The following is a 103296-nucleotide window of genomic DNA, read 5'->3' as shown; positions in this document are numbered from 1 at the left end:
ACCGACACCGACGCCGACACCGACACCGGTGAGGAGACCGGCGAGGACACACCCGCCGGCGCCGAGCACACCACCGCGGTACCCGTCGACGCCCACGGCCAGACCGCCGCCGACACCACCTGCGCCGGACGATGAACGCCCTGCCCGTCTAGGGCGCCCGCCGGTGCATCGACAGCACCTGCCGGCTGCGACGGACGTCGTCGACCGCCTGGGCGACGAGCTGGTCCGCGCCCTCGAACCGGAGCGTCGGGCGGAGGAACGCGACGAGGTCCACGACGAGGCGCCGACCGTACAGATCCAGGTCCGCGTCGTGCAGATGGACCTCCAGCCGGCGTCGCCGAGCCCCCGCGAAGGTGGGGTTCGTCCCGACGCTGGCGGTCGCCTCCCACCGCAGGCCCCGCTCGGGCTCGGTGACCCACGCCGCGTAGATCCCGTCCGCCGGGATGACCGCGTCCTCGCAGCAGAGGTTCGCCGTGGGGAACCCCAGGAGTCGACCCCGCCCGTCACCCGGGACGACGACGCCGACGATGGCGGGCGCGGCCTCGGTCACGGGCGGGGCGCGTCGCCGACGATGCTGCGGTAGCGGCTCTGGTGGAAGACGAGCGGCTCGACGTCGTCGAACACCGTCACGTCGACGATCTCGTAGAGCGCGATCTCATGGTCGCCCCCGTCGAATCGGGAGTGCGGACGGCAGGTGAGCCACAGAGCGGCCTCCTCGATGAGCACGGCGCCGCCCTCGGTCTCGCGCAGGGCCTGATCCCCGAACCGGTCGCCCTCGCGCGCGGACAGCCGCCGGCTGAACGCCTCCTGATGGGCGGCGAGGACGCTCATGCCGAGCGCGGCGGCGTCCCGCAGCAGCGGCCAGGTCTTGGACGTGCGGGCCGCGCTGATCGCCACGAGCGCCGGATCGAGCGAGACCGACGTGAACGAGTTCACCGCCATGCCGGTGAGCCGCCCCTCGATGCGGGCTCCCAGGGCGACGACGCCCGTGGGGTAGAGGGAGAAGGCCCGGCGCAGGGCGCGGTCCTGCGAGAGGGTTTCGTGCGCGACGGTCGTCATCTCGACATCCTTTCTTCGTCAAGTTTGACTATACAAGAAGGCGATGTTCTTGACCATACAAAGCTGAACGGATCCGCACCGCCCCGGATAGCATGAGTCCATGTCCACCACGCGCCTCGTCGTCCTCGGAGCGGTCAAGCAGTTCCAGCCGGTGCACGGCTACTTCCTGCGCCGCGAACTGATGACGTGGCACATCGACGAGTGGGCGCACATCCAGCCCGGATCGATCTACAACGCCCTGCGCGCGCTGGAGGTGGATGGTTACATCGCCGAGAACGACACCGTCGCCGACGGCAAGCGCCCCGCCCGGACCACATATCGGATCACGCCGACCGGTGAGGTGGAGCTCCAGCGGATGCTCCGCGAGAACCTCTGGAACGTCGCCCCGTTCGATACGGAGGCGATCATGACGGTCGCCTCCTTCATGTTCGTGCTCAGCCGGCAGGAGGTGATCGCGGGGCTCGAGAACCGTCTCAGCAAGAGCGACGCGCTCATCACCGCCAACGGCTTCCACGTCCAGGACACGCTGCGGTCGGAGACCACGCCGAAGTACGTCCGCGAGATCTTCGACCTGTCGACCGCGCGCCTCACGGCCGAGAAGGAATGGGCGCTGGCCCTGCTCGACCGCCTGCGCGCGGGCGAGTACGTCTTCGCCGGCGAGACGCCGGCCGAGGCCTCCCCCGCCCGCTGACCCCGGGTCAGCGCGTTTCGACTCGTCGCTACGCTCCTCGCTCAACGACCGGAAGGAGAGGCCCCGGCCGTTGAGCGAGCGCAGCGAGACGAAACGCCCACCCCCGCCTCACCACGTTTCGACTCGTCGCTACGCTCCTCGCTCAACGACCGGAAGGAGAGGCCCCGGCCGTTGAGCGAGCGCAGCGAGACGAAACGCGTGTCAGGCCTCGGACAGGGCGGGGCTCCGGCGATACGAGGAGCCGACGTGCGAGTCCGCCAGCGCGGGCGTGGGCGTGCCGATCAGCCGCTCGCGCAGCGTCTGCCGCTCGTCTCCCGGCTCGGCGATCGCGCCCCGTTCCTTGAGGATCGGCAGGACGTGCTCGATGAAGTCCGCGGTGGAGGACGGCGGGATGACCGGCGAGAAGAGGTACCCGTCGAGGTCCGCCCCCTCGGCCAGCTCGATCATCCGGTCCGCGATCTGCTCCGGGGTGCCGACGATCGGGCGTGCGCCCACGCCGTGCGCGTGCCAGTCCGCGAGAACGTCGCCCACCGTCTTCCCGGCGAACCGCGCGACCTGGGTCTGCGAGAGCTCCGTGCGGAGGTCCGTCATGGGCGTCTCCGGCGCGTAGGCGGAGAGGTCCAGACCCGTGAACCACGCGTAGGAGGCGACGGTCACGTCCGGGTTCTGCGCGTCCGCGACCTCCGCGTACCGGCGTCGCGCCTCCTCTTCGGTGCTGCCGACGACGGCGGAGAACGCGGACATGATCTTCACGTCGTCCGCGGCCCGGCCGTTCTTCACCGCCTCCTCCCGGATCGCGGTCGAGTGTGCCCGGAGCTGCTCCACGGAGCCGCTGCCGACGAAGATGGCCTCGCCGTGCTTGCCGCCGAAGGCGCGCCCCGCCGGAGAGGCCCCCGCCTGGAAGAGCACGGGCGTCCCCTGCGGCGAGCGCGACGTGTTGCCGTATCCGTGCGAGCGGAAGTACGGGCCGTCGTGGGAGATGCGGTGCACCTTGGACGGATCGGCGAAGCGCCCGGACTTGTCGCGCTCCAGTGCACCCTCCTCCCACGCCTGCTCCCACAGCTTGTAGACGACCTGCATGAAGTCGTCGGCCATGGCGTACCGCTCGTCGTGACCGACCATCGGCACGCCGAAGCCCTGCACGGCGGTGTCCGCGGTGCCGGTGGTCACGATGTTCCAGCCGATGCGTCCGCCGGAGAGGATGTCGAGGGTCGCCATCCGGCGGGCGAAGGCGTAGGGCGGCTCGAGCAGCGTCGAGCCGGTGGCGACCAGGCCCAGGCGCGTGGTCTCCGGGATGAGCGCACCGAGCACGATCGCCGGGTCCAGCCGGGGGAGGTCGAGCCCCTCCACGGAGCAGATGTCGGGGCGTTCGCCGGCGACGTCCGCCCACCCCCAGGCGTCGGCGAGGAACAGGAAGTCGAATCCGGCGTCCTCGACCATGCGGGCGGTGTCCCGCCAGTAGTCGAGTCGGTCGAAGAGGTAGCGGCCGTTGTCGGGGTGGCGCCAGGTGGCGGTCCCGGAGTCGTTCGCCTGCGCGTTCTCGAAGAGTCCGAGCTTGAGCTGCGTGGCCATGGTCGTGCCTTTCTGTGTTGTTCCGGCCCCGTCGGGGGCATGTGCGGGGCACGCCGGACGGACCCGGGGACGGGCGTCCCCGGATCGGCATCCGGACGGCGAGGTCAGCCCTTGGCGGTGACCTCTCCTTCGCTCCACCACAGGACGCGCTTGCGCACCAGGGCGAGGAGGACGATGAGGAGGACGCCCAGCACGCACAGCAGGGCGATGCTGGCCCAGGTGACGGGCAGGTTGGCCTGCGCCGCCGAGGTGGTCACGAGCGATCCGAGCCCGGCCTGCTGGCCGGCCGCGACGAACTCCGCGACGGCGGCGCCGACCACCGCGAGCGGCAGGGCGATGCGCAGCCCCGCGAACACGTAGGGCATGCTGCCGGGGAAGCGGAGTTCGCGGAAGATCTCCCAGCGGCTGGCGTGCAGCGTCTTGAAGACGTCCAGGGCGCGCTGGTCGACGTCACGGAGGCCGGCGAGCGAGTTCACGAGCATGGGGAAGAACACGACGAGTCCCGTCACGATGAACTTCGGCACCATGCCGAAGCCGAACGCGACCACGAGCGCCGGCGCGATGGCGACGATCGGCGTCACCATGACGATGATGACCAGCGGCATCACGGCGCGCTCGATGATCTGGAACTCGGCCATCACCACGGCGAGGAGGAAGCCGGCGATGATCCCGGCCGAGGCCCCGACGACGACCTCCAGGAGCGTCACGAGGAAGTTCGACCCGTACATCGGGGCGTCCTCGACGAGCGTGGCCCCGATGTCGCCGAGGCTCGGGAGCACGTAGGGGTTCGTCGCCGCGACGATCTGCCACAGCAGCGCCGCGATCGCGAACGTGATGAGGGTCGGCACCCACGCGCCCCAGCGCAGCCACGGCGGGACGCCCCGGCGCGGTCCCCTCCCGCGGGCCTCGGCCGTGGCGAGCGTCGCCGTCGTGTCTCGGATGGTCATCTCAGACATGCGCCTTCTCCGTCTGCGCGCGCAGCGCACCGCGCACGGTCTTCTCTAGGTCGCGGAACGCATCCGTCGCGTATGCGTCCTCGGTGCGCGGCCGCGGCAGATCCACGTCGATGATCTCGGCGATCCGGCCCGGGTGGGCCGCCATGACGACGATGCGATCGGACAGCATGATCGCCTCGGGCACCGAGTGGGTGACGAACATCACGGCCTTGCGGTTGGACTGCCAGAACTCCAGCAGGGCGATCCGCTGCAGGTCACGGTTCATCTCGTCGAGGGCCGAGAACGGCTCGTCCATCAGCATGATCGCGGGATCGAAGACGAAGGCCCGTGCGATCGCCGCCCGCTGCTGCATGCCTCCGGAGAGCTGTCCCGGGTACTTCTTCATCGCGTGGCCGAGGCCGAACGTGGACAACAGGGTCTCGGCGTTGCCGAGCGTCCGCGACCCGCCGCCGCCCGCCCCGTTCCCCCGGCGGTTCACGGTCAGCGGAAGCTGGACGTTCTCCAGCACCGTCTTCCAGGGAAGCAGCGCCGGGGACTGCGGCACCAGCCCGATCTTCTTGTCCCTCGAGGCCGCCGTGACGCCCTCTCCGTCGATCGTGACGCTGCCGGAGTCGGCGTCGAGAAGGCCCGCGACCACTTTCAGGAGGGTCGACTTGCCGCAGCCGCTCGGTCCGATGACGGAGACGAACTCCCCCATCCCGATCGTGAGGCTGACGTCGTCGAGCACCGTGACCCGGCGCCCGTCGACCCCGAAGGACTTGGTGACGCCGCGGACCTCGACGCCCGCGCCCTGCCCGGTCACTTGCCGGCCTCCGGCCAGATCAGCGCGTCGCCGTCGTAGAGGTCGGCGACGAGGTCGGCGTCCATCATCTCGGCGATCTCGGGGACCGACTTCACGTTCCCGTACTTCTCGACCAGCGCGTACTCCGGCTCCCACATGGCCTCGGTCTGCACGCCGGGGTTCCCGCCCTTGCTGTTGCGCACCCATTCCGACTCCACGGCCCACGTGCGGGCGAGCTGGTCGCGCGGGAAGGCGGCGCCCTGGTTGTTGTCCTCGGCGAGCTTCGCGAGGGTGTCGATGCAGGCGTCGGACTCGTCGAGACAGTACTGCAGGGCCTTGAGGGATGCGCGCATGAAGTCGGCGGCGACCTCGCGGTGCTCGGCGAGGAACCGGGAGTTGACCTCCATGACGTTGTAGGTGCCCTCCACGCCCTCGTCCTCGGGGAGGAACTCGCTGAACGGGAGCCCCTGCGCCTTGAGGGACTGCGGCTGGTTCGAGGCGTAGCCGACGATGGCGTCGACCTGCTCGCGCACCACGACGGTCGGGTCGTAGTTGGTCATCTTGATCATCTCGACCTTCGACGCGTCGACGCCGGCGTTGTCCAGCATGGCCGAGGCGATCGGGGTGAGGTTGATGAAGTAGCCGAGCGATCCGCCCTCGAGGTCCTTCAGGCTCGTGAGCTTCTCGTTGCCGAAGATCGAGAACGGCGGGGTCGTCCCGTAGGTCGCGACGGCCGTGAGGTTCTTGCTGTTCGCCGCCGCGAGCATGACGTCGGAGGCGGAGCCGAGGGCGGTGAACTGCGCCTGCCCGGAGGCGACGAGCTGCTGACCGTTCGCGCCCGAGGCGTTGATCTCCACGTCCAGGCACAGCTCGTCGAAGTAGCCGAGCTCCTGCGCGAGGAAGACGTCGAGCTGCCCGGCGCTGGCGGAGTAGCCGTATCCGGAGATGTAGGTGATCGTGCCCGCATCCTGATTCCTCGTGCAGGCGTCGGCGTCGACGGCTGCGTTCGGAGGCTGGGTTCCGCCGGTGCTGGGCTGGGCCGACGAACAGGCGCCCAGCGTCAGGGTGGCAGCGAGAACACACGTCAGGGTGGCGGCAGTGCGGAATCGGGTCCTGTCCGCGGGGGAGAGTGCCATGGTGGTCCCTTCTCGGCCGTTCATCGTTGATGGCTAGATCAAGCTAACATAGTCAAGCTTGACTAGACAAGATTGAACGTCGATGTGAGCGCCCCACCTTCGCACGAGCTCATGGCGTGCGACGAGTTCCCTCCCCAGTGGAACGATCTTTGTCGTATTGCACACCAGTTGCTTGGTGCCGAGCCCGGTGTCTTCATACAATCGGTCCAGGCGTTCGCCGTCGGCACTTGTCGGACGTCGTCTTTGCACTCCAAGGCCGGATCGCGACGCACCTCTCTGCTGCGGTCCGGCCACGCAGAGAGGATTCCCGGCGGCGGGCGCCTCCCGTTGCCGCCCGGCGACTGCAGCAACGCTGTGCCGTCCATCCGACTCCGAACGGAGGCCCCTGTGCCCACCTCGCGCATCCAGGTCGTCTGGTCCCACCCGCGCTCCACCTCCCTCACCGCGGCCATCGCCGCCGACGTGATCACCGCTCTGCGCGACGCCGGCGCCACGGTGGACGAGCTCGACCTCGCCCGCACGGACTTCGACCCGCGCCTGCTTCCCGTCGACGAGCCGGACTGGGAGGATCCGGACCACCGGTACTCCGACGAGGTGATGGCGCACGCCTCCCGCTCGCGTTCCGCCGATGCCGTGGTCTTCGTCTTCCCAGTCTGGTGGTACTCGCTTCCCGCCCACCTCAAGGGCTACATCGACCGCGTCTGGAACCACGGGCTCTTCTACGGCGCCGGTCGCCGCGCGGGCATCCCGGCCGTCCGCTGGCTGGGCGTCGCCGGAGAGAGCGAGGAGTCCTTCGCCAAGCGGGGATACGACGAGATGATGGCCCGCCACCTGAACGTCGGCATCGCCGGTCTCTGCGGCATCCAGGACAGCCGGTTGGAGCTGCTGTACGACGCCCTGGGCGAGGACATCGACGACCTCGACGCGCACTTCACGGCGTTGCGCCGACGCGCCGTGTCGGCGGCGCTCGAGGTCCTGCCGACGCAGGGCTGACCCCGCCCCACACGGTTCCTGCCGAGGCGGGCGCGGCGGCTCAGAAGGAGGCGGCGACGGAGTTGCGGTGATAGTCGAAGATGATGCTCGTCCGGGTCGAGGCGACGCTGCTCTGCGCCGAGAGGTGATCGACGACGAACGCGCGCATCTGCTCGGAATCGGCGACCGCGATGTGCAGCAGGAAGTCGTCGTGACCCCCGAGGAAGAACATCTGGATCACCTGCGGCAGCGCACGGACGCGATCCTCGAAGGTGACGATGCTCTCGCGGCGGGCGCCGGGACGCAGCGTCACCCCGATGATCGCCTGAAGTCCGGCCCCCAGCAGCTTCTCGTCCACGCTGGCGTGGAAGCCGGTGATGACGCCCCGCTCCGTGAGCGACCGAAGTCGCGCGTGCGCGGTCGACGGCGCGATGCCCAGCCGTGCGGCGAGCTCGGCGTTCGTGATCCTCCCGTTCGCCGACACGAGATCCACGATCCGCGCATCGACGGCATCCAGCGCGGGGGCCCGAAGAGCATTCGGAGCCATTTCCCCAGAAGAGTCATCCATGCGAATGATTCTCCCGGATACGCTGCTCTTGTCGAAGGTTCTGCGGAGAATGTGTACTCGGGCGCGTTTTCTTGCAATGCTTTGCGACGACAAAATCGCCGTCAGGACGACAAAATCGCCACCAGGAGGATCGATGAGGATCGCTGTCCCCACCGAGGTCAAGAACAACGAGAACCGTGTCGCGCTCACGCCGGCCGGAGCCGACCGGCTCGTCCACGAGGGGCACCGGGTGCTGGTGCAGTCCGGGGCGGGACGGGGGCCGGGCATCGCCGACGACGCGTACCGTGCCGCAGGCGCCGAGATCGTCGACACCGCCGATGAGGCGTGGGGCGCGGCCGACCTGCTGCTCAAAGTGAAGGAGCCGATCGCGCAGGAGTACGGCTTCCTGCGCTCCGACCTCACCCTGTTCACCTACCTCCACCTGGCCGCCGACCGCGCGCTCACCACCGCCCTGGTCGAGGCGGGCACGACGGCCGTCGCGTACGAGACCGTGCAGCTGCCCGATCGCAGCCTGCCCCTGCTCGTGCCGATGAGCGAGATCGCCGGCCGCCTGTCGGTGACGATGGGCTCCTATTCGCTGCTGCGCTCGAACGGCGGCCGCGGCATGCTGCTCGGCGGCATCGCCGGCACCCCGCGCGCCAAGACGGTCGTGATCGGGGGCGGCGTCGCCGGCGAGCACGCCGCGGCGAACGCGCTCGGCCTGGGCTCGCAGGTGACCGTGATCGACATCTCGCTCCCCCGCCTGCGCGAGCTCGAGCACCGTTACGGCGGGGCGCTGCAGACGCGCGCCTCGAGCCGCTACGCCATCGCCGAGGAGCTCGCCACCGCCGATCTCGTGATCGGCTCGGTGCTGATCCCCGGCGCCGCGGCGCCCAAGCTCGTCACCGACGAGATGGTCGCGGGCATGAAGCCCGGCTCGGTGCTCGTGGACATCGCGATCGACCAGGGCGGTTGCTTCGAGGGGTCGCGCCCCACCACCCACGACGACCCCACCTTCGCCGTGCACGACTCGATCTACTACTGCGTCGCGAACATGCCGGGGGCGGTGCCGGAGACGGCGACGCGCGCACTCACCAACGCCACGCTCCCCTACGTCTCGGCGATCGCGGGCAAGGGCTGGGACCGTGCCGCCGAGGACGACGCCGCGCTCGCGAAGGGTCTCAACGTCCGCGACGGTCGCATCACGGTGCCGGCCGTCGCCGAGGCGCACGGCCTGACCGCCTGACCGGGCCGGGACGTTTCGACTCGCTGCGCTCGCTCAACGACCGGTGGGGCGCCCGCTCGTTGAGCGAGGAGCGCAGCGACGAGACGAAACGCGGTACCCGGGGGCCCGCCGCTGTCGGAACCGCGGACACGGACGTCGACGCGACGCGCCCCTCATCCCGTCCGGGACGAGGGGCGCGTCGTCGTCACGACATCAGTGACGGTCGGCGCGTCGGCGACCGGCGGCGCGCAGCGCCGCTCCTCCCGCGAGCAGTCCGATCGCGAGCAGAACGATCCCCATGCTGATCTCCCCGCCCGTCACGGGCAGCGGCGGGGCCGGCGGCGTCGGGGTGTCGATGACCGCTTCCGAGGGCGGCGACGCCACCGGCGGCTCTTCCCCCGGCGGATTGCCGGTGGCCGTGGCCACGTTGCTCAGCGCGGCGCCCGTGAGGTCGGCCGCCTGGACCGTGTAGGTCGCGGTGCATACGACGGTCTCCCCCGGGGCGAGCGCGGCGATGCCCGCAGGGCACGTGATCGCGGACAGCGTCCCCGCGCCTGAGAAGTCTCCTTCGACGACCTGCACGTCCGTCAACGTCACGTTCCCGGTGTTCGTCACCGCGAACGAGTAGGTGATGACCTGCCCGACCCGGATCGCACGATCGGTGTCGGCGGTCTTCACGATGCCGAGTCCCGGCTCCGGCGGAAGCGGCACGTGCACCTCGGACGGCGGCGACGTCACCGGTGGCTCGCCGTGCGGGGGCGTCCCGGTCGCCGTCGCCACGTTCTGGACGCCTCCGGCGTCCACGTCCGCCTGGGTCAGGACGTACGTGGCCGTGCAGACGGCGCTCTGCCCAGGCGCCAGCGCGAGGGATGCAGCCGGGCAGACGATCTCGGACAGCTCTCCTGTTCCGGAGAACTCCCCCTCGTCCACCGTCACGTCCGTGAGGGTCACATTCCCGGTGTTGGTCACCGTGAACGAGTACGTGATCGTGTCCCCCGACCTTCCCGCCCTGAGCGGGGTCCGCCGTCTTCACCAACGACAGGCCCGGAGCCGGATCCTGCGGCACCCGCACCGACGACGGCGGCGACTCCACCGGAGGCTGACCTCCCGGCGGATTCCCCGTCACCGACGCCGTATTCTCCAGAGTCCCGGCGTCCACGTCCGCCTGCGTTACCACGTACGTCGCGGTGCAGACGACCTGGGCTCCGGGAGCGAGCGACGCCGCGCCCTCGGGGCAGATCACCGGGGACAACTCTCCCGTTCCGCTGAACGACACCTCGTCCACCGACACGTCCGTGAGCGTCACGTTGCCCGTGTTCGTCACCACGAACGAGTACGTGATCGTCTCCCCGGCGACGAGCTCGGTCTTGTCGGCCGACTTCACCATCGACACACCCGGCTCCGGCGGAAGCGGCACCGTCACCTCCGACGGCGGCGACGTCACCGGCGGCTCACCGCCCGGCGGGTTGCCCGTGGCCACCGCGGAGTTGGTCACGCCCCCGGCATCCACATCGGCTTGGGTCAGAACGTAGCTCGCCGTACACGTGACGGCCTGACCGGGGACGAGCGTGTTGGCCCCGTCCGGGCAGACGATCTCAGACAGCTCTCCTGTTCCGGAGAACTCCCCCTCGTCCACCGTCACGTCCGTGAGGGTCACATTCCCGGTGTTGGTCACCGTGAACGAGTACGTGATCGTGTCCCCGACCTTCCCGCCCTGAGCGGGGTCCGCCGTCTTCACCAACGACAGGCCCGGAGCCGGATCCTGCGGCACCCGCACCGACGACGGCGGCGAGTCGAGCGGGTCACCGCCGGGCGGCGTACCCGTCGCCGTGGCGGTGTTCTCGACACTGCCCGCATCCGCATCGGCCTGGGTGACCACGTACGTCGCGGTGCACACGACCTGTGCACCCGGAGCCAGAGACGCCGCCTCTGGCGGACACTCGATCGCGGACATCTCGCCCGATCCGGTGAACGACGACTCGTTCACCGACACCTCCGTGAGCGTCACGTTCCCCGTGTTCGTCACCACGAACGAGTACGTGATCCTCTCCCCCACGACGAGCTCGGTCTTGTCAGCCGACTTCACCACAGAGAGACCGGGCGCCTGGTCGGAGGGCACGCGGACCTCGGACGGCGGAGACGACACCGGCGGCTCGCCCCCGGGCGGAGTCCCCGTCCCTGTCGCGCTGTTGGTGAGCGAGCCGCGATCGGCGTCGGCCTGCGTGGCGACGTAGGTCGCGGTACAGGTGACGGTCTCGCCGGGAGCGAGCGAGGACGCCTCGGCCGGGCACTCGATCGCCGAGAGCTCGCCCGTGCCGTCGAAGTCGCCCTCCTTCACCGTCACGTCCGTCAGCGTGACGTTGCCGGTGTTCGTCACGGCGAACGAGTACGTGATCGTCTGTCCTGCGACGAAGCTCTCGGTGTCGGAGCTCTTCACGATCTCGATCCCCGGCTCCGGCTCTGCGGTCGCCTCAGTGCTGGAGGGGTCCGACGAAACCCGGTCCCCTCCGCGCGGCGGGAATCCCGACGCCGTCGCCGTGTTCTCCACGGACCCCGCGTCGACGTCCGCCTGCGTGACCGTGTAGGTGGCGGTGCAGGTGATGGTCCGCCCCGGAGCGAGAGAAGCAGCCTCATCCGGGCAGGAGATCGCGGAGACCTCTCCCGAACCCGTGAACGCATCCTCGGCGATCTGCACGTCCGTGAGGGTGACGTTGCCGGTGTTCGTCACAGCGAACGAGTAGGTGATCGTCTCCCCGGCCACCAGCACGTCTGTGTCCGAGGACTTGACCAGCGCGATCCGCGGATCGATCTCCTGGGGGATCCGGACCTCCGACGGAGGAGAGGACACCGGCGGCTGACCGCCCGGCGGCGTCCCGGTCGCGGTGGCCGTGTTGTCGATGGTCCCCCGATCCGCATCCGCCTGGGTCACCTCGTAGGTCGCCGTGCACTGGAGCTGCGCGCCCGGCGCGAGAGAGCGCTGTGCGTCCTCCGGCGTGCACGTGATCGCGGACATCGGGCCCGATCCGGTGAAGGAGTCCTCCCGGATCGCGATGTCGGTCAGCGTCTGGTTGCCGTCGTTGGTGACCACGAACGTGTACGTGATGGTCTCACCGGCCACGAGCTCGGTCGTGTCCGTGCTCTTGACCAGATCCAGGGACGGGTTCGGGTCCGCCGTCAGCGTGACCTCCGACGGGTCCGAGAAGATCGGGGTGTCGGTGTTCGGCGGCGTGCCGTTCGCGACAGCCGCGTTGTACAGCCGACCGGCGTCGACGTCCTCCTGCTGGACCACGTACTCGCCCGTGCACGTCAGCGAGGCGCCCGGCGCGAGGGACGCGGCCTCGTCCTCAGGACACAGGATGTCGGGCTCGTCCTCCCAGCCCGTCCAGGCCTCCTCGGTGAGGAGGATCCCGGTCAGCGTCACGTTCCCCGTGTTCGTCACGACGAAGGTGTACGTCACCGTCTCACCCGCGACGATCGTGTCCGTGTCCGCCGACTTCACGAGCGCGATCCCGGGCCGCGGGTCAGCCGTCACGGTCTCGTCGTCCGGGTTCGAGACCACCGGATCGCCGCCGCCGGGCGGAGTGCCCTGTGCATGCGCCGAGTTCTGCACGCTGCCGGCGTCCACGTCCGCCTGAGTCACGACGTAGGTCGCGGTACAGGTGACGACATCGCCCGGAGCCATCTGTGCGGCTTCCGCCGGGCAGGTGATCTCGGAGAGGTCGCCGCTTCCGGAGAAGTCCCCCTCGACCACCGTGACATCGGTCAGGGTGGTGTCGCCGGTGTTCTCGACGCGGAAGGAGTAGGTGATCGTCTCTCCTGCGACGAGTTCGTCGCTGCTCGCCGACTTCTCGATCACGAGCTGCGGGTTCCCACCGCCCGGGATGAACGCCTCGGAGGGGGGCGTCGTCACCGGATCGCCGCCGGGCTGCGTACCCTCCGCGACGGCCGTGTTCGTCGCGCCGCCCTGATCGATGTCGTCCTGTACAGGCGTGTACGTCGCGGTGCAGGTGAGCGCGTCTCCGGGCGCCAGCGGCCCATTGGAGGGGCAGACGATCTCGCCCATCGTGCCGTGTCCGTCGAAGTCCAGCTCGCTGACGACGATGTTGCCCACCGTGACGTCGCCGGTGTTCGTGACCTCGAAGGAGTACGTCACCGGCTTTCCGATCTCCAGCCGCTCGGTGTCGGAGCTCTTCACCAGGGTGAGCCCCGGGTTCTGGGCGCCCGGGATCGACACCTGGGACTCGTTGGAGCTGACGGGCCCGTCGTCGGGAGCCTCGCCCGTGGCCACAGCCGTGTTGTCGAGGATGCCCGCGTCCACATCCTCCTGCGTCACCGTGTAGGTCGCGGAGCACCAGGTGGTCCCCCGAGGCGGCAGCCTGGTGGCCTCGCAGGTGATCGGGGACATCTCGCCCGATCCGCTGAAGGCCACCTCCGCGACGGCGATCTCGTCGACCGTGACGTTGCCGGTGTTGCGCACCTGGAACCAGTAGACGACCTCGTCGCCCACGATGAGCTCGTCGTCCGGGGTGCTCTTCACGAGCGAGAGGCCGGGCTCCGGATCCGAGGGCACGTTCACGGTGTCCTCGCCGCCGTCCACCGGGTCTCCGCCCGGGTCCTTGCCGGTCACCGTGGCCGTGTTGGTGAGGGTGCCCTTGTCCACGTCCTCCTGGGTGACGACGTAGTCTCCGAAACAGGTCATCTGCTGGTACGCCGCGAGCGTGTCCCCCGGGCAGGAGATGACGATCGGGTCGCCGCTGCCGTCGAAGGAGACCTCCTCGACCGCGATGTCGCTGACGGTGACGTTTCCTTCGTTGCTGATCACGAACCAGAACCGGATCGTCTCCCCCGCGACGAGCTCCTGCGCGTCGGAGAGCTTGTCGATCGTCAGCACCGGACTCTGCGGCGCGACGAGACGGTGCGAATCCGGGCCGGAGACCACCGGGTCCCCCTCGGGCGGCGTACCGGTCGCGGTCGCGGTGTTGTCGATGCTGCCGCGGTCCACGTCGGCGCCCGTCGCCGTGTAGGTGGCGTGGCAGGTCGTGGTCTCGTCCGGCGCGAGCTCCGTGGCGTCGCAGGTGATCGCGGACATCTGCCCGCTGCCGCTGAACGACTCCTCGTTGATCGTGATGTCGGTGAGCGGGACGCCACCGGTGTTCGTCACCGTGAAGGTGTAGTTGATCCGCCGCCCGTAGTCATACGATTCCTGCTGCGACGACTTCGTCATGCTGATCCCGGGGAACACCATGTCGGTGCAGACGCTGCCCTCTTCCCCGCAGACGGGGGTCGCAGGAGGGTTCTCCGGATCGTAGGGCGTGCCCGGCGGGAAGGCGACGTTGTTCACCCGATCATCGCCCTCACCGGTGAGGACCACCTGGTAGGTGAGCGTCATCGTGGAGCCGACCGCGAGCGGCCCCTGCCATACGAGGCGGTTACCGTCGCGGGTCGGCGCCGCGGTCGCAGCGCCGTCGATCGTGGCCCGCACGGAACCGTCGACGAGGGTCGCGTCGTCGAGCACTCCGGTGAGGTCGTCGACGACGACGGCCGGGTTGTCGTCCGTGTAGTTGCCGGTCCCGTCGTTCGTGGCCGTCACGGTGTACGTCACCGTGTCGCCGACGCGGGAGGCGCCGCTGCCGTCGCTGGACTTCGTGAGCGTCAGGTGCGGCTCGTTGTAGAACTCGACCTCCGCGCAGGCCGGGGCGTCCAGACCCGCGGAGGTGATGTTCTCCGCGCAGTTCGCGTAGACCACCGGGGAGGCGTCCGCGGGGCCGGGCGACGCCGACGTGACGTCCACGGTGATGGTGCAGGACTCCTCCATGAACTCCAGCACGCCGTCCGCGACCGTGATCGTCCCGGAGCCGGCGGCTGCCGTGGTGTTCGCCGTACAGGTGCCGCCGATGTTGGCGGGATCCGCGACGACGAGGCCCTCCGGCAACGTGTCCGTGAAGGACCAGCCGCGCTTCTCCGCGAGGTCGTCCGTGTTCGTCACGGTGAAGGTCAGGGTCGACACGCCGTTGACCGGCACGCGCTCCGGGGAGAACGACTTGTCCATCTGCGGGGTCGCGTCGAACAGCCGGACGTTGTCGTAGGCGAAGTCGTTGCCGTCGCTCGTGCCGACGGCGTTGCGCATCCGAAGCTGAAGGTTCGGGTACTGCGCCGTGTCCACGAGGAACGAGCTGTCGGCGTAGAACTGGCCGGCAGCGACGTAGGCGCCACCGTTGCCCCACCCGCCGGAGAGCGCCGGGGACGTGTAGTAGCGCACATCCGGGTCCGTGCAGGCGCGGATCGGGTCCTTCGTCACGGGCAGCTCTTGGTTCCCGGCCACCAGGGAGAAGTTCAAGCGGGAGTTGTTCTGCCCCTGTCGGTAAGTGCACGACGTCTCAGCCACGTTGACTGAGGCGGTGTAGAAGCGGGTGCCGTTGCCCGCCAGGTCGAACGGCGGCGTCTCGAACGTCACGGCGTTGTTCGGCCCGGAGACGTTACCGGTCCAGGCGGTGATCGCGTGATTGGTGCGCGTCGCCGCTGTCGAGCCGTTCACCGGAGCCGCGGGGTTGCGGCTGCCGACGACGCCGGCGTCGACCTGGCCGAGCACGTCAGCCATCCGCCGCACGTTGTTGCGCGAGTTGTACTCCGTCGTGCAGAAGCCGCTGGGGAAGACGGTGGCCGAGTATTGGACCACGACGCCGTTGCACTGGTCCTGCCGCAGCCAGTAGTCGTGCGCGGTGTAGACCTCGCCCTGGGCTCCCACGTAGTTGCGCAGGCTGACCGCGGTCGCGCCCGTGTTGTTCTCGAACCCCTCGTAGTAGATCTCGCGGGCGGGGCCCGGCGTGCCGGGGTTGCCCGGTGCCGCCACCGCAGGGGTCGAGGCATCCGCTACGACGTCCGCGCCGACGAGGCCGACAGAGATGAGCAGCGGAACGATGAGCCCCGCCAACAATCCCCGCCGCGGCCTCGCCGTCCGTCGCGTCGTCGCCGTCTGTGCGTTTCGCCGCATCGTTCCCCCTCGATCGATCGGTATCGGAAACAGGATGCCAGGGTTCCCCCAACATGACAATTCGCTGTGAGCAACAGTTCCGCAGTATTTCAGTCAATTCCCAAATACTGGTGTGTCAGACATGGGGACCCCGGCCGCTCCTGTGGTCAGTACGGGATGCCAGCATGCTCGCCAGTGCACGACGAAGGGAGCGGCGGCCCCGAGGGACCGCCGCTCCCGCTCCGGCGTCACGCCTGATGCTGCAAGGCGGCTACAGCGTCTGGCGACGACGGCCGATCAGGTAGGCGCCTCCCCCCAGCGCCAGCAGGGCGAGCCCCGCAAGTCCGGCGATCCCGGCCTCCGCACCGAGGCCGGTGACCGGGAGCGAGCCCCCGGGCCGATCCACGTAGCAGATCGAGATCGTCGCGCCGGTCTGGTTCCCGTTGACGTCGGTCACGCGGTACGCGACCGGCGTCGGGCACTGGGGGGCGCCCGGGGCGGGGATGAACCTAACGGTGCCGTCCGGGTTCACGATCCACACGCCCTCGCCGGGAACGGTCAGTTCCTTGGTGCCCGTGCCGTCGGGACCGACGAGCTCCAGGCTCGGGACGTCGAACTCGCCCTCGTCGTTCTCCAGCGGGCTGACGATGACCGGACCCCACGGGTTGTCCCGCGACACGTCGTCGTGGGCCCGCGGAGGCTCCGGCGCCTCCGGGTCGTGGACGTAGGTGATGACCACCTCGGCGCCGACCTCGTTGCCGAACGGGTCCTTCACGGTGTACCGGATCGGGGTCGGGTTGCCGGAGAAGCCCTCTTCCGGCGTGAAGGTGATCGACCCGTCGGGGTTGACCGTCCACGTGCCCTCGCCGGGGACGACGAGCTCCTTCACCGGGTTCCCGTCCGGGTCGGTGATGTTCACCGTCGACGGGTCCACGTTGTCGGAGTCGTTGCCGAGCACGTCCACCGTCACGGGGCCGCAGGTCGTCGCGCCCGCCGCCTGCGCGACCAGCGTGCCGTCCGCCGCGGTCGTCGCAGCCCGGCAGGGATTGTTCAGCGACGCGTCGTCGTACGCCTCCGGCAGGTAGGTCACGGTGACCTTCCCCCCGGTCTCACGACCGTCCTGGTCCTCCACCGTGTACTGGATCGGGGTCGGGTTGCCGGTGTATCCGGGCTCCGGGGTGAACGTGATCGAGCCGTCGTCGTTCACGGTCCACGTTCCCTCACCGGGGACGACCAGCTCCTTCACCGGGTTCCCGTCCGGGTCGGTGATGCTCAGCGTCGAGGGGTCGAGCGCTCCGTCGTCGTTGCCCAGCACCGGCACGGTCACCGGCTGCCCGATCCGGTTGCCGTCGGACCGGTCGTCGCGCCCGCGCGGGTCGGCGTCGGGATCCAGGTAGGTGACGATGACCTCGGCACCGACCTGGTTGCCGTCCGCGTCCTCGACCGTGTAGGCGATCGGGGTCGGATCGCCCTCGAACCCGGGCTCCGGGGTGAAGGTGATCGAGCCGTCCTCGTTCACCGTCCAGGTGCCCTCACCCGGGACCACCAGTTCCTTCACCGGGTTCCCGTCCGGGTCGGTGATGTTCACCGTCGACGGGTCCACGTTGTCGGAGTCGTTGTCCAGGACCGGCACCGTGACCGCCTCGCCGCGGGGGTTGTTCCGCGACTCGTCGTCCGCCGCCTCGGGAAGGTAGGTGACCACGAGCGTCGCCCCGGTGGGGTTGCCCTCGGTGTCCTCGACCGTGTAGCCGATCGGGGTCGGGTTGCCGCTGAACCCAGGCTCCGGCGTGAAGGTGATCGAGCCGTCCTCGTTCACCGTCCAGGTACCCTCGCCCGGCACCACCAGCTCCTTCACGGGGTTCCCGTCCGGGTCGGTGATGTTCAGCGTGGACGGATCCAGCGCGCCGCCGTCGTTGTCCAGGACGGGGACCGTCACTGGCTGACCCGGCGTGTTCCCCTTGGACTCGTCGTTCTGCGCCACGGGGTCCACGTAGGTGACGATCACCTGCGCGTCGACCGTGTTGCCGTCCCGGTCCTGCACCGAGTACCGGATCGGCGTCGGGTCGCCCGCGAATCCCTCCTCCGGCGTGAAGGTGATCGACCCGTCGTCGTTCACGGTCCAGACGCCCTCGCCGGGGACGGCCAGCTCCTTCACCGGCTCGCCGGTGCTCGGGTCGGTGATGTTCACCGTCGACGGGTCGAGGTTGTCGGAGTCGTTGTCCAGCACCGGCACCGTGACCGTGGCTCCGCGGGCGTTGTCCCGCGACTCGTCGTCGTTCGCCTCCGGCAGGTAGGTCACCACGACGTTCGCACCGACCTCGTTGCCCTCCTCGTCCTCGACCGTGTACGCGATCGGGGTCGGATTGCCCGTGAAGCCGTCCTCCGGCGCGAAGGTGATCGTGCCGTCGTCGTTGACCGTCCACACGCCCTCGCCCGGAACGACGAGCTCCTTCACCGGCTTCCCGTCGGGGTCGGTGATGTTCACCGTCGACGGGTCCACGTTGTCGGAGTCGTTGTCCAGCACGGGCACCGTCACGGTCGAACCCTGCGGGTTGTTCCGCGACTCGTCGTCGACGGCCTCCGGAAGGTACGTGACGATCACGTTCGCGCCCGTCTCGTTGCCCTCGGTGTCCTCGACCGTGTAGGCGATCGGCGTCGGGTCACCGGAGAAGCCCTCCTCCGGCGTGAACGTGACCGTCCCGTCGTCGTTGACCATCCACACGCCCTCGCCCGGGACCTCGAGCCGCTTGGTCGGCTCGCCCGTGGTCGGGTCGGTGATGTTCAGCGTCGACGGATCCAGGTCACCCTCGTCGTTATCCAGGACGGGGACCGTCACCGGCTGACCCGGCGTGTTCCCCTTGGACTCGTCGTCCTTGGCCTCCGGGTCCACGTAGGTGACGATCACCTGCGCGTCGACCGTGTTGCCGCCCTGGTCCTGCACCGAGTACCGGATCGGCGTCGGGTCACCCGCGAAGCCCTCCTCCGGCGCGAAGGTGATCGACCCGTCGTCGTTCACCGTCCAGACGCCCTCCCCGGGGACCTCCAGGGTCTTGACCGGGTTGCCGTCGGGATCGGTGATGTTCACCGTCGACGGGTCGAGGTTGTCGGAGTCGTTGTCCAGCACCGGCACGGTCACCGTGGCACCGCGCGGGTTGTTCAACGACTCGTCGTCGGCCGCCTCCGGCAGGTAGGTCACCACGACGTTCGCGCCGACCCCGTTGCCGTCGTTGTCCTCGACCGTGTAGGCGATCGGGGTCGGATTGCCCGTGAAGCCGTCCTCCGGCGTGAAGGTGATCGAGCCGTCCTCGTTCACGACCCACACACCCTCACCCGGGACCACCAGGCGCTTCGTCGGCTCACCCGTCGCCGGGTCGGTGATGTTCACGGTCGACGGATCCAGGTTGTCCGAGTCGTTGCCCAGCACATCCACCGTCACCGGCGTCCCCGGTTCGTTGTCCAGGTCCTCATCGTCCTGCGCCGCGGGGAGGTACGTGACCACGACGTTCGCCCCGGTCTCGTTGCCGTCCGCGTCCTCGACCGTGTATCCGATGGGGGTGGGGTCGCCGACGAAGCCGTCCTCCGGAGTGAACGTGATCGTGCCGTCGTCGTTCACCGTCCAGACGCCCTCGCCGGGGACCGCGAGCCGCTTGGTCGGCTGGCCGGTCGCCGGGTCCGTGATGTTCAGCGTCGACGGATCCAGGTCCTCCGAGTCGTTCTCCAGGACGTTCACCGTCACCGGGGTGCCCGGCTCGTTGCCGCGCGACTCGTCGTCGTTCGCCACCGGCAGGTACGTGACCACGACGTTCGCCCCGGTCTCGTTGCCGTCCGTGTCCCTCACCGTGTACGCGATCGGCGTCGGGTCTCCGGGGAACCCCTCCTCCGGCGTGAAGGTGATCGAGCCGTCGTCGTTCACGACCCACACCCCCTCACCTGGAACTACCAGACGCTTCGTCGGCTCACCCGTGTTCGGGTCGGTGATGTTCACGGTCGACGGATCCAGGTCGTCCGTGTCGTTGCCCAGCACCGCCAGGGTGACCGGAGTGCCCGGCTCGTTGTCCAGGTCCTCGTCGTCCTCCGCGGCGGGCAGATACCCGACGCGGACGTTCGCCCCGGTCTCGTTGCCGTCCGCGTCCTCCACCGTGTACGCGATCGGCGTCGGCTCACCGTCGAAGCCCTCTTCGGGCGTGAACGTGATCGTGCCGTCGTCGTTCACCGTCCAGACGCCCTCGCCGGGGACCGCGAGGCGCTTGGTCGGCTGACCGGTCGCCGGGTCCGTGATGTTCAGCGTCGAGGGGTCGAGGTCAGGCGAGTCGTTCTCCAGCACGTTCAGGGTGACCGGTGTCCCCGGTTCGTTGCCCAGCGACTCGTCGTCGTTCGCCACCGGCAGGTAGGTCACCACGACGGTCGCGCCGACCTCGTTGCCGTCCGTGTCGCTCACCGTGTAATCGATCGGCGTCGGGTTGCCGGGGAAGCCCTCCTCCGGCGTGAACGTGATCGAGCCGTCGTCGTTCACGACCCACACGCCCTCACCCGGAACCACCAGCTCCTTGGTCGGCTCGCCCGTGTTCGGGTCGGTGATGTCCACCGTGGACGGATCCAGGTTGTCTGAGTCGTTCGCCAGAACGTCCACCGTCACGGGCGTCCCCGGCGGGTTGTCCAGGTCCTCGTCGTCCTGCGCCTCGGGCACGTACGTCACGATGACGTTCGCGCCGGTCTGCTCCCCGTACTCGTCCTCGACCGTGTACGCGATCGACGTCGGGTTGCCCGTGAAGCCGTCCTCCGGCGTGAAGGTGATCGTGCCGTCCTCGTTCACGACCCACACGCCCTCGCCCGGAACCTCCAGACGCTTCGTCGGCTCACCCGTCGCCGGGTCCGTGATGTTCACCGTCGACGGATCCAGCGCCCCGGCATCGTTCGCCAGGGGGTTCACCGTGACCGGCTCACCCTGCGGGTTGCCCCGCGACTCGTCGTCCGTCGCCGCCGGCGCCTCGTCCTCGACCGTCAACGTGCTGTCGCCCGGAGGGTTCAGACCGTTCTGGGTCACATTCCCCGGACCGTTCGAGTACGTCTTGGACCGCTCAGCCTGGTCCTGTGCGATCACGTCGACCGTGATCGTGCACGACTCCGCCATGAAGTCGAGGACCCCGTCGGCGATGACGATCTCGTTGCTGCCCGGCGCCGCATTCACGTCGGCCTGGCAGGTCCCGCCGATGTTCGGCTCGTCCGCGACCACCAGCCCCTCGTCGAGGGCGTCCGTGAAGCTCCACCCGTTCTTCTCCGCCAAGTCGCTGGAGTTCGTCACGGTGAACGTGAGCGTCGCCGGCTCGCCCGGCTTCACCGTCTCCGGCGAGAAGGACTTGTCCAGCTGCGGCGTCGCGTCGAGCAGGATCAGGTTGTCGATCGCGAAGTCATTGCCGCTGGACGCACCGATGCGGTTCTTCACCTGCACCTGCACGTTCTGGAAGTCCTCCGGCGAGAGCAGCACCGCAGAGTCGGAGTAGAACCGGCCCGCCGCGACATAGGCACCACCGGAATCCCATCCGCCCGGAAGGTCGGGCGAGGTGTAGTACGCGACATCGGGGTCGGTGCACGCCCGGATCGGCTCCTTGTTCATGGCGATCACCGAACCGTCGCCGTAGTGCAGGAACGCGTCCAGACGCGAGTTGTTCTGACCGCTCAGGTAGTCGCAAGAGACCTCGGCGACGTCGATCGAGATGGTGTAGTAGCGCTGACCCTGCGCGACCGGCAGGGTGAACGGGTCGGAAATCAGGACCGTCTCATTCGGGTTGCCGTTCTCCCAGAAGGTCCACTCCGCGACCGCGCTGTTCTGGCGAGTCTCCGCGGTGGAGCCGTTCACCGGTGTGTTCCGGTCCTGGCTCCCCTGCACACCCGCACCCACCTGACCCAGCACATCCGCCAGGCGACGCACGTTCACCTGGGTGACCCGGTCGCGGTTGCGGTCGCTGAACCCCTGGCAGAACCCGGACGGGAACTGTGTGTTCTCGTACTGCAGGATCACCCCGTTGCACTGACTCTGGCGGCCCCAGAACTCGTCCGTCGAATAGCCCGCGCCGCCCGCGTTCACATAGTCCGCGATCCGCGTCGCCGTCGCGCCCGTCCCGTTCTCGAAGTCCTCATGCCCGATCACGTAGGGGTCGGACGGGACTCCGGGGCTTCCCGGAGCGGCGAGAGCGAGCTGGGGGGTGAGCGCCAGGCCGCCGACGGCGAGCAGGACGGTCCCTGCGATGGCGATCGGCCGACGCACCGCCTGCTTCCTCCGGGCGGCCGCCGCCCGCCGGAGTTCTCCGCGGGTGGTCGCGCGCTGCGGGACTGACGAGCTCCTCGCAAGGTCCGGCGGCGGCGATGATCGGTCGGGTTCTTCGTGCCGGGCGGAGGCCGAGAATCCCCTCGCCGCACGAATGCGATTCCACAGGCCAGCGACACTCCACTCACCCGATGACGACAAACCGAACATGAATCAACCCCCTCGGCCGACTACACGACGGGCACGCCGAAGAGCGCGTCACCGCGTCGTGTCTGATGCTCCGGAACCTTCCGGTCCCCCCTGTTCGGGTCAACATACTCAGGGTTTTTTCAGGCGTCCAGAAAACGGGAACCGAAATACCTGTGTTTCTGTTTTTCGCTGGTCACCGAGACAATCGACGGTCGCGAAAGACCTGCGGAACCGCGGGCAGCCGGGTCGCCGGCCGGGGCGCCGTCCACCCGCCCCGACCGCTCCTGGCCTCGCGACCGGCCTGACCTCGCTCAGCTCACCGCCGGATCGAGCCCCACCTTCGGCCGGGCCCAGGAGCGTCCTCGGGTGTCCTTCAGGATCGTGTACTCCACGTCCACGTGCGGCTCGATCGCACTGTACTTGTCGTTCGGAGCGCCGATCACCAGCTGGAAGCCGAGCCCGCGCCACGCGCCGATCGCACGTTTGGTGAAGTGCGCGTCCGCCTTGATCAACGCCTCGTCCATGAACACCGGCGCGTAGCGCGGACGCGGGGCTCCCGCGTCGCCGAGCTGGTAGCGCAGCGCGGACCCGACGATGAACGCCACGAGCTCCTGCGACTCCCCGCCCGATTTCTCCCCGATGTGGTCGTAGAGGGCGACGTGCTCCCCGGTGGCGGCGTGGATCCGCTCCGCGCTCACCCGCACATGGTTGCGCACGTCGATGAGCTCGGCGAAGTCCGGAGCGGTCCGCCGCATCTTGCCGATCAGGCGGCTCATCCGGTTGTACGCGTGCTGACGCTGCTCGTCCGTCGACGCCGCTTCGATGAGGCCGCGCACCTCGCGCAGCTCCCTGCGGAAGCGTCGTCGCGCCTCGGACTGGTTCTCCCGCGGGACGATCTGGAGCCGGTGATCGTCGTCGTAGAAGGGCAGCTCCTGCATGATCCGGTTGATCGGGTCGATCCGGTCCTTGATCTCCCGCAGCGAGCGGCTGAGCGTGGAGTCGAGACTCGTCAGGTCGTTGCCGGACAGGCGCAGCAGGCTGTCGCGCCACTCGGCCTCCAGCTCGTGCAGTCCGCTCGTGCGGAGGGATTCGAGGATCCCCTCGAACTCCGCGACCGACGTGTCGGGATCCGGCAGCACGTTGAGATCCGGCCACCGCTCCAGGAACCCCGTCATCAGCCGCCGGAGGGCCTCGCGCTGCTCCTGATGCGCATCCGCCGCCGCGCGCCGGTCCTCCGCGAGGCGCTGGGCGGCCGAGCGCAGGGCGAGGTCAAGACGTGCCAGCCGCTCCGACGGGGCCGCCTGGTCCGCCTCCTCGGCGAGCAGGAAACGCGCGTCGAGGAACGCCGACTGCGCGGGATCGAGGGCGCGCTCCTCCGCCTCGGCGGCGTCGACGATGACCTGGCAGGCGTCGACGTCGTCGGTGACCTCTCCCCACTCCGCGTGCGTCCGGTCGAGGTCCGCGCGCAACCGCGCCATCTCGGCCCGCAGGCCGGCCTCACGGGCCTTGAGCTCCTCGGCCCTGGCCTTCAGACGCGCGATCTCCGGGTTGCCGTCGGTCACCTCGGACTCCACGGCGAGCCAGCGGTCGCGCTCGGCGACGACGGCGTCGACGTCGATCTGCTCCCAGGTCACGTCCTGGACCTTCGCGTAGGACTGGAGGCGCCCGACGGCGTCGTCCAGGGCGGACTCGGCCTCGCGCGCCGCGGTCTCGGCGCTCCGGTACCGGGTGTCCAGTTCGGCGAGACGCTCGTCGAGATCACGGACCCGTCGCTCGTTCGAGAAGCCCAGCACGTTGTCCCGGCCATGGCCCCCGTGGGCGCCGCGCTGCCCGCGGGAGACCTGCCCGGTGATCGTCAGCGCCTTCGGGTGCTCCGCGAGCTGCGCCGACGAGTCCACGCACACGAAGTCGAAGCGCTCCCGAAGATGCTGCTGCACCCAGCCGGTGAAGGGCGTGTCGCGGTAGTCGAGGCGCCCGGGCAGCGTCGTCGGGTCGGCGGAGACCTGCGTGCCGATCCCGACGTGCACGCCCTCGTAGTTCAACCGATCCGGGATCCGGACGGACTCGATCGCCGCGCGGAACCGCGGCAGGTTCTCGACGTCGATGAGCAGCGTGCGCGCGAATCCGCCGAGGGCGAGGTTGAAGGCGTCCCGCCACGGCTCGTACTCGGTGCGCACCTCGACGATCTCGCCCACGAAGGGCAGGTCGTCCGGAGTGAGTCCCGCTGCCTCGGCGAGCGCGGCGCGCGCCTCGTCCAGCCGCATGGGGATGCTGCCCGCGCTGCGTGCGCTCCGGTCCCGCTCGTCCCGCAGGCGCGCACGTTCCCGGTCGATCGCGCGTCGCTCCGCCTCGGCCTCCGCGAAGGCGGCGCGGGCGGACCGGCCCGTGTCGCCGCCCGTCGACGCGGTCCGTGCGCGGGCGAGCAGCGCGTCGAATGCGTCGGCCGTCGTCACTTCCTCGCCGAGCTCGCGCAGGACCGCGCCCACGCGGTCCCGCTCGCGCCGCACCTCCTCCAGCCGCCGTTCGACGCCGCGCAGCTCACGCTGGGCGGTCTCCAGCCGGTCGCCGCCGGACTGGCGCAGGACCTCCAGAAGCCCCTCGCGCTCCGCCTCCGCGGCGTCGGCGAGGGCCTGCTTCTCCCGCAGCGCGAGCTCCAGCGCGTGGGTGCGGTCGCGCAGCTCGGTCTCCACTTCGCGCAGCAGGTCCAGGCGACGCTCGGCCCGCCACAGCGCTGCGCTCGACGCCGCCTCGGTGAACGAGCCGAGCTCGTCGATGAGGCGGACGCGTTCGCTCGACGCCGCCATCCGGTCGCGAATGCCGCGGATCGGCTCGAGAGCGCTCACCTGCTGGCGAGCGGTCAGCATACTGATCCGCGTGCTCTCCAGCTCGTCGAAGTGGGCGACCACGGCGTCCGCCGTCGCCATCGTCTCCGGCTCCTCCAGGACGAGCCTCTTGTACAGGTCGTCGACGGTCGTGATCTGCTGTCCGGCCTGGATGCGTGCGAGCAGGCTGACGGCCTTCGCGCCCGCCCCCGCCGTCCCGATGCCCAGCACGGCGTGCAGGCGTGCGGAGAACTCCCGGTCGGTCCCGAGCGTCTCCAGTCCCGTCGCGCGCACCGCCGCGTCGGAGAGCCGCTGTGCCGCCGCGGCCTCGAGGCGCCCGAGGTCGAAAGCGGCGTCGACCGTCGCCCGGACCCGCACGGTGTCCTCCAGCACCCGCGCGCCCGCCGGGATGTACCAGGCGCGCACGGCCGTGAACCGGGATCCGTCGTGGTCGAGCCAGGTCATCGCGACCGCGCTCCAGGTGTCCTCGCCGTCGCCGCGCAGGACCCGGAGCTTGGTGCCCTCGTCGGTGCGGGATTCGTCGATCTTGCCGCGGCCGTAGGAGAGGATGTTCCGCTGCTCGTCGCCGCGCGGGCGCCCGGTGACGCCGCCGTTCGACGCGCCGTTGAACGGCGTCGTGTGGGGCATCATGAGCGCGATGTACGCGTCCATGAGCGTCGACTTCCCGGAACCGGACCCGCCGCACAGCAGGGTCGCGTCCGGCGAGAACCGCACCACGTGCGGTCCGGCGTCGTAGCCTCCCCAGTTGATCAGCTGCAGGTCCTCGGCCACCCACTGCTGGCCGCGGGACCCGGCCGGGATGAGCCCGAAGAGCGTCTCCACCATCGTCACGGTACGGGCACCTCCGCCGCGTCGTCCTCTCGGACCGCGGCCTCCTCGCGGACTGCGGCCCCCTGTTCGGGCCGGTCCTCCTCGTCATCCGGTCCGGCGTCGCCGTCGGCGCGGTCGTGCGGCGCCTGCTGCGCGCGCAGCCAGTCCCGCAGTTCCCTCAGGGTCTCGGCGCTGAGGACGACCTCGACGAGGGAGCTGATCCGGTAGCGTCCGTCCGTCTCCTCGTCGATGATCCCCTCGCGGTCGAGGCGGTCCATGGCGCTGCGGATCGCCTTCTGCTGGCGCGCGGTGCTGCCGTCCACGTCGGCGAAGTAGCTGAGCACCGTCTGCTCGACGTCCTCGATGTCGATGCGGGGCGCGGCCTCCCCGAGCGCCGATTCGCGCTGGTAGACGGTGCGCAGGTGCACGAGCACCAGGGTCTCGGCACGGGAGTAGGGCGCGTCCTTCAGCAGGACCGGCATGTCGATCTCGTCGGAGCGCAGCTGCTGCTTGTACGCGTACCCGCGGCCGTGGTCGATCACGAGCCGGAGGTAGAGGTCGTTCAGGCGGGACTCGATGACCTGCTGGTGATCGAGCAGCAACGTCCAGTCGCGGCGGTTGCGATCCGCGGCCACGAACCGCCGCTGCAGGAGATGGACGAGCACTCGCCGGACCTCCGGATCCAGGGTTCCCCGATCGCCGGGGAACAGCTCGTCCGCGTCGTCCTCCATCGCGACGGGGGCGATGAACGGATCGTCCTGAGGCGCAGCGGTCTCGGGCACGTCGTCAGTCAATCGCGTCTTCCTTCTCTTGTGCTCTGGTCGTCCTCGCCGTGACGGCGCCGAACGCGAACCGCCGGGTGGTGCCGTCGGGCCGCCGCGCCTCGACCGTGGAGATCCGATCCGCCTCGGTCATGCCGTTGCGGTGGGCGATCTCGAGCAGGCCCACGAGGTCGACCGGGCGCCGGGTCTCGTCCGCGGCCCCCGCGAACGCCTCGCCGAGGTCGAACTCCGGACCGAGACCGGCCAGATACGCCTCCAGCTCGTCGTAGCGCGGTCCGCCCCAGGCGCGGGTGTCGTTGTCGACGAACTCGACGTCGTCCGCGCCCGCCAGCGGGGCCGGCGTCCCGGCCGGGCGGATGTCGCTGACCGTCTGACGCAGATGGCCGAGGTCGACGAGCGGCATGCTGCGCACCGGGTCCACGCTGGCGTTGACCGCGGCGGCGCCGCCCGTCTCGTCAGTCCAGGCGTGCAGGCCGGAGAGCACGTCCCGGAGCAGGTCGTCGATCTGCCGGTCGCGCAGCGGATCGTGGGTCTTCACCTGACCGGTGATGACGTGCGACGCCCGCCGCTGGGCGGCGAGCACCTCCTCCACGCCGACCTCGACCCGCCGGCCGATGGCGTCGAGCTCGGCGCGCTGCGTGCCGTCCAGCATCCGCGCGAAGGGCTGGCGGAGCACGGAGTGCAGCTGCTCGGTGAGCGCGTCGATCCGGTCCGGATCCCCGATCAGGCGCAGAGCGCCGGCGAACGCGCGTCCCTCCGGGGTCGACTGCATCACGTCCTGCGCGCGCTGAAGGTACTCGCGCAGGACTTCGCCGGTCGGCCGCTCGTCGCGGCGGAGGTGTGCGACCACGTCGCGCTGCATGGCCTTGAGCGACTCCGCCACCCGTGTGAAGTCGGCCGGCAGCTCCCGTGCCAGGTGCAGCACGTTCTCCGCCTCTTCCAGCAGCTCCTCGTCGTCGAACGGGTCGATCTCGCCGTCGCGGGCGCGCGCGATCTCCGCGTCGAGCAGGTCCCGCTCCTCCAGCAGCCGGGCGAGGCGCCGGGCCGGATCGGCCTCCGCGTTGTCGGCGAGGTGCTCGACGGCCTCCAGCAGGGTGCGGACGCGGGAGTTCGAGACGCGCGTGCGTCCCCCGCCGGTGCGTCCGGCGATCTCCAGCGCCTCCACCGCGTGCGCGGAGAGCCGATAGACCTCGACGTCGTCGTCGATCTGGCGGACGAGCCAGCCCACGCGCGTCCAGGTGCGGCAGACCTCGCGGCCGCTGCCGCCGGGGAGCCGCCGGTCGTCGTCGTCATAGCCGGCCGCGCGCAGCTCGTCGAGGATCTCGGCGACCTCGGCGTGGGCGTCGGCGACGGCCACCGCTGGTCGATCGGCGGTGAAGAGCACCGACAGCGCCGCCACGACGAACGGGGCGAACCGGCCGTGCAGCAGATCCAGCGTGGGGGTGCGGAACGCGGCGAGGGAGCGGAGGTAGGCCGCTTCGGCACGCGTGTTCGTCACACGTTCGAGCCTACCGAGGACGCGCACCCCTTCCCGACGCGCGCGGGGGCGGGGCCGCGCCTCGCGGGTGGGGGGCGACGCAGCCTGGTGCGCGCGGTCCCGCGGGGAGTAGGGTGACGCCGTGCCGTCGATCGAAGCCCTCCTCGCCTTCGCGGTCGCGTCGCTGATCCTCATCGCGATCCCGGGTCCGAGCGTCCTGTTCGTGATCGGGCGCTCCCTCTCGCTCGGTCGCCGTGGCGGTCTGTGGAGCGTGGTGGGAAACGAGCTCGGCGGCCTCATCCCCATCACCGCCGTCGCCTTCGGCGTGGGCTCGATCGTCGCCCAGTCGGTGGCCCTGTTCACGGCCGTGAAGATCGCCGGAGCGGCGTACCTCGCGTACCTCGGAGTGCAGGCGATCCGGCACCGGAAGGACGGGATCACGGCGACTGCCGCGGAGGCTCCGCGCCGCGCCTCGGCGGCCACCGTGCTCCGGCAGGGATTCATCGTCGGCGCGTCCAACCCGAAGACGATCGTGTTCTTCGTCGCCGCTCTCCCCCAGTTCGTCGATTTCTCCGCAGGCGCGGTGCCCGTCCAGATGCTGGTCCTCGGCCTGGTCTTCACCGTCATCGCGTTCGTGTGCGACGGGGCCTGGGCCCTCGCCGCCGGGACCGCGCGGGCGTGGTTCGCCCGGTCGCCGCGCCGCCTCGCAGCCGTGCGTGCGACCGGGGGCGGCATGATGATCGGCCTCGGCGGCACGTTGCTCCTCGCGGACAACAAGGCCTGAGCGCAACCGCGATCGGCGCGCGCTATCGCGAGACGAGGTCCGCCGGGAGATCGGCCGCCGCAGCGACCGCGCGGTGCTGCCGGACGGTGAGGGTGAGCAGCGCGCCGACGACCATGATCCCGCCGGTGATGTACAGCGCGATCGTCGCGACCCCCGTGGTGTCCTTCACGAACCCGATCAGGTACGGGGCGGCGAAGCCGGCGAGGTTCCCCGTGGAGTTGATGAGGGCGATGCCGCCCGCCAGGGCCGTGCCCGCGAGCATCGAGGTCTGGAAGCTCCAGAAGATCGCGGGGATCGACAACGCCCCGGCGTTGGCGAGGCAGAGCCCCACGATGCCCCAGACCGGGTCCGTTCCGGCGACGATGCAGATCGCGAAACCGGTGGCGCTCAGCAGGAAGGCCGCCGCGATGAACCGGCGCCGCTCGCCGGCCCGGTCCGACAGGTAGCCGAAGGCGACCATCGAGACGATCGCGGCGAGACTCGGCAGGGCGCTGAGGAAGCCGACCTGCACCGCGTCCGTGATCCCGAGATCGCCGATGAGGTTCGGCAGCCAGAAGCTGATGCCGTAGAGGGCGAAGTTGTAGGAGAAGTACACCGCGGTCAGCAGCCAGATCAGCCGGCTGGAGAACACGGCGCGCAGCGGGGTCTCGGCCTCGTCGACGCGCTCGGCGGCCAGGAGGGCGCCCAGCCGCTCCCGCTCGGGCTCGGAGAGCCACGACACGGTGCGGTGGTCCTCCTGGAGGAAGAACAGCACCACGACGCCGAGCAGGACCGTGGGGATCGCCTCGATCACGAACAGCCACTGCCATCCCGCGTGGCCGAGCACGCCGTCCATGCCGCTGAGGATGAACCCGGACACCGGGCCGCCGATCAGACCCGACGAGGCGAGCGCGATGTAGAAGATGCCCCAGGCGCGCCCACGACGGCTGGCGGGGAACCAGTGCGCCATGTAGAAGAGGATGCCCGGGATGAACCCGGCCTCCGCGACACCCAGCAGGAACCGCAGGAGGTAGAACAACCACTCGCTGTCCACGATGAACATGAGGCCCGAGATGAGTCCCCACGTGATCATGATCCGGGCGATCCACTTGCGCGCGCCGACCTTGGCGAGGATCAGGTTGGAGGGGACCTCGAACAGGAAGTACCCGACGAAGAAGAGACCCGCGCCGAGCCCGTACACCACGTTCGAGAACCCTAGGTCGGCGCTCATCGTCGCCTGGGCGTAGCCGATGTTCACCCGATCGAGATAGGAGAGGAAGAAGCCGAGCATCGCGAGCGGGAGCACGCGCAGCATCACCTTGCGGAAGAGCTTGTCGTCGTTGACGGTCATGGGGGTTCCTTCGAGCGGAGCGGGTCAGGGAAGAGGGAGGGGGTCGTACACGCGACGGGCGGTGTCGTGGAAGACGGCGCGTGGGACGTCAGGGGGGAAGGCGGACAGGATCCGCCGGTAGCCGTCGACCAGACCAGGCAGGTCGGTGAACATGCCGTCGACGGGGAAGTTGCTCGCGAACATCACCCGCTCTGCACCGAAGACGCGCACGAGGTCCTCGACGGGACCGCGGTTCGCCTCGACGGTCCATGGCTGGCCTGCGACGCACAGGCCCGAGGCCTTGACGACGACGTTCGGGGCGGAGGCGACGTGCTCGAGCGCCGCACGCCATGCGGAGAGGGTCTCCGGCTCGCGATCCGTCAGCACGGCGGCGTGATCGATCACGAGCGTGGAGTCCGGGAAGTCCTCGGCCAGCCGCCTCGCCTCGGCGAGATTCCACCAGGGCGTCTGCAGGTCGAAGTGGAGACCGTGCTCTGCGAGACGCGCGTACCCGGCACGCCATGCTCGATCGCTCATCAGCGACCTCCGTCCGCTCGCCGCCTCGTCCGGCGTCGTGGGGCCGCCCGGCTTGTGCCGGACCGCCTTCACGGCGGGAACGGCGGCCAGCTCGCGCAGCCGCTCGTCGACGTCCGGGGCGTCGAGCCACGCCTGGGCGACGATCGCTCCGGGCACCCCCGTGCGCTCGCGGTACCGCTCGACCGTCGCCACCTCGCCGAGCGCGTCTCCCGGCGTCCACTCGGCCTCCATGTAGACCGAGGCGACGATGCCCGTCCCCTCGATGTCACGGAGATAGTCGGCCGGGAGGTAGTCGTGCTTGATCGCCTCGTAGTCGCCGTACCGGTGGGCGACGCGCGCGCCCGGTGCGAGCCACGGATGGCGGCCGAGGCCCAGATCCCACACGTGGTGGTGAGCGTCGATGATCGGCCCGGTATAGAGCTCAGACACGGGCGGCCGCCTTGCGCACGCCCCGGCCCTCGAAGTCGATCGACAGCGAGCCGACCAGGTACACCGCGGCGCAGACCGCGAGGTACACGAGGACCGCGGTGTATCCGCCCGTGAACTGCACGAGGAGCCCCGCCACGATCGGGACGACGATGCCCGCGGACGTGCCGGCGAAGTTCATGACGCCGCCGACGACACCGACCCGCTCGGGCTTCGCGAGTCGCCCCGGGATCGTCCAGTACAGCCCGCCGAACAGGTTGAAGAACACGCCGATGCACAGGAGGGTCACGGCGGTCGCCGCGTCCGCGACGAACGGCAGTGCCGCCAGCGCCACCAGGCTCAGCGCTCCCGAGCCGCCGAACAGGAGCTTGAAGGCACGGTTCGGCGACATGCGGCGCTGCAGCGCGTCGGCGAGGACGCCGCTGAGGATCTCCCCCGCCGCGCCGCACAGGAAGATCAGGAACGTGGCGAAGCCCATCGCCGCAAGATCGAGGCCGCGGGCCTGGGAGAGGTAGGTCGGACCCCAGGTGACGAGACCCCAGAAGACCATCGCCCATCCGATCCGGCCGACGACCATCCAGAGGACGGTCGCCCTGCTCATCCCGGGCGGCTCCTCCGCGGGGCGCTCCTCGGTGGCGCCGGAGCGGATCAGCTCGTCCTCCGCACGGTTCACCATCGGGTGCTCGGACGGGTGGTTGCGGATGAACAGCGCCACCCCGATCCCGATCACGACGGTGGCGAGGCCGATGATGAGGAACGACCAGCGCCAGGACCCGGTGGCGGCGATGAGGCCGGTGACCACGAGCGCGCCGAACGCCGAGCCGAGCGGAGCCCCGGAGTCGATCAGGGTGACGCCGGTCGAGCGGTGCCGCGCGGGGAGCCAGCGCGTCACGAGCTTGTTGGCAGAGGGCATGTACGGCGCCTCGAAGGCGCCGAGCCCGAGCCGGCTCAGCACGAGCATCACGGCGTTCCAGGCGAGACCCGCCAGCGCGGTGAAGGATCCCCACACCACGGCGGCGACGCCGATGACCCGGCGGGGTCCGAACCGGTCCGCCGCCGCTCCGCCGGGGATCTGGAACAGGCAGTACGTCCAGAAGAACGCCGACAGGATGACGCCCTGCACGGCCGGCTCGAGCAGGAACTCGGCACTGATCGTCGGCAGCGCCACCGAGAGGGAGGCGCGGTCGATGCAGTTGATCGTGTAGAAGACGAACAGCACCGCGATCACCCACCAGCGGATCCTGGTGGGGCGGGCGGAACGGGCGACGGTGCCCTCGGCGACGGTGGTCATGACGGGTCCTCGGGGGGAACGGGAGCGGATGGGAGGGAGGAGAGGTCGATGCGGTAGACGCGCGCGGCCGTGCCGTGGAACAGCGCGTCGAGCGCGGGGGCGTCGAGTCCCGCGGCCCCGGCGAGGACGGTGTCCACGACCTCGTCGACGTCGGGGGCGGTCAGGGTCGCGACCGGCAGGTTCGTGGCGAACATCGATCGATCGGCGCCGAAGATCGCGAGGGTCTCGCGCACGACGCGCTCGTTCGACGGACGATCCCAGCGGTTGGGATACAGGCCGAGCTCGGACACCTTGACGGTCGTGGCGGGGAGCGCGGCGAGGCGCTCCATACCGTCGCGCCACCGCCGCAGCCCCTCGTCGGAACGGTCCAGCGGCAGACCGCAGTGGTTCACGACGACGGCCAGATCCGGGAAGTCGGAGAGCACGTCGGCCGCCTCGGACAGGTGATGGGACGGGACCCGCAGGTCCCACGAGAACCCGTGGTGCGCCAGCGCGGCGATCCCCTCGACCCAGCGGGGGTCGTGCAGGGTGCCCGGCCCGTCGGCGCGCTCGCCCGGCCCCCGGGAGATCACCGGCTTGGAGCGGATGCCCCGCACGATCGGGCGCTGCGCGTGGGCGGCCAGGATCTCGTCGCGATCCGGCTGCAGGAAGCCGACGTGGGCGACCGCGGCGACGGGGAAGCGTCCGTCCGTCGCGGTGCTCAGCGTCTGCAGGAAGTCGTCCTCCTCGACCTGCTCGCTGCGGCTGCGCTCGGCCTCGCAGTGCACGGTCCCGATGATGTCCCATCCCGCGGTCTCGGCCCGATACTGGGCAGGGAGGAACGTCCGGCGCATCGCCGTGTAGTCCCCGAGGAAGAAGTCCTCGTCGTAGGCGTCCTGGATCCACGGCCAGTGCCCGTCGCCGTCGAGGTCCCAGAAGTGGTGGTGCGCGTCGAGGATGCGCAGCTGGTAGCCGTCGGGCAGGCGCTCGCGCCGGATCCGCTGCGCGCTCTCGACGCTCACCGCCGCACCCCGTCGACGTACGCCGCACGGACGTCCGCCGCGACGCCGTCGAGGTCGGAGAGCCGGATCAGCTCCCCGGCGGCGACGTCGCGGACCAGCCGTGCGCCGGAGAGCAGGTAGTAGCCCGCGGCGAGCGCGTCGTCGGAGTCGGCCCGCACCGTGCCCCCGTCCCGGATCACCGGTGCGACGCCGTCGATCTCGTGGTGGTGCCCGCGGACCTCGAAGACCGTGCCGGCGGGGAGCGCCCCCTCGGCCCGCGCCGCGAGGACCGTGTGGTGGCGCGGCGCCGTGAACGGCGTCTCGCCGCGTACGACGGCGTCGATCGTCAGCGGGGTCTCCACCCCCATGAAGTGGTACGGCCAGTAGATGCACGCGTAGCGGCCGGAACGGGAGACGACGTGCCCCTTGCCCGCGAGCATCCGCCACGTCTCATCGTCTCCGGTCTCGACGACGACGAAGACACCGCCGGCGAAGCTGGCCTCGCCGGGGAGCCTCAGTGCGGAGAACACGTCGACGGCGCGATCGGTCCCGATCAGGCCGCCGTCGCCGCGACGCGCGTACACGTCCGCGAGCTCGCTCGGACGGGCCACCGGATAGTGCATCCGCTCGGTGTCCGCGGTGGCCCCCGAGTACAGGGAGACCACGGCCATCTCGCAGGAGTCCGCAGCGGCGGCACGGGTGAGCGCCGAGACGGCGCGGGCACGTGCGTCGAGCGTGGCCTGGACGTCGGCGGCGAGGGTCAGGTGCTGAGCGAGCGACGGCGCCTCGATCCGCTCGTCCTGCTGCGCGACGACCCCGGTCTCCGGGTCGAAGACCAGGTCGTACTCGCCGGACTTGCCGAGCGCGACGACGGGGAGCCCGACGCGCTCCACCCAGGAGAGCAGGCGGAGGAGGTTCGCCGGCTGGTCGCCGTCACCGGGGAGGTACCCGACGCCCCGTTCCCGGGCGGCGGCGGCCAGCGAGACGCCGGCGACGCTCTCGATCTCCTTGCTGACCATCACGACCGCGACGCCGTGAGCGATCGCGTCCGCGGCGTAGCGGTATCCCGCTTCCACCCGTCCGCTCGCCTCGACGAGGACGTCGATCTCGTCCCAGCGGATGTCGGCGTGGCCAGAGATCGCCTCGGCATCCGCAAGCCCTCCGAGCTCGCCGAGGAGTGCGCGGACGCCGTCGACGTCGGGGTCGATGAGCTGCGTCGCCGTCATCCGCTCGATCGACCGGAGCTGCGCGAGGAAGGTGCGGCCGAAGCCTCCTCGAGCTCCGGTGAGAGCCACGCGGATCGGAGTGCGCGTCATCGGTGTTCCCCTCTGCACGGATCGTTCCGTGCGCTCGTCCGGGCGTCCACGGCGATTTCCCGCGGGCCCCGCTCACTGTGACACACCCCTAAAGATTTATCAAATTTGTTCACATAGATTCACACGTGGTCAAATGGAAGCACAACGACCGAGGAGGACGCGTGATCGACATCGGCGCTGTCGCGGACGACTTCACCGGCGCGACGGATCTCGCCATGGCGCTGCGGCAGCAGGGATTCCGTGCCGTCGTCTCCATCGAGGACGCAGCCCTGAACGCCGCCGCCATCGGCGACGCGGACGCCGTCGTCGTCGCCCTCAAGACCCGGACCGCCCCCGTGCCGGACGCCGTCGCGCAGAGCGTGCGCGCGATCCGCGCGCTCGAGGCCCTCGGGGCGCGGCGGTACTACGTGAAGTACTGCTCGACGTTCGACTCGACTCCGGAGGGCAACATCGGGCCGATCCTCGACGCCGTCATGGAGGAGCTCGCCGAGGAGCGCACGGTGGTCGTCCCCTCGTTCCCGGACAACGGCCGCACGGTGTACCGCGGGCATCTCTTCGTCGGAGACGACCTGCTCGAGAACTCGCCGATGCGTCATCATCCGCTCACCCCCATGACGCAGTCACGCATCCGCGACCTCCTCGCGCCGCAGACGACCCGGGACATCCATGAAGTGCCGCTGCCCGTCGTCCAGGCGGGGCCGCTCCCGCTGCGGGAGGCCTTGGACACCGCACCGGCGGGGTACGCCGTCGTCGACGCGGTGTCCGACGCCGACCTTCAGTCCATCGCCACCGCCGTGTCCGGCTGGCGACTGATCAGCGGCGGCGCGGGCCTCGCCCTCGGCATGACCGGCCCGCATCCCGACCTCCACGACGCCTTCACCGCCGTGCCGGGGCGACGGCTGATCGTGTGCGGTAGCGCCTCGTCCCGGACGCGCGCGCAGATCGCGCACGCGGCGGCGACGCTCCCGTCGCGGAAGCTCGACGTCGAGGAGGTCGCCTCCGAACCGGCACGGGTCCTCGCCGAGACGCTCGCCTGGATCCGCGAACAGGACGCCGACGCCATCCCGCTCGTCTACACCGTGGGCACGCCGGACGACGTCCGGCGAGGAGCGGACGGGAACACCGTGGCGGCCGGCATCGAGGACCTTCTGTCCGCGCTCGTGTCCCGGGCCGTCGCGGCGCTCGGCGTGACCCAGGTGATCGTCGCCGGCGGCGAGACCTCGGGTTCCGTGCTCCGGGGCCTGGGCGTCGCGCGACTGCACATCGGCCCGCGCATCGCGCCCGGGGTGTGCTGGAGCACCGCGGACGCGCCGGGCGGGCCCCTGACGATCGCGCTGAAGTCCGGGAACTTCGGCACCGAGGACATGTTCACCACCGCATGGAAGGCCATCGATGACGTCGACGATTGACGAGATCGTCCGGGCGGGGGCGCGCGTCGCAGCCGCGGGCGTCAGTCCGGGAAGCAGCGGCAACATCAGCGTCCTCTCGGACGGGATGGTCCACATGTCCGGCACCGGGACGGATCTCGGGCGTCTCACCGCGGACGACATCGCGGTGGTCACCGTCGACGGCGAGTTCGTCCGTGGCGCGACGCCGTCGAAGGAGCTCGCCCTGCACCTCGCCCTCTACGCGAAGAACCCGCACCACCGGGCCGTGGTCCATCTGCACTCGCCCTACGCGGTGGCGGCCAGCTGCCTCGAGCCGTGGTCGACGACGAGTGCGGTGCCCCCGCTGACCCCGTACTTCGTGATGCGCGTCGGGCAGTGCCCCCTCATCCCCTTCCGCGCCCCCGGCGACCCCGAGCTCGGGGAGCTGCTGCGCGCCCTCCCCCATCCCTTCCACGGCGCACTGCTCGCGAACCATGGCCAGGTCGTCTCGGCCGCGACCCCCGACGCCGCCGTGGAGGCGGCCATCGAGCTGGAGGAGGCGTGCCGGATCACCCTGCTGACCGACGGGCGCCCCCGGCGGCTCCTGCCCGCGGAGGACGTCGCGGCGCTCGCCGAGCGCTGGGGCACGCCCTGGACCGACGCTCCGGCCGTGGTTCGCTAGGCTGACCAGACATGACGAAGCCCGCCGCGACCACTCCGCTCATCCCCGAGCAGCGGCGCGAGCTCATCGTGAAGCACCTCCGTCGTGAGGGGGTGCTGAGCTACCGGCAGATGACGGATCTGCTGGGCGTCAGCCACATGACGATCCGTCGTGACATCTCCGCGCTGGAAGAGGCCGGCCGCGTGCTCGCCACGCCGGGCGGGGCCAAGATCGCCTCCCGCATCGTGGCCGAGCCGCCGCGGTTCGAGAAGGCCGGTCAGGACGTGGCCGCCAAGGACGCGATGGCCCGCCACGCCGCGTCGCTCGTCACGGAGTCGATGACCGTCTACCTGGACGCGGGGACGACGATCCAGGCCATGCGGCCGCACCTCGAGCACGTCGACGACCTCACGGTCGTCACGAACGATCTCGCGATCATCGCCGCGTTCCTCGACCACCCGAGCGCCGACGTCATCGCGATCGGCGGGCGCGTCGACAGGGACAACCAGTCGACCACGGGCCGCCTCGCCGCACTGACCCTGCACGAGCTCTCGATCGACATCGCCTTCCTGTCCTCGTCCTCCTGGGACCTCCGCCGCGGGGTCACCACGCCCACCGAGTCCAAGATCGCGCCCAAGACCGCAGCGCTCAAGAGCGCCGGGGAGGCCGTCCTCGTGGCAGGCAGCTCGAAGTACGGCACGTTCGGGCGCTACCGCGTGTTCGACCTGACCGACCTCGACCTGATCGTGACCGACTCCGGCCTGAGCGACGCTACGGCGAGCGGGATCGAGGAGCGCGGCGTCTCGGTCGTCCGCGCCTCGGGCGAGACGCCCTGAGGCCGCGACGACCGCACGCCCCGCTCCCGAGGCCCGGCCGCCGCGCGACTCCTGAGGCTCGCCGCCCGCCCGGCCGGCCTACCCGCGAAACCCCCTCTCCTCGTCGAGACCCCCTCCCACATCCGTACGCAGGAGGGGGTTTCGGCGGGCGGAGGGGGCTTCGGCGGGCGTGCCGCACTCGGGGCCGCTAAGGACCTCCGATCCCGGCGCCCCGGGCCCCTCGGGGGAGACGGGCTCAGACGAGACCGGCGACCGAGCTGGTCACGATGAGCCAGCAGATCGGCATCGCCCTCGGCGCCCCGGTGATGTCCGCCGTCGTCACCGCGGTCGTGACGGCGTCCCTCCTACCCGGGCTGCGCGTCGCGCTCGGCGTCAATGCCGGGATCGCGATCGGCGCCGCGGCCCTCATCGCCGTGTTCCTTCACCCGAGGGATCCGTCGCGCGGGGCCGCCTGAACCCTGGGCAGGGCGCGCCGTTCCGACGGGACGTTGCCCACAGACCCTTGGCGAGTTTCGAACATATGTACTAGGCTGAGGTCATGTCGGGAGTCCAGGACGCATACCTCCTCCGGAGCCGGGAGATCGTAGAGCGGTGCCGTGCGCTGGATGCGGAGATCGCGGTCCGGGAGGCGGAGAAGGCGGCACTGCTGGGCGAGCGCGTCGAGTTGCTGCTGCGTGAGATGCCGGCGGGGAGTGCCGGGTTCGAGCAGGCGGAACGGTCGATGTTCGCGGAGATCTCCGCCGCGCTGCACCTGTCCCGGACGGCGGCGGCGAAGGCGCTCGGCACCGGGTGGGCGCTTCGGGACCGGTTTCCCGCGACGATGTCCGCTCTCGCCCAGGGCCGGATCAGCGCCCGGCACGCGTCCGCGATCGTGCAGGCCGCACAGGCCCTGGACCTCCACGACCACGCCGCGCACGCCGCTTACGAGGAACAGGTCATCCCGTACGCCGCCGCGGAGACACCGGCACGCACCGAGGCGTTCGCCCGCTCCGTCGCCGCATCCGTGTCGCCCCGGACGATCACCGAACGCCTCGCCCGCGCCCGCGCCGGGCGACGCGTCACCGTCACGGACGCCGACGACGGCATGAGCTGGCTCTCCCTGCTCCTCCCCTCCCCGATCGCGCACGCCGTGCACGACCGCCTCACCGGCATCGGGCGACAGATCCGCATGCTCCGCGCCGCCGAAGACTGCGGCGCCTTCGACAGTCCCCCGGGCCCCGACAGCCCCCAGGGCCCCGACGGGACCACGCCGCCGACGCCCGCGGAATGGGAAGAGCTCACCGGATTCGAACACCTCGTCGCCGACCTCGACGAACCCCTCACCGACGACCGCACGCTCGACCAGATCCGCGCCGACATCGCCGCGGACCTCCTCCTCGCCGCCACCACCGACACCCTCACCGAGACCGGCACCCAGGCGATCCGCGGAACCGTCCAGGTCACCATCGCCGCGACCACCCTCCACGGCGACGACGACCGGCCCGCCGAACACGACGGTCACGGCCCCGCCGACCCCGCCCTCGTCCGCACGCTGGCCGCCGACGCCGAGCGATGGGACCGCCTCTTCCTCGACCCGACCGGAATGCTCACCCGCACCGACTCCTACACCCCCACCGAACGCATGCGACGCCACCTCCGCGCCCGCGACCAACACTGCCGATTCCCCGGATGCCGCATGCCCGCCCGCCGCACACAGACCGACCACACCCAGGACCACGCCCGCGGCGGGCCCACCGACATCACCAACCTCGCCTGCCTCTGCGCCGGGCACCACGCCCTCAAACACCCCCACCACGACGACCGGTGGAGATGGTCCGCGACACAGAGCCCCGACGGCACCCTCATCTGGACCGACCCCACCGGACGAACCCACACCGACCACCCCACACCCCGCGTCCAGTTCGTCTGACCGCCGCGGATGACGGGGCCTTCACTCCGCGCTGCGCAACGCGTCGAGCGTCGGCCAGGGGGCCCCCGACCGAAGCACGTCCATGAGTTCCTGCCTGACCTGCGGACCGTTCGGGAACCGGTCGCCCCTCTCCCAGCGCCACGCCGCCACCATCGCCAGGACGAGCTCCCGGCAGTCATCACGCAGGCTGCGGTCGAGGCCGGGGTAGAGCTCGGCGACCTCCGCCGGGACGTGCGCGACATCGAACTCGACCGGACCCCGGCAGACGGTCTCGAGATCGATGAACCGGGCTCCCGCGGCGGTGGCGATCACGTTCCCCGGGTGCGGCTCGCCGTGAAGCAGCTGCTCGGTGCCGCGATCGTGGATCGCTCGTCCGAGGTGGATCAGGCGACCGCGCAGGAACTCCCGATCCCCGTCGCCGAGCTCCGGCGACAGGGCCGGGCTCCCGACGACGTCGAGGGCGGCGGCGACCCGCGCGGTGAACCGCGGGACCGATGTCGCGACGGTCCGCATGCCCGCGTGGAGCCGCACGAGGGCGTCCGCGTACTCGCGTGCCGTCGCCGCCGATGCCACCCGGTCCAGAGGCTCCCACAACGTCACGGCGAACCCGTCCTGCACGTAGACGCGCGGGTCCGCGCGGGGGTCCACGCGCCCCACCGGGCACCCGGCGTCGGCGAGCGCCTGCGCGAGCTCGACTTCGAGACGGGCGGCGGCATGCTCGCCCCGTCCGACCCGGGCGACGATGTCGGCCGGGCGCAGCCGCAGCGTGAGCCGGTTCGCCTCCTGCAGGATCGACACCTGCGCGACCGGCAGACCCAGGCCCGCGCAGACGGCCTTGGCGGCGTCGAGCGCACGGATCGACTCGGACACGACGGGCCTCCCTCCTGAACGCGGCCCTTGCCACTCAGCCCGAGGTTACCAAGAGTAAGCTACGAATGGTAAGTTACGTGCGACCGTCACGTCTCGCCCTGAACGGAGGAGCAGTGCCCCCACACGAGACGCCGCCTCTCCCGCGGCGGCTGCCGAAGGCGCAGCGTCGCGCCCAGCTGCTCGCCGCGGCGCGCGATCTGATCCGCGAGGAGGGGACGGACCGGCTCACGCTCGGCCGTCTCGCCGAGCGGGCGGGGGTCGCCAAGCCCCTCGTCTACGACCACTTCGGGGACCGCTCGGGGGTGCTGGCCGAGCTGTACCGAGAGTTCGACGCCCGTCAGCATGCCGCCCTCGATGCGGCGCTCGCACAGGTCGAGCCGGACCTGGACGCCGTCGCGGATCTCATGGCCGGCGCGTACCTGGACTGCGCGCGAGCCGAGGGGCGCGAACTGGCCGACGTCCTCTCCGCCCTCACCGGCTCGCCCACCCTTGAGCGGCTCCGCTGGGACGCCACCGACGCGTATCTCGCCAAGTGCCGCTCGGCGCTGACGCCGGTCGCCCGGACGCCCGTCGACACCGCGGGGCTTCACGCCGTGGCCGGGGCCGCGGACGCGCTCTCCCGCGCCTCGCTCGCCGGCGAGCTGGATGAGGGTCGCGCTCGACGAGCCCTGGCGCGCATCATCGTCACCGTCGCCGGCGGCTGAACGCAGGGCGCGGACCCGGCCCGCAACAGACCACTCGCGGCCCACAGAACCCGACAGACAGAACCCCACAGACGGAACACCGATCGAGAGGACTCCCATGACGATCCACCACCCTCCGCGCCCGGGACACGCGCTCTGGGTTCTCGCGCACCCCCGGGGCACGTCCTTCAATCGCCGTCTGTTCGACGCCGGCACGGAGGCTCTGTCCCGCCGCTATGAGGTCGCGACCTCCGACCTGTACACGCAGGGATTCGACCCCGTCCTCTCCGATCGCGACCTCGCCGTCGAGGACGGGCGCCCGGGCAACGTCGTGGAGCTGCAGGGCGTGGCGTACGAACAGGGGCTGCTGCCGGCAGACGTGCAGGCCGAGCAGGCCAAGCTCGCCGCCGCCGAGCTGCTCGTGCTGCAGTTCCCTCTCTGGTGGTACGGGGTTCCGGCGATCATGAAGGGCTGGCTCGACCGCGTCCTCGCCAACGGCTTCGCGTACGGCGACGCCGATCCGGAGCTCGGCATCCCCCGCCGCTACGGTGACGGCGGCCTGGCCGGGCGACGCGCCCTCGTCATCGTGACCGCGGGCGAGGACGAGCGCTCGATCGGGCCGCGCGGCATCAGCGGCGACCTGGACTCTCTGCTGTTCCCGCTGACGCACGGCGCGCTCTGGTACGTGGGGATCGAGTCGCTCGCGCTGCACGTCGTGCATGACGCCGACGGACTCGGCACCGACGGATTCGAGCGGGAGATCCGCCGCCTCACCGACCGGTTGCAGCACCTCGACGACGAGCCCGGACGCCCCTTCCGGCGGCTCCGCGACGGCGAGTACCGGGGGACGCGAGCACTGCGAGACGACATCCACCCCGGCCGGACCGACCTCGGCATCCACCTCGCCGAGCCCGAGGGCCGGTCCGCGTGACGCTGCGGCTCGGCCGGATCGGAGGTTGAACGGACCGCGCCGAACCTGAAGAAGTGTGGCGGAGACGGAGGGATTTGAACCCTCGGTCCCCGTGAGGGGACTCCACCTTAGCAGGGTGGTGCACTAGGCCTGACTATGCGACGTCTCCGTGCGCCCGCTCCGAGGAACGGACACGCCTGACCATCCTAACGGCTCCGAGGCGAGGTCGCGAACCGTCCGCGGACGCGCACGGCCCGACCGACGCGCGAGAGGGTCCGCGACGCTCGGCGTCACGGACCCTCTCCTCACCCGTGCGATCCCCACCCGTGCGATCGGATGACCCGCCCGTCCGGACGGGGGACCGCCCGGGCGGTCAGGCGACGTAGTCGCCGATCAGCGCGCGGTCGTGGGTGTACGGGGCGTCGAGCGCGTGCGCGTCGATCCCCAGCCCCTCCGCCGCCTCGCGGATGCGGTCGCCGAGCTCGGCGGCGATGCGCACCGCCTCCGCGTTCTCCCGCAGCCGCTCGGGACGCGTCGCGCCGAACAGCAGCGACGCCACCTGCGGGTTCGTCAGGCACCAGGCGAGCGAGAACTGGGCGGGCGTGATCCCGAGGCCCTCCGCCGCCTCGACGATGGCCGGCACGGTCGCCTTGATCTGGGCCCGGATGTCGCCCACGTCGATCCCGATGTGGCGCTCCGGCTCCAGGATCCCCGCGAGGATGCCGCCCTCCATGGTGTCGGACGCGTGGATGCTCATCCCCGTGCGCGCGACCACCTCGCGGTACTGGTCCTCCACCACGTTGCGACGGACGATCGAGTACTTCAGCTGGGCGAGCTGCGGCCCGGGCTTGCCGATCGAGGCGGCGTGCTCGTGCGCGGCGAGCAGGTCCTCCGGCACCCAGTTCAGCGCGCCCCAGCACCGGGCGCGTCCGCTGTCGACGACCTCGGTGACCTCGTCGACGAGCTTCTCCACGCTCATCCCGGGACGGGGGTGCTCGATGATGAGGACGTCCGCATACTCCTCGTCCACCCGGCGCAGCATGCGGTCGGTCTGGTCGCTGAGGGACTCCGACGGATAGTTGAAGTACCAGAGCTTCTCGGCGAGCTGGTAGTCCTCACGGCGCGCACCCGCCTCGCGGATCAGCCGGCTGAAGATCATCTCGGTGTGCGGGGAGTTGCGGTAGTACGCCACGTCGAAGAACGTGATCCCGAGATCCAGGGCGCTGCGGACCAGGTCCACCCCGGCCTCGAAGCTCAGCCGCGAGTAGGTGTACCAGGATCCCAGCGAGAGCCGGGAGACCTCGATGTCCGTCGTGCCAATGGTTGCCGTGTTCATGCGTTCTCCTTGTCGGTTGCCTGCTGTGCGGCGATGAGCTTCGCGACGAACCGCCGGGTGCGGTCCGAGCGCGGTGCGGCGAAGACCTGGTCGGGTGGACCGGTCTCCACGATCTGTCCGGCGTCCATCACCACGACGACGTCGGAGATCTCGCGGGCGAGCTCCATCTCGTGCGTGACGACCACCATGGTCATGCCCTCCGCGGCGAGGCCTCGGATGACGTCGAGGACCTCGCCGACGAGCTCGGGGTCGAGGGCGCTGGTCGGCTCGTCGAAGAGCATGATCTCCGGGCGCATCGCCAGCGCCCGGGCGATCGCGACCCGCTGCTGCTGGCCGCCGGAGAGCTCCGTCGGGTAATGCCCGGCGTGCCCCGACAGCCCCACTCGGGCGAGCTCCTCCCTCGCGGCGGACTCGGCCTGGGCACGGGGCACCTTGAGCACCTGCACCGGTCCCTCCGAGACGTTCGCGAGAGCGGTCATGTGTGGGAAGAGGTTGAAGTGCTGGAACACCATCCCGAACGGGCGGCGCTGGCGCACCACGTCCCGCTCCCGGACCCGCATGAGGCGCCCCCGGACGGTCTCGATGCCGAGCCGCTCGCCGCGCAGACGGATCTCTCCGCCGTCCGTCTCCTCCAACTGGTTGAGGCACCGCAGCAGGGTGGACTTCCCGGACCCCGAAGGCCCGATGATGCTGACCACCTGTCCCCGCGCGAGGTCCAGGTCCACGCCGCGGAGCACCGCCGTGCCGTGGAACTCCTTGACGAGGCCGCGCACGGTGAGGATCGTCTCGGTCATGCCGGCACCTCCGGGGCCTTGAGCTTGGATCGACGGACGAATCCCCGCGAGTAGTGGCGTTCGAGCGCGCTCTGGCCGACCATCGCGATGCTCGTGAGCACGAGATACCAGAGGCAGGCGACGAGCAGCATGGGGATCGTCTGGTAGGTCCGCCCGTAGACGAGCTGGACCGAGGTCAGCAGCTCGGTGAAGCCGATCACCGACACCAGCGACGTGCTCTTGAACAGCGTGATCAGCTCGTTGCTCAGCGGCGGGATGATGACCCGGATCGCCTGCGGCATGATGATCCGCCGCATGGCGCGCGCCTTCGTCATCCCGATCGCCCCGGCCGCCTCGTACTGCGCCTTCGGCACGGAGAGGATCCCGGCCCGGTAGATCTCCCCCACGTAGGCGGCCTGGATCAGGGTCAGCCCGATCAGCGCGGCGGTGAACTTGTTGATCACGTCGTTCGTCTTGACCGAGAAGAACACGATGTCCGTGAAGGGGATGCCGATGGTCAGCTGCGGGACGAGCGCGCCCAGGAAGAAGATGAACAGCAGGACGACGAGGGCCGGGATCGCCCGCATCAGCCAGATGAACACGGTCCCTGCGGCCTTCAGCGCCGGGTTCTCCGACATCCGCAGGTAGGCGACGACGCCTCCGGCGAGAAGTCCGGTCACCGCGGACAGCAGGGTCAGCCAGATCGTGTTCATGACCCCGCGGAGGATCTCCTCCTTGAAGAGGTACTCCCCGACGAGGTTCCACTGCCACCCGGGCGTGGTCACCATGAAGTGCACGACACCGACCAGGACGAACGCGCCGACCAGGCCCCAGATCCACCAGGACAGACGCCGGCGGCCGATGTGCGGCGTGGCCAGCACCGGCTCCGGAGGGCCCGTCCGCGTCTTCTCCGCGACGGTGGTCATCAGAACTCGGATCCGTTGATCTCGATCTCGTCCATCGCCAGGCTCTCGCTGCCCCAGCGCGCGAGGATCTCGGCGTAGGTGCCGTCCTCGAGCATGCTCTGCAGGGCGGCGCGGACGGCCTCCGCCATGTCGGCGCGGTCGGCGGCGATCGCGACCCCGTACGGGGCGTACCACATCAGGTCGCCCACGAGCTCGAACTGCCCGGGCGTCTCGGCGAGGATCACGTTGATCGGCGAGATGTCGGACCACGCCACCTCCGCCTGCTGCGACTGCACGGCGAGGACCGCGGCCTGCACGGAGTCGTACGCCTGGATGTCGATCGGATCCTTGCCGGCGTCCGTGCAGGCCTTGTTCTCCTCGTCGGCACGCGTCTGCTGGATCGAGCTGATGGTGACGGCGAGCGAGTGGCCGCAGAGGTCCTCGACGCCGCTGATGTCGGCCGGCGCGAGCGCGCTGCCGAGCAGCGCGGTGCCGCCCTTGAGGATGTCGACGAAGCTGACGGTCGTCCGCCGCTCCGCGAAGTCGCCCGCGGCGAGCGCGGCGTCGTACCGCCCGGACTCGACGCCCGGCATCGTGCCGCCGCCGGAGACCTGCTCGATCTTCAGCTCCAGGTCGAGGCGGTGCGCGTACTCGGCGGTGAGGTCGGCGACGATGCCGATGATCGAGTCCCCGCCCTCGGGGACGTACTGCAGCGGTGCGACCTGCCCGGAGCCGGCGGCGATCCAGACGCCGTCCTCGTCGGCGGGGACGAGATCGGCGAACTGTCCCTTCTCGCCGGTCGGGGTCCGGATGTCCGTCGGCAGCGCGAACGCGGGCGCCATCTCCTCGCCGGCGTCGTCGGCGTCGGCTCCGCCCGCGCCGCCCGCGGCACAGCCGGTAAGCGCCAGCGCGACCAGGGACAGGACGGCCAGGGTTCTCGTCGTACGGGGGAATTGCATGGGTTCTCCTCCTTCGCAGCCCATGAGTGGCTTCGCCCTCAGTATCGACACGGGTCCGCAATTTAGTCAAGACTTTGTTTTGTTTAGTTATGCTCGATACCGAGGCTGTGTCAGCATGGGCACCGAGACAGGGAGGTCCGTTGGAAGACGGCGAAGCCACGAGCGGCGTCCATTGGACAGATGAGAACGGCGAGCCGCGACACGATCCGGTCCTCGCGGACTGGTGGTTCACCCACTACGCCTACCGCGTCCTCGGCGAGCACTTCCCCGGCGTCGACGCCGACGCGTCCCGCCTCGTGATGCGGCTGCGGCGGGCCACAGGCACCCTCAGCGAGCTCGCGAGATCCGGCCTCGCCGACCATCGCGCCCCCTCCACGGCGGGTCAGCGCATCCTGCTGACGCTGATGCTCGCCGGCCCTCTCACACAGGCGCAGATCGCCGACTACTCGGGGATGAGCAGGGCCGCGGTCTCGTCGGCGGTGCGCACCCTGATCGTCGACGGGATGATCTCGCGCACGCCCTCCCCGAAGGACGGCCGGGCGGTGCTCCACGCCGTCACGCCGCACGGCGAGGAGGTCTATCGGGAGGCGTTCCTCGCGCGCAACGCCAAGGAGTCGGAGCTGCTCCACGCCCTCACGGCGAAGGAGTACGCGCAGCTCATGCAGATCCTCGAGAAGCTGATGTCCTACGCGGCGTCGCATGCCCCGGACGCACGGCTCCTCGAGGCCGAGGAACCGTCGGACGACGCGCGCTGAGCGACATCCGCGCCCGGATCGCCGGGCTCAGCGCCCGGTGGTGGAGGCGCGGACGACCAGCTCCGGCCGGTACCGGACCGGCTCCGCCAGCCCCTCCCCCTCGCCGAGCAGGAGATCGACGGCCGTCGCGCCGATGAGCGACGCGGGCTGGCGCACCGAGGAGAGCGGGATCACGGCGGCCGCCGCGAAGTCGATGTCGTCGTAGCCGACGAGGGCGAGATCCTCCGGAACGCGAGCGCCCCCGGTCATCACCATGCTCTGCAGGATCCCCAGCGCGACGAGGTCGTTCGCCGCGAAGACGCCGTCCGGCCGCTCCGCGGGCGCGCGCTGCAGCAGGAGCTCCCCCGCACGACGCCCCTCCTCCACGGTCAGCGCACGGGTGGCGAGGAACTCGATCGCCGCCCCCGCCTCGGCCGCGGCGGACTGCGCACCGCTGAGACGGTCCGAGACCTGCGGCAGCGTCAGCGGTCCGCCCACGAAGGCCAGTCGTCGGCGACCGAGGGACAGCAGGTGCGCGGCCGCGATGCGCCCGCCCTCTCCGTCGTCCACCGACACCGAGGCGAAGCGCGGGTCGCTCGAGCGCCGGTCCACCAGGACCGACGGAATGCCGCGCTGGTGCATCCGGCCGAGCAGCGGCGTCGCGTCTCCCACCGGCGTGATGAGCACGCCCGACACCCGCTGCTCCTCGAACAGCGCGAGGTGGGTCGCCTCGCGCTCCGCCTTCTCGTCGCTGTTGGCGACCAGCACGCTGCGCCCGTGCTCCTCGGCGCGCCCCTCCGCGCCGCGGACGACCTCGGCGAAGAACGGGTTGCGGATGTCGAGCACGACGAGTCCGATCGTGCGGCTGCGGCCGGCGCGCAGCTGCCGCGCGGCGTCGTTGCGGACGTAGCCGAGCCGCTCGATCGCCGCGTGGACACGCGCGACCGTGTCCGCCGAGACCCGCTCAGGGCGGTTGAGCACGTTCGACACCGTCCCGACCGACACCCCGGCGTCCTCGGCGACCTCACGCACGCTCACCGCCATCGCGCCCCCTTCTCGCACAGCGAGCCTAGGGCATGGGCGCCGGACCGCACGGTCCGCCCGGCGCCCGCCGGACTCGCAGCGCGACGCAGGTCAGGCCGCGAAACGGTGTTCCCCGCCGACCACCTCGTGCGTCGTGCCGTCGGGCAGCACGATGTCCGCGGGGACGCCGTCCGGGATCACGGCGTCGAGCACGAACCGATCCCCGTCCGTCCGCCAGGACACCTCGATGTCGCCGACCCGCGAGGCGTACCGCGTCCGCGCCCAGGTCAGCCCCGGACCCGGCACCGGCTCGATCCGGATCCGGGCGTATCCCGGCTCGGCCGGACGGATGCCTCCCACGACCTGGAAGATCCAGTCGGCGACGGCCCCGAGCGCGTAGTGGTTGAAGCTCGTCATCTCCCCCGGGTTGATCGACCCGTCCGGGAGCATCGAGTCCCACCGCTCCCAGATCGTCGTCGCCCCCATCGTCACCGGGTACAGCCACGACGGGCACTCCCGCTCCAGCAGCAGCCGATAGGCGTCCGCGACGTGCCCGGTCTCGGACAGCGCCCAGGTCACGAACGGCGTGCCCGCGAACCCGGTGGTCACCCGGTAGCCGCCCTGTCGGACCAGCTCCGCGAGCCGGTCCCCCGCCCGCACCCGGTCCTCCTCCTCCAGGAGCCCGAAGCAGATGGCGAGCGCGTAGACGGTGGTGCAGTCCGAGCGGATCCGCCCGCCGTCGACGTAGTTCTCGCGGAAGGCGGTCCGCGTCCGCTCGGCGAGGTCCGCCCATCGCTCGGCGTCCTCCTTCCGCCCGAGGACCGCCGCCGCCTCCGCCGCGAACGACGCCGAGCGGTACAGGCACGCGGTCGCCACGACGTGGGGATCGGCCTTCGCCGCCGCGGGGTTCTCCGGCGGCGCATCGGGGTCGAGCCAGTCGCCGAACTGGAACCCCCGGTCCCAGAGCCCGTCGGGCGACAGCATCCGCTGCACCGACTCGAGATGCAGGACCATCGCCGGATAGTGCGCGGCGAGCCGGTCCCGATCCCCGTACGCGTGCCACAGCGCCTGCGGCACCCACACCGCCGCGTCGCCCCAGACGGCCGTCGGCCCCATCTCGGGGAACGCGAAGTCCTCGCCGAAGTACGCGTACTTCAACGCGTCGGGGACGACGATCGGGACGAACCGATCGGGAGCGTTCTCGGTCTCCGCCCGCAGATCGCGCAACCAGTCGTCCAGGAAGTCCGCGACGTCGTAGACGAAGGCCGCCGACGCCGCGAACGCCGCGATGTCGCCCGTCCACCCCAGGCGCTCGTCGCGCTGAGGGCAGTCCGTCGGCACGCTCAGGAAGTTGCCCCGCTGCCCCTGCACGACGTTCTCGACCAGGCGGTCGACGAGCGGGTCGGAGCAGGAGAAGGAGCCGGTGCGGCGCATCTCCGAGTGCACCACGACGGCCTCGAGGTCGTCCGCCGTCAGCTCGCCCGGCCAGCCCTCGACCTCGGCATAGCGGAAGCCGTGGAACGTGAAGGTCGGCTCGAAGACGTCGTCCCCGCCCGACAGCACGAACACGTCCGTGGCCTCGGCGGCGCGGAGCGGTCGCGTGCCGAGCTCGCCGTGCTCGAGGACCTCCGCGTGCCGGATCGTGACCTCCGTGCCCCGCGGGCCGCGCACGCGCGCCCGAATCCATCCGACGAGGTTCTGCCCGAAGTCGACGAGAAGGCGTCCCGACGGCGACCGGTCGATGCTCACCGGGCGGATCGCCTCGTGCCGGACCACGGGCGGACCGCTCTGCGGGACCAGTCGCGCGCGGTCCACCGCCAGCGCCTCCACGGGCAGCGCCTCCCCGGGGAGGGTCTCCCCGGCCTCGCCGCCTCCGCCGCCCCGGAGCCGGGCGTCGATGGTCTGCCCGTTGTAGAGGGAGTTGCGGGTCGTCTCGGACCCCTGGGCCGCCCAGCCGCCCTCCGAGGTCTCGACGCTCTGCACGGAGCCGTCCGCGAACGTGAGGCGGAGGGCCGCGCAGACGGCGATCCGGTCGCCGTAGTCGATGTCCGCGCCCTCGAAGCCCAGCTTCCCGCGGTACCAGCCGTTGCCGAGGTGCAGGCCGAGCCGGATCGGCCCGCTGCCGTCGCGCACGAGGTCGGTGACATCCCAGGTCTGGTACGGCAGCCGCCACTCGTACGCGCTCCACCCCGGATCGAGGACCGACGACGAGACGGCACGGCCATCGATGCTCGCCTCGTACACGCCCAGTGCGGTGGCGACGAGCTCGGCCTTGCGGACCTCGGCCCGAGGGCGAGCCGGTTCGACGTCCCGCGTGAACCGGATGGCCCGGTCGCGCGGGGCGGGCGCGGTGAGGAACGCGGCGGCGTCGAGGGGGGTCGTCATACGGGGATCTCCTTGTTCGGGGCGGCGGGCGGGCGCGGTCACGGCTGAGGGGTCGGCACGGCGGCGGTCGCCGCTTCCGGATCGCGCCGCGCCTCCTCCTCGAACTGGTTGCGGCGCTGGCCGCGGAAGGCCAGCAGGGCGACGACGAGCCCGATCGCGACCACCGCGCTCAGGACGCCGTAGAGCCCCTGCGGGCTGACCGCGACCAGCGAGGGCGTCACGAACGCGAGCAGGGCGGCGACCACGCGCGCCACGGCGATGATGCTCCCCTGCGCGGTGGTGCGCAGCAGCGTCGGGAACGACTCCTGCGTCCACACCTTCATCATCCCCTCGAAGGCGAACGCCCCGCCGATTCCCATGAAGACGTTCATCGCGACGATCGTGGGCAGCGAGAACCCGAGGAGGGCCGGGGTGAGGTAGCCCAGCAGGAGGATCACGGCTCCGATCGTGAAGTAGGTCATGCGGTGTGCGCCGTCGACGATGCGCATGAACCAGAGGCCGCAGAGCAGGCCGATCGGGAACGTCAGGAGGCCCAGCGCGGAGTTGGTCTCGACGGAGATCCCGGCGACGTTCACCGCGAGGTAGGTGCCGAACTGGCCGCCCGTGTTCGCGCCGACGTTGGTGAGCGTGTAGAAGACCAGCAGGGCGACGAACGGGGCCAGGTACGGCGGGCGCAGCAGATCCCGCACCGAGGCGCGGTCCGCGCGGATCGTCGCGACGCCCCGGCGGCGCTCGTCCCGCGCCGCGAGCCACGACGGGGACTCGGGGATGGTCAGGCGCGCGAGGAAGATGAGGACGGCGATGACGCCGACCTGCGCGAACAGCAGCTGACCACCCAGACGCCCCCATCCGCCGGCGATCGTCGAGATGATCACGGTTCCGAGGATGCCGACGACCCACAGGATGTTGGAGAGCCCGATGATGGCGCCGCGGTTCTTCTCCGTCGCCGCCTCGGCGATGGTGGACAGGGACACCGGCAGGTCCGCCCCGGTCCCGACCCCGGCGAGGATGACGCCGGCCAGCAGCAGCGGGAAGCTGTCGCCGAAGACGAGCAGGGCGATGCCGATGATGACGAGGACCATCGTGGCGAGGAACACCCGGCGCCGGCCCAGCAGGTCGCCGAGGCGGCCGCCGAACACCGCTCCGGCGGCGATGCCGAGGGTCAGGACTCCGGACAGGATGCCGATCTGCTCGGGCGTGATCCCGATCGTGTGCTGGTAGATGACGAGGGCGATGCCGGTCGCGACGATCGTCGCGGCGTCGATGTACGACGCCATGCCGCAGACGATGCCGACCCACCACGGGTTGGGGCGGCGGACGGCGGGAGCTTCGACGGCCATGGTTCTCCTTTGAACGTGAGCGTGTGAATGAACGTGAGCGTGTGAACGCGAGCGGCCCGGTCGGTGACGCCGGATGGGGTTCCGGCGCCGGGCGAATCGGGAGGGTGACTGCACGCTAGCAGGGAATGAATCGATTCACAACCAGTCTCGAGGAAGAGGCTTGACGCCAGGCGCTCACGTCATTCTGACCGACTTGACCCCCTTCGGTCTTCCGCATTACATTCATCTCAGACTTGAATCGATTCAGAGCAAAGGAGCCGTCGATGCCTCTCCTCCTCACCGACCTGCGGGCCGATCACCTCGTGCGCCCGCTGGCCCTGCGCCGTACGAGCCCGCGGCTCACCTGGCGCCTCTCGGCCGAGGGGACCCGGATCCTGCCGCGCGCGCATCGGATCCGCGTCACCCGCGCCCGGGACGGAGAGCCCGTCCACGACACCGACTGGCTCGACTCCGCCGAGTCCGCCGCGGAGCTGGCCGGGTTCAGCGGTGAGCCCGGCGCCGAGTACCGCTGGGACCTCTCCGTGCGCGGCGACGACGGCACGGTCGCCACCGCCTCGAGCACCTTCGGGATCGGTCTCGCCGACTGGGACGCCGCGTGGGTCGAGCCCCCGCAGCAGCCGGTCCTCGTCGAAGGCCCGCTGGAGCTGGGGCCGGAGGTCTTCGCCGCCGCCGACACGGCCACGCCGCCCGGGGACCGCCTGCACCCGCCCCGGTACCTCCGGCAGAGCTTCGACCTGCCGTCCGCGCCGGTGTCCGCTCGACTGCGCATCACGAGCCAGGGCGTGCACCATCCGTCCGTGAACGGCCGCCCCGCCGGCGACGGTCTGCTGGCCCCCGGCTACGAGAGCTACCAGCACGAGATCTCCGTGATGACCCACGACGTCACCGCGCTCCTGCGTCCCGGCCGAAACGTGCTCGGGGTGATCCTGGGCGACGGATGGTACGCCGGGCGGATCTCGATCCTCGGGCGCAGCGCGCAGTACGGCGACGTCCTGCGCGCGACCTGGCGGCTGGAGGTCGACCTCGCCGACGGATCGCAGCATGTGATCCGCCCGGACGAGGGTGTGCGCAGTGTCCGCGGCCCCATCGACTGGTCCGACATCTTCATCGGCGAACGCCACGACGCCCGCGCGGAGATCGACGGGTGGGACACGCCGGACGGCGACGACGCGTTCGCCGACGGGGCGCCGTGCGCGCTCGTTCCCGTCGAGGTCCCCCTCGTCCCGTTCGTCGGAGAGCCGATCCGCCGCGTCCGCGAGCTTCCCGCACAGGCCGTGCTCACGACCCCCTCCGGCGAGACCGTCGTCGACTTCGGCCAGGTGCTGGCCGGGCGCGTGCGCATGAGGGTCCGCGGCGAGCGCGGCACCGTCGTCCGTCTGGAGCACGCGGAGGTCGTGGACGCGGAGGGGAACTTCCTGGACAACATCCTCGGCGTCAACAAGGACCAGGCGGACGAGTACGTGCTGGCCGGGCGCTCGGAGGGCGAGGAGTGGGAGCCGCTGTTCACCTTCCACGGCTTCCGATACGTCAAGCTCATCGGCTACCCGGGGACCCCGGATCCCGCGGACTTCACGGCGGTCGTGATCGCCAACGACCTGGAGGCCACCGCGTCCTTCACGTCCTCCCATCCGCGGCTCGACCGCCTCGTGGAGAACACGGTGTGGTCGCAGCGGTCCAACTTCCTCGCCGTCCCGACCGACTGCCCGCAGCGCGAGCGCGCCGGCTGGACGGGCGACCTGCAGATCTTCGTGCCGACGGCCGCCACGCTGATGGGCGTCGCGGCGTTCCTGGAGCGCTGGCTGCGCAACGTCCGGGTGGACCAGGCCGCCCACGACGGCGTGGTGCCGATCATCGTCCCGATGCCGCCGGCGATGGACGACCCGACGCGCCCGAACGCGGGGCTCGGCGGCATCCATGCCGCCGCCGGGTGGGCGGACGCGATCACCATCGCGCCCTGGGAGCTGTACCGCCACTACGGCGACCCGCGGTTCCTGCGCGACAACCTGGACGCGATGCGGGCGTGGGTCGAGTACCAGACCGCGGACGCGGCGGCGACCCATCCCTCCCGGATCGATCCCGACACCGCGTCAGAGGAGGTGCTCGCCCGCCACCGCCTGCTGTGGAACGGCCAGCCGAACTTCGGGGACTGGCTCGCGCCGTCGACGCTGGACGGCTCGCGCCCCGAGGCGGCGGGGCTCGACGAGTTCTCTGCCATCATGCTCGCTCCGCAGCTCACCGCGGAGCTGACCGGCCCGCTGTTCCAGATCCGCTCGCTCGACCTGTACGCGGCCAGCGCCGCCGCGCTGGGCGAGCACGACACCGCCGCGCGGGCCCGGGAGCAGGCGGCCGCGGTCCGCGCCGCCTTCGCCGCCGAGTACGTGGGCGAGGACGGGCGCATCGGACCGGACATGCAGGGGATCGCGGTCCTCGCGCTGGCCTTCGACGCCGTCCCGGCCGAGATCCGCCCGCGCGTCGTGGAGCGCCTGGTCGAGCTCGTCCACGCCGCCGGCGACCACCTCGACACGGGGTTCGTCTCCGTGCCCTTCCTGCTGGACGTGCTGTGGGACAACGGCCACCGCGACCTCGCCCGGACGCTCCTCACACAGGACACCGCGCCGTCCTGGCTGTACGAGGTCGACCACGGCGCGACCACCATCTGGGAGTCCTGGCACGCCGTGCACGAGGACGGCACCGTCGAGCGCATGTCGATGAACCACTACGCCTTCGGCTGCGTCGTCGACTGGATCATGCGGAGACAGGCCGGGATCGAGGCGATCGAGCCCGGCTACCGGGTCACGCGGATCTCGCCCGACCTCGACGGCCCCCTCGACCACTGCCGCGCCCACGTGGACGCGCCGGCCGGGCGCATCGCGGTGGACTGGCGCCGCCGCGACGCCGACGCGGATCTGACCGTCGAGATCCCGATCGGCGTGCGCGCCCGCCTGGACGCCGGCCCGGGCTGGCGGGTCGACGCCGACGACGACCTCGGCCCCGGAACCCACACCGTCCGCCTCCTCCGTAGCGAAGAAAGCACCGCATCATGACCGCACTCCCTTCCGACGTCCTCAGCGCCCTGGAGAAGCAGGCGATCGAGCTCCCCTCGTGGGCGTTCGGGAACTCCGGGACCCGTTTCAAGGTCTTCGGCAGCCCCGGCACGCCGCGGGACCCGTACGAGAAGATCGCCGACGCCGCCCAGGTGCACGCGCACACCGGCCTCGCCCCGACCGTCGCGCTGCACATCCCGTGGGACACGGTGGACTCGTTCGCCGACCTCCGCCGGCATGCGGAGGATCACGGCGTCGCCCTCGGGACGGTCAACTCCAACACGTTCCAGGACGACGACTACCGGCTCGGCGCCCTCACCCACGAGGACGAGCGGATCCGCCGCAAGGCGATCGACCACCACCTGGCCTGCATCGACGTGATGGACCAGACCGGCGGCCGGGACCTCAAGATCTGGCTCGCGGAGGGATCCAACTACCCCGGGCAGGCCGACATGCGCAGCCGGCAGGACCGCCTGCACGACTCTCTTCAGGAGATCTACGACCGCCTCGGGGACGACCAGCGACTCGTGCTCGAGTACAAGTTCTTCGAGCCGGCGTTCTATCACACGGACGTGCCGGACTGGGGGACGAGCTACGCCCAGGTCGTCGCGCTCGGCGAGAAGGCGATGGTGTGCCTGGACACCGGCCACCACGCCCCCGGGACGAACATCGAGTTCATCGTCATGCAGCTGCTGCGCCTCGGCCGGCTCGGATCGTTCGACTTCAACAGCCGCTTCTACGCGGACGACGATCTGATCGTCGGCGCGGCGGATCCGTTCCAGCTGTTCCGCATCCTGGTCGAGGTGATCCGCGGCGGCGCGCTCAACAACGCCGACGTGGCCTTCATGCTCGACCAGTGCCACAACATCGAGGACAAGATCCCCGGGCAGATCCGCTCGGTGCTCAACGTCCAGGAGATGACGGCGCGCGCGCTGCTGCTGGACCGCGAGGCGCTCGCGGCCGCGCAGCGGGCGGGCGACGTCCTCGGCGCGAACGCCGTCTTCATGGACGCCTTCGCCACGGACGTGCGCCCCGCTCTCGCCGAATGGCGCCAGTCCCGCGGCCTCCCCGCCGACCCCATGGCCGCCTATGCCGCCTCCGGGTACGCCGAGCGGATCGCCGCCGAGCGCGTCGGCGGCGCCCAGGCCGGCTGGGGCGCCTGAGCCCGGGGGCCGATCCGGGGCCGGCGGTCAGGCGCGGGCGAGGTATTGCTCGCGGATGACCGGGTGGTGATCCGCCGGGACGGAGCGTGCAGAGGCGTCCTCCCAGGACGGCCGCTCCCCGGTCAGGGCCCAGCCCGCCTGCACCGCCGCACCTCGGGCCACGGCCTCCTCGATCCCCGGCACCACGACGGGCAGATCGAGCACCTGTGCCGAGATCGCGGACACCGCGGCGTTGCGCGCGGCACCGCCGATGAGAAGCACCCGCCGCGCCGGGACCCCGCACCGCCGGATCGCGTCGAGCCCGTCGGCGAGGCCGCACAGCAGTCCTTCCACCGCGGCGCGCGCCAGACTCTCGCGCCGAGTGGACGTCAGCGTCATGCCGAACAGCGTCGCCGTCGCGTCCGGTCGGTTCGGGGTGCGCTCGCCCTCGAAGTACGGCTGCAGCACCAGACCGCCGGATCCGGGCTCCGCATCGAGAGCGAGGCGGGCGAGCCCGGCATGGTCGACACCGAGCAGCCCTGCCACCGCGTCGAGCACACGGGCAGCATTGAGGGTCGCCACGAGCGGCAGATGATGACCGCTCCCGTCGGCGAAGCCGGCGACCACCCCCGTCGGATCGGAGAGTGCGCGTTCCGAGACCGCGAAGACCGTGCCGCTCGTGCCGATCGAGATCACGGCGTCCCCCGGCCCGACCCCCAGTCCGAGCGCGCCGCCGGCATTGTCGCCCAGTCCTGCGCCGATCACGACCCCGTCCGGCGTGGTCCCCATCCGCTCCGCCGGGCCGAGCACGCGGGGAAGGACCGGCACGCGACCGAACGCCTGGCGCAGCAGATCGGCGTCGTACGCGCCGGTGGCGGCGCTCCAGTATGCGGTGCCGCTGGCGTCGGAGCGGTCAGTGGCGAGCTCCTCGAGCACGGGACCCCGCCCGCCTGACCCCGCGGGGCCGAAGCCGCGCAGCCGCCAGGAGAGCCAGTCGTGCGGCAGGGCGACCGCGGCGACCCGGGCGGCACGGTCCGGCTCATGGTCACGGAGCCATCGCAGCTTCGCCGCCGTGAACGAGGCGACCGGGACGAGCCCGACCCGACGCGCGTACTCATCCGCGCCGATCTCGGCGACCAACGCGGAGGCGGCGTCCGCGCTCCGGACGTCGTTCCACAGCAGCGCGTCGCGGACGACGTTCCCCTCGGCGTCGAGCGCGACCAGGCCGTGCTGCTGCGCGGCGACGGAGACCGCGGCGACCCCGTCCAGCCCGCCGGCGTCAGCGATCGCCGCCCGCAAGGCCGTCCACCAGGCTTCGGGATCGACCTCGGTCCCCGGCGGATGCGGGGCTCGGCCGGCCCGGACCGTGCGTCCCGTGGCGAGATCGTACACGCTCACCTTGCAGCTCTGCGTGGACGAGTCCACCCCGGCGACATACGTCCTCGGCATCCGCTTCTCCTGTCCCGCCGCGGGACACGGGTCACCGCCGTGCCCGTGTCCCGCCCTCCGTCATTCCGTCTGACCGGTGAGGCCCTCGTAGGCGATGTTGCCCGTCTTCAGGTTCTTGTTCGTCATCTCGGTGAGCTGGTCGAGGAACGCCGCGCGCTCGGTGACCACGTGGGCAATCGCCTCGTCGACATTGTCCTTCGTGATCGCCGGCATCAGGTAGATCGGGTTCTCCTCGACGTCCTCTCCGCGGACCACGGCGGCCGCGTAGGCGACACCCGCCGAGAGCTCGACGGTGCCGTTCTGCAGCGAGGTCCCCACGAAGTCACCGTTCTTGACCGCTTCGAGGCCGTCGGCGATGCCGTCGATGCCGACGATCGGAACGCCGGTCATCCCCGCCTCCTTGAGGGCCTGCAGCGCGCCCAGGCCCATGTCGTCGTTCTGCGCGATGACGCCGTCGATGTCGTCCCCGAACGCGGAGATCCAGTTGCTGACCTTGTTCACGGCCTCGTCCCGCTTCCAGTTCGCGGTGTCCTTGGCGAGGACTTTCATCTCCGGGTGCTGCGCGAGGACGTTGTCGATCCCCTTGCCCCGGTTGATCTCCCCCGAGCCGCCGAGCGGCCCTTGCAGGATGATGACGTTGCCCTTGCCCTCGAGCGCGTCCACCATCATCTGCGCCTCCTGCTCACCGGCCGCCACGTCGTCCGGCTGCACCGAGCCGGTGAGGTCGGGGCTGTCCAGCGCGGCGTTCACGTCGAAGAAGGGGATGTCGGCGGCCTTCGCCGCGGCGATCTGCGGCTGCAGCGAGTCCGCCTGAACCGGGATGACCACGATCGCGTCGACGCCCGCGGTGATGTACTGGTCGACCTGGCTCGCCTGGGTGTTGACGTCGAGGCCCGCCGAGTTCCACAGGATCTCGATGTTGTTCTCGTCCGCGTAGCGCTCGATGCCTTCCTTCCCCTCCGTGACGAAGGAGGACATGTCGTAGACGCTGACCCCGATGGTGATGCGCTCCTCGCCGCCCCCGTCGCCGCCGGCGTTGGCGGACGGGTCTCCGGCACCGCACCCGGCGAGCGCCAGCCCGGCGACGGATGCGAGGACGAAGGTCGCGACGGTGCGGCTCTTCTTGGTGAACATGTGATTCCTCTCGTTGGTGGTTCGTGTGCTGCCGGAGTCGGCGGGTGCCGGGAGGCGGCTATCGGCTTCGCCGCCGGGTCGCCCACACGTCGACGGCGACCGCCGCGACGATGAGCAGACCCTTGATGACCTTCTGCCAGTAGGCGGGGACGGTCAGGATGTCGAGACCGTTGTTCAGCGTCTGGATGAGGAGCAGGCCCAGCGCCGTGCCCCAGATCGAGCCCCGGCCGCCGAGGAGGCTCGCCCCGCCGATGACGACCGCAGCGATCGCGTCGAGCTCGTAGCCGACGCCCAGGTTGGGTGCGCCGAGGGTCACGCGACTGGCGAGCATGACACCGGAGATCCCCGCGAGCACACCGGAGATCGCGTAGACGCTGAAGACCGTGCGACCGACGTTGATCCCCGCGATCCGTGCGGCGACGGGGTTGCCGCCGATGGCGTAGACCCGCATGCCCCACGTGGTGCGGCGCATGATCAGCGCCAGCCCCAGGATGCCGACGATCATCAGGATCACCGGCAGCGTCAGACCGGCGAACTGCGCGTTCGCAATGGCCGAGAAGTCCGCGGGCAGCCCCGTGATGGGTGCGCCGTTGCCGGCGACGTACGCGACCCCTGACGCGAGGGTCAGCATGCCCAGCGTCGCGATGAACGGCGGCACCTTCATCACCGACACGACGAACCCGTTGACCGCCCCCGCGACGAAGCCGACGAGCACACCGGCGACGAGCGCGAGCCAGACCTGGTCCGGGAAGGCCTTGGCGGTCAGGCTGCCGAACACCGCGGATGCGGCGATCACGCTCCCCACGGAGAGGTCGATGCCGCCCGTGAGGATGACCAGGGTCTGGCCGAGCGCGATGAGGGCGAAAGGCGCGGCGGCCACGAGGATCGTCTGCAGGTTCTCCACCGTGCCGAAGCGCGCGCTGCGGTAGAGGAAGAACGCGATGATGAGCACCATCACGATCACCATCGCGTAGCGGATCGCGATGTCGCCGAACCAGGTGGGGCTGAAGCGCTTCACGCCGGTGTCGGTCGAGAAGGCCGGCGAGGAGGTGCGGATGTCGTTCATTGGTCGTCCTTGGGAGAGGGGGCGATGCCGGTGGGCGCGCCGGAGGCGTCGAGACCGCTGGCGAGTCGGAAGATGCGATCCTGCACGTCAGGGTGCTGGAGGGCGGCGCGATCGAGCTCCGCGACGACGGCGCCGTCCTTCATCACGAGCGCGCGGTGCGAGAGGGAGAGGATCTCCGGCATGTCGCTGGAGGCCATGACGACCGCCATGCCCGAGCCCGCCAGGTCGGTGATGATCCGGTAGATCTCGCTGCGGGCGCCGACGTCGACCCCGCGGGTGGGCTCGTCGAGCAGGAGGACCCTGACCTCGCCGGTGAGCCATCGGGCCAGGACGACCTTCTGCTGATTGCCGCCCGACAGGGTCTCCATGAGCTGCCCGAGCCCTCGGCTGCGCAGACGGACGGAGTCCATCACGCGCGACACCGCGTCCGCACGGCTTCGCCCCCGGAGCCACCCGCCCAGGGAGAAGGCACCCATCCGGGGGAGGGTCGCGTTCGCGAGGATGTCCATGCTCAGCACGGCGCCGGCGCCCTTGCGGTCCTCGGGGACGAGCGCCATGCCCGCGGTGATCGCGTCCGCGGGACGGCCGCGACGGATCCGGGTCCCACCGACGCGGATCTCCCCGGCGGTCGACGCACGGACTCCGAACAGGGCCTCGATGAGCTCGGTGCGCCCCGCGCCGACCAGACCGGCGAGGCCGACGATCTCGCCCCGGCGGATCTGAAGGTCGACCGGCTGCGGCGCGGCCGGGTAGGCGAGCCCCCGCACCGTCAACGCCACCTCGTCGGACGGCGGCGGGAGGTCGGGGAAGAGATCCTCCAGCTCACGGCCGATCATCGCCGTGACGATGTCGTCGTCGCTGAGCGAGGACAACGGCTGGTCGGCAACGAGGCCGCCGTCGCGGAGCACGACGACCCGGTCCGCGACCGCCCGGATCTCCTCCATCTTGTGCGTGGTGAACAGGATCGCGACACCGCGGTCGCGCAGCATCCGCATGCTCTCGATGAGACGCGCGACCTCGCGCTCGGCGATCGCGCTCGTCGGCTCGTCCAGCAGCAGCACGCGTGCTCCGGTGCTGGTCGCCTTGACGATCTCGACGATCTGCCTGAGGCCCACCGGCAAGGACCCCATCCGCGCGCCCGGGTCGATGTCGACGCCGAACTCGCCCAGCATCCGCCGCGCCTCCTTCGCCATCCGGCGGCGGTCGACGAGCCCCGCGCGGTTGCGCAGCTCGCGCCCGACGAAGATGTTCTCGTATACGGTCGTGTCCAGAATCGACGCGAGCTCCTGAGGGACGATGGCGATGCCCCGCTGGTGCGCGTCCCTGGCCGATCCCGACGCGAGCTCCTCGCCGCGGACGAGGACGCGTCCGGCGTCCGCCTTCATCTGGCCCGACGCGATCTTCATCAACGTCGACTTGCCTGCGCCGTTCTCCCCGGCGAGAGCGGTCACGGTGCCGGGCACCAGGCTCAGACCGACCCCCTTCAGCACGGGCACCCCGCCGAAGGACTTCCGGATGTCGACGCAGGACAGCATGGGCGGCTGGTCCTGCAGGGCGACGTCCGTCGCCGCGGCGACCGTCACGGCTGCCTCGCGTACTCGCGGTCCGGACGCACGATGCTCTTCAGCGTGGTCGGCGTCGAGGCGGACTCGAGGGCCTCGGCCACCTCATGGAGACCGAAGTCCCCGGTGACGAGGGCGTCCAGGTCGACCGCGCCGGAGGCGGCCAACGCGATCGCGGTCGGCCAGGTGTTGGCATAGCGGAACACGCCCGTGACGTGCAACTCGCGGTTCTGGATCGTGGAGACGGGCATGGCGATCTCGTCGGCGCCCATGCCGACGAGCACCGCGACGCCGCCGGCCTTGAGCGCGGAGATCCCCTGCCGCACCGCCACGGGCGAACCCGACGCGTCGACGAACGCGTCGTATCCCGAGCCGAGAGGTCCCGCTGCCGGGTCGACGACCCCCGCGGCCCCGAAGCGCAGGGCCACCTCGCGGCGTTCGGCCATCGGATCACTGACGGTGACGTCGGTGGCACCGAACGCCCGCGCGACCTGGAGGGTGACGATGCCGATGGGGCCGGCACCCGTCACGAGCACGCGGCTCCCGGGCCGTATGCCGGCCTTCTCGACGGCGGCAACCGCGACCGAGAGCGGCTCGATCAACGCGGCCGCCTCGTCGCTGACGCCGTCCGGGACCGTGTAGGCGAAGTCGTGCGGGATCGCGACGTACTCCGCGAACGCCCCGTCGATCGGGGGCGTGGCGTAGAACTCGATCCGCGGGCACAGGTTGTAACGCCCGCTCCGGCAGAACTCGCAGACACGGCACGGTCGCTGGGGCTCGATCGAGACGCGCTCGCCGACCCGGGACGCGTCGACGTCGGCCCCGGTCGCGACGACCACTCCGGCGGCCTCATGTCCGAGGACCAGCGGCGCCGTCACCACGAAGTCGCCGATCCGACCCTCGCGGAAGTAGTGGACGTCGGATCCGCAGACCCCGACGGCCGTCACGCGGACGATCACCTCGTCGGCCAGCGGTACGGGGACCGGACGGGTCTGGGTCGTGAGTTCGCCGGCTCGCATCAGAACGCTCGCGCGCATGGTGGTCGGCACGTCAGTGCGCTTCATCGGGCTCCTCGTGGTGCTGTCGTGATTGCTCGACCGACATTAGCCATGGGTGACGAATGAGACAACCATGCGCTCATATGAGCGTGGGCGACGAATTCGGGATATGCTGATCCGACTTGACCGATGCGACACGAAGAGGCGACATGGGCCCCGATGAGCTGGTGCGGATCTCGCACGTGGCACGCCGGCATTACCTGGACGGGTTGACGAAGATCGAGATCGCCGAGGAGCTCGGCGTCTCGCGGTTCAAGATCGCCCGGATGCTGGAGGACGCCCTTGCCCAGGGACTGGTGAAGATCACCATCGAGGCGCCGGACTCGCTGGATCTCGACCTGTCGATGCAGCTGCGCGCGCGGTTCGGGCTCACGCGGGCGCTCGCCGTCCTCACGCCCGGCACGAGCCCGGAGCTCATCCAGGACAGGCTCGGGCGTGCCGCCGCCGATCTGCTCACCGAGATCGTGACGGAGGGCGACGTCCTCGGCCTGACCGCGGGCAGGACCCTCACGGCGATGGCCGGCCATCTGCGTTCGCTGGCGACGTGCGAGGTGGTGCAGCTCGCGGGAGTGGCGGCCCCCACTCCCGAGAACGGCGTCGAGGTGATCCGGCAGGTGAGCAGGATCTCGCACGGACGCGCCCACGCGATCTTCGCGCCCCTGCTCGTCGAGACGGCCGCGACGGCGTCGGCCCTGCGGCGGGAGCCCGGGATCATGGAGACGTTCCGCCGCTTCGACTCGGTCACCAAGGCGGTCGTCGCCATCGGCTCGTGGAATCCGCCCGACTCCCAGCTCTACGACAACGCCGGGCGCGCCGGGGCGCTCGACGAGCTCCTGGCCGCCGGCGTCAAGGCGGAGATCTGCGCCACCCTCATCGACGAGAACGGCGCCGTCGTCGGTTCGATCGCCGAGCGGTCCCTCGCCGTCTCGACTGAGCAGCTTCGCCGCGTCCCCGAGGTCATCGCCGTCGCGGGCGGCCCGTCCAAGACCGGCGCCGTCGCGGCGGCCCTTCGCTCGGGGATCGTGGACTCCCTCGTGACCGACGCGGCGCTCGCCCGGCGACTGCTCGACGCCCCCGCGTGAGCGCCGGGGCGAAGGCGGCTCAGCCCCGGGCGGGCTCGTAGCGCCGGAGCCTCACGGAGGCGCGGACGATGCGCCGGAGATCGCCGAGGTCCGCACCGGTCACCCCGTGCGCCCGCGCCTGCACGAGGAGGTTCCCCAGAGACGTGGCCTCCGACGGCCCCGCCACGACGGGCCTCCCGCTGCGGTCGGCGACCGCCTGGGCCAGGATCGGCGACTCCGAGCCTCCCCCGACGAGGTGGACCACGCGGACGTCCACGCCGGCGAGCGCTGCCGCCTCGTCCAGCTGACGGGCGACGAAGGCCCCGAGGCTCTCCAGGATGAGCCGCACGACGGCAGCGCGATCCGGCGGCAGGACTCCCCCCCTCTCCTCGACGAGCTCTGCGATGCGCGCGGACATCTGCCCCGGGCGAAGCAGGCGCGGATCACCGGTGTCCACGAGCACCGGCGGGACCGGGACCGCCGCCGCGCGGGCGAACACCGCGCGGCGCGCGCTCGTGCCACGCGCGCCCCACCCGTCCATGCCCCACTCGCGGAAGCACTCGTTCAGAAGCCACAGCCCGGCGGCGATCCGCAGGAATCGGACGGTGCCGTCGATCCCCAGCTCGTTGGTGAAGCCGGCCGCACGCGCGCGCTCACTCGTGACGATGTGGTCGATCTCGACGCCGGTGAGCATCCAGGTGCCGCACGAGACGAACGCGAAGTTCTCGTCCTGCGCCGGGACGGCGACGACCGCACTGGCGGTGTCGTGCGACGCCACCGCGGTGATGTCCGTGCCGTCGCCCGGTGCGAGGATCCCCTCCTTCACACGACCGGTGACGGTTCCCGGGCGGACCGTCTCCGGGAACAGGGTCGGCGCCAGTCCCAGGGCGTCGATCCGGCGTCGATCCCACCCTCGGCCGGACGCCAGCGCGAGCCCGGTGCTCGAGACGTTGGTCAGCTCGGCCAGCTCCGCAGCGCCGAGCCAGTGCGCGAGGAGGTCGGGCATGAGCAGCATCCGCCGCACGGCGTCGAGGCGCCCCGCCTCCCTGTCCGCCATGAGCTGGTAGATCGTCATGATCGGCAGAGCGGTCACGCCCGTCTCCCGGAACGACTCGGCGGCGGGCAGGATGGCCTCGACGATGGGGAAGCTGCGCTCGGTGCGCGCGTCGCGCTGGTGGAACGGCGCGTCGAGGAGGCCGTCGTACGCGAGCAGTCCGTAGTCGCCCGACCACGCGTCGACACCGACGCTCGCGAACGGCGGGCCGTCCGCCCGCAACGAGCGCAAGCCGGTCACGGCATCGCGGAAGAGGCGTTGCGCGTCCCAGCGGAGTCCGAGCTCGTCGGTGAACGCCCGATTGCGGAACCGGCGGACGCCGTCGATGCGCAGCCGATCGGCACCGACCCACGCGCTCACCACGCGTCCGCTTGACCCGCCGAGGTCGACGGCGGCGGCCCGGAAGGGCGCCGAGTCGGGGGACAGGTCCGGCATGCCTCTCAGCCTAGGGTCCGCAGAGCGGTCAGACGCTGGTGTAACCGCCGTCGATCAGGATGCTCTGACCGACGACGTAGCGGGACCGCTCGCTCGCGAGGTAGACGAGGAGTTCGCCCAGCTCCTCCGGTTCGCCCATGCGTCCGGCCGGGATGCGCCGGACCCACTCCTGCGCCATCTCCGGATTCTCCGCCACGAAGTCCCTCGTCATGTCGCTGGCGAAGTACCCGGGGGCGATCGCGTTGACCCGGATGCCGTACGGCTGCCATTCGATCCCCGCGCTCTTGGTGAACATCGACACGGCGGCCTTCGACGTGTTGTAGGCGGCCTGGGTCTGCGGGACGTTCACGACGAACGCCGACATCGACGACACGTTGACGATGCTCGCCGGCGCACCCGTCGCGGCGTCGATGTGCCGGCGGGCGAACACGCGACTGGTGACGAACGTGCCGGTGACGTTGACGTCCAGCACCCGTCTCCACGCCTCCGCCGTCGTCTCGAGCAGGGGCGCCCCGAGCGTGATGCCCGCGCTGTTGACGAGGACGTCCGCCTCGCCGAGCCGACGGGAGACGTCCTCGAAGGCCTCGGCGACCGACTGATCGTCGGTCACGTCCACCGGCAGACCGATGCACCGGCGCCCCGACGCGGCCTGCAGCGCCTCGGCCGCTTCGGCGACGGTGTCCAGGCGGTCCAGAAGGGCGACGTCGGCGCCGGCCTCGGCGAGGGCCTGCGCCATCGCATGCCCGAGACCCCGGGCGCCGCCCGTGACCACGGCCACCCGGCCGAGCAGAGGTTCCGATGTGAAAGCTGGCATGGGCAGAGCCTAACGCGAATGCTCGAACTAGACACGCGCCCGCTCATATGAGCGCGCCGGGGAGCATCAGTGGTCAGCGGCTCGTGTATCCGCCGTCGATCGGCAGCGACACCCCGGAGATCATCGCGGCGCCGTCGCCGAGCAGGAACACGATGGGAGCCGCGATGTCGTCCTCGGTCGCCCAGCGGTGCAGGGGCATCGCGTCGAGGAAGGGCCCCTCGATCTCCGGCCGCCCCCAGTACCAGGCCGACATCGGGGTCATCACGACGGTCGGGTTGACGCCGTTCACCCGGATCCCGTACCCCCCGAGCTCCAGCGCGGACACGCGCGTGATGTTGTCGAGCGCCGCCTTCGACGAACCGTAGGAGATGTGCCCTGCGAGGCCCACGAGACTGGCCTGGCTGGAGACGTTCACGATGGCGCCGCCGCGACCGACGCGGATCATCTCCCGCGACGCGTACTTCGTCACGAGCAGCGCGCCCCGGGCGTTGATGCTCATGACCCGGTCGAACACGGCGATATCGGTGTCCATGGGGGTCGCGATCTCGCCGCCCCAGCCTCCGCAGTTCACGACGCCGTACAGGTCGCGGCCCTCGATGGCGGCACGGATCGCCCCCTCGTCCTCGAGGTCGAAGACCACCGGCGCAGCACCGGTCTCCTCGACGATCGCCTGAAGACTGTCCGCGGTACGCCCGGCGGCGAGGACGTCGGCGCCGGCCGCGACGAGGTGGCGGACGGTAGCACCACCGATGCCGCCTCCGGCGCCGGTGACGAGGACGGTTCGGCCCTGGAATCCAGTCATGTGATCTCTCTCCATCGCGAGACGTGCGTGCGGGTGCCGGATCGGCGTTCCGGTGTTCTTGACACCGGTGACATGGTCAGCGTAGCGTGCCCACAGGGCGCCCGCACCGCCGCGGATGACTCCCGAGCCGTTCGACCAGGAAGAACTCGACGCCGTGTCCCGCACCACGCCCGACCCGATGACCGGCCCCGACACGTCCCTCGACGAGCTCGTCCGGAATGCGCGCCGATGGACGCAGGACGGACGCCGACGCATCCTCGGGATCACGGGCCCTCCGGGAGCGGGGAAGTCCACCGTGACGGCGGCCCTCGTCGACGCCCTCGGAGACGCGGCCGTCGTCGTCGGCATGGACGGCTTCCACCTCGCCGACGCGGAGCTGGGGAGGCTGGGCCGGCGGGAGCGCAAGGGCGCGCCGGACACCTTCGATGTCGACGGCTACGTCGCACTGCTCCGACGACTCGCCGCGCAGACCACGGGAACCGTGTATGCGCCCGTGTTCGACCGCGACCGGGAGGAGCCGATCGGCGCCGCGGTCGCGGTGCATGCCGAGACGCCGCTGGTCATCACGGAGGGGAACTACCTGCTGCACGACGGCCACGGATGGGAGGCGGTGCGCCCGCTGCTCGACGAGGTCTGGTACCTCGATCTCGACGACGACACGCGACGGAGCCGCCTGATCGCTCGTCGGCAGGGTCACGGCCACGCCCGTGACGCGGCGGCAGCCTGGGTCCACGGCGTCGACGAGGCGAACGCGCAGCTCGTGCGGTCCTCACGGGGCCGCGCCGACCGCGTCCTCCGACTCACCGACGCGGGCGGTGCGGTCCCGCTCAGCGCGAGGACGCTGGCTGCACTGCCCCCTCAGGTCGCACGACCGGCATACGACCGCGACGTCGTGCGCCCCGGCATCGTGCACATCGGCGTGGGCAACTTCCATCGGGCTCACCAGGCGTTCTTCGTCGACCGCCTGCTCGCCGAGGGCGCCGCCGACTGGTCGATCCGCGGCGTCGGGCTGCGGCCGGAGGATGCCGCGATGCGGGACGCGATGTCGGTTCAGGACGGTCTCTACACTCTGGTCACCGTGACCCCGGACGGAACCGAGTCGGCGCGCGTCGTCGGCTCGATGACCGAGTATCTCTACGCACCGGACGACCCAGAGGCCGTGCTTGCCGCGCTGTCCGCGACCGAGACCCGCATCGTCTCGCTGACGATCACCGAGGGCGGCTACGGCATCGACGAGGCCACGGGGCGGTTCGCCCCGCAGGACGACGCGACCCGCTCGGACGCGGAGGGCGACGGAACGTCGCACCCCCGCAGTGCCCTCGGCTACCTCGTGGCCGCCCTCGCCCGCCGACGGGCCCGCGGCATCCCCCCGTTCACCGTGATGTCCTGTGACAACATCCCGGGAAACGGCACGGTGGCACGGACCGCGGTGGCGGGGCTGGCTGACCTCGTCGACCCGGATCTGGCGTCCTGGATCCGGACCACCGTGTCGTTCCCGAGCTCGATGGTGGACCGGATCACCCCCGTGACGTCCGAAGAGACGCGCGCGCTGGTGCGCGACCGCTTCGGCGTGGACGACCGGTGGCCCGTGCGCTCGGAGTCCTTCGCGCAGTGGGTGCTCGAGGACGACTTCCCCCAGGGGCGGCCGGCTTTCGAGACGGTGGGCGTGCAGATCGTGAACGACGTCGAGCCGTATGAGCTGATGAAGCTCCGACTGCTCAACGCCTCCCACCAGGCCATGGGCTACCTCGGAATCCTCTCCGGGATGACGACGGTGCACGAGACGTGCTCGGACCCACTGTTCCGCTCCTTCCTGCACGGGTACATGCACCGGGAGGCGATCCCGACGCTCCGCCCGGTGCCGGGCATCGATCTCGACGAGTACACGGACCAGCTCGTGGCCCGCTTCGCCAGCGAGGCCGTGCGCGACACGCTCGCACGGCAGGTGGTCGACGGGGCCGACCGCATCGCCACCTTCCTGCTTCCCGTGGTGCGCGCCCAGCTGTCCTCCGGGGGATCGATCGCGCACGCCGCCCTGGTGATCGCCGCGTGGAGCGTGTTCCTCGAGGGGCGCGCGGACGACGGGACCCCGACGCCGGTCGTGGATCGCCGGATCGACCTGCTGCACGCCGCCCTGGCCGCTGAGCACGCCGAACCCGGGGCGTTCCTCGACTGCGCGCCCGTGTTCGGAGGCCTGGGGCAGGATCAACGCCTGCGCACGGCGTTCGTCGAGGCACGCGGCCGCATCGCGGCGGACGGCGCCCGCGCCGCCATGGCCGCGCTGGGATGACGCGCGGGTGCGGGGTCAGCCGGCAGGGCCTCGTCCGCCGCACGATTCACGCTCGACCAGGGCCACATCGATGACGGAGAGCACCGGCGCCGCGCGCGCGGCGCCGCCGCTGTCGAGCAGAGTGAAGATGCGCTCCGCCGCGAGAGTGCCCAGCCGATAGGGGTCCTGATCGATCACCGTGAGGGCCGGCGTCAGGACATCGGCCATCGGGAAGTCGCCGAAGCCGACGATCGCGAGCGGGTCATCGCGCAGCGCCGCCGCCAGCGCCATCGAGCAACGCGCGTTCGCCGAGAAGACCGCGGTCGGCGGGTCCGGCAGTGCCCGCAGCGCGGCGATCGCGTCCCGCGCCGCGTCCCGGTCCGAGACCCCGGTCCGGACGAGGTCCTCGTCCGCCTCGACCCCGGCCTCGACGAGCGCACGCCGCCACCCTTCCAGCCGGTTCGCCTCGGTCGAGAGGTGCACCGCGTCCCCCACATACGCGATGCGTCGGTGACCGTGCGCGACGAGGTGCTGGACGGCGAGCGCGGCGCCCCGCTCGTCCGCCTCGACGAACGTGTCGACGTCGAGTCCCACGGGCGCACGGTCGACGAACACGAGCGGGGTGTGCTCGCGCCAGCGCTCCAGCCAGGAGTGATCGATCCCGACCGGAGCGACCACGAGTCCGGACAGCTGTCGACCGAGCATCGACTCGATCGCCGCGCGCTCGCGCGCCGGGTCCGCTCCCAGGCTCGTCACGAGCGTTGACAGGCCCCGCCCCCGTGCGACGTCCTCGATCGCACGGGCGATCGAGGCGAAGAACGGGTCCACGATGTCCGGAACGGCCACACCGATCACGGACGTGCGGCCGGCACGGAAGGTCGTGGCGAGCACGTTCGGCACGTAGTTGAGCTCGTGCATCGCCCGCTCGACCAGGGCCCGGGTCGCGGGCAGCACGTGCGGGTCGTCGTTGAATACGCGCGACACGGTCTTCGTGCTCACGCCCGCGCGCGCCGCGACGTCACGCATCGTCGTCACAGGCACCTCCTCGCCCCTCGGGCGGGGCAGCCTTCGGCCACCCTACCCGCCCGAGCCCGGTCAGACGCGCCCGTCGACCGCGCCCGCGAGCTCCTGCAGCCGCGGCAGGGCGCGCGCCGTGAGCAGCTCCTTCCGGCGCGCGGGGTCGTACGAGAGGCTGTCCTTCCACAGGGAGCGGCCCGCCATCGCCCCGGCGGCCCCATGGGCGACCGCGACGGACACTTGGGACACGAAGGTCTCGTGGTCGACTCCCGCGGAGAGCACTGCCCACGGCACGCCCTGTGCGGCCGCGGTCACGGCGGCACAGGCCTCCGCCGACCCCGGGTACTGCAGCTTCAGGATCTTCGCCCCCGCAGCGACGGCGAGCGCCGCACCCTCGGCCACGAGCGCCGGGAAGGCGCTCGTGTAGTCCTCTTCGCTCTCGTCGTCGAGCCGGTAGGTGAGCAGCTCGACGATGAGCAACAGGCCCTCCGCCTCGCATTCCTCGATCAGCGCCTGCATCTCGGCGAAGACGCGGGAGTCCCGGTCCTGCCGATCCGGTCGCGTGTAATAGAGCATCTTCGCGACCCCGCCGCCGAGCTCCCGCACCGTGCGCGGGGTCACCCCGGGGACGAAGCGGGTGTAGCGCAGGCCGTCGTCGGTCTCGAAACCGGAGGCGTCGAGACCCACGACCAGGGCCGTGCCGCGCCCAATGACGCCGTCGTCCACGACCCCGGGCAGCGCCACCTCCGGATCGAGGAGGATCGCCGGGGCGTGGTTCGCGAGGTGACGGACGAGATCGGCCTTGACCGCCGCGAGCTCCTCCCTCGTGATCGCGTCGGCACCGGCGGGAGCGTCCGGGATGGCCGCCTTCATCCCGTTGCGCTGGTCGGCGGCGACGATGAGCAGTCCCCCACCCGGTGTGGTGAGGGTCTGCAGCGCCCGTCTCTCGAGCGTGGTGAGCGGGTTCGCTGCGGCGGTGGCGATCATGGGGGCTCCTCGTTTCCTGGCCACCGATGTTCCGCGGAAAATCAACCATGACACCGGTGTCTTTATCTCCTATGGTGGAGGCATGAGCCAGCCCTGTCAACCGTTCGAACACCGCGTGGTCGTCGTGGCGGGCGTCGCCGGCAGCGGCAAGAGCACGCTCGGTCGCGCGCTGGCCGCCGACCTTCGTCTCCCCCTGATCGACCTCGACGCCGTGACGACGCCGTTGCTCGATGCGCTCGACTCCGAGACGTGGGGCGGCGGACACTGGCTCCGCGGAGCGCACGCCTCCGCGATCCGCGAAGGCAGGTACGCCGCATTGCGCGCCGTGGCCGCCGACGTCGTGGCGACCACGGGCGGAGCCGTGCTCGTGGCCCCCTTCACCCGGGAGCTCGAGGGCGGCGCAGAGTGGGAGCTGCTGCAAGCGGCCGTGGCGCCCGTCGTCCCGCGCGTGCTGCACCTGCACGGCGACCCGGGACTGCTCGCGTCCCGTCGCGCCATGCGCGGCTCGCCGCGGGACGATCACCGCATCGAGGAGCGCCTCCGCTCGCCGTCGATCCCCGTGGTGTCCGTAGACGCGGATCTCTCCCCCGCGCAGCAGCTCGTGCGGGCGCGCTGCGCCGTCGGGATGAGGACCCCGATCGATCGCGCCTCCGCGGTCTTCTCGCGCTCCTTCGACGCCGTGCTCTTCGACCTCGACGGCACGCTCGTCGACTCCACCGCCTCGGTCATCCGCGCGTGGCGTCGCTTCGCGGAGCACTACGGGGTCTCGATGGAGGCGCTGCACGCGACTCACGGGCAACCGGCGCACACGCTCGTCACCCGTCTGCTCCCGCCCGAGCTTCGCGCCGAGGGGGTCGCACGAGTGCTCGATCTCGAGCTCGCCGACACCGTGGAGCTGCCCGGTGTACTCGGTGCACGGGAGCTCTACGACGGCATCCCGCCCGAGCGCAGGGCTGTGGTGACCTCGGGGACCAGGCGTCTGGCCACAGCCCGCCTGCGCGCCGCCGGCTTCGACGCCCCCGACGTGTTCGTGACGGCGGACGACGTCAGCAACGGCAAGCCGGATCCAGAGCCGTTCCTCACCGCCGCGGATCGGCTGGGCATCGATCCCGCGCGGTGCCTGGTCGTGGAAGATGCCCCAGCGGGGATCCTCGCCGCCCGCGCGGCGGGGTGCACGGTGATCGGACTGACCGGGACGGTCGCCGACTCGGAGCTTCCCGCCGACCTGCTGCTCGACGGGCTCGACCGGATCACGACGACGCTCGCGGCGGACGGCCTCCGGGTACAGGCCGTCGGCTGAGGTGCCGTGTCCGGAGGCCGTCCCGCCGCGGGTCAGCCCGCCGGCTCGGTCAGACGGAGGGCGGGATCGGGGTCGCGCGTCACCTCCGCACGCGGCGCACCGGCGAGCGAGGACAGGATCGTCGTCGGCTGCGCCACGGAGAGCGCGCCCCACGCGGCAGCCGTCGCGGCCGCCCGGGCGAGCGCGTCAGCACGCCCAGGGTCGTCTTCGAGCCCGACCAGGAATCCGGCCAGCGACGCGTCGCCTGCGCCCGCGGTGTTCACCACCGCGGGGGCAGGCGCCGTGGCGTGGACCACGGCGGCATCGCCGACCACGAGCACGCCGTCCGCACCCATGCTCGTGAAGACGATGCCGACACCCCGCGCGCGAAGCTCCCGCGCCGCGGAGACGACGTCGCCGACCGATCGCAGCGAGCGCCCCACCAGTTCGGCGAGCTCGTGCGTGTTGGGCTTCATCACGGCGATCCCCGCGGGTTCGGCTGCCGCGTCGGCCAGCGCGGCACCGCTGGTGTCGACCGCGATGCGGGGTCCCGCGATCCCCACCGCACGCACCACGTCGGCGATCCGCGCCGTCGCGCCGCCGACCGCCGGGAGCGTGCCCGATACGACGACCCACCCTGCCCCGGCCGACGCGTCGGCGACCGCGCTGCACGCCTCCGCCCAGGCTGCGGTCGCGATCCCGGGCGTCGGCGCGTTCACCTTGGTCGTCGCACCCTCGGAGTCGATGACCGAGATGTTGACCCGCGTCGCGCCCGGCACCGGGACGATCCGCAGCAGCCCGGCCAGCGGCGACGCCCGCGCGAACGGCAGGTCGTCCTCGCCCAGGACGACCACCGCCGAGGTCGGCACGCCGGCCGCGCTCAGCGCGCCTGACACGTTCACACCCTTTCCGCTGAGCTCCCGCTCGCACCCTGACGCCCTGACGAAGGCGCCGCGCTCGAGGGCTCCTGGCACCCGGTAGGTCGCGTCGATCGCGCCGGCTGCGGTCAGGGTCACGATCGGGGCGATCATGTCCCGCCTCCTGCCGGCGCCTTCGGTCCCTGCCGCATGTCGCGCCTCCTCAGATCGGCTGTCCGGACGGCAGCAGCACGAGGTCGCGCACGACGACGTGCGCGGGCCTCGTCAGCATGAACAGCATGGCATCCGCTACGTCCGAGGAGCGGATCCCGGTGGCGTCGGCGATCCGCTCCGCCTCCTCGGGAGAACCGTGCGCGAACCCCCATAGCGGGTTCAGCACGACGCCCGGCGCGATCGCCCCGATCCTCACACCGCTGTTCGCGTATTGCCGTCTCACCGTGTGCACGAAGGACTGCACGGCGTGCTTGCTGGCCGAGTAGACCGGCTCCCACTCGATGTCCTGGTGGCCGGACACCGAGCTCGTCACGAGGATGTCTCCGCTCCCTTGTGCCAGCAACGGGGGAAGCGCGGCCCGGACGAGGGTCATGACCCCGGTGATGTTGGTCGCGACCAGGCGGGATATCTGCTCCACCGTCGCGTCGACGAGGTCCCCGCCCACGTAGATCCCGGCGTTGGGCAGCACGATGTCGAGCCGGCCGTGCCGCCGGAGCGTCTCGTCCACGATCCGCTGCGCACTGGCGGGATCGGCGACGTCGGCTCTGAGCGTCGACACGAGATCCGGATGCCGCTCGGCCAGGGTGGTGAGCCGCTCCTCGTCGCGGGCCACGGCGACCACACGGCACCCGGCGGCGGCGAGCGCCTGCGCGGTCGCCAGGCCGATGCCCGAGCTCGCTCCGGTGATCAGTGCGGTGCGCCCCTCGATGCTCGTCACGGTCATTCCTCTCCCCCCTCGGCGAGCAGCGCGCGCCGGTAGTTCTCGTCCGGCCGGGTGTCGATGCGCCGCACCTCGTGTTCCGGCATGAAGCGCACACCGCCCACGGCGGCGGCACCGATGATCGTCCGCGCGCACTTCTGGGCCATCGCGGTCATGCCGAGCACCTGTGCCGCGTTCGCACCGGTGGCGAACATCCCGTGGTTCTGCAGGTAGACCGTCGACGGGGGCGCCTCGTGCGCGCGCTGATGGGCGACGAGTCGCGCCCGCACTTCGCGCGCCAGCGTCAGCCCCGGGTCGACATAGGGCACCAGCAGCGGCTTGGCCCCCAGCACCACGATCTGGTCGGGGAACAGCGCTCCCTCCACCAGCAGTTCCGGGTGCGCGGAGCACAGCAGCGCGTTGACGTGGGCGGGGTGAGAGTGCGCGATGACCCGCGCGGGGGTCTGGTCGTACAGCACGACGTGCAGCAGTGCCTCGACGGAGGGACGCCGCCCCTCCGTCGTCGCCAGACGATCGAAGTACCGATCGACATCGGAGCCGGTCGCCCGGTCGTCGTCGACGAGCTCCAGCGCCTCTCCCAAATCTATCCGGACGAAGTCCGCGGGCGTCGCCTGGCCGAGGACGGCACCCGACGCCTTGACGAGCATCGCGTCACCGTCGCGCATCGACGTGTTTCCCTCGCCGAGCACGGCTGCGTCCATGCCCGGGTCCCCGAGTCTCCTGCTCAGTTCGGTCAGCTCTTCGCGCCGAGTCATGCGTGCTCTCCGTTCGCTGGGGCGGATGCCGGGTGGATGATGCGCTCGGGGCCGTCGCCGTCGTCGACGGCGAGCCCTCGGGCAGCCGCGGGGTCGAGGTCGCCCGCCGCGATCGCGACCTGCAGGAGCACGCCGCGCACCGAGGCCTCGACCGGCCCTGCGACCACCGTGCGTCCGCTGCGCTCCGCGGTGAGCGCGCACAGCAGCGCATTGCGCGCGCCACCGCCCACGATCCGGATGCGCCGCAGGTCTTGTCCGCTCAACCCCGCCGCGAGCTCGAGGGTCTCGGCGTAGGCGGAGGCGAGGCTGTCGACGATCGCCCGCACGAGGTCGGCGCGGGTGCGAGGCCGGGCGGCGCCGTGCGCGACGCATGCCTCCTCCAGTCGCCCCACCAGTCCGCCCGGCGCCTGCAGCGCCGGGTCCGCGGGGTCGAAGCGCCCGCGGTAGTCCGATGCCTCGGCCTCCGCCAGCAGCCGAGTGAGGAACTCGATCGTGGGTCCGGGGCGGCCGTCGGCCTCGGCCCACTCGCGCAGTGTCTGCTGCAGCAGCCACATGCCGCTGAGGTTCTTCACCAGAAGGGTGTCGCCCGCCGCGCCGATCTCCTGCGTGAACCCCGCGAGTCGCGCACGCTCCTCCAGGAGAGGGGCGGCGATGGCTACCCCCGCGACGCCCCAGCTTCCGCTCGACACGACGCCCGTCCCGGCGTCCGCGGCGTCCGTGACGGCCATGAAGGCCGCGGCGGTGTCGTGCGCGGTCACCGCGTACACGGGGACGGGGCGGTGCGCGCCGATCGCGGCGGTCACCTCGTCCGTGGTCTCGCCGGCGGGCGATCCGTCGGGCACGATCGGCGGGAGCACGGCGGGGAGCCCTGCGGCGAGCGCGGCGGACCAGTCGCCGGTCGCTCGGTCGAGCAGGCCCGTCGTCGACGCGAGCGACGCCTCGGCGCCGATCCGCCCGGTGAGCAGGTGCACGAAGACATCTGCGGTGAGCAGGATCGTGTCGTCGGGCGCGCCGATCCCGGCCGCGAGGTCCTGCCGCAGCTGATGGACGGTGTTGATGGCCTGGTCGAGGACCCCCGTCACGGCGTAGTCGGCGGCGGCGTCACGTCCGGACGCCGTGGTCGCGGCGAGGACGACGTCGGCGTCGCGATGGTGCCGCATGAACGGACGCAGAGCCCCGGCGCGGGTGAGCCGGGCGTAGTCGACACCCCACGCCGCGATGCCGATCCCGCGCAACGGCGCCTGCGCGTCCGCCGCTGCGGTCACACCCGCGCGGAGCCCGGCGAGCACGCCGTCGCGGAGCGAGGGCACGTCCCAGCCGAGCCCCTCCGGCCGGCGGACGGGGACGTTCGGGAAGCGACCCGCCTCTCGGATCTCGAGGATCGGCTCACCGGGGCGATCCGTTCGCAGGAGGCCGATCATGACCCGCAGGCTCGACGATCCGAGGTCCACGGCGAGGTAGGCGGCCGGCATGTCAGATCGCGGTATAGCCGCCGTCGATCACCAGCGTCTGACCGGTGAGGTACGACGAGGCCGATGAGGCGAGCAGCAGGAGGATCCCGTCGAGGTCAGCCGGCTCGCCCATGCGTCCGGCGGGGATCATCGACACCCAGTCGGCCGCGAGCTCGGGGTTCTCCTCGGTGAACTGCCGGGTCATGTCGGAGAGGATGTACCCCGGGGCGATCGCGTTGACCCGGATGCGCGGCGCCCATTCGACCGCGAGCGACTTCGCCAGCTGATCGACGGCGGCCTTCGATGCGTTGTACGACGCCTGGTGCTGCGGCACGTTGACCACGCGGCCCGACATCGACGAGATGAGGACGGCGGAGCCCTCGCGCCCCTCGGCGAGCAGCGGGCGGGCGAACGCCTGCGTCGCGTAGAACGTGCCGCTGAGATTCACGTCGACGACCTTCGACCAGGTGCGGGGGTCGACCTCGGCGGAGTCGCCCCAGATGGTGATGCCGGCCGCGGTCACGAGCAGATCGGCCACCCCGAGACGCTCGCGGACGGCGGAGAAGGCGGCATCGACGGACGAGGGGTCCGTCACGTCGACGACGGCCGAGGCGGTCGGCGCTCCGGTCGCGGCTGCCAGGCGTGCGGCCGACTCCTCGACCTCGGGCAGCTGGTCCAGGAGGGCGACGCTCACGCCCTCACGCGCGAGCGCGGATGCCAGCGAGTAGCCGATCCCCCGCGCACCGCCCGTGACGACGGCGACGCGTCCTGCCAGATCGGGAAAGCTCATGGTTTCCTCCAGTCGGTCTTCCGGTGGCCGGGCTCGACCCGGCCACCGGAAGGGCGGTGTCAGCAGCTCGACTTGTAGACGGCGGCAGCGCCGTCGGAGTCGATGTTCTCCTTGGTGATGACCGTGAAGCCGGTCTGGATCTTCTTCTCGGTGGACTTGCCCTCGAGAGCGTCCAGCGCCTGTGCGACGCCGTCCTTGCCGATCGTGGCGGGCTCCTGCGCGACGAGCGCCTGCACGACGTCGTTGCGCAGCGCCTCGACCTGCGCGGGGCCGGCGTCGAAGCCGACGACCGTGACCGCTCCCTGCTTGCCCGCCTGCTGGATGCCGGTCGCGGTTCCCTCGGCGGCGAACAGGTTGGCGGCGAAGATGCCGACGATGTCCGGGTTGGCCTGCAGCGCCGCGGTCACGATGCGGGCGGCCTCCGCGGGCTCGTTGTGCGAGTACTCGATGCCCAGCGACTCGAACTTCGGGTCCTCCGCGACAGCCTTCTCGAAGCCCTCTCCTCGGGCGTCCGAGGTGGAGATGCCGGGGTCGATGGAGACGACCAGCACCTTGCCGCCCTCGGGGTGGGCCGCCTGGATGGCCTCGAAGGCCGCGGCGCCACCGCCCTCGTTGTCGGACGCGATCTGGGAGACCGCCATCGAGGGATCCTCCAGCGTCGTGTCGACGAGCACAACCTTGATGCCGGCGTCAGCCGCAGCCTGGATGGGGGCCTGCATCGCGGTCACGTCGGTCGGGGCGATGAGCAGAGCGTCCGGCTTGGAGGCAACGAGCGCGTCGACGATCGGCTTCTGCAGCGTGGGGTCGAACTTCTCCGGCCCCTGCACCTGGACCGTGGCCCCTGCCGCCTTCGCCGCCTCTTCGATGCCGCACTGCATGGAGATGTAGAACTCGTCTCCCGCGACGCCCTGCACGAAGGCGATGTCGTACCCGCCGTCACCGCCGGCGTCCCCGGCGTCCCCGCCGCCGGCGCACCCGGCCAGGACGAGCGTCGCCGATGCGCCGATGGCGACGATGCTGACCGCTTTCCCGTTCCACTTCATTGTGATCACCGTTCTTCTCTTGACTGTGTGGGGGTGGTGGGCCGGCGTCAGGTGCGCCGGCTCCCGCTGACGAACTTGCGCCAGAGGCTTTGCGAACCGCCGCGCATGGCCGCGGACCGACGGACCTGATCGACGTAGACCGCCGTGATGAGGACGGCGCCGACGGCGACCTGCTGCCAGAACGGCGGGACGCCCGTGATGACGAACCCGTTCTGCAGCACGGCCGGGATGAAGAGGCCGACGACGGTGCCGACGATCGTTCCGACACCGCCGAAGAGGCTCGTGCCTCCGATCACGACCGCGGCGATGACGTTGAGGTTCGTCTGCGACTGCCCGGCGATCGCGGTGGTGGAGAACTGCGACAGCGACAGGATGCCCGCGATGCCGGCGAGACCCCCGGACAGCGTGTAGACGGCGATGAGGTGCCGGTCGACCTTCACGCCGACGCGGCGCGCCGCGAGCTCGCTCGACCCGACGGCGTAGGTGTGCAACCCGAACCGGGTGAAATGCAGCACGATTCCGCCGATGACGACGATGACCAGCGCGATCACCGAGATGGTGGGGATCGTGCCGAAGACGTTGCCGTACCCGATCGTCGTGGTCAGCACCGACGGGACCTCGCGGATGTCGACGCCGCCGGTGAGGATCTGTGCGAGGCCGAGGGCCATGCCGAGCGTTCCGAGGGTGACGATCAGCGGCGGGATCTTGGCCTTCGCGATGAGGAAGCCGTTCAGCAGCCCCCAGCCGATCCCGCAGGCGATCGCGACGAGGATGCCGACCACGGCGGTTCCCCACCCGGCCCCGCCGATCGCGCGCATCACCATCGCCGAAACGACGCCGGAGAAGACCAGCACCGATCCGATCGACAGGTCGATGCCCGCCGTGATGATGACGTAGGTCATGCCCACCGCGAGGACCGCGAGGATCGATGCGTTCTGGATGATGAGCCGGAAGTTCGACCACTGCGCGAAGGTGTCCGGCGCCAGGACGCTGAACACCAGCACGATCGCGACGAGCACGAGCAGGATCTGGAATGCCTGGGCCTTGAGCAGGTTCCGGAGGAAGCCGCCCTTCGGCTCCTGGAGGGTTCCGATGGCGACGGTCTCCGTCGGCGGCGTGGTCATGGTCATCGGTCCGTCTCCTCGTCCGTGGCGGGGGTCTCGGCGAGGTCCCCCTCGGGGGCGACGTCCGCCACGGGCGGTGCGGCGTCGCGGGTCACCGCGCCGGTCATCAGGCCGACGAGTTCCTCCATCGACGTGTCGTTCGCCGGGATGTTCGCGACCCGGGTGCCCAGGCGCAGCACCTGGATGCGGTCCGACACCTCCATCACGTGGGGCATCGAGTGGGAAATGAACACCACGGCGATGCCCTTGTCGCGCACCCGGCGGATCGTCTCGAGCACGTTCTGGGTCTGCCGCACGCCGAGAGCCGCGGTCGGCTCGTCGAGGAAGACGACGCGCGAGGCCCAGTGCACCGCGCGCGCGATGGCGATCGCCTGCCGCTGGCCGCCCGACATCTCGCCGACGGGAGAAGTGAGCGACCGCACCGTCGCGCCCAGCTCGTCGAAGGCGGCGCGCGACTGGCTGCGCATCTCCTTCTTCTTCATGAAACCCAAAGCCCCGGCGAGGCCCGACTGCCGCAGCTCCCGACCGAGGTACATGTTCTGCACGGGGTCGAGATGAGGGGCGAGGGCGAGGTCCTGGTACACGGTCTCCACGCCCAGAGCGCTCACCGCCGAGGGGGACGACATGTCGACCTCGGCCCCGTCGAACAGGATCGTCCCCGAGTCGACGGCGAGATTGCCGGACAACGCCTTGACGAGCGTGGACTTGCCCGCGCCGTTGTCCCCGATGAGCGCCGTCACCTCCCCGGGGAAGACCTCGAAGTCGACGTCGTTCAGTGCGCGCACGTGGCCGAACTGACGCGACAGTCCTCGCGCCTGGAGAACCGGAACCCTCGAACGGTCCGACATGGGTCAGCTCCTTCCCTTGCTGTGTTCGTGATCGGAATGCCCCGAGCGGAACGCCGCGGCGACGCTCTCGAAGTCGGCTCCGACGCGGACCGCGTATGCCGCGAAGAGGGCGGCGCCGAACGCCGTCGCCTCGTCGTGCGTGGCGACGGCCACGTCCGGCAGCACCTGCCTCCTGGCGCGGACGACGCTGGCCATGCTCGACCAGCCGCCGGTCAGCACCGTGGAGGTGGGCGCGACGACCTCCCGGTCCATGACGTCCATCAGCTCGGCGCACATGTCGTTGCCGTGCAGCAGCGTCGCGGCGAAGAGCTCGGCCGGGTCCAGGCCGTCGCTGTTGGCGACGATCTTCAACACACCGTCGTCGTTGCGGGCACCGCTGACGAGGAGGCCGCCGGCGGCGACGGTCCCCGCGAGGGGCAGCGCCATCACCTCCTCGTCGATCCGCGCCCGACCTGCCGCATCGGCGATGCCGAGCAGCTGCAGCACACGCCTCATGAGCAGACCCGACTTGGTCCCGGCGAGGAGGACGTACTTGCCGGGCAGGACGTGCCGAACGGTGTTGATGCCCGCCAGCGCCAGCCGCTCGCGCGCGTCGAACGGCAGCGGAGCGTCGAGCACGCGGACCAGCGCCTCGGCCGTGCCCATCGAGTCGTAGAGCTGGCCGCTGTGCACAGCGCCGACCGCGACGGCGGACACCAGATGGTCGTGGCCGGCGACGGTGAGGACGGCACCCTGGAACCCGGCCGGCATCGCGTCGTCGGAGATCGTCCCCACCGCCGTTCCCGCGCCCACGCGCTCGGACAGCAGGTCGGGGCCGACACCGAGCACGTCGAACGCCGCCTCCCACGGGGTGCTGTCGTCCTGGTCGAGCAGCCCCGTACGGGAGACCAGGGAGTACTCTGCCACGCGCGGTCCGCCGAGAGCATGGACGACGTACTCCGGGACGTTCAGGAACGTGCGGCCGCGCAGCTCCGCCCCATTCTCCCGCAGGTGGAGGATCTTGGCGATCGAGGCGAGCGGGCCGACCGGGAGTCCGGTGCGGCCGAGGAACTCCGCGCGGAAGGTCTCGGGCGTCGCGGCGATCTCCTCGGCGCCACGCGGATCGAACCACGCCATGATCGGGGCGACGGCGCGGCCGGTGCCGTCGAGCAGCACGCCCGCCTCGGCCATGCCGGACACGCCCAGCGCACGCACGCGGTACGGGCCGTCCGCGGACAGGAGCGCGTCCGCCTCGCGCGCGAGCTCCCGGACCGTGTCGACCGCGACGGTCGCCGGCATCTCGGTGCGGCCGTGCTCCCTGTTCGTCCACGGCGAGCGCCTGCTCGCGACGAGCACCTGCCGCCCGTCCGGGTCGGCGACGAGCAGCTTGATGCTGGTCGAGCCCATGTCGACCCCGACCATGTACTCGTTCATCGAGGTCCCGTTCCGTGGAGCGTGGCGGGCCACCCGGCCCCGGGCTCGGCGACGAGCACCGAGACATCCCCCCGGACGCTCCACTGGCCGAAGGCGTGCGGGACGGCGAACGCCTGTCCGCGTGCCGCGGGGACGCCCCCCGACTCTCCGACGATCTCCCCCTCCCCGTCCGTCACCAGGACGACGGCGAACCCTGCGGGCCGTGCATCGGCGCGTTCGCCGTGCACGGTCGCGTCCCAGAGCCGGAAGTACGGGTCGGCCGCGGAGGGAAGCAGCGAGCGGAAGCGCGGTCTCGCCGGCGCGGTCCCGGCCTGGCTGATCAGCCCCGCGAGCTGTTCCGGGGCGAGACGGTCCGTCGACACCGCGGGCATGACGAGGTCGAAACCGAGGTCGAGGTGCGACTCCTCCCGGGTCGAGGTCGTCACCGACCACTCCAGGAGGATCGAGAAGTCGGTGGGCTCCTGGACCTCGGCCACGAAGACGCCTTCATCGATGGCGTGCACGGTCCCGGCCGGGACGAGGATCCCCATGCCTTCGCGCACGACGACGCGGTTCATGTGCGCGAGCATCCACTCGCTGTCCTGCGCGTCGCGCCGGCGGTCGAGTTCGAGAGGGTCGATGTCCGTGCTCCACCCCACGTGCACAGCACGGTCCTGCTCGGTGTCCAGCACGAACCAGGCCTCCGTCTTGCCGTAGGGGCAATCCAGATGCCTCGTCGCGAACCCCCGGTCGGGGTGGACATGGACGGGGAGCCGCTGCCGCGCGTCGAGCAGCTTCACCAGGATGCCCACGTCGCCCGCGTCCGCGCCTCTCGCCGGCCCCGTCCACGCCGCGGGATCGGCGATCACGAGGTCGCGCAACAGCGCGCCCGCCTCCGTGATCGCCGGACCCGTGTCTGGATCGCCGAAGCGCGAGACCGTGGCACCCAGCCACTCCTCCGGCTGGCGGTCCGTCTCAGGGACGATCCCGCGCAGGGCGGCGATGCGATCGCCTCCCCGGTAGAAGTGCTGGACGGGGTTCGGCGGGAGCAGCACGGGAATCATCGCAGATCGCCGATCGGTCGCGACGGGGTCTCGCCGTCGGGCGTCATCTCCCCGGACCCGCGGGCGATGAGGCGCGTGGGCACCACGATGTGCGCCGGCTCGGCCTGTGGATCTGCACCGAGCTCCATCAGTCGACGGAACGTCGCCTCCCCGATCAGCCGAGGATCCTGGTCGACGCAGGTGATGCCCGGTGTGAACACGTCGGCGAACTGGAAGTCGCCGAACGAGATCAGCGCGGGCATCGGGATGCGGTCTGCGCTGAGGGCGTGGATCGTCGCGATCGCGGCGGGGCTGGTCGCGCAGAACGCGGCAGTGGGAGCGTCCTCGCGAGTGAGCAGCTCACTGATCGCCCGCTCCTCGCGGTGGCGGCCCTGCGCGATGATCAGCGACTCGTCGATCTCGACTCCGGCCTCCGCGTGCGCGTCGCGGAAGGCCCGCAGCCGCTCGTACACCGTGGGGTACGGCGTCTCCTCGCCGATGAACCCGATGCGCCGGTGCCCCCGCGCGAGGAACCCGCGCACGGCTTCGAGGGTCGCCCCGTAGTCGTCGACGACGATCGAGTCGATTCCCTCCCGCGCGCGGTCGACGCAGATCACCGGGAACCGGCGGCGCAGCGTCGCGAGCTCTGCGGCCTCGATCGCGAACGGGGCGATGACGAGACCCCGCAGGCGGTCGCCGGTCAGGCGCTCCAGCTGCTCGCGTTCCTGGGCCGCGTCGTGGACCGTGCTCGCGAAGATCACGTTGAGCCCCTCGGCCACGGCGAGCTCCTCGACGGCGCTCACGAACGCGGCGAAGAACGGGTCGGAGATGGCGTCGATGAGGATCCCGATGGTGTCGGTGTCCCCGCGCTTCAACGAGCGCGCCCGCCGATCGGGGACGAAGCCGAGCTCGAGCACGGCTGCGGCCACGCGCTCGCGGGTGTCGGGCAGGACGCCGCTCTCGCCGTTGACGACGCGGGAGACCGTCTTGATGCTGACGCCCGCCAACGCGGCGACGTCGGTGATGCGGGCGCGGTGCCGACCATCACGACCGCTGCCGGTCGGCGCCTCAGACGGGTCGCTTGCGTGCCTCATTGCCACCTCGACATCGTTGTCATCCCCGTGTCCACGCCCATCGTGGTCCGGATTGCAAACATCATGCGCGGGCTCGACAACGTTGTCAAGCAAATCTCGCAGATTCACCCGTGATCCCCACACCGACGTTCCCGCCCTCTCGTTGACAACGTTGTCGCGGATCTGCATACTGATCCTGCGCACCGCCGCGCACCCCCGCACGCAGGAGCAGATCTCGATGACGAAGCCTCGCCTCCACCGCCTCTTCCACGCGAGATCGGGCCGCGCTCTCGACGTCGCCGTCGACCACGGCGCCTTCCACGAGCACTCCTTCCTCGCCGGGATCGAGGACATGGCGGCGACAATCCGGACGCTCATCGAGGCCGGCCCGGACGCCGTCCAGCTCAGCCTCGGGCAGGCGCCGTTGCTGCAGTCGGTTCCGGGCAAGCAGAAGCCCGGTCTGGTCCTGCGCACGGACATCGCGAACGTCTACAACGACCCACTGGAGTCGCCCCTGCACTCCATCCACGTGCCCGACGCGATCGAGGTGGCCGTGCGCCTCGATGCCGTCGCCGTCTGCGTGAACCTGCTCGACCTGCCCGGGCACCCCGAGGTGCGCGCGCAGTGCATCCGCTCGATCCTCGCCCTGCGCACCGACGCGGAGCGCTATGGGATGCCGCTCATGATCGAACCGCTCGTGATGCGTACCCGACCGGGCTCGGGCGGGTACGCGGTCGACGGCGACACGGCGAGGATCGTCACGCTCGTGCGCCAGGCCCGCGAGCTCGGCGCCGACCTCATCAAGGCCGACCCGACCGACGATATCGCCGACTACCACCGCGTCGTGCAGGCGGCCGGCGACACCCCGGTCCTCGTGCGCGGGGGAGGCCGCGTGGACGACAGGACGCTCCTGGAGCGCACGGTCTCCGTGCTCGCGCAGGGCGCACGCGGCATCGTGTACGGGCGCAACGTCATCCAGCACCGGGACCCGGCCGGCATCACCGCGGCGCTCATGGCCGTCGTCCACGACGATGCCTCGGTCGACGACGCACTCGGCCTGATCGGAGGCACCCGATGAGCGGGCGACGGGTGAACGTGGGGATCATCGGCGGCGGTCTCATGGGACGCGAGGTCGCGGCAGCCTTGCGGCGGTGGCCGGCGCTCGTCGACCACCCGGCGGACCCGCGACTCGTCGCCGTGTGCGACATCAATCCGGCGGCACTGGACTGGTTCGACGACATCGACACCGTGCGGATGACGACCACGGACCACCACGAGCTCCTGGCGGATCCCGAGATCGACGTCGTGTACATCGCCGTGCGCCACGACCTCCACGAGCGGCTCTACATCGATGCCATCCGGGCGGGGAAGGCGCTCCTCGCCGAGAAGCCCTTCGGGATCGACGCCGACGCGGCGGACGCGATCGTGCGGGCGATCGATGAGACGCCTGGATCGTTCGTGCGGGTGTCCAGCGAGATGCCGTACTTCCCCGGCGCCCAATGGGCGATCCAGTACGTACGCTCGGGGGCGCTGGGCCGGATCGTCGAGGCGTCCTGCTCGTTCCTGCATGCGAGCGATCTCGACACCGCGAAACCCCTGAACTGGAAGCGCCAGCAGCGGTTTTGCGGGGAGGCGGGCGTGCTCAACGACCTCGGCATGCACACCTGGCACGTCCCCCTGCGACTCGGCTGGGCGCCGGAGAGCGTGTTCGGCGCACTCCAGGACATCGTGACCGAGCGCCCCGGACCTGACGGCGCGCCCCGCCCCTGCGACACCTGGGACAATGCCGTGATCCACTCCTGGGCGACCCACGACGGCCATCGGTTCCCCCTCACGACCGCGACCAAGCGCATCGCCCCCGGTGAGAAGAACACCTGGGAGTTCGAGGCCGTCGGCATGCAGGGAGGCGTACGGTTCAGCACCAAGAACCCGAAGGAGGTGCAGGTGTTCGCCCAGGTCGACGTCCCCGGCGTCGGCAGGGAGCAGAGCTGGCAGCGCATCGACGCCGGCAGCCAGTCGGTCTGGCCGACGGTCACCGGCCCCCACTTCGAGTCCGGGTTCTCCGACGCGATCCTGCAGATGTGGGCGGCGTTCCTCGCCGAGCGCCACGGCGATCTGGAAGGGGGGTTCGGCACGGTGCGACCGGAGGAGGCGGCTCTCACGCACCGGATCTTCGCGGCCGCGATCGCCTCGCACGTCTCGGGTGGCGCCGTCTCGCCAGCGCGGTAAGGCGCTCAGCGTCGCGCCGCCGTCGCAGCGGCTAGATTTCCTGACATGGCCCTTTCCGGAAACCTCGACGCGCAACGGCGCAGGGACGAACTCGTCGAAATGGCCGCCGGGCCGCACGGAGTCATGATCGACGCCGCCGCGGAGATGTTCGCCGTGTCCTCGATGACGATCCGTCGGGACCTCCTCGAGCTGGAGGCCGAGGGACTGGTCAGGCGCGTGCGCGGCGGCGCGACCGCCGCCCCCCGCGCCCGGCCGTTCGACGCCCGGCGCGCCATCCGGGCCACGGCCAAGCGGGTGATCGCGGAGAAGGCGCGCGCGCTCGTCCCGGAGACCGGGACCATCGCGTTCGACGCCTCGACGACGATCAGCACCCTCGCATCGGCGCTCGGCCCGCGCGCCGACCTCGCCGTCTACACCAACGGGCTGGAGACCTTCCAGACGCTCCTCCCGCTCGACGGGATCACGGCGGTGCTCTCCGGCGGCACGGCAGAGCCCACCACGGGCAGCTTCATCGGACCACTCGCGCGACAGAGCCTCGGCTCGGTGTACTACGACGCGTTCTTCGCGTCCGCAGATGCCGCCGATCCCGCGGACGGCACCTCGGAGGTGTCCCCGGAGGAGGCGGAGCCGAAGCGGGTCATGGCCGCCCAGTCGCGGACGATCGTGCTCTGCATCGACTCCAGCAAGCTCGGGAGGAGATCGGTGGCTCGCGCTTTGGGAGCTGCGGAGTACACGGCCCTCGTCACGGAGCTGGATCCCTCGGACCCGCGCCTGGACCCCTTCCGCACGGCGGATCGAGAGATCCTCTGACGCGAGCGCGCCGCCTGCCGTCCCCCTTCCGCGCAACGTCGGTTTATGTTAGTTTTCACGTAACTTAACATCACGTGTTCGGAGCCCTCATGACCAACCCCACCGCCGCCGCCCTTCTCGCCCGGTCCCACCGCCTGGGCGCGGACCCGAGGAACACCAACTACGCCGGCGGGAACACCTCCGCCAAGGGCTCCGACACCGATCCCGTGACGGGCGCGCCCGTCGAGCTGCTGTGGGTCAAGGGCTCGGGCGGCGACCTCGGCACGCTGACCGAGCAGGGTCTCGCCGTCCTGCGCATGGATCGCCTGCGGGCGCTCGTCGACGTCTACCCGGGCGTGGATCGCGAGGACGAGATGGTCGCCGCGTTCGACTACTGCCTGCACGGCAAAGGCGGCGCAGCGCCGTCCATCGACACCGCGATGCACGCGCTCGTGGACGCCGCCCACGTCGACCACCTGCACCCCGACTCCGGGATCGCGATCGCCACGGCCGCCGACGGCGAGGAGCTGACTGCGAAGATCTTCGGGGACGAGGTCGTGTGGGTCCCGTGGCGCCGCCCGGGCTTCCAGCTGGGCCTGGACATCGCGGCGATCAAGGAGCAGAACCCGGGGGCGATCGGGTGCATCCTCGGCGGACACGGCATCACCGCCTGGGGAGCGTCCTCCGAGGAGGCCGAGGCGAACTCGCTGCGGATCATCGAGACGGCGACCGCCTACATCGCCGAGCACGGCGCACCTCAGCCGTTCGGCGCCGTGCGCCCCGGCTTCGAGGCCCTCGCCCCCGCCGAGCGCCGTGCCCGGGCCGCCGCGCTCGCACCGACCATCCGCGGCATCGCGTCCACCGACCGCCCGATGCTCGGGCACTTCACCGACGCCGATGTCGTCCTCGACTTCCTCGCCTCCGAGAAGGCCCCCGCGCTCGCCGCGCTCGGCACGTCCTGCCCCGACCACTTCCTGCGCACCAAGGTCAAGCCGCTCATCCTCGATCTCCCGGCCACGGCGTCCGCCGACGAGCAGATCGCGCGCCTGCACGAGCTGCACGCCGAGTACCGTGCCGACTACCAGGCGTACTACGACGCGCACGCGACCGCCGAGTCCCCGGCGATCCGCGGGGCCGACCCGCTCATCGTCCTCGTGCCCGGGGTCGGGATGTTCTCCTACGGCGCCAACAAGCAGACCGCGAGGGTGGCCGGTGAGTTCTACGTCAACGCGATCAACGTGATGCGCGGCGCCGAGGCGCTGTCGACGTACGCTCCGATCTCGGACGCCGAGAAGTTCCGCATCGAGTACTGGGCGCTCGAGGAGGCCAAGCTCCAGCGGATGCCGAAGCCGAAGACGCACCAGGGGCGCGTCGCGTTCGTGACGGGCGCGGCCTCGGGGATCGGCAAGGCCATCGCCACACGGCTGGCCGCCGAGGGCGCCTGCGTGATCGTCGCCGACCTGGACCTCGACAAGGCGCGCGCAGCCGCCGCCGAGCTCGGGAACGCGGACGTCGCGATCGGCGTCGCCGCGAACGTCGCCGACGCAGAGGCCGTCCAGGCCGCACTGGACGAGGCGGTGCTCGCGTTCGGCGGCGTGGACCTCGTGGTCAACAACGCCGGCCTCTCGCTCTCCAAGCCGCTGCTCGAGACGACCGAGAAGGACTGGGACCTGCAGCACGACGTGATGGCGAAGGGCTCCTTCCTCGTATCCCAGGCGGCCGCACGCATCCTCATCGACCAGAGGCTGGGCGGGGACATCATCTACATCTCGTCCAAGAACTCCGTCTTCGCCGGCCCGAACAACATCGCGTACTCGGCCACGAAGGCCGACCAGGCACACCAGGTGCGGCTGCTGGCGGTCGAGCTGGGCGAGCACGGCATCCGCGTGAACGGCATCAACCCGGACGGCGTGGTGCGCGGCTCCGGCATCTTCGCCTCCGGCTGGGGCGCCAACCGCGCCGCCACCTACGGCGTCAAGGAGGAGGACCTGGGCCAGTTCTACGCCAACCGCACGATCCTCAAGCGCGAGGTCGTCCCCGAGAACGTCGCGGACGCCGTGTACGTCCTCACGGGGCCGGAGCTGAGCCGCACCACGGGTCTGCACATCCCGGTCGACTCGGGCGTCGCCGCGGCCTTCCTGCGATGACGATGCGGACGGTGGCGGCGGTCGACCTGGGCGCCACGAGCGGGCGGGTGATGATCGGCCGCGTCGGGCCGGGCGTCCTCGAGCTGGAGCCGGTCGCCCGCTTCCCCAACGGGGCCGTCGCACGCGAGGACGGCCTGCACTGGGACATCGAGGCGCTCTTCGCCCATGTGCTGGACGGGCTCGCCGAGGCCGTGCGACGCGCGCCGGAGATCGAGAGCATCGGCATCGACTCCTGGGCGGTCGATTACGGACTGCTCCGCGACGACGAGCTGCTCGCCGAGCCGTTCCACTATCGGGACGCCCGCACCGCGCGCGGCGTCGAGGCGGTGCACGCCCGGGTGCCGTTCCCGGACCTGTACGCACGCAACGGCCTGCAGTTCCTGCCGTTCACGACGCTCTACCAGTACCGTGCCGACGAGCGCCTCCCCGAGGCCGACACCGCCCTGCTCATCCCCGATCTGCTCGCCCACCGGCTCACCGGGGCGAGCGTCGCGGAGCGCACCAACGCCTCCACGACCGGCCTGCTCGACGTGCGGACGAGGGAGTGGGACCACGACCTCGCCGAGCGGCTCGGGATCCCCTGTCGCGTGCTCCCGCCGCTCGTGGACGCGGGAACGGTGCTCGGCCGGCTCCGCCCGGAGGTCGCGGCGCGAATCGGGGCCGCCGAGCTCCCCGTGATCGCCGTCGGATCCCACGACACCGCCTCGGCCGTCGTGGCCGCCCCGCTCGCATCGCCGGCTTCCGCATACATCTCCTGCGGCACGTGGGGCCTGGTCGGCGTGGAGATCGAGGCGCCGATCCTCACCGAGGCCGCGCGCACGGAGAACATGACGCACGAGCTGGGTGTGGACGGACGGATCCGCTTCCTGCACAACGTCACCGGGCTCTGGCTGCTGAGCGAGACGGTCCGCGCGTGGGAGCAGGAGGACGACGCCGCGCTCGACCTGTCGTCGCTGCTGAGCGAGGCGGCGGCGGTCACCGCGCCCGTCCCCCTCTTCGACGCGAACGACCCGTCGCTCAGCGCGCCCGGCGACATGCCGGCGCGGATCACGGCCCTGCTGCGGAGCTGCGGTGCGGAGCCGCCCGCCGAGCGCGGCGCCTTCGTGCGCAGCATCGTCGAGAGCATCGCCGAGGCGTTCGCGCGGACCCTCCGGGTCGTCGCCGAGCTCACCGGCCGCCGGATCGACACGGTGAACCTCGTCGGCGGCGGCGCCCTCAACGCGCTGCTGTGCCAGGCGACGGCGGACCGCTCGAGGACGACGGTGCTCGCGGGTCCGGTCGAGGCGACGGCGCTCGGGAACGTCCTCGTGCAGGCGCGTGCGCTCGACGGGTCCGCCTCCTCGCTGGAGGAGCTGCGCGCGCGCGTGGCCGCCGCCGCGAGGCCGGTCCGTTACCTGCCGCGCTGATCGGCGCGGGTCACTCCCCCGCGTAGCCGACGCCGTTGGAGCAGGTCTGGTCGGCCGCGGACTGGCCCACGACCCCCTGCGGCAGGGTGACGACGCCGGGCGTGGTCGGAGGGGCGGTCTCGCCGATCTCCTCGCCGTCACCCGGGGTGGTGTCGCCGTCCGTGGGCGGGATCTCACCGGTCCCCTCGGTCGGCGGCGCCTCGCCCGTGGTCCCGTCGGCGTTGACGACGCCGTCGTTGGTCCCGGTCACGACGATCTGCTCGTTCGCCTCTAGGGCCGCCATGAGCGTGTCCGCCGTCTCCTCGTCCGGCACGACCTTGTTCGGGTCGTCCGGATCCGTGAACACCGGGTACTGCACGAAGTTGATGTCCTCGAAGGGCACGTTCTTCACGGCGAGAGCGATCTGCACGAGCAGCATCGGGTTCGTCAGCGACTCGCTCGGCGTCACGTTGGCGAGGGCGGTGTGGGCGAGCTTCAGCAGCGTCGCCGGGTTCGACAGCACCTCGTCGCTGACGAGCTTGCGGGCCAGCGACGACATGTACACCTGCTGGTTCGAGATGCGGCCCAGGTCGCTCCCGTCGCCCACGCCGTAGCGGGTGCGCAGGAACTGCAGCGCCTCGTACCCCTGCAGGGTGTTGATCCCCGGAGGCAGGTTCAGATTCGTGTACTCGTCGGTCAGCCCGTTCGCGATGCAGACGTCCACGCCGCCGATGGCGTTGGTGATCTCGATCACGCCGCCCCACGTGACCTTGGCGGCGAACGGGATGTCCAGGCCGGTCAGCTCGGAGACCGTCTTGACGACGCAGTTGAGCCCGCCCGTCTCGAAGGTCGAGTTCAGCGGCTGCTTCCACATCGCCGACGTCGTGTTGCCCTCGGGATCCGTGCACTCCGGCACCGGGACCATGAGGTCGCGCGGGAGCGTGATGACCGTGACGCGCCGCGGGTTGTCGGAGATGTGCAGGAGCATGTTGACGTCGTTGCGCTCCCCGCCGTCGTCCTCCTCGCAGCGGAGGCCGAAGAGACCGGAGAAGGACTCCTCACAGGCGTCCGTGCCCACGACGAGCATGTTGATGCCACCCTTGAGCTCGCCGATGTCCGGCGGGACCGACTCCTGCCCGTCCAGCGCGACGGCGTTCGAGGAGAGAGTGGACTGCAGGTCGTAGAGGACGTACGCGGCGACGCCGAAGCCGCTGACGAGCACGACCGCCATGGCCACGCCGACGATCTTCAGCAGCTGGGACAAAGCGGTGGGTCGGCGAAGCTGGCCGTGCCGGGCGACGGGTCGCCGCGATCGGGAGGTCGCGCTCACTCAGTGCCTTTCGATCCTGCGGAGGGTGTGGGAGCCGGTGACCCGCCTGCGGCGGTTCTCCTCCCGAATCCCGCTCAGCCATGGTGTGTCTGAACAGCCACCCTCCGGGCGGCCGTTCAGACCCAGCGGAGGGTGTGGGATTCGAACCCACGAGACATCTCTGCCCACTGGTTTTCAAGACCAGCTCCATCGGCCGCTCGGACAACCCTCCTCGACTGCGGGAATCCCCACAACCGATCGGCGTCGAGTCTAGTCGACGCGCGGAAGACGGTCTGGACCGATCCTCTTATGATGGCGGGTCCACCTGGGGGAGCCCTGGACGCCCGCCCGGGTCACACCGTGATCTCAGCCCCCGGGTCGGCGCGGCGGCGTCGACCAGCGAGGACAGCGCGCGGGCCAGACCGCCCTGCATGACGTCGTCCGTGACCTCGCCGGCGGCGGCCTTGACCTCCTCGGGCGCCTGTCCCATCGCGACGGCGCGTCCGCCGAGGTCGCGTGCCCACCCGAACATCCCGATGTCGTTGCGGCCGTCCCCGGCCACGAACACCCGGTCGCCGTCGATGCCGCGTCGTGCCCGTACGCGCTCCATGGCGGTCCCCTTGTCGACCCCCTGCGGCGCGATGTCGAGCCACGCGGTCCAGCCGATCGCGTAGGAGACCTCGTTCAGCCCGGCCTCCTCCACGATCCGCTGGAAGTACGCCTCGTCCTGGCCGGGCGAGACCACGACCACGCGCGACACCGGCTCCGCGGACAGGTCGGCGAACGCGACCTCGCGACCGCCGTCGAGCGTCCAGTCGTCGAGGTGCTCGGTGAACAGGCGCTGCCCGGAGCCCAGCTCGACCATGTACCGCGCGTCCGGCAGGCGCTCGCCCAGCAGCGCCAGGACCTTGGACGGGTCGAACGTCTCGACGTGCCAGCGCTCCCAGCCGTCCCCCGTGCGGCGCATCGTGACCGCCCCGTTGGAGCACACCACGAACTCTGGAGTGATCGCCAGCTCGTCGAGGTATCGGTGGGTCGCCATCCAGCTGCGCCCGGTGGCCAGGGTGACCTCGTTGCCGGCGTCGCGCACCCGGGCCACCGCGTCGACGACGCCCGGGCTGAGGGTCTCGTCCTCGAGGAGGATCGTGCCGTCGATGTCGAGGCCGATGAGCCAGGGCCGGGTCATGCGGTCTCCCCCGCACCGTCGTCCGCGCCCTCGGGACGAAGGACCTCGAGGCCTCCGAGATAGGGGCGGAGGACCTCCGGCACGAGGACGGAGCCGTCCGCCTGCTGGTGCGTCTCCAGGATCGCGACGATCCAGCGCGTGGTCGCCAGCGTCCCGTTGAGCGTCGCGACGGGCTGCGTCTTCCCGGGCTTGCCGTCGGCGTCCAGGGTGCGGTGGCGCACGTCGAGCCGGCGCGCCTGATAGGTCGTGCAGTTCGACGTCGACGTCAGCTCGCGGTACGTGCCCTGCGTCGGGACCCAGGCCTCCACGTCGTACTTGCGCGCGGCGCTGGAGCCGAGGTCGCCCGCCGCGGTGTCGATCACCCGATAGGCGAGGCCGAGTCCGGTCAGCATGTCCTCCTGCATCGCCAGCAGGCGCTCGTGCTCGGCCTGCGCCTCCTCCGGCGTCGTGTAGACGAACATCTCCAGCTTGTTGAACTGGTGGACGCGGATGATGCCGCGGGTGTCCTTGCCGTACGAGCCGGCCTCGCTGCGGTAACAGGTCGACCAGCCGGCGTAGCGGAGGGGCCCGCGGGACAGATCGACGATCTCGTCCTTGTGGTAGCCGGCGAGGGGGACCTCGCTCGTGCCGACGAGGTACATGTCCTGCGCTTCGAGGCGGTACACCTCGTCGGCGTGCTCCCCGAGGAAGCCGGTGCCCTGCATGATCTCCGGACGCACCAGGGTCGGGACGATCATGGGCGTGAAACCGTGCTGCAGGGCCTTGTCCAGGGCCATGTTCATCAGCGCGATCTCGAGCCGGGCGCCGACCCCGCGGAGGAAGTAGAACCGCGCGCCGGAGACCTTTGCGCCGCGCTCCATGTCGATCGCGTTCAGCAGCTCGCCGAGCTCCAGGTGATCCCGCGGCTCGAAGTCGAACGTCGGGATGTCGCCGACGCGGCGCAGCTCCACGAAGTCGTCCTCGCCACCGGCGGGGACGCCGTCCAGGACGATGTTCTCGATGTGCGAGAGCGCCTCGGCGGCCGTCGCCGCCGCCTCGTTCGCCGCGTGCTGGGCCTGCTTCACGCGCTCCGCGAGGTCCTTCGCCTGCGCGACCAGCGCAGCCTTCTCCTCCTTGGGCGCGGCGGCCACCTGCTTGCCGAAGGCGTTCTGCTCGGCGCGCAGCTCCTCGAACGCCGCCAGCGCCTGGCGGCGGGATCGATCCGCCTCGATCGCCGCATCGACGGTCTCCGGCGCGTTTCCGCGCGCGGCCTGGGACTGACGGACGAGCTCCGGCTCGTCGCGGAGAAGCGCGAGATCGATCACCCCTCAAGTCTAGGACGCCCGGTCGGGCCGCCCGCCCTCGCGCCCCGCCCCGCCGCCCCGCGACGTATGCTGGCGCTGTGACCACCGACGACCGCCCGCGCTCCCACGCCGCGCTCGTCGTGAACCCCGTCAAAGCGGACGCGCCGCGCCTGCGCACGATGCTCCAGTCGATGTCCGCGTCCATGGGCTGGGCGCCGCCGGCGATCCTCGAGACGAGCGTCGAGGACCCCGGCCAGGAGGCCACCCGCACGGCGCTCGCCGGCGGGGCGTCGGCCGTGCTGGTCGCGGGCGGCGACGGGACGGTCCGCGCCGTCTCCGAGGCCATGGCGGGGACCGGCGTGCCCCTGGCGATCATCCCGAGCGGCACCGGCAACCTCCTCGCGCGGAACCTCGCCCTCCCGCTCGACGATCCGCTCGGCATGATCCGGGCCGTGTTCCGCGGCGACGTCCACCCGGTCGACATCGGGTGGGCCGAGATCACCCGCCCGGACGCCACGACCAGCGAGCACGCGTTCGTCGTGCTGGCCGGGATCGGTCTGGACGCCGACATGATCGCCAACACGCGCCCCGATCTCAAGAAGTCGGTCGGCTGGGTGGCCTACGTCGACGGTGCGGCGCGCTCGCTCGCCGGGGCGAAGCCGTTCCGGGTGGTCTACGCGGTGGACGACGCCAAGCTGCACTCGGTCAAGGTGCACAGCATGCTGTTCGCCAACTGCGGCACGCTCCCCGCCGGCATCTCGCTGATCCCGGACGCGTCGATCGCCGACGGGGGTCTGGACGTCGCCGTCATCCAGCCCAGCGGCCCCTTCGGGTGGCTGGCCGTCTGGCGCACGGTCTGGTGGCAGAACTCGGTGCTGCGCCGCACGCAGGCAGGGCGCCGGATGATCGAGCTGGCCGGGCAGAGCCGGTCGATCCGGTACCTGAGCGGCAAGGCGGCCGAGGCCGCCGCGCAGGAGCCCGCGCCGATCGAGCTGGACGGCGACGAGTTCGGCGCGGCCGTGCGCATCCGATGCCGCATCGATCCCGGAGCGCTCCTGGTGGTGCTGCCCGCGGGCCACGACGTCAGCGCTCTCTGAAACGCAGCCCTTCTCCGGCGCGATGCCGGGCCGGGCGGGCGCGGACGGGGATCAGCGTCCGGGGAGAGCCCCGCCGACCGTGACCTCGCCGTCGAGACCGCCTCCGGTCAGGGTCAGGACGTAGCCCTCCTGCGTGAGGGCCGTGCCGCCCAGGCCCACCACGGTCGCCCGCGGCTGCATGTCCATCGTGCACGGACGGTCGAGGTCCCGGAACATCAGGGTCGCGCCGGTCTCGCCGATCTGCGCCCGCTCGATCTCGGGGACGCAGGAGGACGAGCCCCAGGTGAGCAGCACGGCGCCGGCGTCCGAATACCACCCGGCGCTGGGCCGGTAGTCCGTCGGAGTGCCGGCCGCGGCCATGGCGGGATCGCCGGCGAGCGCGACCTGTCCGGCGGCCTCGTCCCCCGTGATCGAGATCACGACGTCCTTCGTCGGATCGACGCCGTCGGGGACCGCGACCGCCACGGCGCGGGGGCTGTAGTCCGCGGTGCACACGGCATCGGCCGGAGTCGTCGACACCAGCTCGACCGTCAGCTGCTGCCCCTCGGCGCTGACGTCGCCGACCTGCGGCACGCAACTGGAGGAGCCGAAGGTGACGAGTCCGACGAGCCGGCCGCCGTCCAGCCACGTCGCCGCGGTCTCCAGGTCGGGGCCGGGATCCGGGGTCGAGGACCCGGTGGGGACCGTCGTCGGGGCAGGGGTTCCCCCGGGTCCGCCGGAGCACGCGGCGAGGACGACCGCCGCCGCCGCGAGGGACACTGCTGCAAGAGCCGATCGAATCCTCATGAGGCCCATGCTAGACGGGCGGCCCCCGCGTCACCCGGGCCCGCACTGGGAGGGTGCTGAGGATGGCGGGCTCCCCGCCGCACCGCTGCCCTCGAGGCCGCCGTCACTGCAGCGCGGAGGTCAGCCGGGCGAGGTTGTCCAGGACGGTCGAGCGCAGCGGCTGCTGCATCCACTCCTCCAGCGTCAGCTCGCGGCTCAGCTCGCGGTAGCGGTCCTCGACGCGGCGCACGTCCTCCACGAACTCCTCTCCCCGCACCAGCATGGAGATCTCCAGGTTGAGGCCGAACGAGCGCATGTCCATGTTGCTCGACCCGATGACGGCGATGTCGTCGTCGATGGTGAGGCTCTTGGTGTGCAGGATGTACGGCTTGCGGTACATCCAGATCCGCACCCCTGCCCGCAGCAGCGCCTCGTAGTAGCTGCGCTGCGCGTGGTAGACGATCGCCTGGTCGCCCTCCTCCGAGACGAACAGCTCCACCTGGATCCCGCGGTCGCACGCCGCGGTCACGGCGAGCAGCAGCGCCTCGTCCGGGACGAAGTACGGGCTGACGATCATGATCTTGTGCTTGGCCGCATAGAGCAGGCTGAGGAACAGACGCAGGTTGTTCTCGACCTCGAACCCGGGACCGGACGGCACGATCTGACAGTCCAGGTCGCCGCTGCCCGCCTCGGCGCGCAGGAAGTCCAGGTCGTCCGGCACGTGCCCGGTCTCGCTGTACCAGTCCGACAGGAACACCGCGTTGACGCTCGCGACGACCGGGCCGTCGAGGCGGACCATCAGGTCGACCCAGTGCAGGCCGCGCTTGATGTTCTTCGGGAGGTTGTAGCTGGAGTCGGTCACGTTCTGCGAGCCGAGGAAGGCGACGTCGCCGTCGACGACGAGGAGCTTGCGGTGATTGCGCAGATCCGGGCGCTGGGTCTTCCCCCGCAGCGGCTGCACGGGGAGCATGAGCTGCCAGTGGGCGCCCATCGCGTCCAGCCGGGCGATCGTCTGGCGGTAGCGCGGCTTCCAGCGGTTGGCCCAGTGGTCCAGCAGCACGCGCACGGTCACCCCCCGCGCAGCCACCTCCTCCAGGGCGCGGAAGAAGTCGTCGGTCGCCGCATCCGCCTGCAGGATGTAGAACTCGACGTGCACGTAGTCCTTCGCCCGGCGGACGGCGGCGGCCATCGCGTCCAGGGACTCCTGGTAATCGGAGATCAGCTCCGCGCCGTTGTCCCCGGTGAGCGGCAGCGCGCCGAGGCGCTTGTTCATGCGCACGAGGGCGTCGAACCACTCCGGGGCGTTCGGGCGGAGGCTGCCGACGGCCAGGCTCGCGCTCATGTCCGCGATGTACTCGTTGATCTGCTCCTGCTTGCGGCGCCGCGCCCGGGGCAGCCGCGGGTTCCCGATGAGGAGGAACAGGAAGACCCCGACGATGGGGATGAAGTAGATGGCCAGCAGCCACGCCATCGCCGCTGTGGGGCGTCGGTTCCGCGGCACGACGATGATCGCGGTCACGCGGATGGTGATGTCCACCACCAGCGCGATCGCCACCACCCACCAGGGCCACGCATCGATGGTCATCGCTCTCCCGTACGCAGGCCGCACGACGGCGGCTTCGTCTCACAGTAGCGGGCCGCGCGGACACGCCTCGGGCGCTGCGCTGTGTGTCCTCGGCGGACCGGGCCCGCGCGCCTCAGGCTCAGGGGTTCCGGCGGCTCAGGAACGCGGGGGAAGACCGCGGGCGGCTCGCTCCTCGGCCTCGATGCGCGCGTGCGTGCGGCGCTCGGTGCGGTCGAAGCGGAGGATGCCCCGAAGGACCACGAAGAAGACGACGAGCACCGCGAGGGTCGGAATGATCGACCACGCCGCCGCAGCCCAGAAATCGTCCATGACCCCATCGTACGCGCCGCGCCTCGGCTCCGGCTGCGAGTGACCGCGCTCCCGACTCCTCGTCCTCCACACCCGAGGGACGGCACGCGGTTGCCCACCGATCGCGGGATCGGGCCGCTCCGTGATCCCGCGGTCGCGGAGGATCCTGACATGACCACGATCCTGAAGGCGTCCGGAGCCGCGGAGCTCCTCGCGCTCGTCCCCGTCCTGTCCGGCTTCACCCCGCGCCGCAGCGCCGTCCTGCTCCCGTTCGCCGGCCGGCGCACCGCCGGGGCCATCCGCTTCGACCTGCCCGAGGGAGACTCCGGCTCCGAGCGCGGCTCCGAGCCCGGCTCGGTCCCGGGCCCGAGCGCAGGCGAGGATCCCGTCGCGACGGAGGCGCGGGAACGGTTCGCCGCCACGGCGGTGGGGCTGGCCTGCCGGGTGCCCGACACCGACGCGCTCGCGGTCGTGCTGTACCGGGACGAGCCGCTCACCGCCGGGGAGGACGCGTCGCCCTCCCCCTTTCCCGGCGCAGCGCTCATGGACGACCTCCTCCTGCGCGCCACGGCCTGCGGACTGCGCATCGTCGAGGCGCTCTGCGTGGGGCCCGACGCCTGGGGCGACTATCTCGACCCCGACCGCGTCCGCCACGATCTCGGGGACCTCCCGGCGGCCCCGGCCGTCCCGGGTCTCGCGCCGGCCACCGGCGACCAGACGACGGGTGGCGAACTGCCGCCCGCCGACCTCGCGGAGAAGGAGCGGATCGGACGCGCGTGGGAGGACGTGGAGGAGGCGTTGTCGTCCGGGCACCCGCGATGCGCCTCGGCGCGCGTGGACCCTCGCGCCTTCGCGGCGACGCTCGCGCTCGATGACCTGCCGGCGTTCCTCGAGGACCTCCTGGACGCACCGCAGAACCTGCCGCCCTTCACGGTCGCCGCGCTGATCGCCGTCCTCGCCCGGCCAGCGTTGCGCGATGTCGCACTGATCCAGTGGGCCCGCGGGAAGGCGCACGGCGAGCGCGCGCTGGAGGCGCAGATCGCGTTCGACATCGATCCGGGCTCGTTCCCGGCAGACATCGGGGAGGTGATGCTCGGACGCGGTGCCCGACCGGACCCGGACCGGCTGGGACTGGCGCTCTCGCTCGCGCGGAGCGCCGCGGCTCTCGCTCCCCGGCGGGCCCGCCCCGGGGCCCTGGCCGCGGCCGCGTGGCTCTCCTGGGCGCTGGGGCGCTCGACGCCGGCCGCGCACCACCTGGACCAGGCTCTGCTGATCGACCCGGAGCACTCGTTCGCGGGTCTCCTCCGGCGCCTGCTGCACGCTTCGCCGCTGCCGGACTGGGCGTTCGCCGGAGCGCGGGCATGACCACGGCGAAGCGGTCCGCCGGGCGCGGAGCGCCCGGCGGGCGGGACGCTACTTGACGAGCGGGAAGAGGATCGTCTCGCGGATGCCGAGGCCGGTCACGGCCATGAGCAGACGGTCGATCCCCATGCCCATCCCGCCGGTCGGCGGCATGCCGTGCTCGAGCGCGCGCAGGAACTCCTCGTCCACGCGCATCGCCTCGACGTCGCCCCGCGCCGCCAGCCGCGCCTGCTCCTCGAAGCGCTCGCGCTGGATCACCGGGTCGACCAGCTCGGAGTACCCGGTGGCCAGCTCGAAGCCTCGCACGTACAGGTCCCACTTCTCCACGACGCCCGGGATCGACCGGTGCTCACGGACGAGGGGCGACGTGTCGACGGGGAAGTCCATCACGAACGTCGGCCGTTCCAGACCGCCCTTGACGAAGTGCTCCCAGAGCTCCTCGATGAGCTTGCCGTGCGTGGCCTGCGGCGGGACCTCCACGCCGTGGGCCTGCGCGAAGGCGACGAGCTCGTCCAGCGGGTCGGCCGGAGAGAACGTGCGTCCTGCCGCGGCGGAGAGCGAGTCGTACATCGAGATGCGATCCCACTCGCCGCCGAGGTCGTACTCGGTGCCGTCCGCCCACGTGACCGTGGTGGACCCCGCCACCGCGACCGCGGCGTTCTGCACCAGTTCCTGCGTCAGGTCCGCGATGCCGTTGTAGTCGCTGTATGCCTGGTAGGCCTCCAGCATCGCGAACTCGGGGCTGTGCGTGGAGTCCGCGCCCTCGTTGCGGAAGTTCCGGTTGATCTCGTAGACGCGATCGATGCCCCCCACGACGGCGCGCTTCAGGTACAGCTCCGGCGCGATCCGGAGGTACAGCTCGGTGTCGAAGGCGTTCGAGTGGGTGATGAACGGACGCGCCGAGGCGCCGCCGTGCTGCACCTGGAGCATCGGCGTCTCGACCTCGAGGAAGCCGTGCGCCGTGAAGGTCTGCCGGAGGCTCGCGTTCACCGCGGCCCGCGCGCGAACCGTCGTCCGCGCCTGATCGCGGACGATCAGGTCGAGGAAGCGGCTGCGCACGCGGCTCTCCTCGCTCAGCTCCCCGTACACGTTCGGCAGCGGCAGCACGGCCTTGGAGGCGATCACCCAGTCGTCGGCCATGACCGACAGCTCGCCACGGCGGCTGGAGATCACCTCGCCGTGCACGAACACGTGGTCGCCGAGGTCCACCAGCTCCTTCCACCGCTGCAGCGACTCCTCGCCGACGTTGGCCAGCGAGATCATCGCTTGGATGCGGGAGCCGTCACCGGCCTGCAGCGTCGCGAAGCAGAGCTTGCCGGTGTTGCGGCTGAACACCACGCGACCGGCGATGCCCACGACGGTGCCGGTCTCCGCGCCGGCCTCCAGCTCGCCGTACTCCGCCCGCAGCTGCGGGATCGTGTGCGTCACCGGGACGGCCACAGGGAAGGCGCCGCCCGCCGCGTCCGTGCGCTCGGCGATCAGCCGCTCGCGCTTGGCCAGACGCACCGCCCGCTGCTCGAAGGTGTCCTCGGCCGACTCGGCGGCGTCGGTGCCGGACGACGGGTCGACGGCGGGGGTCTGCGCGGGCGCGTCAGTCATGGGTGGGGCTCCTCGGAAGTCGCCGTCCAGTCTACCGGCGCCCTCCGCCGCTCTCCGCGGGGTGCCCTCGCCGCCCTCGTCGCGCTCGTCTTGCTCTTCGCGGCGGGGACGACCGCGTCAGCCCACGGCCGGCGGCTCCAGCGGATCGGAGGCATCGCGGAGAGCCTGCTCGACCGCCGAGGAGACGAGGGCCGAGAGGTAGCCGCCGGGGTTCTCCACGCCGATCCCGCGGAGGATGCCCGTGGCCTGACCCACGATGGCGCGCGAGAAGGCCGACGCGGTGCTGATCGCCTCCGCATACGCGGCCCGGTCCTGCTCCTCGATCACGACCGGCTCGCATCCGAGCTCCACCGCGAGGGCCTGGGCGATGGGCAGGACCATCGGCGGCGCCGTCACCGCGGCGTAGGACGCCTGAAGCTGGCGAAGATCCAGCGTGGTCCCCGTGAAGGTGATCGCGGGATGGACCGCGAGCGGGATCGCCCCGCGCTGCACCGCCGGCTCGAGCACATCGGTCCCGAAGGCCGGGTCGGTGTGGAGCACGAGCTGCCCCGGCTGCCAGGCCCCGACCTCGGCCAGCCCCGCGACCAGCCCGGGCAGCTGCTCGCCGGGCACCGCGAGCACCACGAGCTGGCTGTCCCGCACCAGCGCGTCGGCCTCACGCACCTCCAAGCCCGGCAGGATCGCCGCCACCCGGTCGGGGTCGGAGCCCGCGGTGATCCCGACGAGACGATGCCCGGCACCGGCCAGCGCGGCGCCCAGGACCGGCCCGACGCGCCCCGCGCCGACAATCCCGACGGCGAGGCGCCCGTCACGGCTCACGGCGTCGCGGGTCCGGCGGCGTCGGCGACGAGAGGCGTCCCCGCGCCGGACTCCGCCCATCGGTGTCCGCGGTCCTCGGCCGCGGCGCGCGCCGCCGCTCGGCTGACGGCGTCGAGCAGCTCGACCATGACATCCCGCTCGATGCCGGAGACATCGCCCGTGACGGGCCCGGTGACGGAGTGCGGTCGGCCGCTGGCCACGCGCTGCGCACGGTCGATCGGCCCCTGCTCGACCGAAAAGCCCTGGAGGCGCGCGAGCGGGAACAGCGCGAGCTTGCGCCAGATGCGTCCGCGGCGGATGAGCAGCGCGAAGTCGGTCAGCGCGATGCCGTGCCGCCGCCAGGAGAACGGCCGCCGCCACCAGGCTCGCGCCGGGATGGTGCGGTACGGGTCGCCCGCCACGGGGCCGAGCACGCCGTGCTCCCAGATGAGGGGCACGACCTCGTGCGGGGCGTCCGGGAGGATGAGGCCGAGAACGCGCTCGACGTCCGCGCGGGCACCGACCGGGAGCACCACGTTGAACTGCTGCGCCGTGCTGGACTGCTGGGCCGAGGCGCTCTTGCCGGACATCCGGTTGATCTTGACGGTCCACCACCCGAACGGGCGCCACAGCAGCGGCTGCGACACCTCGACGGCGAAGATGCGTCCCGGCGGAATGGTCTCGGTGACGGTGGTGAGCAGGCCGAAGGTGATCCGCACGCCGTCCGGCGTGGGCGCGATCGAGTACCGCAGCGACTTCGCGATCTGCGCCCACGTGATCGCGACCGCTGCGAACAGCATCGGCAGGCCGGTCACGAGCGCGACGCCGAGGAGGATCGCAGCGCCCGCCGGGCCCTCGTTCGCGACGATCGGGGGGAACACGAACGCCATGACGACGGCGAACAGCACCGCGAAGAAGACCAGCCACATGACGGCCGACAGCAGCTGCGAGCCGACGAGGCGGCCGGTCGGGATCCGAAGGATGCTCTCCGGCGCGACATCGTCCATGTCGACGCCCGCGATGATCCCGGTGACCCCCTGGTTCACGCCTTCGACGAGCTGCGCCCTGGCCGAACGGGCGTCCTGCGCGTTCCCGGCGACGGCGGGAACGCCGCCGCGCGCGATCTCGCGAGCGCGACGTGCGCCGGAGGCCAGGCGGAGGATGTCCATCCGGACGGCCTCCGCCTTCGGCGTGGACAGATACTCCAGAGCGACGTTCGCGTCGGTTCCGGCGCCGACCACCTCCAGCTTCGCCATCCCGATCAGGCGGGCGGGGAAGGGCCGCGTGAGATTCACCCCCTGCACCCGGTCGAGCGGAGCGCGCCGCTGCGAGCGGAAGACGATGCCCTTGCGCACCTCGACGTGCTCACCCGTGATGCGGAACTGCTGGAAGCGCCACACCATCCAGAAGATGAGGATCAGGACGACGAGCACGACGAAGACCCCGAGCAGCGCCACCAGCGCGAGGTTGTTCGACAGCACCCAGTCCACCGGATCCCCGCCCACCTCCACGCGCGACGCCTCGGGCGAGAAGAGCCCGATGACCCAGTGGACGACCTTGTCCCGGAGGTTCGCGACGACGAGACCCAGGATGACGATCAGCGCCAGCCCGCCCTTGAACAGCGGGGTCAGCGGATGCATCCGGTGCCATTCGCCGTCCGCGAGCTCGGAGGACCCGCCCGACGGAAGGGTCCCGTCCGCGGTGGTCACGGGTGCGGAGGGCTCGCCGCCCGCGGGCGGGGACGACGGAGGAAGCATGCTCACAGCCCGGTCCGGCGGGTCTCGGCGACCTCGATCAGCGTGTCGCGCAGGGCCTCGGCCGCCGCCTGGTTCATGCCGGGGATCTCCACCCCGGTGGTCGCCGCGGCGGTCACCATCTTCAGCTTCGCGATGCCGAACGCACGATCGAGGGGGCCGTGGGTGATGTCGACGAGCTGCATGCGGCCGTAGGGCACGGCGATCATGCGCTGCCAGAGGATGCCCCGCCGGAAGACGATGTCGTCCGCGCGCAGCATGTACCCGATCGCCCGGGCCTGCCGGGGCAGGATCGCCAGCGTCACGACGGTGATCACCGCGAGGATCCCTCCGGGGATCCAGGCCCAGGGCTGGTCCAGCACGAAGACCAGGACGAGCGCCGCGACGACGACCACGGCGAGGAAGAGCACGTTCTGCAGCAGCTGCGAGGTCACGTACCGCGGCGAGATCTGATGCCACACGCCGTCCAGCGCGAGCGCACCGGGCGCCTTCGGCTGACGCAGGGTCGTGAACACGTCCTGGTCGAGCACGGCGGCGGCCCGCGGAGCCTCGCCGGTCCCGGCGGCCGCGGAGCCGGAGACTGCCGTCGTCTCGGCGGGGACGGCAG

General features: G+C 71.2%; 80 protein-coding genes, 2 tRNA genes and 1 pseudogene. 24 read left to right on the top strand and 59 right to left on the bottom strand.

Features of this window, described 5'->3' with window-relative positions:
• Positions 1 to 148: 148 nt before the first annotated feature.
• Positions 149 to 550, bottom strand: a complete 402-nt coding sequence (locus tag MR1_RS02110; RefSeq protein ID WP_067242949.1) for a riboflavin kinase — start codon at positions 548 to 550, stop codon at positions 149 to 151.
• A complete protein-coding gene (locus MR1_RS02105) occupies positions 547 to 1059 on the bottom strand; it encodes a flavin reductase family protein (RefSeq protein WP_067242948.1) in 513 nt (170 codons plus the stop codon). Before MR1_RS02105 ends, MR1_RS02110 begins: the two co-directional genes overlap by 4 nt.
• A gap of 100 nt (positions 1060 to 1159) precedes the next feature.
• Here MR1_RS02105 and MR1_RS02100 point away from each other — a divergent pair, with 100 nt between their 5' ends.
• Positions 1160 to 1750, top strand: coding sequence for a PadR family transcriptional regulator (locus MR1_RS02100; RefSeq protein ID WP_067242947.1), 591 nt, complete (start codon positions 1160 to 1162; stop codon positions 1748 to 1750).
• 201 nt (positions 1751 to 1951) lie between these two features.
• On the opposite strand, the gene MR1_RS02095 is transcribed toward MR1_RS02100, so the two are convergent.
• The 4 genes from MR1_RS02095 to MR1_RS02080 form a co-directional block, all read right to left on the bottom strand.
• Positions 1952 to 3322: an NtaA/DmoA family FMN-dependent monooxygenase gene (locus MR1_RS02095; RefSeq protein ID WP_067242946.1), complete on the bottom strand. Its 1371-nt coding sequence runs from the start codon at positions 3320 to 3322 to the stop codon at positions 1952 to 1954.
• A 104-nt stretch (positions 3323 to 3426) separates the two neighbouring features.
• Positions 3427 to 4278: an ABC transporter permease gene (locus MR1_RS02090; protein ID WP_067242944.1), complete on the bottom strand. Its 852-nt coding sequence runs from the start codon at positions 4276 to 4278 to the stop codon at positions 3427 to 3429.
• Entirely contained in the window at positions 4271 to 5080 is an 810-nt protein-coding gene (locus tag MR1_RS02085) for an ABC transporter ATP-binding protein (protein WP_067242942.1), read from the bottom strand. The genes MR1_RS02090 and MR1_RS02085 overlap by 8 nt, the downstream gene beginning before the upstream one ends.
• Positions 5077 to 6195 carry an ABC transporter substrate-binding protein gene (locus tag MR1_RS02080; protein ID WP_067242941.1) on the bottom strand — a complete coding sequence of 373 codons (1119 nt, stop codon included), beginning with the start codon at positions 6193 to 6195 and terminating at the stop codon, positions 5077 to 5079. Before MR1_RS02080 ends, MR1_RS02085 begins: the two co-directional genes overlap by 4 nt.
• 387 nt (positions 6196 to 6582) lie before the next feature.
• Between MR1_RS02080 and MR1_RS02075 the strand changes: the two genes are divergently transcribed.
• Positions 6583 to 7188 (top strand): NAD(P)H oxidoreductase, encoded by a 606-nt coding sequence (locus MR1_RS02075; protein ID WP_067242939.1) that lies wholly within the window; start codon positions 6583 to 6585, stop codon positions 7186 to 7188.
• A gap of 40 nt (positions 7189 to 7228) precedes the next feature.
• Here the strand turns inward: MR1_RS02075 and MR1_RS02070 are convergent, their stop codons facing one another.
• Positions 7229 to 7714, bottom strand: coding sequence for an Lrp/AsnC family transcriptional regulator (locus MR1_RS02070; protein WP_084344289.1), 486 nt, complete (start codon positions 7712 to 7714; stop codon positions 7229 to 7231).
• Positions 7715 to 7868: 154 nt separating this feature from the next.
• Between MR1_RS02070 and ald the strand changes: the two genes are divergently transcribed.
• On the top strand, positions 7869 to 8960 hold the full coding sequence (ald, locus tag MR1_RS02065) for an alanine dehydrogenase (RefSeq protein WP_067242934.1): 1092 nt from the start codon (positions 7869 to 7871) through the stop codon (positions 8958 to 8960).
• A gap of 192 nt (positions 8961 to 9152) precedes the next feature.
• Here the strand turns inward: ald and MR1_RS20680 are convergent, their stop codons facing one another.
• The 6 genes and pseudogenes from MR1_RS20680 to MR1_RS02040 form a co-directional block, all read right to left on the bottom strand.
• Positions 9153 to 9908 carry a DUF7507 domain-containing protein gene (locus MR1_RS20680; RefSeq protein ID WP_409366233.1) on the bottom strand — a complete coding sequence of 252 codons (756 nt, stop codon included), beginning with the start codon at positions 9906 to 9908 and terminating at the stop codon, positions 9153 to 9155.
• Positions 9909 to 10044: 136 nt separating this feature from the next.
• Positions 10045 to 14988 (bottom strand): annotated as a pseudogene (locus MR1_RS02060) (DUF7507 domain-containing protein); the annotation flags it as partial.
• A 1192-nt stretch (positions 14989 to 16180) separates the two neighbouring features.
• On the bottom strand, positions 16181 to 22174 hold the full coding sequence (locus tag MR1_RS02055; RefSeq protein ID WP_067242931.1) for an Ig-like domain-containing protein: 5994 nt from the start codon (positions 22172 to 22174) through the stop codon (positions 16181 to 16183).
• 500 nt (positions 22175 to 22674) lie between these two features.
• Positions 22675 to 26037, bottom strand: a complete 3363-nt coding sequence (locus tag MR1_RS02050) for an ATP-binding protein (protein ID WP_067242930.1) — start codon at positions 26035 to 26037, stop codon at positions 22675 to 22677.
• Positions 26034 to 26798 carry a DUF4194 domain-containing protein gene (locus MR1_RS02045; protein WP_372449954.1) on the bottom strand — a complete coding sequence of 255 codons (765 nt, stop codon included), beginning with the start codon at positions 26796 to 26798 and terminating at the stop codon, positions 26034 to 26036. Before MR1_RS02045 ends, MR1_RS02050 begins: the two co-directional genes overlap by 4 nt.
• A gap of 4 nt (positions 26799 to 26802) precedes the next feature.
• Positions 26803 to 28296, bottom strand: a complete 1494-nt coding sequence (locus tag MR1_RS02040; protein WP_067242928.1) for a DUF3375 domain-containing protein — start codon at positions 28294 to 28296, stop codon at positions 26803 to 26805.
• Between the two features lie 121 nt (positions 28297 to 28417).
• On the opposite strand from MR1_RS02040, the gene MR1_RS02035 reads away from it, so the two are divergent.
• Complete coding sequence (locus MR1_RS02035) at positions 28418 to 29059, top strand: LysE family translocator (RefSeq protein WP_067242921.1); 642 nt, start codon at positions 28418 to 28420, stop codon at positions 29057 to 29059.
• Between the two features lie 22 nt (positions 29060 to 29081).
• Here the strand turns inward: MR1_RS02035 and MR1_RS02030 are convergent, their stop codons facing one another.
• The 5 genes from MR1_RS02030 to MR1_RS02010 are packed head-to-tail and all read right to left on the bottom strand — an operon-like array spanning position 29082 to position 34918.
• Positions 29082 to 30389, bottom strand: a complete 1308-nt coding sequence (locus tag MR1_RS02030) for an MFS transporter (RefSeq protein WP_067242919.1) — start codon at positions 30387 to 30389, stop codon at positions 29082 to 29084.
• 24 nt (positions 30390 to 30413) lie between these two features.
• The gene (locus tag MR1_RS02025) at positions 30414 to 31334 is read right to left on the bottom strand and encodes an amidohydrolase family protein (RefSeq protein ID WP_067242917.1); all 921 of its coding nucleotides are present in this window, start codon (positions 31332 to 31334) and stop codon (positions 30414 to 30416) included.
• A complete protein-coding gene (locus MR1_RS02020) occupies positions 31327 to 32622 on the bottom strand; it encodes an MFS transporter (protein ID WP_067242915.1) in 1296 nt (431 codons plus the stop codon). The genes MR1_RS02025 and MR1_RS02020 overlap by 8 nt, the downstream gene beginning before the upstream one ends.
• Entirely contained in the window at positions 32619 to 33623 is a 1005-nt protein-coding gene (locus MR1_RS02015) for an amidohydrolase family protein (protein WP_217996165.1), read from the bottom strand. Before MR1_RS02015 ends, MR1_RS02020 begins: the two co-directional genes overlap by 4 nt.
• Entirely contained in the window at positions 33620 to 34918 is a 1299-nt protein-coding gene (locus MR1_RS02010; protein WP_067242913.1) for a homoserine dehydrogenase, read from the bottom strand. The genes MR1_RS02015 and MR1_RS02010 overlap by 4 nt, the downstream gene beginning before the upstream one ends.
• Positions 34919 to 35079: 161 nt before the next feature.
• Between MR1_RS02010 and otnK the strand changes: the two genes are divergently transcribed.
• The 5 genes from otnK (at position 35080) to MR1_RS01985 (ending at position 39691) form a co-directional block, all read left to right on the top strand.
• Positions 35080 to 36327 (top strand): 3-oxo-tetronate kinase, encoded by a 1248-nt coding sequence (gene otnK / locus MR1_RS02005; protein ID WP_157517860.1) that lies wholly within the window; start codon positions 35080 to 35082, stop codon positions 36325 to 36327.
• Positions 36311 to 36967, top strand: a complete 657-nt coding sequence (locus MR1_RS02000) for a class II aldolase/adducin family protein (protein WP_067242911.1) — start codon at positions 36311 to 36313, stop codon at positions 36965 to 36967. The genes otnK and MR1_RS02000 overlap by 17 nt, the downstream gene beginning before the upstream one ends.
• An 11-nt stretch (positions 36968 to 36978) precedes the next feature.
• Positions 36979 to 37782 carry a DeoR/GlpR family DNA-binding transcription regulator gene (locus MR1_RS01995; RefSeq protein ID WP_067242910.1) on the top strand — a complete coding sequence of 268 codons (804 nt, stop codon included), beginning with the start codon at positions 36979 to 36981 and terminating at the stop codon, positions 37780 to 37782.
• Positions 37783 to 38048: 266 nt separating this feature from the next.
• A complete protein-coding gene (locus MR1_RS01990; RefSeq protein WP_067242909.1) occupies positions 38049 to 38237 on the top strand; it encodes a hypothetical protein in 189 nt (62 codons plus the stop codon).
• An 83-nt stretch (positions 38238 to 38320) separates the two neighbouring features.
• A complete protein-coding gene (locus MR1_RS01985) occupies positions 38321 to 39691 on the top strand; it encodes an HNH endonuclease signature motif containing protein (RefSeq protein WP_067242908.1) in 1371 nt (456 codons plus the stop codon).
• 21 nt (positions 39692 to 39712) lie between these two features.
• Here the strand turns inward: MR1_RS01985 and MR1_RS01980 are convergent, their stop codons facing one another.
• Positions 39713 to 40561, bottom strand: coding sequence for a phosphotransferase (locus MR1_RS01980; RefSeq protein ID WP_067242906.1), 849 nt, complete (start codon positions 40559 to 40561; stop codon positions 39713 to 39715).
• Between the two features lie 113 nt (positions 40562 to 40674).
• On the opposite strand from MR1_RS01980, the gene MR1_RS01975 reads away from it, so the two are divergent.
• On the top strand, positions 40675 to 41265 hold the full coding sequence (locus tag MR1_RS01975; RefSeq protein WP_255218067.1) for a TetR/AcrR family transcriptional regulator: 591 nt from the start codon (positions 40675 to 40677) through the stop codon (positions 41263 to 41265).
• A 97-nt stretch (positions 41266 to 41362) separates the two neighbouring features.
• The gene (locus tag MR1_RS01970; protein WP_067242903.1) at positions 41363 to 42175 is read left to right on the top strand and encodes an NAD(P)H-dependent oxidoreductase; all 813 of its coding nucleotides are present in this window, start codon (positions 41363 to 41365) and stop codon (positions 42173 to 42175) included.
• A 56-nt stretch (positions 42176 to 42231) separates the two neighbouring features.
• Here the strand turns inward: MR1_RS01970 and MR1_RS01965 are convergent.
• The 5 genes from MR1_RS01965 to MR1_RS01945 form a co-directional block, all read right to left on the bottom strand.
• Positions 42232 to 42323: transfer RNA gene (locus tag MR1_RS01965), tRNA-Ser, on the bottom strand.
• Positions 42324 to 42527: 204 nt separating this feature from the next.
• Complete coding sequence (locus MR1_RS01960; protein WP_067242901.1) at positions 42528 to 43490, bottom strand: aldo/keto reductase; 963 nt, start codon at positions 43488 to 43490, stop codon at positions 42528 to 42530.
• On the bottom strand, positions 43487 to 44284 hold the full coding sequence (locus MR1_RS01955; protein ID WP_067242899.1) for an amino acid ABC transporter ATP-binding protein: 798 nt from the start codon (positions 44282 to 44284) through the stop codon (positions 43487 to 43489). Before MR1_RS01955 ends, MR1_RS01960 begins: the two co-directional genes overlap by 4 nt.
• On the bottom strand, positions 44281 to 45189 hold the full coding sequence (locus MR1_RS01950) for an amino acid ABC transporter permease (protein ID WP_067242897.1): 909 nt from the start codon (positions 45187 to 45189) through the stop codon (positions 44281 to 44283). The genes MR1_RS01955 and MR1_RS01950 overlap by 4 nt, the downstream gene beginning before the upstream one ends.
• Positions 45189 to 46127: a transporter substrate-binding domain-containing protein gene (locus MR1_RS01945; protein WP_067242895.1), complete on the bottom strand. Its 939-nt coding sequence runs from the start codon at positions 46125 to 46127 to the stop codon at positions 45189 to 45191. The genes MR1_RS01950 and MR1_RS01945 overlap by 1 nt, the downstream gene beginning before the upstream one ends.
• A gap of 140 nt (positions 46128 to 46267) precedes the next feature.
• On the opposite strand from MR1_RS01945, the gene MR1_RS01940 reads away from it, so the two are divergent.
• Positions 46268 to 46882, top strand: a complete 615-nt coding sequence (locus MR1_RS01940) for a MarR family winged helix-turn-helix transcriptional regulator (protein WP_067242893.1) — start codon at positions 46268 to 46270, stop codon at positions 46880 to 46882.
• Positions 46883 to 46909: 27 nt separating this feature from the next.
• Here the strand turns inward: MR1_RS01940 and MR1_RS01935 are convergent, their stop codons facing one another.
• The 3 genes from MR1_RS01935 to MR1_RS01925 all read right to left on the bottom strand — a co-directional run bounded on the left by MR1_RS01935 (position 46910) and on the right by MR1_RS01925 (position 51609).
• Positions 46910 to 47905 (bottom strand): LacI family DNA-binding transcriptional regulator, encoded by a 996-nt coding sequence (locus MR1_RS01935; RefSeq protein ID WP_067242891.1) that lies wholly within the window; start codon positions 47903 to 47905, stop codon positions 46910 to 46912.
• 90 nt (positions 47906 to 47995) lie between these two features.
• Positions 47996 to 50269 carry an alpha-L-rhamnosidase gene (locus MR1_RS01930; RefSeq protein ID WP_067242889.1) on the bottom strand — a complete coding sequence of 758 codons (2274 nt, stop codon included), beginning with the start codon at positions 50267 to 50269 and terminating at the stop codon, positions 47996 to 47998.
• 38 nt (positions 50270 to 50307) lie between these two features.
• On the bottom strand, positions 50308 to 51609 hold the full coding sequence (locus MR1_RS01925) for an MFS transporter (protein ID WP_217996164.1): 1302 nt from the start codon (positions 51607 to 51609) through the stop codon (positions 50308 to 50310).
• Positions 51610 to 51872: 263 nt separating this feature from the next.
• Here MR1_RS01925 and MR1_RS01920 point away from each other — a divergent pair, with 263 nt between their 5' ends.
• A complete protein-coding gene (locus MR1_RS01920) occupies positions 51873 to 54653 on the top strand; it encodes an alpha-L-rhamnosidase (RefSeq protein ID WP_067242888.1) in 2781 nt (926 codons plus the stop codon).
• Positions 54650 to 55816 carry an L-rhamnose isomerase gene (gene rhaI / locus MR1_RS01915; protein ID WP_067242887.1) on the top strand — a complete coding sequence of 389 codons (1167 nt, stop codon included), beginning with the start codon at positions 54650 to 54652 and terminating at the stop codon, positions 55814 to 55816. The genes MR1_RS01920 and rhaI overlap by 4 nt, the downstream gene beginning before the upstream one ends.
• Positions 55817 to 55843: 27 nt before the next feature.
• On the opposite strand, the gene MR1_RS01910 is transcribed toward rhaI, so the two are convergent.
• Genes MR1_RS01910 through MR1_RS01890 form a run of 5 tightly spaced genes read right to left on the bottom strand, consistent with a single transcriptional unit; the run spans position 55844 to position 62070 of the window.
• A complete protein-coding gene (locus tag MR1_RS01910) occupies positions 55844 to 57244 on the bottom strand; it encodes a xylulokinase (RefSeq protein WP_067242886.1) in 1401 nt (466 codons plus the stop codon).
• 60 nt (positions 57245 to 57304) lie between these two features.
• Complete coding sequence (locus tag MR1_RS01905) at positions 57305 to 58378, bottom strand: substrate-binding domain-containing protein (RefSeq protein WP_067242884.1); 1074 nt, start codon at positions 58376 to 58378, stop codon at positions 57305 to 57307.
• A 58-nt stretch (positions 58379 to 58436) separates the two neighbouring features.
• Positions 58437 to 59444, bottom strand: a complete 1008-nt coding sequence (locus MR1_RS01900; RefSeq protein WP_067242882.1) for an ABC transporter permease — start codon at positions 59442 to 59444, stop codon at positions 58437 to 58439.
• A complete protein-coding gene (locus tag MR1_RS01895; protein ID WP_255218066.1) occupies positions 59441 to 61027 on the bottom strand; it encodes a sugar ABC transporter ATP-binding protein in 1587 nt (528 codons plus the stop codon). The genes MR1_RS01900 and MR1_RS01895 overlap by 4 nt, the downstream gene beginning before the upstream one ends.
• Positions 61024 to 62070 carry an NAD(P)-dependent alcohol dehydrogenase gene (locus MR1_RS01890; RefSeq protein WP_067242879.1) on the bottom strand — a complete coding sequence of 349 codons (1047 nt, stop codon included), beginning with the start codon at positions 62068 to 62070 and terminating at the stop codon, positions 61024 to 61026. The genes MR1_RS01895 and MR1_RS01890 overlap by 4 nt, the downstream gene beginning before the upstream one ends.
• Positions 62071 to 62213: 143 nt before the next feature.
• On the opposite strand from MR1_RS01890, the gene MR1_RS01885 reads away from it, so the two are divergent.
• Entirely contained in the window at positions 62214 to 63146 is a 933-nt protein-coding gene (locus MR1_RS01885; RefSeq protein WP_067242877.1) for a sugar-binding transcriptional regulator, read from the top strand.
• Between the two features lie 19 nt (positions 63147 to 63165).
• On the opposite strand, the gene MR1_RS01880 is transcribed toward MR1_RS01885, so the two are convergent.
• The 3 genes from MR1_RS01880 to MR1_RS01870 form a co-directional block, all read right to left on the bottom strand.
• Complete coding sequence (locus MR1_RS01880) at positions 63166 to 64614, bottom strand: rhamnulokinase (protein WP_067242875.1); 1449 nt, start codon at positions 64612 to 64614, stop codon at positions 63166 to 63168.
• Between the two features lie 28 nt (positions 64615 to 64642).
• Positions 64643 to 65428, bottom strand: a complete 786-nt coding sequence (locus MR1_RS01875; protein ID WP_067242874.1) for an SDR family NAD(P)-dependent oxidoreductase — start codon at positions 65426 to 65428, stop codon at positions 64643 to 64645.
• A 73-nt stretch (positions 65429 to 65501) separates the two neighbouring features.
• Entirely contained in the window at positions 65502 to 66230 is a 729-nt protein-coding gene (locus MR1_RS01870) for an SDR family oxidoreductase (RefSeq protein ID WP_067242872.1), read from the bottom strand.
• Between the two features lie 154 nt (positions 66231 to 66384).
• On the opposite strand from MR1_RS01870, the gene MR1_RS01865 reads away from it, so the two are divergent.
• Positions 66385 to 68520 (top strand): nucleoside/nucleotide kinase family protein, encoded by a 2136-nt coding sequence (locus MR1_RS01865; RefSeq protein ID WP_255218065.1) that lies wholly within the window; start codon positions 66385 to 66387, stop codon positions 68518 to 68520.
• Positions 68521 to 68535: 15 nt separating this feature from the next.
• Here MR1_RS01865 and MR1_RS01860 read toward each other — a convergent pair whose 3' ends face one another.
• Positions 68536 to 69525 (bottom strand): LacI family DNA-binding transcriptional regulator, encoded by a 990-nt coding sequence (locus MR1_RS01860; protein WP_084344293.1) that lies wholly within the window; start codon positions 69523 to 69525, stop codon positions 68536 to 68538.
• Between the two features lie 69 nt (positions 69526 to 69594).
• A complete protein-coding gene (locus tag MR1_RS01855) occupies positions 69595 to 70503 on the bottom strand; it encodes a tagatose-bisphosphate aldolase (RefSeq protein WP_067242869.1) in 909 nt (302 codons plus the stop codon).
• An 82-nt stretch (positions 70504 to 70585) separates the two neighbouring features.
• On the opposite strand from MR1_RS01855, the gene MR1_RS19610 reads away from it, so the two are divergent.
• Entirely contained in the window at positions 70586 to 71803 is a 1218-nt protein-coding gene (locus MR1_RS19610) for an HAD-IA family hydrolase (RefSeq protein WP_169797635.1), read from the top strand.
• A 32-nt stretch (positions 71804 to 71835) separates the two neighbouring features.
• On the opposite strand, the gene MR1_RS01845 is transcribed toward MR1_RS19610, so the two are convergent.
• Genes MR1_RS01845 through MR1_RS01795 form a run of 11 tightly spaced genes read right to left on the bottom strand, consistent with a single transcriptional unit; the run spans position 71836 to position 83134 of the window.
• Positions 71836 to 72813, bottom strand: coding sequence for a 1-phosphofructokinase family hexose kinase (locus MR1_RS01845; protein WP_067242868.1), 978 nt, complete (start codon positions 72811 to 72813; stop codon positions 71836 to 71838).
• Between the two features lie 49 nt (positions 72814 to 72862).
• The gene (locus MR1_RS01840; RefSeq protein ID WP_067242867.1) at positions 72863 to 73597 is read right to left on the bottom strand and encodes an SDR family oxidoreductase; all 735 of its coding nucleotides are present in this window, start codon (positions 73595 to 73597) and stop codon (positions 72863 to 72865) included.
• Positions 73594 to 74349: a class II aldolase/adducin family protein gene (locus MR1_RS01835; RefSeq protein ID WP_084344284.1), complete on the bottom strand. Its 756-nt coding sequence runs from the start codon at positions 74347 to 74349 to the stop codon at positions 73594 to 73596. Before MR1_RS01835 ends, MR1_RS01840 begins: the two co-directional genes overlap by 4 nt.
• A complete protein-coding gene (locus tag MR1_RS01830; RefSeq protein WP_067242865.1) occupies positions 74346 to 75821 on the bottom strand; it encodes a rhamnulokinase in 1476 nt (491 codons plus the stop codon). The genes MR1_RS01835 and MR1_RS01830 overlap by 4 nt, the downstream gene beginning before the upstream one ends.
• 1 nt (position 75822) lies before the next feature.
• Positions 75823 to 76590, bottom strand: coding sequence for an SDR family oxidoreductase (locus MR1_RS01825; protein ID WP_067242864.1), 768 nt, complete (start codon positions 76588 to 76590; stop codon positions 75823 to 75825).
• A 59-nt stretch (positions 76591 to 76649) separates the two neighbouring features.
• Complete coding sequence (locus MR1_RS01820) at positions 76650 to 77633, bottom strand: ABC transporter substrate-binding protein (RefSeq protein WP_067242862.1); 984 nt, start codon at positions 77631 to 77633, stop codon at positions 76650 to 76652.
• 47 nt (positions 77634 to 77680) lie between these two features.
• On the bottom strand, positions 77681 to 78763 hold the full coding sequence (locus MR1_RS01815; RefSeq protein ID WP_067242860.1) for an ABC transporter permease: 1083 nt from the start codon (positions 78761 to 78763) through the stop codon (positions 77681 to 77683).
• Complete coding sequence (locus MR1_RS01810) at positions 78760 to 79605, bottom strand: ATP-binding cassette domain-containing protein (RefSeq protein ID WP_084344283.1); 846 nt, start codon at positions 79603 to 79605, stop codon at positions 78760 to 78762. Before MR1_RS01810 ends, MR1_RS01815 begins: the two co-directional genes overlap by 4 nt.
• 3 nt (positions 79606 to 79608) lie before the next feature.
• On the bottom strand, positions 79609 to 81018 hold the full coding sequence (locus tag MR1_RS01805; protein ID WP_084344282.1) for an FGGY-family carbohydrate kinase: 1410 nt from the start codon (positions 81016 to 81018) through the stop codon (positions 79609 to 79611).
• Positions 81015 to 82052, bottom strand: a complete 1038-nt coding sequence (locus MR1_RS01800) for a class I mannose-6-phosphate isomerase (protein WP_217996162.1) — start codon at positions 82050 to 82052, stop codon at positions 81015 to 81017. Before MR1_RS01800 ends, MR1_RS01805 begins: the two co-directional genes overlap by 4 nt.
• Before the next feature lie 5 nt (positions 82053 to 82057).
• Positions 82058 to 83134, bottom strand: a complete 1077-nt coding sequence (locus tag MR1_RS01795) for a LacI family DNA-binding transcriptional regulator (protein WP_067242856.1) — start codon at positions 83132 to 83134, stop codon at positions 82058 to 82060.
• A gap of 217 nt (positions 83135 to 83351) precedes the next feature.
• Between MR1_RS01795 and MR1_RS01790 the strand changes: the two genes are divergently transcribed.
• The 5 genes from MR1_RS01790 (at position 83352) to MR1_RS01770 (ending at position 89684) form a co-directional block, all read left to right on the top strand.
• Entirely contained in the window at positions 83352 to 84191 is an 840-nt protein-coding gene (locus tag MR1_RS01790) for a class I fructose-bisphosphate aldolase (RefSeq protein WP_067242956.1), read from the top strand.
• Entirely contained in the window at positions 84188 to 85342 is a 1155-nt protein-coding gene (locus tag MR1_RS01785; protein ID WP_067242855.1) for a Gfo/Idh/MocA family protein, read from the top strand. Before MR1_RS01790 ends, MR1_RS01785 begins: the two co-directional genes overlap by 4 nt.
• A 45-nt stretch (positions 85343 to 85387) precedes the next feature.
• On the top strand, positions 85388 to 86152 hold the full coding sequence (locus tag MR1_RS01780; RefSeq protein WP_067242854.1) for a DeoR/GlpR family DNA-binding transcription regulator: 765 nt from the start codon (positions 85388 to 85390) through the stop codon (positions 86150 to 86152).
• An 89-nt stretch (positions 86153 to 86241) separates the two neighbouring features.
• Positions 86242 to 88278: a bifunctional rhamnulose-1-phosphate aldolase/short-chain dehydrogenase gene (locus MR1_RS01775; protein ID WP_067242853.1), complete on the top strand. Its 2037-nt coding sequence runs from the start codon at positions 86242 to 86244 to the stop codon at positions 88276 to 88278.
• Positions 88275 to 89684 carry a rhamnulokinase gene (locus MR1_RS01770; protein ID WP_067242851.1) on the top strand — a complete coding sequence of 470 codons (1410 nt, stop codon included), beginning with the start codon at positions 88275 to 88277 and terminating at the stop codon, positions 89682 to 89684. The genes MR1_RS01775 and MR1_RS01770 overlap by 4 nt, the downstream gene beginning before the upstream one ends.
• A gap of 10 nt (positions 89685 to 89694) precedes the next feature.
• On the opposite strand, the gene MR1_RS01765 is transcribed toward MR1_RS01770, so the two are convergent.
• The 4 genes from MR1_RS01765 to serS all read right to left on the bottom strand — a co-directional run bounded on the left by MR1_RS01765 (position 89695) and on the right by serS (position 93462).
• Positions 89695 to 90993, bottom strand: coding sequence for an LCP family protein (locus MR1_RS01765; RefSeq protein WP_067242848.1), 1299 nt, complete (start codon positions 90991 to 90993; stop codon positions 89695 to 89697).
• A 126-nt stretch (positions 90994 to 91119) separates the two neighbouring features.
• Positions 91120 to 91204: transfer RNA gene (locus MR1_RS01760), tRNA-Ser, on the bottom strand.
• A gap of 75 nt (positions 91205 to 91279) precedes the next feature.
• Positions 91280 to 92158 (bottom strand): HAD family hydrolase, encoded by an 879-nt coding sequence (locus MR1_RS01755; protein WP_084344280.1) that lies wholly within the window; start codon positions 92156 to 92158, stop codon positions 91280 to 91282.
• On the bottom strand, positions 92155 to 93462 hold the full coding sequence (gene serS, locus MR1_RS01750) for a serine--tRNA ligase (protein ID WP_067242846.1): 1308 nt from the start codon (positions 93460 to 93462) through the stop codon (positions 92155 to 92157). Before serS ends, MR1_RS01755 begins: the two co-directional genes overlap by 4 nt.
• A 77-nt stretch (positions 93463 to 93539) precedes the next feature.
• On the opposite strand from serS, the gene MR1_RS01745 reads away from it, so the two are divergent.
• Positions 93540 to 94538, top strand: a complete 999-nt coding sequence (locus tag MR1_RS01745; RefSeq protein ID WP_067242844.1) for a diacylglycerol/lipid kinase family protein — start codon at positions 93540 to 93542, stop codon at positions 94536 to 94538.
• Between the two features lie 51 nt (positions 94539 to 94589).
• On the opposite strand, the gene MR1_RS01740 is transcribed toward MR1_RS01745, so the two are convergent.
• The 3 genes from MR1_RS01740 to MR1_RS19965 form a co-directional block, all read right to left on the bottom strand.
• Positions 94590 to 95324: a hypothetical protein gene (locus MR1_RS01740; protein WP_157517855.1), complete on the bottom strand. Its 735-nt coding sequence runs from the start codon at positions 95322 to 95324 to the stop codon at positions 94590 to 94592.
• A 103-nt stretch (positions 95325 to 95427) separates the two neighbouring features.
• Complete coding sequence (gene cls / locus MR1_RS01735; RefSeq protein WP_067242839.1) at positions 95428 to 96888, bottom strand: cardiolipin synthase; 1461 nt, start codon at positions 96886 to 96888, stop codon at positions 95428 to 95430.
• Positions 96889 to 97023: 135 nt separating this feature from the next.
• The gene (locus tag MR1_RS19965; protein ID WP_169797634.1) at positions 97024 to 97197 is read right to left on the bottom strand and encodes a hypothetical protein; all 174 of its coding nucleotides are present in this window, start codon (positions 97195 to 97197) and stop codon (positions 97024 to 97026) included.
• A gap of 150 nt (positions 97198 to 97347) precedes the next feature.
• On the opposite strand from MR1_RS19965, the gene MR1_RS01730 reads away from it, so the two are divergent.
• Positions 97348 to 98541 (top strand): DUF4192 family protein, encoded by a 1194-nt coding sequence (locus tag MR1_RS01730; RefSeq protein WP_067242838.1) that lies wholly within the window; start codon positions 97348 to 97350, stop codon positions 98539 to 98541.
• A gap of 48 nt (positions 98542 to 98589) precedes the next feature.
• On the opposite strand, the gene lysS is transcribed toward MR1_RS01730, so the two are convergent.
• From lysS to MR1_RS01710, 4 genes are all read right to left on the bottom strand, one after another.
• Positions 98590 to 100137, bottom strand: coding sequence for a lysine--tRNA ligase (gene lysS, locus MR1_RS01725; RefSeq protein WP_067242837.1), 1548 nt, complete (start codon positions 100135 to 100137; stop codon positions 98590 to 98592).
• A gap of 117 nt (positions 100138 to 100254) precedes the next feature.
• The gene (locus MR1_RS01720) at positions 100255 to 100956 is read right to left on the bottom strand and encodes a DUF2520 domain-containing protein (RefSeq protein WP_067242951.1); all 702 of its coding nucleotides are present in this window, start codon (positions 100954 to 100956) and stop codon (positions 100255 to 100257) included.
• Positions 100953 to 102644 carry a PH domain-containing protein gene (locus MR1_RS01715; RefSeq protein ID WP_067242954.1) on the bottom strand — a complete coding sequence of 564 codons (1692 nt, stop codon included), beginning with the start codon at positions 102642 to 102644 and terminating at the stop codon, positions 100953 to 100955. Before MR1_RS01715 ends, MR1_RS01720 begins: the two co-directional genes overlap by 4 nt.
• A 50-nt stretch (positions 102645 to 102694) precedes the next feature.
• A complete protein-coding gene (locus tag MR1_RS01710) occupies positions 102695 to 103204 on the bottom strand; it encodes a PH domain-containing protein (protein ID WP_255218068.1) in 510 nt (169 codons plus the stop codon).
• Between the last annotated feature and the right edge of the window lie 92 nt (positions 103205 to 103296).

This window comes from Microbacterium resistens NBRC 103078 (assembly GCF_001552355.1).
Lineage (GTDB): Bacteria > Actinomycetota > Actinomycetes > Actinomycetales > Microbacteriaceae > Microbacterium > Microbacterium resistens.
Note: the sequence above shows the minus strand (reverse complement) of the source record. Positions and strands in the feature narration are given on the sequence as shown.

Bases quoted from the DNA above. Each gene is read 5' to 3' on its own strand.
- MR1_RS01910 (WP_067242886.1), bottom strand. From the start codon at position 57,244: ATGCCGAGGACGTATGTCGCCGGGGTGGACTCGTCCACGCAGAGCTGC.
- MR1_RS02020 (WP_067242915.1), bottom strand. From the start codon at position 32,622: ATGACCACCGTCGCCGAGGGCACCGTCGCCCGTTCCGCCCGCCCCACC.
- MR1_RS01855 (WP_067242869.1), bottom strand. From the start codon at position 70,503: ATGATCGCCACCGCCGCAGCGAACCCGCTCACCACGCTCGAGAGACGG.
- cls (WP_067242839.1), bottom strand. From the start codon at position 96,888: ATGACCATCGATGCGTGGCCCTGGTGGGTGGTGGCGATCGCGCTGGTG.
- MR1_RS01960 (WP_067242901.1), bottom strand. From the start codon at position 43,490: ATGAACACGGCAACCATTGGCACGACGGACATCGAGGTCTCCCGGCTC.
- MR1_RS01755 (WP_084344280.1), bottom strand. From the start codon at position 92,158: ATGACCCGGCCCTGGCTCATCGGCCTCGACATCGACGGCACGATCCTC.
- MR1_RS02070 (WP_084344289.1), bottom strand. From the start codon at position 7,714: ATGGCTCCGAATGCTCTTCGGGCCCCCGCGCTGGATGCCGTCGATGCG.
- MR1_RS02095 (WP_067242946.1), bottom strand. From the start codon at position 3,322: ATGGCCACGCAGCTCAAGCTCGGACTCTTCGAGAACGCGCAGGCGAAC.
- MR1_RS01900 (WP_067242882.1), bottom strand. From the start codon at position 59,444: ATGAACGACATCCGCACCTCCTCGCCGGCCTTCTCGACCGACACCGGC.
- MR1_RS01815 (WP_067242860.1), bottom strand. From the start codon at position 78,763: ATGACCATGACCACGCCGCCGACGGAGACCGTCGCCATCGGAACCCTC.
- MR1_RS02100 (WP_067242947.1), top strand. From the start codon at position 1,160: ATGTCCACCACGCGCCTCGTCGTCCTCGGAGCGGTCAAGCAGTTCCAG.
- MR1_RS01795 (WP_067242856.1), bottom strand. From the start codon at position 83,134: ATGAGGCACGCAAGCGACCCGTCTGAGGCGCCGACCGGCAGCGGTCGT.
- MR1_RS01860 (WP_084344293.1), bottom strand. From the start codon at position 69,525: ATGCGTGACGTCGCGGCGCGCGCGGGCGTGAGCACGAAGACCGTGTCG.
- MR1_RS01930 (WP_067242889.1), bottom strand. From the start codon at position 50,269: ATGACGACCCCCCTCGACGCCGCCGCGTTCCTCACCGCGCCCGCCCCG.
- MR1_RS01740 (WP_157517855.1), bottom strand. From the start codon at position 95,324: ATGAGGATTCGATCGGCTCTTGCAGCAGTGTCCCTCGCGGCGGCGGCG.
- MR1_RS02010 (WP_067242913.1), bottom strand. From the start codon at position 34,918: ATGACGCGCACTCCGATCCGCGTGGCTCTCACCGGAGCTCGAGGAGGC.
- MR1_RS01970 (WP_067242903.1), top strand. From the start codon at position 41,363: ATGACGATCCACCACCCTCCGCGCCCGGGACACGCGCTCTGGGTTCTC.
- ald (WP_067242934.1), top strand. From the start codon at position 7,869: ATGAGGATCGCTGTCCCCACCGAGGTCAAGAACAACGAGAACCGTGTC.
- MR1_RS02105 (WP_067242948.1), bottom strand. From the start codon at position 1,059: ATGACGACCGTCGCGCACGAAACCCTCTCGCAGGACCGCGCCCTGCGC.
- MR1_RS01785 (WP_067242855.1), top strand. From the start codon at position 84,188: ATGAGCGGGCGACGGGTGAACGTGGGGATCATCGGCGGCGGTCTCATG.
- MR1_RS01950 (WP_067242897.1), bottom strand. From the start codon at position 45,189: ATGACCACCGTCGCGGAGAAGACGCGGACGGGCCCTCCGGAGCCGGTG.
- MR1_RS01880 (WP_067242875.1), bottom strand. From the start codon at position 64,614: ATGCCGGACCTGTCCCCCGACTCGGCGCCCTTCCGGGCCGCCGCCGTC.
- MR1_RS01835 (WP_084344284.1), bottom strand. From the start codon at position 74,349: ATGACTCGGCGCGAAGAGCTGACCGAACTGAGCAGGAGACTCGGGGAC.
- MR1_RS19965 (WP_169797634.1), bottom strand. From the start codon at position 97,197: ATGGACGATTTCTGGGCTGCGGCGGCGTGGTCGATCATTCCGACCCTC.
- MR1_RS01770 (WP_067242851.1), top strand. From the start codon at position 88,275: ATGACGATGCGGACGGTGGCGGCGGTCGACCTGGGCGCCACGAGCGGG.
- MR1_RS01805 (WP_084344282.1), bottom strand. From the start codon at position 81,018: ATGAACGAGTACATGGTCGGGGTCGACATGGGCTCGACCAGCATCAAG.
- MR1_RS02090 (WP_067242944.1), bottom strand. From the start codon at position 4,278: ATGTCTGAGATGACCATCCGAGACACGACGGCGACGCTCGCCACGGCC.
- MR1_RS19610 (WP_169797635.1), top strand. From the start codon at position 70,586: ATGAGCCAGCCCTGTCAACCGTTCGAACACCGCGTGGTCGTCGTGGCG.
- MR1_RS01830 (WP_067242865.1), bottom strand. From the start codon at position 75,821: ATGCCGGCCGCCTACCTCGCCGTGGACCTCGGATCGTCGAGCCTGCGG.
- MR1_RS01985 (WP_067242908.1), top strand. From the start codon at position 38,321: ATGTCGGGAGTCCAGGACGCATACCTCCTCCGGAGCCGGGAGATCGTA.
- MR1_RS01825 (WP_067242864.1), bottom strand. From the start codon at position 76,590: ATGAGCTTTCCCGATCTGGCAGGACGCGTCGCCGTCGTCACGGGCGGT.
- MR1_RS01885 (WP_067242877.1), top strand. From the start codon at position 62,214: ATGGGCCCCGATGAGCTGGTGCGGATCTCGCACGTGGCACGCCGGCAT.
- MR1_RS01955 (WP_067242899.1), bottom strand. From the start codon at position 44,284: ATGACCGAGACGATCCTCACCGTGCGCGGCCTCGTCAAGGAGTTCCAC.
- MR1_RS02030 (WP_067242919.1), bottom strand. From the start codon at position 30,389: ATGACCGTCAACGACGACAAGCTCTTCCGCAAGGTGATGCTGCGCGTG.
- rhaI (WP_067242887.1), top strand. From the start codon at position 54,650: ATGACCGCACTCCCTTCCGACGTCCTCAGCGCCCTGGAGAAGCAGGCG.
- MR1_RS01840 (WP_067242867.1), bottom strand. From the start codon at position 73,597: ATGACCGTGACGAGCATCGAGGGGCGCACCGCACTGATCACCGGAGCG.
- MR1_RS01820 (WP_067242862.1), bottom strand. From the start codon at position 77,633: ATGAAGTGGAACGGGAAAGCGGTCAGCATCGTCGCCATCGGCGCATCG.
- MR1_RS01775 (WP_067242853.1), top strand. From the start codon at position 86,242: ATGACCAACCCCACCGCCGCCGCCCTTCTCGCCCGGTCCCACCGCCTG.
- MR1_RS01875 (WP_067242874.1), bottom strand. From the start codon at position 65,428: ATGCCAGCTTTCACATCGGAACCTCTGCTCGGCCGGGTGGCCGTGGTC.
- MR1_RS01845 (WP_067242868.1), bottom strand. From the start codon at position 72,813: ATGATCGCCCCGATCGTGACCCTGACCGCAGCCGGCGCGATCGACGCG.
- MR1_RS01780 (WP_067242854.1), top strand. From the start codon at position 85,388: ATGGCCCTTTCCGGAAACCTCGACGCGCAACGGCGCAGGGACGAACTC.
- MR1_RS01935 (WP_067242891.1), bottom strand. From the start codon at position 47,905: ATGGCGGTGAGCGTGCGTGAGGTCGCCGAGGACGCCGGGGTGTCGGTC.
- lysS (WP_067242837.1), bottom strand. From the start codon at position 100,137: ATGACTGACGCGCCCGCGCAGACCCCCGCCGTCGACCCGTCGTCCGGC.
- MR1_RS01790 (WP_067242956.1), top strand. From the start codon at position 83,352: ATGACGAAGCCTCGCCTCCACCGCCTCTTCCACGCGAGATCGGGCCGC.
- MR1_RS01945 (WP_067242895.1), bottom strand. From the start codon at position 46,127: ATGCAATTCCCCCGTACGACGAGAACCCTGGCCGTCCTGTCCCTGGTC.
- MR1_RS01925 (WP_217996164.1), bottom strand. From the start codon at position 51,609: ATGGCCGTCGAAGCTCCCGCCGTCCGCCGCCCCAACCCGTGGTGGGTC.
- MR1_RS01870 (WP_067242872.1), bottom strand. From the start codon at position 66,230: ATGACTGGATTCCAGGGCCGAACCGTCCTCGTCACCGGCGCCGGAGGC.
- MR1_RS01905 (WP_067242884.1), bottom strand. From the start codon at position 58,378: ATGTTCACCAAGAAGAGCCGCACCGTCGCGACCTTCGTCCTCGCATCC.
- MR1_RS01995 (WP_067242910.1), top strand. From the start codon at position 36,979: ATGACGAAGCCCGCCGCGACCACTCCGCTCATCCCCGAGCAGCGGCGC.
- MR1_RS01990 (WP_067242909.1), top strand. From the start codon at position 38,049: ATGAGCCAGCAGATCGGCATCGCCCTCGGCGCCCCGGTGATGTCCGCC.
- MR1_RS01810 (WP_084344283.1), bottom strand. From the start codon at position 79,605: ATGTCGGACCGTTCGAGGGTTCCGGTTCTCCAGGCGCGAGGACTGTCG.
- MR1_RS02080 (WP_067242941.1), bottom strand. From the start codon at position 6,195: ATGGCACTCTCCCCCGCGGACAGGACCCGATTCCGCACTGCCGCCACC.
- MR1_RS01730 (WP_067242838.1), top strand. From the start codon at position 97,348: ATGACCACGATCCTGAAGGCGTCCGGAGCCGCGGAGCTCCTCGCGCTC.
- MR1_RS02000 (WP_067242911.1), top strand. From the start codon at position 36,311: ATGACGTCGACGATTGACGAGATCGTCCGGGCGGGGGCGCGCGTCGCA.
- MR1_RS01920 (WP_067242888.1), top strand. From the start codon at position 51,873: ATGCCTCTCCTCCTCACCGACCTGCGGGCCGATCACCTCGTGCGCCCG.
- MR1_RS01890 (WP_067242879.1), bottom strand. From the start codon at position 62,070: ATGAAGCGCACTGACGTGCCGACCACCATGCGCGCGAGCGTTCTGATG.